This window comes from Microbacterium sp. WHRI 7836, assembly GCF_040223885.2.
Classification (GTDB): Bacteria; Actinomycetota; Actinomycetes; order Actinomycetales; family Microbacteriaceae; genus Microbacterium; species Microbacterium oxydans.
The window spans coordinates 3038484-3147844 of record NZ_CP168171.1 but is presented as its reverse complement, the minus strand read 5'-3'; the positions used below and the strand labels follow the sequence as shown (position 1 = coordinate 3147844).

Below are 109361 nucleotides of genomic sequence, written 5' to 3'. Positions count from 1 at the left end.
ATCTCGGGAATCGCGAACTCCACGAGTTCCGTGAGTCCAACGGAGCGGAAGAATGGCGAAGCGAGCGCCATCGGGTGAACGGCCGCTCCCCAATCGGAGAGATAACCATCCCCCCACGTCTCGGTTCTGCATCCCCCGCCCAGATGCTCGTCCTGGTCGAAGAGCTCAACGGAGAGGCCCTCGCGGGCTAGAGTCAGCGCGGCCGCGAGTCCGTTGGGGCCCGCGCCGACAACTACGGCATCCACTTGACGCATGGCATGATGCTCCCCTTGTGGCGAGGGCGGTCCATCGGACGACGGCTAATTGCACTCCCTCTACCAAAGCATAGCTGCATGGTGGTTTGTAAATAGTGGGCACGACGGGCGCAGCAAAGGGTCATCCTCGGGCGACCTGAGCCACCCATCTCTGTCGTGGATGGGGGAGGGGGGCACAGGATGCCGCGGTGCCGACGGCGCCACCCAATACGAGCAGCGCGAAGAGGTGTTAGTGACCAGCGCCGCCTTCACCCTGCAGCACGCGATGCTCAGCCGAGCAGCTCCACCCCGAAACCCGAGACCACAGCGCGCAGCTCGGCGAGGTAGCGCTGTGCCTGCTCGGTGAGCGGGATCGCCGAGTGGCCGATCCAGCCGATCTCGATGTTCTCATCGACGTCGAGCGGGATGGCGACGATCTCGGGGTCGAGGTCGTCGCTGATGATGCCGGTCGAGATGGTGTAGCCGTCGAGGCCGATCATCAGGTTGAAGATGGTCGCGCGGTCGGAGACGCGGATGTCCTGCGGACTCGAGAGGGTGGAGAGGATCTCCTCGGCGAAGTAGAAGGAGTTGTTCGCGCCCTGGTCGAACGTGAGCCTCGGCACGTCGGCGAGATCGGCGAGCGTCACGCGCTTCCGCGCGGCGAGGGGGTTCTTGCGGGAGATGAAGATGTGCGGGTCTGCGACGAAGAGCGGGTGGAAGGCGAGCCCGGAGTCGCGGAGCAGCTTGTCGATCACGTTGCGGTTGAAGTCGTTTCGATAGAGGATCCCCAGCTCGCTGCGGAGGGTGCGAACGTCTTCGATGATGTCCCAGGTGCGCGTCTCGCGCAGGGAGAACTCGTACTCGGTCGCCGCGGTCGCCTTCACCATCCGCACGAGGGCGTCGACAGCGAACGAATAGTGCTGGGTCGAGACGCCGAGGAGTCGCCGGGACGGCGGACGACCGAGGTAGCGCTGCTCCAGCAGCGCCACCTGCTCGACGACCTGCCGGGCGTACCCGAGGAACTCGACACCATCGGTGGTGAGCGTCACGCCCCGGGCGGAGCGGATCAGGAGTTCGCGCCCCACTCTGCCTTCGAGATCCTTCATCGCCGCGGACAGGGTGGGCTGGGCGACATAGAGCAGGTCGGCGGCGGCACTGATCGATCCCTCCGCGGCGACTTCGATGTAATAGGTGAGCTGCTGGAGGGTGATGCCGTTCGAACGCTTGGCCATAGATTCAACCTATGCCACGGCATAGTCGACGCGCATTACCCGATGGGCCCTTGCAGTCGTCATCATGGAGAAACCCCCGATCGAGGCCGAGCCCGGCCGATCTTCCACCGATTGGCCGCTCATGGCATCCGAATTCACGTTCCGCATCACGATGACCCGTTTCGACGAGGACTACTCGCCGTCCGACGACTCGCGCATCACCACGAACTTCGCCAATCTGGCGCGCGGCGAGCACCGTCAGCAGAACCTCCGCAACGCCCTGACGATGATCGACCGGCGGTTCAACGATCTGGCGCACTGGGACAACCCGAGCCGCGATCGCTACACGCTCGAACTCGAGATCGTCTCGGTCGCGATCCAATTCGCCACGGAGGGGGAGGATCGGGAGTTCCCTCTTCTCGAGGTGCTGGAGGTGACCATCGTCGATCGGTCGACGGGCACGCGCACTCAGGGCATCGTGGGCAACAATTTCTCGTCGTACATCCGCGACTTCGACTTCAGCGTGCGGTTGCCGGCGGCCACCGCGGCCGCGGGAGGCTTCACCGTTCCCGACGACTTCGGCGACCTGCACGGCAAGCTCTTCCAGCACTTCCTCGACTCCGAGGCGTACCGGGAGCGGTTCACGCTGTCGCCCGTCATCTGCATCAGCGTCTCGACGAGCAAGACGTACCGTCGCACCGAGAACCACCACCCGATCCTCGGTGTCGAGTACGAGCAGAAGGACGGCTCGCTGACCGACGAGTACTTCGGCAAGATGGGCCTCTCGGTCCGCTACTTCATGCCGCGAGGCAGCGTCGCCCCGCTGGCGTTCTACTTCCGCGGGGATCTGCTCAGCGACTACACGAACCTCCAGCTCATCGGCACGATCAGCACGATGGAGACCTTCCAGAAGATCTATCGACCGGAGATCTACAACGCGAACTCCGAGGCCGCGAGCATCTACCGGCCGACCCTGGAGCAGCAGGACTACTCGGTGACCAAGATCGCCTACGACCGGGAGGAGCGCAGCCGGCTCGCGGCCGAGCAGGGGCGGTACGCCGACGCGCATCTGATGACCCCGCACGGCGAGCTCCTCGAGAGGTGGGCCGTCGGCCGTTCCGCAGACTCGCTGGTGTCCGTCGGATGACGAACGGACGAGCCCCGATCATGCCCGAGATCCTTCCCACCTCCATCGTCGGCAGCCTGCCGAAGCCTTCCTGGCTGGCCGAGCCCGAGACGCTCTGGTCCCCGTGGAAGCTGGAGGGCGATGCCCTGGTGGAGGGCGTGCAGGACGCGCTTCGCCTCACTGTGCACGAGCAGCGTCAGGCCGGCATCGACATCATCAGCGACGGGGAGCAGTCGCGACAGCACTTCGTCACGACGTTCATCGAGCACCTCTCCGGTGTCGACTTCGACCAGCGGGAGACCGTGCGGATCCGCGACCGGTACGACGCCAGCGTGCCCACCGTGGTCGGTGCCGTGAGCCGCGAGAAGCCCGTGTTCGTCGAGGACGCGAAGTTCCTCCGCCAGCAGACCGACCAGCCCATCAAGTGGGCTCTGCCCGGTCCGATGACGATGATCGACACGCTCTACGACCGTCACTACAAGAGTCGCGAGAAGCTGGCGTGGGAGTTCGCGACGATCTTGAATCAGGAGGCGAAGGAGCTCGAGGCGGCCGGGGTGGACATCATCCAGTTCGACGAGCCGGCCTTCAACGTGTTCTTCGACGACGTGCAGGACTGGGGCGTGGCCGTGCTCGAACGCGCAGCCGAGGGTCTGCGCGCGGAGACCGTGGTGCACATCTGCTACGGGTACGGGATCAAGGCGAACACCGACTGGAAAGCGACTCTCGGATCGGAGTGGCGGCAGTACGAGAAGTCGTTCCCGCTTCTGCAGCAGTCGAGCATCGACACCGTCTCGCTGGAGAGTCACCACTCGCACGTGCCCCTGGACCTCATCGAGCTCATCCGGGGCAAGAAGGTCATGCTCGGAGCCATCGATGTGGCGAGCCCTACCATCGAGACTCCGGAGGAAGTCGCCGATACCCTCCGCAACGCCCTCCGCTTCGTCGACGCGGACAAGCTCGTGCCGAGCACGAACTGCGGGTTGGCGCCGTTGTCGCGTGACGTCGCCCGCGGCAAGCTGCGGGCGCTCAGCGCAGGTACTGCTCTCCTTCGTGAGGAGCTCGGCTCCGCGCTCTGATAGCCTCGAGCTTCCGTGCAGCAACCTGAGGAGGTGGTACCCGTGAACGAACTCACGTCGGTGCTCCTCCAGGGAGACACGGTCGGGCGATAGGTCGTCCGGGAGCGCCGCTTCTTCGCCGCACTCCCGAGAGGTACGACCATGCATTTCACTTCACGACGAATCCTCGACGACCGCGTCACCGAGCGCACGTTCACACTCGGCGACGTCTCCGGCATCCTGTGGACGCCGCCCGCCGCAACGCCGACCGCTCCCGTCCCGCTCATCCTCATGGGCCAGCCCGGCGGCATCGGCATGCGGCGCATGTATCCGAGACTGGTCGCGCGTGCCCGCAACGCCAGCGCGCAGGGCTTCGCCGCCGCGACTATCGAGCTGCCGGGGGCAGGCGAACGCGCTCCACTGCCCGGCGCCGAGCTCGCCAGGGCCGATCTCGTTCGAGCGATCACCGCGGGAGAGAAGCCTTCCGCGGATGTCGTGGACCGGCTGATCCTCCCTCTGGTCGACCGGGCTGTTCCCGAATGGCAGGCGACGCTCGACGAGTCCCTCGAGCTTCCGGAGATCGGCGACCGGGTCGCGTTCTCCGGAGGGGTGATCGCGATCGGCACCCGCCTCGCCGCGATAGATGCACGCATCGTGGCGGCCGGACTCTTCGCCGGCAGCTACGTTCCACGCTCGACGATGGCAGAGGCCCGACGGGTGACGATCCCGCTGCACGTGCTGCTCCAGTGGGACGACGAGGGCAACGACCGCCAGATGGCACTCGACCTGTTCGATGCATTCGGCTCGACGGAGAAGACGCTGTACGCCAACATGGGCGGCCACACCGGAGTGCCGGCGTTTGCCGGGGAGGACGCCGCCCGGTTCTTCGCCCGTCACCTCGGGGGTGCGTGAGGGCAGGAGGCCGAGTGATCTGACCGGGGCGCGGAGGCGAGGCGCTCGCCGAGGGGGAGGGATCCGGCGAACGCCCCGTCTGCACCCGATGCCTGCGAGCGCGGCCCCCCACGATCTCGCGCTACGACCGGAGCACGATCAGGATGCGCCTGATGGAGCCGGAATGCAATGCGCTTCCGCGTTTAACGGCACAGTCTGGACAAAAGTCACTGCCGAGAACCCCACGACCGTGGCGCCGGATCCGTCCGGACGGTTCCCGCTCCTGTCAAGGCCCGATACGTCGAGGACGGATCATCCTAAAGTCATCGAATGCCGCCCTTGACCCGACGGGTGGCAGGAGGACTCGCCGATGACCGAAGACTCTGCGCCCACCGACTCTGCGCCCACGCAAGAGCTGCTGGGCGGGCGCTATCAGCTGCGGGAGTGCGTCGGACAGGGCGGAATGGCCCGCGTGTACCGCGCCGACGATGTCCTGCTCGGCCGGACAGTGGCGATCAAGCTGCTGAACGGGGGGAGCGAGGGCGTTCCGTCCGAACGCGCGCGCAGCGAGATGACGCTGCTGGCCTCGCTCAACCACCCCGCGATGGTCACGCTCTACGACGCCCAACTGGTGCCGGGCAAAGCCGAGTACCTGGTGATGGAGTTCGTCGACGGCCCGACCCTCTCCGCCCGCATCGCCCAGGGCCCCGTGCCGCCGACCGACGTGGCCATGATCGCCGCGGATCTCGCCGAAGCGCTGCATGTGGTGCACGGTGCCGGCGTGGTGCACCGCGATGTGAAGCCGTCGAACGTGCTGCTCTCGCCCACCTCGCTTCCGGGGAGCCGTTCGGGCGCGAAGCTCGCCGACTTCGGTATCTCCGTGCTCGTCGACGATGCCCGGCTGACGTCGCCCGGTGTCGTGATCGGCACTGCTGCATACCTCGCCCCCGAGCAACTCCGGGGCGCGCCTCCTGCTCCGGCGGCCGACATCTACTCCCTGGGACTCGTGCTGCTGGAGGCGCTCACCGGGAAGCGGGCGTTCGGCCAGGCGGAGGGGATCGGTGCGGCGATGGCGCGTCTCATCGAGGTCCCTGAGGTGCCGAGATCCGTGGGTCCGCAGTGGGCGGATCTGCTGACCCGGATGGTGGCGATCGCGCCCGAGGACCGGCCCAGTGCTGCTGCCGTGTTCGCCGCGGCGTCCATGCTCGCGTCTGCGCCGGCCATCCCGCCTCGCCCTCCCGTGCCCGTGATCGCCCCTCCGGTCCCGGCCATGAGCGCCGCTTCCGCTGCCAGCACCGCACCGACACTGCTCCTCTCCTCGAAGCCTTCGGACCGTGTGTTGCCCACGCGTCGCCCGACGCGACGGTGGGGAGTGATCGGCACCGCCGCTGCCGCGGTCGTCGCCGCCTCCGTGCTCGTGGGGGTGTGGGCGGCAGGTCAAGGGTTCGGAGACACCAGCGACCTGGAGACCGGCGATGTCGATTCCGTCGTCACCGAGCAGACGCCGGGAAGCTCGCCCTCGCCGGATCCGACACCGGATCAGGCTGACGCGCAGCAGGACACCTCCGGGACCGTCGTCCCCGTCGTCCCGGCTGAGAACACGCAGCCGACACACGTCGATCAGGTCGTCGATCAGACGAAGGACGAGCGCAAGGCGGCGGAGCAGGCGGCCAAGGACGAGCGCAAGGCGCAGGAGGAAGCCCAGAAGAAGGCCGACCAGGAGCAGAAGAACGCAGACAAGGAACAGGAGAAGGCGGACAAGGAGCAGGAGAAGCGCGACGCGAAGAACTAGTGCTGCCCGACCCGATCGGCCCACCCGACCCGATCAGCCCGCGGCGGCGCGCTCGCCGTCGGAGTTCGGCGTCCAGCCGTACCAGCCGCCGTCCGTGGCCATCACGCTCCAGCCGCCGCAGACGAAGACGGTCTTCGCCTTGTACGGATCGGGGGCGCCGTCGAGCGTCCAGGACGGTGCCGACTGCCGCTCGACCTCGGTGCAGGCATCGGCCAGGTCGGAAGCGCTGGTGAGGAGGATGACCGCGTCCTCGGCCTTCTCGACCGTCGAGGTGCGCACGGTGATCTGCGAGGAGTCTGCGGGAATCCAGTCCGCGTCGACCCCCGCCCCCTTCGCGAAAGCGGCCGCATCGTCGAAGGTGGAGGTGGACTGCTTGTGGACGATGCTGTCGAAGGCAGAGCATCCGCTGAGGGAGAGTGCGCCCACGACGATCAGGGCGGAGGCGGCGAGAAGCGGTCGTACGTTCATGCCCCCAGCCTCGCGGCTGTGACGCCCTCGCGGCATCCCTCGCGCGAGGTATCGGCGTACCTCGGACGGATGACTCGTGGGTCGTGTCGTGAGTCGTTCCGCGACGCTCGACGGTCCGGATGTCCCCCATGTGTGCGATGCTGGAGAAGACCACTCAGCGATCATCTCGGTCGCGCCTCTGGCACGGGTTCCCGTGGCGAAACAGAGGAGCGCCTCATGGGCAGGTTCATCTATGAAGGCGACGTCAAGACCGAGATCGAGGATCGTGCGCTGACGCACATCCAGCTCGTCATGACCGCGAAACTCCGTCGAGGCGAGCCGTTCGGTTTCAGCTGGAAGGAAGACGTCAGCATCGGCGGCGGACGCACGACCGTCTGGGTGCATGGCGGCAGCGCGCTCGTCTTCAAGTACAGCGGGAGTCGTCAGCCCTCGATCAATCGCGAGTGGATCGAAGCGCTTGCTTTCACCGCGAACTCGCCGAGCGGTCTGTATCTCGTGCCAGAGCCGGTGGACGCCGGGCCCCGCGAGCCGAACCGGGTGCTCGAGCGGGCCTGACCCAGAACGACGCATCCGCCCACGGTCGATTCGGCCGCGAACGGATGCGTTCGTCATCTGCCGGGGGTTCAGCCGCCGGACGGGTTCTCGAGCGGTTTCCCGTCTTCGTCGGTGGTCTCGTCCTCGAGCACCTCTTCGGTGTCCGGAGCGCCTCCCGATGCGGTGTCGGCCTCCTCATCGGAGCCGGGGGTGCCCTGGGTGTTCTTCGGATCGCTCATGCTTCTCTCCTCTCGTCGGGACTGGCGACGGTAGTCCTCGGTGCCGATCGGCGTCAGGGGGTTGACCGCGCGCGGGCGCAGGGGTGCTGATAATCTGCGGGCCATGCAGCCACCCGAAGACGAGCATCCTCGATCGGGCGGAGAGTCGGCCGACGTCGTCACCGCCGCGATCAAGGAGCGGATCTACGCCACCTTCACCGGCCTCGCCATCGTGCTCGTCCAGAACTCGAACGTCGAGCACACCAGCGCCGCGCGGGCGAGCATCACCCTTCTCGTCGGCATCGTCGCGATCGCGGTGGCCGGGTTCGTGGCAGAGCTCCTTGCCCACCTGGCCGTGCACGCGACCTTCCCTGACCGGCGGGAGTTCGGGCGGATGCTCCGCCTCACGAGCACGGCGATCGCCTCGGCGGCCATCCCGCTCCTTGTCCTCCTCCTCGCGGTGGTGGACTGGATCGAGCTGGGCACCGCTCTCACGATCGCTTCGATCGTCTACGTCGCCATCCTCGGGTTGATCGGGTACATCGCCGTCCGTCGCACCCGAGCGCCTTGGTGGAAGCAGGTGATCGCGCTGGGGATCCTGGTCGCCCTCGGCGGGCTGGCCATCCTCATCCAGCAGCTCGCCCACGGACACTGAGGGCTCTGCTCTCGCGTCGGGCGCCGGAACCCGCGAAATGTCCTGCTCCGGAGTAATCTCAGAGGATGGGAACTCTCGAGTACAACAGCTCTCGTCCTCCGATCAAGGTCGACGACGCGACGTTGGCGCACCTGAAGATCGTGATCGGCACCAAGCTGCGTCGACACGAGAGTTTCATGATGACGTGGCTGCCCGAGGAGAAGAACCCCGCCGGTCGTCTCACCATCTGGATGCACCCCGCGATCCCGCTGATCCTCGCGTTCGACGGCTCGTCCATGCCCGAGATCGACACCAAGCGGATCGAGCGCATGATGGAGCACCTCAACGCGCGCGGTGAGCTCGTCCTCGATCAGCTCGGCTGAACACGTCCGCTCGTCCCGCTTCCCTATAGTGGGGTCATGCGACGTCGCTCCGCCCTGGCCCTCGGTCTGTCCGCCGTCCTTCTGTTGACGGGGTGCGCCTCCGCGGTGGGCGACGGCTCCGCCGCGCCCACGTCCGAACCCACCGCCACACAGAGCGCACCGCCCGCGGGAGTCGACGCAGCAGCCGAGGAGCAGGCACAGGCCTGGCTGGATGCGGCCGTCGTGCCGCCGGGGGCTGTGCGCGTGACCGAGAAGCCGGTCTCGTTCGGCTCCTACCAGGGGTGGCCGTGCCAGCCGGTCGCCCAGCTCGAGGGCTACTGGACCGTGGCCGACTCGACGGTTGCAGGGGCTGCGAACTGGTTGCGAGAGAACCCGACAGCGGATCTCGTCAGCACGGCATCGGGCATGGCGTGGCCCGAGGATCCGAACCTCGACGGCGTGCTCATCGGCTACATCCCCGCCGACGAATCGCAGCAGGGCGTCGTCTACACCGTCGCGAAGATGGACTCGGGCGTCGCGATCCGGGCGGAGGTCGCGGCCCTCAGCGCTTCGGCGACGTGTCCTTCCCTCGCGCCCGGAGAGATGCTGGGCAAGCCGGGACAAGGCTGAGCGCCCCCGCGGAAGTCCGCGAAGGCGCTCCTCTCACCTGCTGAAGGCCGTCAGTCTTTGCCGGGGTTCTCGGCGTCGGTGCTGTCGTCCGTGCCGGCGTCCTTGTCCGTCGGCGGCACGGTCGGCGGGGTTCCCTTGCCGTCCTCGGCCCCGAGGTTGTCGTTGTCCTCCGGCCCGGGAGAGGGCTCGGTGCTGATGTCGTTCCGGTCGTTCGTGCTCACGGGAGCCTCCTTGGTCGCTGCGGGTTCTCGACGCGCGTCGACGTTCTCAGGGCAGGTCTTCGACGTCGATGCCGTCCTCGTCGCCGTCGCCGTCGTCATCGATATCGTCGTCGGTCGATGGCATGTCCGGGTCGATGCCCTGGGCTTCGACCTCGGGGGTGTCGTCTGAGTGGTGCTGGGGATCTGACATGCGGTTCTCCGATCGATCAGTGGGCTGGTCGACCAGTGTCGCCTGACTTCCGTGCGGTCCGTCTGCCCGTTGACAGGGGGGCGCCCGCGAGCGGACAATCCCGGTTGCAGCTCGGCGGGCGTGCGCTCGGCGCAGAACGGGGGAGGGGGAAAGGGAGCGGGGGTCAGCGGCGGGTGCGGGCTCGGGTCTTCGCGACGCTGGCGAGGGTGGCGCGGACGGGGGTTCCGAGGTAGAGGCCGAGCGAGGCACCGGAGGCCAGGCCGATCCCGATCACGGCCGCATCGATGAGGGAACCGCCGGCGAGCAGCATCCCCGTCGACGATCCCGCCGCGTGGACCATCTCGAGCAGGCCCTGGAACACGGCCACTCCTGGAACGAGCGGTACGATCGCCGCCGTGGTCACCGCGACCGAGGGGACATGCAGGTTTCGCGCGATCAGCATCCCGAGGAAGCTCGCCAGCAGCGCGCCCACCGCGCTCGCCGCCGCGGGGTGCAGGTTCAGCGCCACCGATCCCGTGTAGCCCGCGAGGGTCACGGCACTCAGGAGCGCGCTGACCAGGATGATCCGGATGCCGGCGCCGTTGAACACCGCGACGGCGACCGCGATGATGATCGCACCGGCGAACTGGTTCACGGGCGGCCCGAACGGTGCGGGGTCGTCCGGGAGGTCCATCGTGAAGCCCAGGACGCCGCCGAGCTCGAGGCCGACGAGGATGCCGATCACCACGCCGAGGGTCTGCATGGTCAGATCCAGGATGCGCCCGCCTGCGGTGAGGGCGAAGCCGTCGATCGCATCCTGTGCCGCGCCGACCACCGTGAGACCGGCGAGCATCAGCACGATGCCCGAGGCCACGATGATCGATGGGCGGATGCCGACGAACGGCTCGATCCCCGCGGTGCCGAGCGCCGAGACCACCACGGCCACGATCGTCGTCACCAGGCCTCCCGCGATCTGGCTGAAGAACAGGGGGACGCGGAGTCGCGCGAGCCCGGCCTGGGTCAGGGCTGCGCACAGCGCGGCGACGAATGTGAGTCCGACGATGATCGGTGCGGCACCGAGCATGATGCTGACCCCGACCGCGAGCAGAGCGCGCGCGACGATCACGACCGGCTGCTGGTAGCGGAACGGCACGCGCCGGATGGCGCGGAACGTGGTGCGGGCGGATTCGAGGTCGAGGCCGCCGTCGATGTCGGCGACCAGGGCCTGCACACGCTGCAGCTTCGCGTGGTCGGGCGCGGTCACCCGCACCACCCGCACCAGGGTCTCGGGCCAGACCTCGCCGCTCAGGTGGAACGACACCGTGATGGAGTTGTACGTGACGTCGACCTGCACGCCGCGCATCCCGTAGGCGTCGCACACCCGCGTGATCGCGAGCGTGACCTCGTGCGCGGAGGCGCCGACGGCGAACATCGACTCCCCGATGCGCGTCGCGAGGTCGAGCACGCGGGGGACCGTGCGCTCGTCGATGACGGGCATGGCCTCGGTGTGCGCGACCGTCGAAGGATCGGTGTGCAACAGGCGACGTACGGAGGAGAGCAGCGGCCGGCGGGAGTTCGCGGACATATGGTCCATTCTCTCGCCGGTGCCGCCGATCGCGGGGAAGACTGTCCGGTCCTCCGCGACCCGAACGCGGAGGACCGGCGAGATCGAGTGAGCGGGTGCGTATGCGCACCGGCCCCCGAGCCGCCGCCCGGACCCGAGAGAGAATCCGAGCACGCCGCCGGTTCGACCGGCGTAGAGCGCTGAAGCGCGACTCTTCGCTTCGGCCACGATACGCGGGAGCCGCGGCAACACTGCCATCGGGCACCCTCCCTTGACGGAAACCCCGACGCGCTGGTAGCGACGCGGTGGGCATGGTTAGCGTTCGAGAGGGCCACGATGCAACCCCCTTGGGTGTGCTGCGCCGATCGTGGCACCGTCGTGGATATGAAACTCGTGTCCTATGCAGGCCAACAGGTGGTCACGACCGATGACGTCGCCGACGCGCTCGTCGCGCTCGCCGCCGCCATCGCGAGCGAAGGCGAGTCGGCGGCGCTCCGGCTCCCGATCGTCATCGATGGGAAGAAGGATTCCGCCGATCTGATCGTCGGCGTCGGCAACGACCTCCTGGTCGGGCCGCAGACCTCCGACGGCGACGATCCGGACTTCTCCGACGAGGCAGCGGAGATCCGACGCCACCCCCTCTTCCCCCAGCGCGCCACCGGGGATGAGGATGAGGATGATGAGATCGGGATCGCGTCGATCGACTTCGACATCGACCACGGGGCACGTGCGTAGCGCACCGACGCGACCGCTGTAAAGGGGAGCGCGTAACGGATACCGGGCGCCTAGTCTGCTGAGGTGCCGAACTCCGCCCTGCCCGATCCCGACGTCCTCTGGGCGTGCGTCGAGGAGGGCTTCCATGTCGGGAGCCGTCGCGGCGACTTCCTCGGATACATCGACAGGCAGCCGGACGGCGGGTATCGCGCGTTCGATGCCCGATCACGGTCGCTCGGCGACTTCCCGACGCTGCGGGCAGCGACCGCCGCGGTCGAGCAGCCGACAGACGCGGCATCGTCCGAGATCCTCGACGGCGAGCAGGGGGCCACGCTGTGAGCTCGGCTTCGGCCACCGGTCTGGTGTCGCTCGTCTACACCAGCACGGCGTCACAGCCGTTCAGGGAGACCGCGCTCGAGCAGCTGCTCGCCGTGTGTCGTCGCCTCAACGACGGGCGCGGCATCACCGGCATGCTCCTTCACAGAGACGGTCGCTTCATCCAGGTGCTGGAGGGGCAGGCGGACACGATCGCCGGCCTCGTCGACACCATTCGCCGTGATTCCCGGCACCGCGACCTGCGCGTGCTCCTGACGCAGTCGATCACCGAGCGCCGCTTTCCGGACTGGACCATGGGGTATCGCGCCCTGCACGTCGGCGAGAGCCGCCCTTCGGGCTTCCGGGACTCGTTCGCCGACCTGGACGCCGGTGCAGACGTCGACACCACGCTCAGGGCACTGAACGAGCTCACCCTGTGGTTCCGGGTACGGGCGCGCGACTGAGCACGTGTCAGCAGGCGCTCAGCCCCGGGCGAAGATCTCGGGATGCGCGTCGATGAGCTCGGCCTGCTCGGTCCAGGAGAGCCCCACGATGCTGAGCACCACGCGCACGACGGTCGCGTCGGCGTCGGTCGTGGTCAGCCGCAGCTCGCGCAGCGTGGCCCTGGCCGTCTCCTCGATCAGGAAGGCGAGCAGTTCAGGGGGCATGTCGCCGCGGAAAGCTCCCGATCCCACCCCCACTGCGGTCAGGTCGCGGATGCGTCGTCGCAGCGGAGCCAGGGCGCGGACCGTGTCGGCCAGATGCGCGTCGTCGAGTGCGATGTTCGCCGAAGCGCGCACGGCCGAAGCCTCCCGCCAGAGCCGAGTCGCCATCCGCGCCAGGGTCACGCGCGGATCGGACTCGTCCGTGGTCTCGGCGATCGCGTTGAAGCGCTGCGCCCCCACCGCGATCACCTCGCGCAGCAGGCTGTCGCGGTCGGCGAAGTGGCCGTAGACGGCTCGGCGTGTGAGACCCGCGGCCTGCGCGATCGCATCGAGGGAGGCTGTGGGATTGGTCGCGAGCACCGATTGCGCCGCCCGCAGCAGGGACTCTCGGTTGGCCAGGGCATCGCGACGCCGGCGCGGAGCCGGAGCGGCGGTCTCCTGCCCGTCTCGCGGAGTCGCGGTGCTCACGACATCACCTTGGTCGAGGCGAGGGCATCGACCAGTTTGCGGTTGTAGTTCACGAGCGGTCGCCGCAGCACGAGACCGAGGAGGAGAGCGGGGACGATGAACAGCGCGAGAGCACCGAGCGACCACCAGAAGTCGCCCTGATAGACGCCGGCGATCGCCGAGCGAACCATGTTCACCGCGTAGGTCGCGGGAAGGAAGGGACTGATGCTCTGGAACCAGTCCGGCAGCAACTGCAGCGGGTAGGCGCCGCCCGAGCCCGAGATCTGGATCACCAGGAGCAGCACCGACAATGCCTTGCCCGCGTTGCCGAACGCCACGACCGCGGTGTAGACGATCAGCGTGAACACGGTCGAGATCGCCCACCCCGCCAGGATCAGCAGCAGCGGATGCGCCGGTTCGATCTGCACGAACAGGATCAGTCCGAGCGTCAGGAGCGTGCTCTGCGCGAGGCCCACCAGACCGAAGACGCCGTAGCGGCCGAGGTACTTCTGCGTGGGGGTGAGCTCCGGCCGGTCGGGCAGCGTCTCGGCGTTCACGTCCGTGCGGATCGTCACGGTCATCAGAAGAGCGCCCACCCACAGGGCGAGGATCATGTACAGCGGAGCCATGGCTGCGCCGAAGCCTGCCACGGGGAACACCGCGGTGCGGTCGAGACGCACGGGCTCGGCGATCGAGGTCGCCAGCACACCGGGGTCCGCGCCGATCAGGGCACTGAGGTCACCGGTGTCGGCGGCTTTTCCGATCGACTGCTGCACGCCGTCGAACCTGTCGGCCAGGGAGTTCAGCGCCGCCGACAGCCCGGTCGTGGCCTCCTGGGCACGGGACAGGGTGGACAGTACGGAGTCGGACGCCCCGGACAGACCCGACGTGATGCCGGACAGGTCGGAGCGGATCGCCGAGACGTCGGAGCCGATCTGCGCGAGCGTCGACGAGAGGGCGTTCAGCTTCGTCTTGAGCCCGTCGTCGTACGCGGTTCGCGCGTCGGCGATCGCGTTCTTGGCGTCGGCGATCGCGGCGCTGATCTCCTGGTGGGAGCCCTGCGCCGCGTCGTTGCCGGCCGCGATCTGCGTCGCCGTGTCCTGGAGCCGCTGCTGCAGGGCCTGCTGGCGCGCGATGGCCTCGTCGAGTCGGCTGATCACCGCGTCGAAGTCGGACTGCGCGGAATCCGGCAGGTTCGGTCCGACCTGGGTCTCCAAGGTGTTCTTCACGGCCTGGTACTGGTCGATCTGCTGCTGCACGCGCTCGGCGAGCGTGGTGATCGCCTGCACCTGGCTTCCGCTGAGCGAGTCCGCGCCGGCGTACAGCTCGTCGATGCGCTGACCGACGGCGTCGTAGCTGCTCGACGTCGCCGCGAGGGCGTCCGCCAGCGACTGCGCGGCCGTCTGCAGGGTCGACTTGAGAGCGCCCGCCGCATCCACACCGCTGCCGAGGGCGCCAGAGGTGTCCTTGAACGCATCGCCGGTCGAACCGACCAGGCCAGAGGCGCTTTCCAACAGAGGACGACTCGCCTCGAGCAGAGCGGTGAACGTGTCGGCGGTCGTCGCCCCGGACCGCAGTTGGTCCCCGACGCTGCCGAGTCGCGCCTCGATGCGGTTCAGCGCCGCCTGCGTGTCGTCATCCGTGAGATAGTCCGACATCGATGAGACGAGGCCGAGCGCCACATCGCCGAGGGTCTGGGCGAACGTGTCGCTGATCGCGGACGACACGCCTTCCGCACCCTGCCCCGTGATCTTGGGGGCCAGGGCGTTCTTCTTCTCGTTCGTGTAGAGCGCGATGTGCGTGCGGTCGCCGCCGTCGGCGTAGAACGTCAGCATGTCGGCACTGAAGGTCTCCGGCAGCACGATCGCGGCGTAGTACTCGCCCGACTTCGTCCCGTCGATCGCATCGTGCTCGTCGGTGATGACCCAGTCGAGCTGGTCGTTCCCGCGCAGCTGGGAGAGCACCTGTTCGCCGACGTTCACGCGGATCGGCACGAGATCGCTCTCGTACCCGGCATCCGTGCTCGCGACAGCGATCTTCAGATCCTTGGTGTTGGCGAACGGGTCCCAGCTGGCGATGACGTTGAACCACGTGAACAGCGAGGGGATGACGACGAGGCCGAACAGAACGATGCAGGCCATCACGTTCTGGGTGGCGTGACGCACGTCGCGGCGCGTCAGATCCAGGATGTTCTTCACGCGCGGTCCTCCCCTTCGGCTCGCTCGGCGGTGTCTTGTTCGGCGGTGTCTGCTTCGGCGGTGTGTTCTTCGGCCGTGTCGTCTTCAGTTGTGAGTTCGGGCGCGGTGTCGGGTTCGACGGGTCGGCGCTCTGCGGGTCGGCCCTCAGCGGTGGCGGCTGCGGAGCTGTCGGGCTCGGGGGCCGGGCCCTCGGGCTCCTCGACCGACTCCGTTTCTCCTTCCGGCTCGAACCACTCGGTGAGCAGCGCGTGTGCCTCGGCACCCGAAGCCGTCTCGGTGTCGGCAGCGGGCGCGGTGTCGGCAGCTGTCTCGGTATCGGCAGCGGGCGCGGTCCTGGTGAGCGGAGCGGTCGTGGCCACGTCGTGGGCAGCGGTCCCCACGGGCAGGGCCGCGTCCCGGACTGCGGGTCCGGCGAGCGCGAGGCGGCGCAGCTCGGTATCGTCGAGCGCCGCGACCTCGGCACCGTTCTCGAAGCTGTGCTTGATGTATTCGATGGCGACGAGGAATCCGATGACGAGGAGGATCCACAGGGTCCACAGGCCCAGCAGCAGGGCTTTGGATCCGGGGAGAGCCCAGGTGAGGACACCGAGCACGACGAGGCCCGCCACCCCGGTGAGCACCGTGCCCTTCAACAGCATCGGGTACCGGCGCGTGAACGGTTCGGCGCGCCGTGCCAGATCGTCGCGGTAGTCGCTGCGGTTCGAGAGGGCGCGGATCACGTCGGTGAGCCGGTATCCGTTCCCGACGACCTGCACCTTCTCGCCGATGAGCAGGTCGGTGGCGAGCACCTGTCGGTTGAAGAGCAGGGTGAAGTTCGCGAGACGGCGGCGCAGGACGAGTCCGATGAGGAAGGCGAGCACCACGAACACGGCGAGGGCACCGAGGAAGCGCCAGTAGTGACCGTCGTAGAAACCGCCGATGGTCTCGCGCATCGCGTCGATGCCGTAGGAGAACGGCAGGAGCGGATAGATCGCGCGGAAGAAGCCTGGCATCAGCTCGATCGGGTACAGGCCGGAGGCGCCGGGGATCTGCATGATCACGAGGAGGATGCACAGTCCGCGGCCGACGTGCCCGAACGCCACGCACAGGGCGTAGACGATGCTCACGTAGGCGAGGGCGATGAGCACACCCGTGCCGACGAAGGCGAGTGCGCTGACCGTCTGCACCCCGATGATGAGGTTCCCGGTGCACACGATCAGCGCTTGGCCGACGGCGAGCGTCGCGAAGAGGAAGAAGCGGCCGAAGTAGGCCTCTCGCACCGTGACGCCCTCAACGCCCTCGGTGTCGACCTCGACGCGGAAGATGACCATGAGCACGAAAGCGCCGATCCACAGTGACAGGTTCGTGAACAGTGCTGCCATCGCCGAGCCGTAGGTGTCGACGGGGAACACCAGGTGCTCGTCCACCTCGACCGGGGAGGAGATGAACTGGGCGATCTGCTCGGGCTCCAGGTCGGTGAGGGTGCCGAGCAGACCCCATTCGGATGCGGCGTTCAGCGCGACCACGTCGGTGCGCGAGGTCTGCAGGCCCTGTTCGATGCCGGCGAGGTCGCCGTCGAAGCTCGTGAGTGCCGCGGAGGTCGCGACGAGCTGTGAGTCCAGTCCGCCGAGCAGCTGGTCCGCCTGGGCGAGCACACCCTTCTGCGCATCCAGTGCGGCGGAGAACGAGCCGACGCTCGCCGACAGCTGCGCCATGGCGCTGTTCAGCGCGGGGACGGTGCCGGTGAGGATGTCGCGCATCGAGGACGACGCGTCCCTGGTGTCCTGCATCGCGCGGTCCACGGCATCGGCCGTCGCCTGGATCGAGCCGACGGTGTCGGCGGCGCCGGCCTTGAGGGTCTTCAGGTCGGCGAGCAGCTGCTGGTCGGTGGCGTTGCGCTCCTGCAGGGAGGCGATCACCTCGGTCAGGCGCTGCTTCGTGTCCTCGCTGAGGTCGGTGTCGTCGAGGAGCGCCTGCAACCGGGCGGCTGCCGCCTCGTTCGCCTTCAGCACGGTGGAGACGTCGTCGATACCGGCATCGATGCGCACGCCTGCCTGCTCGAGGCTCTGGGTGAGGCGCGTGATGGAGACGTTCGCCTTCGAGGAGGCGTCGGCGAGCAGGGTCGTCCCCTGCAGGAACGCGGTGGTGGCGCTGTCGGTGAAGGTGATCACCTCCTTCTGCGTCTCGGCGATGATCGACTGCGTCTGGGCGAGCGATCTCTGTACGTCACCGAGGGTCGTGTCGACGTCGCCGAGGGTGCTCCGTGCGGACGAGAGCGTGTTGCGGGAGGAGGCGAGACCGTCCTGCGTCTCGGCGAGGTTCTCTCGAGCCGAGGCGAGTGTCTGCGCTGCCTGGTCGAAGGCGTCGAGGGTGTTGTCCCTCGCGTTCAACAGGCGGAGCTCGGTGGAGTCGCCGACGTCTTTGAGGGCGTTCGTCGCCGCCAGGGCGACCTGTTCCTTGAAGGCGCTCGTGACCTGCTTGTCGAGCTCGGAGGCGCCGACATCCGTGATCTTCGGGGCGATCGCCCCGGCCTTCTCGTTGACGTAGTACTTCAGCGCCGGCTGCGTGAAGTCGTCGCTGGTGATGCTGATCAGGTCTTCGCTGAACGATGCCGGGATGACGATGGCGGCGTAGACGTCGCCGCTCTTCACGGCCTCCTGGGCTTCGTCCTCGCCCATGAACGTCCACCCGAGCTGGTCGTTGTCCTCGAGCTGTGTCGTGACCTGCTCGCCGATGTCGATGTGGCCGGTGAGATCGGAGGTGGCGCCCTCATCGAGATCGACCACCGCCACGCGGATGTTCGCCGTGTTGGCGTAGGGGTCCCAGAACGCGTTGATGTTGAACCACGCGTACAGGGCCGGCGTGATGAGCACGCCGATGATGATGATCCACGCCTTGGGCACGCGGGAGAGTCTCTTGACGTCGCGCTTGTAGACCCGCCAGCTCTGTTTCACAGGACGAGTTTACACATTACGTGCACACCAACGTGCAAGTTAGCTGAAGAAACGGCGTCGCGCACATCAGTCGAGAGTGGTGCCGGTCATCTCGTTGGTCGCGGTATCGCACATCGTCAGCTGCCACGACGGTGCGCCGTCCTTCATGACGCGCGCCATCTCGACGATGAGCGGACTCGGATAGGTCTCACCCGAGAGCTGGGCCGCGCTGTAGGCGCTGCTGCCGTCCATCTGCTGCTCCGCTGCGGTGAGCTCGGTCTCGCCCGTGGCGATGACCTCCAGCGTGCGGACATCGACCAGGGACTCCTTGCCGAAGCTCGGATCGTCGACCGGCTCGCCGAACATGTCGTGCCGGGTGTCGGCGCTGCGCAGGCGCCAGACGAAATCCCCGTCGACCCACTCAAGGCGAAGGCCGACGATGCGCCCGCCGATCGCCTCGGACTCCCCGGGGAGGGATTCGAGGAAGTCGGAGGGCCACGAGACCTCCGCCGGCAGGCAGGTGCCGGGGAAGCCGTCGCCGACGGCCGTCGGCGCGCTCGGGATCGCGGCGGAACACCCGGCGCACGCCAGGACTCCGGCGAGGAGGAGCGCGCTCGCGCGCAGGCGGGGGGAGCTGGGCATCGGTGCCTCCATGGTCTGTGGTGCGCGTCGTGATCGGCCGCTGACGGGCCGCGTCGTCGCGCTCCTGGGATCCTAGCCGTGGGCTCTCGCCCGGTCAGCGGCGACAGGTCTAGAGTCACCCCATGAACGACATCGCACTGATCACCGGCACTTCATCGGGCATGGGGCTGCACGCCGCCGTCGAGCTGGCACGGCACGGGCTGCACGTCGTCGCCACGATGCGCGACACGGGGAAGGCCGCAGCGCTGCGGGAGGCGGCGGCCGTGGCCGGCGTGGAGCTCGACGTGCGCGCCCTCGACGTGGTCGACCACGGGGCGGCGGCACGTCTGGTGGCCGAGGTCGAGGCCGAGCTCGGCGGTATCCGCGTGCTGGTGAACAACGCGGGGCAGGGGAGCGTCGCCACCGCGGAGCAGCTGACGATGGCTCAGATCCAGGCGCAGTTGGACGTGAACTACCTGGCACCGGTCAACCTCGCCAAACTCGTGCTGCCCGGCATGCGCGAGCGCGGCACCGGTCGCATCCTCACCGTGACGAGCGTGGGCGGGGCCGTCGGGCAGCCGTTCGCCGATGCGTACTGCGGGGCGAAGTTCGCCGTGGAGGGATTCATGCAATCGCTGGCGGTGGTCGCCGAGCGCTTCGGCGTGGGGGTCAGCGTGATCGAGCCGGCCGCAGTCGCGAGTGCCTTCGTCGAGAACGCCGTGCGTCCGGAAGGCGGTGGACCTTACGGCGCGCTGTTGGATGCGTACATCGCACGGACCGCCGGCGCCTTCGCGAACGCGCAGACAGCGGAATCGGCAGGGTCCGCCATCGCCGCCGCAGCGCTGGCGGACGAGTACCGGTTCCGTTGGCAGAGCTCGGAGGGGGCGACGCGATTCGTCGGCGTCTCGCTCGCCGACACCGACGGCGGCGCGGTGCTCGACTTCACCCGCCCGTGGATCGCCGCGGGCTGATCACCGCGCCGCCACCTGCTGCGGGATCAGCCCGCGCAGCTCCGCCGCCGTGACGTCGGCGCCGAAGGCGCGTGTGCCCGGCTGCAATGCGGCTCCCGATGCCAGGGTGTCCATCACCACCGGATCGAAGCCGAGCCTGTCGATGAGCGCCGCGCCGACGGCGGTGTCCGAGGCGTCGTCCCCGGCGATGGCGATCGCCTTCCGTCCCGGCGCTCCTGCCGGTCGGGCCTCGTCTTCCAGGTCGTGGTAGCCCATGTGGTTCAGTGCCTTCACGACGCGTGCGCCCGAGAGGTGCTCCTGCACCAGCTCGCTGGTCGAGGTGCGCGGATCGCTCAGATCGTCGCGGATGCCGTCGGTCTCCCACCAATAGTTCATGGCATCGAGCACGAGCGTGCCGCGCAGCTGCTCGACCGGAAGGGTGCGGTACTTGCCGAGCGGGAGAGCGAGGATCACGGCGTCCGCTCCGGCTGCCGCCTCCTCGGCTGTCGTCGCGACCGCACCGGGGGCGAACACGTCGACGGTCAGGGCGATGCGCTCCGGAGCGCCGGAGCCGGCGATGAGCACGCGGTAGCCCGCAGCCAGCGCCAGGCGTGCGATCGTGGTGCCGACCTTGCCGGCGCCGAGGATCCCGATGGTCTCGATCGTGTCGTTCATGACGCTCTCCTTCAGGCGTGGACGGCCTTGTCGTCCTTCGTGATGCGGGCGAGACCGGGGTCGGCGAACGCGCCCTCTCCCGGGTCCTCCGCGAGCAGTTCGCGCACGCGCGGCGCGACCACCTCCCCGAAGAGACGGATGCTGCGCTCCCGCACATCCTTCGGCAGGTGCATGATGTCGTACTTCAGGTCGAACCGCGACAGGTGGTTGCTGCGAACGGCCGCCGCGACCTTGTGCGCGACCGACTCGGGGGAGCCGACGTAGAGGGCGCCGGTGTCGACCTCCTCCCGGTAGCGCTCGAGGGTGGGTGCATAGAAGCCGCGCTCCTTGCTCATCTGCGTCACGACCGGCTCCCAGAACTTCCAGTGCACGTTCTTGGCCTCGTCGTCGGTGTCGGCGATCAGGCCGATCGAGTGCTGCCCGATCGGGAGCTCGGGCCGACCGAACTGCTCCAGTGCGCGCAGGTACAGGCGTGCGTGCCCGGCGAACCGCTCAGGACGACCGCCGATGATCGCCATCATGAGGGGCAGCCCGTGCTCGGCGGCACGGATGACGGAGTCGGGGCTGCCGCCGATGCCGATCCACGCGGGGATGCCGCCCTCCGGCATCCGAGGGTGCAGTCGCACGTTCTCCAGGGGACTGCGGTAGGTGCCGTTCCAGGTGACGCTGTCCTCCCGCATCAGGCGCAGGAACAGGTCGAGCTTCTCCTCGAAGATCTGCTCGTACTCCGCGATGTCGTAGCCGAAGAGGGGGAACGACTCGATCGCCGATGCGCGCCCCAGGATGAGCTGCGCTCGGCCGTTCGAGATGCCGTCCACCGTGGCGAACTCCTGGTACAGCCGCACCGGATCCTGCGTCGACAGCACGGTCACCGACGTGCCGAGCCCGATCGTCGACGTCGCCTGCGCCGCGGCAGCCAGCAGTACGGGGGTCGCGGAATCCACCTGCCCCTCGCGGTAGTGCTCGCCGATGCTGAACACGTCGAGGCCGACGGACTCCGCCAGCTGCGCCTCGCCGATGAGCAGCCGTACCGTCTCGCCGTCGGACATGACCCGGCCTGCGTCCGTCGCCACCTCGCCGAAGGAGTTCAGTCCGAACTCGAGTTCCTTCATGTCCGCCACGACCTTTCTCGCGTCACCGGCCACTCCGGATTGACGTGTCAATAGCCTGCAACCGTAGGATTGACACATCAATTCCCAGGAGGTCGCATGACCGACGAACGTCATCGCCGTACGCCGACACCCGAGCAGCTGCGCGTCTGGCGAGGCTTCGTCGAGACGTCAGCGACGCTGCGGGAACGACTCGCCGCCCGACTGCAGACGTCGTCGGCGCTCTCCACCGGCGATTACCAGGTGCTCCTCGCCCTGAGCGAAGCGCCAGGACACACGGCGCGGTCGTCGGAGCTTGCTGCCCTCATCGACTGGGAGCGCAGCCGCCTCTCGCACCACCTCGGGCGGATGGAGAAGAGGGGCCTCGTGCGACGGGCCCCACGTGCCGATGGGGTGCACGGGGTCGAGGTGCACCTCACCGACGAGGGCGCCGCCGCGTTCCGGTCCGCGAACGTGCCGCACCTCCGCGCCATCCGCGACGTGTTCGTCGACGCGCTGTCCCCGGAGCAGCTCGCGAACCTCGACGACATCACCTCCGCCCTGCGTCGGCACCTCGACCTCGAGAGGGAGGACGGGGACGACGGGCCGGGTCGGCGGTAGCGCCGATCAGAGGTCCCGCCTGGGCGGACGACCTTCCGTCTCCTCCCGATCAGCGTGCGGGGCGCTCGTCCGTGCTCAGCGCCGACATGAGGATGGAGTCGACCCACTCGCCGTCCCAGAACAGCGTGTGGCGTTGCCGCCCTTCGTACCGGAACCCGGCCTTCTCGTAGGAGCGCTGGGCGCGGGGATTGAACGAGAAGACATCGAGACTCACGCGGTGCAGCCGGATGCGGTCGAACGCGTGGTCGAGAACGGCGTGCGTGGCCTCGGTGCCGAAGCCGCGTCCGAGGCGACCGGGGTTCAGGGCGATGCGGAAGTTCATCGCCGCATCGTCCACCTCCAGTTCGTTGAGCACGACCTCGCCGACGTACCCGCCGGTCTCGAGGTCGATGATCGCCCAGTCCGCGCGGTCGTCCCTGCCGCCGATCGATTCGAGATGCCGCACGACCGCCTCGCGGGTGAACGTCTGGCGCGTGCCGGTGAGCCGCATGCTCTCCTCGTCGAACAGCCCCTCCCACACGCCGTCGATGTGCGCGATGCCGAGCGGTTCCAGTCGCAGCCGTGGGGTGGTCAGGGTGGCGACGTCCGTGAGCGCGGAGACGTCGACGGCCGGTGCGTCCACGCCTACGCTCCGTCGAAGACCGGGCTGAGGAAGCGGCGCTCGTATCGACGGATGCACTGCGTCCTGCGCGCGAAGTCGAAGGCCTCGATGCACTCCGGATCGGTCTTGGATGCCGTCCGATACACCTCGTACTCCGCGAGGGAGGGGAAGGTGAACAGGGCGAAGGCCTCGTCGCTGTCGCCCTCGCTCGGCAGGAAGTAGCCGTGGTGGGTGCCGCCGTGCTTCTCGACGAGACGGATCCAGGTGCGGCCGTAGTCGGTGAACTCGTCCAGCTTGTCCGGATCGATCTCGTAGCGCAGATGAACGGTGATCATGCGGATGATCTTCCCAGATCACCCGGACCGCGGGCGAACCGGACACTACGCTCGGTCTCGTGACGAACTCCCGCGACATGGTCCACATCCCCGGCGGTACGTTCCTGATGGGATCCGAGGACTTCTACCCCGATGAGCGCCCGGTGCACGAGCGCGAGGTCGCCTCGTTCTTCATCGATCGTTACCAGGTGACCAACGCCCAGTACGCCGAGTTCGTCGATGCGACCGGGTACGTCACGGTCGCGGAGCGTCCACTCGATCCCGCGGCCTTCGCCGGTGCGGATCCGGCCGACCTCGTGCCCGGGGCCATGGTGTTCACGCCGACGTCGGGCCCGACGAACCTCGGGGACTGGCGCAACTGGTGGCGCTGGCAGCCGGGAGCGTACTGGCGTCGGCCGTTCGGCCCTGACTCGTCGATCGACGACCGGCTGCAGCATCCGGTCGTGCACGTCGCGTTCGAGGATGCGGTCGCGTACGCCGACTGGGTGGGGATGCGACTGCCCACCGAGGCCGAGCACGAGTACGCGGCCCGCGGCGGTCTCGAGGGTGCACGTTTCGCATGGGGTGACGAGGCCTACCCGGGCGGCGTCGCGCAGGCGAACTCGTGGCTCGGACGCTTCCCCTACGACAACCAGGGGGTGGGCGGCACGGCCCCGGTCGGCTCGTACCCTCCGAACGGCTACGGCCTCTACGACATGATCGCGAACGTCTGGGAGTGGACGACCGACTTCTACACCCCGCGCCACCTCCGCCTTTCGGACACCCCCGTCGATGCCGGCAAGCGCACGAACCTCCTGGCCGCCGCGAGCGCGCAGGAGGGATTCCCCGACATCCCGCGCCGCGTTCTCAAAGGCGGATCGCACCTCTGCTCGCCCGACTACTGCCTGCGCTTCCGGCCGGCGGCGCGCTCGCCGCAGGCCGAGGACACGGGCATGTCGCACATCGGGTTCCGGCTCACCCGCTCCGAGTGAGACCCGCTGGGTTTCCGTGAGGGGAACTGTTTGGCTTCGACCGAGGGTGATCGCCCTCGCCTCACCGGTTGAAGCAAGGAGTCTCCCATGGCTGAGAAGCCCAACATCCTCATCATCTGGGGCGATGACATCGGCATCAGCAACCTGAGCACCTACTCCGATGGTCTGATGGGCTATCGGACCCCCAACATCGACCGGATCGCCGACGAGGGCGTGAAGTTCACCGACTACTACGGCGAGCAGAGCTGCACCGCCGGGCGCGCGGCCTTCATCACGGGGCAGAACCCGTACCGCACCGGACTCACCAAGGTCGGGATGCCGGGGGCGAAGCTGGGACTGCAGCCCGAAGACCCCACGATCGCCGACGCACTCAAGCACCACGGCTACGCGACGGGACAGTTCGGCAAGAACCACCTCGGTGACCGCGACGAGCACCTGCCGACGGCGCACGGCTTCGACGAGTTCTTCGGCAACCTGTATCACCTCAACGCCGAGGAGGAGCCGGAGCACCCGGACTACCCGACCGACGAGGAGTTCCCGGGCTTCAGCGAGCGGTTCCGTCCGCGCGGCGTCATCCATTCCTGGGCGAACGGCGACGGCACCCAGCGCATCGAGGACACCGGCCCCCTGACGAAGAAGCGGATGGAGACGGTCGACGAGGAGTTCCGCGACGCGGCGGCCGACTTCATCCGTACCCAGGCAGAGGACGACACTCCCTTCTTCGTCTGGTTCAACTCCACGCATATGCACTTCCGCACCCACACCAAGGAGGAGAGCAAGGGGCGTGCCGGCCGCTGGCAGTCGAACTACCACGACACGATGCTCGATCACGACGACGTCGTCGGCAGTCTGCTCGACCTTCTCGACGAGCTCGGCCTCGCCGAGAACACCATCGTGATGTACTCCACCGACAACGGACCCCACATGAACAGCTGGCCGGACGCGGGCATGACGCCGTTCCGCAACGAGAAGAACTCCAACTGGGAGGGCGCGTATCGAGTGCCGGCGATGGTCCGCTGGCCCGGACGCATCCCGGCGGGGACGACTCTCAACGGCATCGTGAGCCACAACGACTGGTTCGTGACGCTGCTGGCGGCCGTGGGTGACGGTGACATCGCGGAGAGGCTGGCAGCGGGGACCGAGCTGCACGGCGAGCAGTTCACAGTGCACCTCGATGGTCATGACCAGCTCGACTACATCACCGGCGCCGTCGAGCACAGTCCGCGTCGGCACTTCTTCTACGTCTCCGACGACGGCGATCTCACGGCCCTGCGCTTCGAGAACTGGAAGCTCGTGTTCCTCGAGCAGCGCGCCGCGGGAACGCTGCAGGTCTGGCAGGAACCGTACATCGAGCTGAGATTCCCGAAGTTGTTCAACCTGCGCACCGACCCGTATGAGCGCGCGGACATCACCTCGAACACCTACTGGGACTGGGTGCTCGACCACGTCTTCCTGTTCGTGCCGGCGCAGGCCTACGTGGGCCGGATGCTGCAGTCCCTCGCCGAGTTCCCCGCCCGTCAGAAGTCGGCGTCCTTCACGATCAATCAGGTGATGTCGAAGCTGGAGTCATCGACCGCGGGCGCCTCCTGAGGACTGCTCCCGTCGCGATATGACAGCCAGAAGTCGGACTGGGGCTGTCATATCGCGATGGGAGCAGTGCGCGGTGGGCCGGAGGAGCCCCGCACGATCAGCTCGTGCGTGGTCTCGATCGTGCGCGCCTCATCGCTCGCGGGTCGGAGGATGAGGGACACCGCGTGCTGGCCCATGTCGAACATGGGGATCCGCGCAGTCGTGAGCGCCGGGGCCACATCGGCGGCCACGGCGATGTCGTCGAACCCGACGACGGACATCTCCTCTGGCACGCGGATGCCGTGCTGTCGCAGCTCGCTGAGGATGCCGATGGCCATGGCGTCGTTGAGCCCGACGATGGCCGTGACGTCGCGATCGAGCAGCTCCCTTGCGCCCTCGATGCCGCCTTCGCGGGTGAACGCGCGCGAGATGACGGTGAGCTCCACGCCGGTGCCGTCGGTGCCCTCGCGCAGACCGGCGATGCGGTCGGCGACCGTGTTGAGGTCGAGGGGGCCGGCGACGACGCCGATCCTGCGGTGCCCCAGCCCGGCCAGGTGACGCCCGACGGAGACGCCGGCGCCGTGGTTGTCCGGCAGCACGGCGTCGACGGGGAGGTGGTGTCGACCGATGACCGCGGCGCGTCCGCCGGCGAGGGTGAAGTCGAGGAGCGCTTCGGACATGCCCTGCTCGCGATCGGAGTCGGCGTACCCGGAACCCGCGATGATGATCGAGCCGACGCGCTGACGCAGCAGCGACTTCACCTGGGCGAGCTCGCTGTCGGGTGTGCGGTCGGCCTGCGCGATCTGCACCGAGCGGTTCTCGAGGGTCGCACTGCGGATGACGCCGCTGGCGATGTCGGAGAAGTACGGGTCGCCGATCTCGTGCACCACGAGTCCGATGGTCGGCACGAGCCCGCCGGCCAGGCCCCGTGCGTGCATGTTCGGCTCATAGCCGAGCTGCTTCGCGATCACGCGCACGTGTGCCGCCACCTCGGGGGAGATGCCCGAGCCGCCGGTCATCGCTCGGGAGGCACTCGCCAGGGAGACCCCGGCAGCCTCGGCCACGTCGATGAGTCGTGGCGCGCCCTCACGCTTCACGAAGCCTCCCCCTGAGGAGCAAGATCGACGCTGATTGCGCTGTAGGTTGCTCTTCGTTCTTCCGTCCCACTATAGTGGCGGAAGCGCTTACGAAAGCGCTTTCGCTACGATGACGTAGGAGACTCGGATGACTGCACCCAGACACGGTCGACGGATCGCTGCGGCGATCGGAACGCTCTCGATCGCCGCGCTCACGGTTACGGCCTGTTCCGGAACCGGCGACCAGGGTGGGGGAGGTGGCGCCGACGATCCCATCGTCATCGGCATCTCGCTTCCCCTCACCGGAGACTTCTCGGAGCCGGGGAAGGGCGTCGAGCGCGGGTACGAAGCCTGGCGCGACATCGTCAACGAGAACGGCGGACTGCTCGGGCGGCAGGTCGAGCTGAAGATCCTCGACGACCAGTCCAACGCCGACCGGGTCGTCTCCGACTACGAGTCGCTGATAGCGCAGGACGGCGTCGACCTCGTGTTCGGCCCGTTCTCGACTCGTCTCGTCGTCCCCTCCGCCCGCGTCGCGCAGGAGTACGGCATGTTGTTCGTCGAGCCGGCCGGTGCCGCAGAGGAGGTCTTCGAGCAGGGCTTCGACAACCTCTTCTACGCCGCCCCCGCGATCGCGAACGACCACTACAACAACCTCGCCGAGTACCTGCTGGCCCTTCCCGAGGACCAGCGTCCCGAGACCGCGGCCGTCGCGGCGATGGACGACCCCTTCGCGCAGGGCACCGCCTATGGTCTGCGCGACAAGCTCGAGGATGCGGGCGTCGAGATCCTCGTGAACGAGGTCTATCCGCCCAACACCACCGACTTCTCCACGATCGCCGCGAAGATCGCGCAGTCGAACGCCGACATCGTGATCGGCGGGACGCAGTACCAGGACGCGGTCAACCTGATCATCGCGCTGCAGCAGCTGAACTATCAGCCCGAGCTCGCCGCGTTCTCCACCGCTCCCACCAACCCGGAGTTCGCTTCGGCGATCGGCGGCGCGACCGAGGGGATCCTGGCGCCGACCGGCTACTCGCCGAAGTCGCAGTTCCCGAGCAACGTCGAGTTCGTCGAGAAGTACACCGAGATGCACGGTAACCCGCCATCCGAGGATGAGGCGAACGCCTATACGACCGGTCAGGTCGTCGCGGCGGCGGTGGAGGCCGTGGGCTGCGCCGAGCAGGGCGACTGCCAGCAGAAGCTCATCGACTGGTTGCGCGACAACGAGGTCGAGACGGTCGTCGGTCCCCTCAGCTGGGACGAGACGGGCAAGCCCACCGGCGCCCACCTCATCCAGCAGTGGATCGACGGCGAGATCCTGATCGTCCTCCCCGAGGACGTCAAGGAAGCCGACTTCCTGTACCCGAAGCCGACGTGGTGATCTGCGCGTGAGTGGAGCACTGCTGCTGCAAAGCCTGATCCTCGGCATCCTGCTGGGAGGGCTCTACGCCCTCCTGGCGGCCGGGCTCACGCTGTACTTCGGGATCATGCGCGTCGTCATGATCGCGCACTCGGCCTTCCTCATCCTGGCCGCCTACCTCGCCTGGTGGTTCAACCGGGAGACGGGCATCGATCCGCTGGTGTCGCTCGTGGTCACCGTGCCGCTGTTCTTCGTGACCGGCGTCGTGATGCAGCGTCTGCTGGTGTCGAGGCTCAAGCCCCTGACGCTGACCATGATGTCGGTGCTGCTCACCTTCGCGGTGGCGCTCATCATCGAGGGAGCGCTCGGGTTCTTCTTCTCCGGCACCCAACGCCGCATCCCGCTGCCGTACGCGAGCGCGAGCCTCGAGGTCTTCGGCGCGCAGGTTCCGGTGGTCAAGCTCATCGCCTTCGGTCTCGCGGCCGTGGCCCTCGCCCTCCTGTTCGTGCTGCTCAAGTACACCAAGTTCGGCCAGGCGCTGCGGGCGACGATCCAGCACCCCGAGGCTGCACGGCTGGTCGGCATCAACACCGACCGCGTCGCCGGCTACGGATTCGGGCTCGGACTCGCGACGGCGGCGATCGGGGGCACCGCGCTCTCGCTCGACGCCACGATCTACCCCTCGCTGCACTGGCACTGGATCGGCCCGCTCATGGCGATCATCGTCGTCGGCGGCCTCGGCAGCATCCCCGGTGCCGCCATCGCCGCCCTCGTGCTCGGGGTCGCGCAGAGCCTGCTCCAGCTCCCGCTGGGGCCGACGTGGGCGCAGACGATCTTCTACGTCGCCCTGTTCGCCACGCTCATGTTCCGTCCGCAAGGTTTCTTCGGAGGTCGTCTTGCCCAGCGTTTCTAGCCGAGAGCCGATCGCCACCGAGACGGTCGTGATCGCTCCACCCGCCCCGGTCCGCAGGACCTCCACGAAGTGGGTGAACATCGTCCTCCTGATCGTGGGGGCGGCGCTCGTCCTCTCGTTCCCCACCATCGCCCCGAACCCCTACATCCTGTCGGCGGGCGTGGTGATCCTCAACTACGCCGTGCTGTCGACCGGGTGGAACTTCATGGGCGGCTTCACGGGGTACATCTCCCTCGGCCACGCCGCCTACTTCGGGCTCGGAGCCTATGGCACCGGGCTGCTGATCAAGTACCTCGACCTCCCGGGATTCCTGGCCTGGATCCTGGCCGCGGTCCTCGTGGCGGTCATCGCGATCCCGATCGGCATCGCGGCCCTCCGCGTGCGCGGAGCCTCGTTCGTGATCGTCTCGATCGCCTTCGTGCTGATCATGCTCCTGGTGTTCCAGAGCTGGCGGGATGTGACCGGCGGATCGGAGGGACTGAACGTCCCGCGTCCGTTCGACGTGCTGCGGCCGGAGCACCACCGCATCTTCTACTATCTGTTCGCGGGCCTCCTCGCGGTTGCCCTCGTGGCGTGGTGGATCATCGACCGGTCGAAGTTCGGCACGGCGCTGAAGTCCATCCGCGAAGACGAGGACAAAGCCCAGGCGCTGGGCGTGCCGACGACGAGGTACAAGCTGATCGCCTACGTGCTGTCGGCCCTGTTCGTCTCGCTCGGCGGCGGACTCTACGCCCTCTGGTTCGGCGACCTGGATCCGATCTTCCAGTTCTCGATCCTGATCGGCTCGTACATGGTGCTGATGGCGCTGCTCGGCGGGGTGCGGAACCTCTTCGGTCCCCTGCTCGGAGCGGTCGTCGTCGGCATCGCGCTGGAGTACTTCAAGCTCGAGTTCGGCGACACGCAGTTCCACCTGATCGCGACGGGCATCCTGCTCGGCATCGTCGTGCTCTTCATGCCGGACGGCATCATCCCGGCGGTGAAGGGCCTCTTCACCCGGTCGTCGAGCGCCGCCTCGATCCGTGAGGTGACCGCCGGCGAGCTGCTGGAGCAGAACAGGACGCGAACAGCGGATGCCTCGACGAAGGAGACGTCGTCATGAATGCCCCCATGGCTCAGCACACAGCCGCTCAGCCCACAGCCACGCTCGAGAGCCTCAGCACCGTCGCGATGACGAAGTCGTTCGGCGGCGTCACGGCGGTCGACGGCGCCACGGTCACGTTCCAGGAGGGCAAGGTCAACGGACTGATCGGGCCGAACGGCTCCGGGAAGACCACCTTCTTCAACTGCGTGACCGGCATGATCAAGCCGGACTCCGGAGAAGTGCGCTATCGAGGACAGGCGATCACGCGCAAGTCACCCGACCGCATCGCACGCGCGGGCATCGGACGCAGCTTCCAGCTGTGCCGGGTGTTCCCCCGCATGACGGTGATGGAGAACCTGCTCGTGGCCGTGCGCAGCACGAGCATCCGTCAGCAGCTGCGCTCGGCCCACGACCCCGATGAGCTGGAGCGGGCGCGCGGTTGGCTGCGGCGCGTCGGCATCGACCACCTCGAGCACGCCGAGGCGCGCAACCTCAGCTACGGCCAGCAGAAGCTGCTCGAACTGGCCGGCGTGCTCATGGGCGAACCCGACACGATCATGCTCGACGAGCCGGCAGGTGGTGTGAACCCCGCCCTCATCGGACGCATCGCCACCCTGGTGCGCGAGCTCAACGACGAGGGCAAGACGTTCATCATCGTGGAGCACAACATGGAGATGGTCATGAGCCTGTGCGATCACGTCGTGGTGTTCGACCGCGGTCGCCAGATCGCCGAGGGAACGCCGGAGATCATCCAGCAAGACCCGCGAGTCCTGGAGGCCTACCTTGGAGTCTGAAACGAAGAACCTGCTCGAGCTGCGTGACATCGAGGCGGGCTACGGACGTGCCGCCCTCGTGCTCAGGGGTCTCACGGTCGAAGTGCCACCGGGATCGGTGGTGTGCCTGGTCGGCCCGAACGGCGCCGGCAAGTCGACCGTGCTCAAGGTGGCCAGCGGCATGCTCAAGCCCCGATCCGGACACATCACCGTCGACGGCCGGGACATCACGGGCGAGGGACCGCAGTCGATGCTGCGTCACGGACTCGCGCACGTCTTGCAGGGGCACAGCGTCTTCCGCGAGATGACGGTCGGCGAGAATGTGATGCTGGGTGCCTTCACCCTGAAGGACCAGAAGGTCATCCAGGAGCGCGTCGAGTTCGTGCAGAACCTCTTCCCCATCGTGGGGGAGCGGTGGAAGCAGCTAGCGGGCCTCCTGTCCGGCGGTCAGCAGAAGCAGGTGGAGTTCGCGCGGTCGCTCATGGTCAGCCCCAAGGTGGTTCTGCTCGATGAGCCGTCGATGGGGCTCGACCCGAAGACGACCGAGAAGGTGTTCGAGCAGATCGTGCGGATGCGCGACGCAGGGACCGCCGTGCTGCTCGTGGAGCAGAATGCGCGGCGGGCCCTCGAGACCGCCGACATCGGGTGCGTCCTCGACCTCGGCCGGGTGCACATCTCGGGCCCCGCATCCGAGCTACTCGCCGACCCGACCCTGGCCGCACTGTATCTCGGCGGCAAACCTTCGGTCGCCGACGCGGGCTGATCCTCGGCGGAAGGAGGCAGTCGCTGCCTCCTTCCGCCTTTCTCGTCCATTCGGCGGAAGCGCTTGCGAGAGCGCTTCCGCCCTGAGCTGCAGTACCGCTTCACGTCTTCCCCGCTGCAGTGCCGCCCCGGGGAAGGGGCACGAACCATCGGCACGACACCGCACGACGACGACGTTGAGAGGTTTCTGATGCACGAACGAATCATGCGACCCGCAAGCTCGAGCACCCGGTCGGCGGCACCACCCCCTCGATCCTTCGGGGTGCGACGAACAGGTGCGCTGGTCGCTGCAGCGGCCGTCGTCGGAGCCCTGCTGACCGCGACGCCCGCGGCCGCAGCGGAGCCTTTCACCGAGCTGATCGACTTCGAGACGTACGAGCGCGTGGCGCTGAACGGCCAGGACGGATGGGCGGCGTCGGGCGCCCCTCGCGTGATCGCCGACCCGTTGAACGGCAACAATCAGGTCGTCGAGTCCGTCGGGGGAGGGCAGCAGTCGTACCGCGCCATCCCCGCCATCGCGGAGGGAGACACCGGCACGCTGTTCTTCCGGTTCCTGCGCACCGGCAGCGTCGACACCTCGTTCGGACTCACCGACGTGGATGCCCCGAACGACTACGCGCACAGCCGGGCCTATGTGAACAACCAGAACGACGACGTGCTGCGCGTGCGCGACGGCGGCGCCTTCAAGCCCGCCGGCGTGTGGTCGAAGGACGCCTGGCAGTGCGTGTGGATCGTCGCCGACAACGCGACCGACAAGGTCACCGTGTACAGCCAGGGTGGCGCGTACGAGGAGCAGACCCGCCTCCCGGAGGGGACAGAGCAGCAGTTCGGCTTCCGGCAGGCCGTGAACGGCGCGCTCGACCGGTTCTTCTGGAAGAACGGCGCCACGAGCACGGGGCGCCTGCTCCTCGACGACGTCGCGGTCGACAACACCGGGGAGAACCTCGCGATCGCGACGGGCAACCCCGGCGACTGCGCGCCCGGCGACACGGCGAGCGAGCCACTGCTCAACCCGCTTCCCGACCCCGCACTCGCCGACCTCGGCATCGAGGTGACCGAGCTCGCGCAGCTGCCGAAGTCGCAGACGACGCCGGCCACGCAGGACCAGCGCCTGGTGCGCCACAACCGCATCACGCACCTCGATGAGGTGCCGGACGACTCCGGTCGGCTGATGGTCCCCGACAACAACGACATCCTCTACCTGGTCGACAAGGAATCGGGCGAGTACGTGCCGTACCTCAACGTCCGCAACGAGTTCATCGACAACTTCCACAACAGCGCGGGGCTCGGAACGGGTCTCGGATCCGCCGAGTTCCACCCCGACTTCGCCGAGAACGGGCTGTTCTACACCGTTCACACCGAGGGCGGCACGGCGCTGACCGAAGACACCCCCGACTTCCCGGCCTTCGGCACCACGGCATTCCACAGCGTGATCACCGAATGGAAGGCGAGCGATCCCTCCGCTGAGACCTTCTCGGGAACGCACCGCGAGGTCATGCGGATCCCCTTCGCCGGACGCGTGCACACCGTGCAGCAGATCGCGTTCAACCCGACCGTTTCCGCGGGCGACGCCGACTACGGCAACCTGTACATCCTCGTCGGCGACGGCGGCAACGGTGTGGGCAACGGCAACCCGCAGGACCTGGCGACGCCGCAGGGGAAGATCCTGCGCGTGAATCCGACAGGCGACGACAGCGAGAACGGCGAGTACGGCGTGCCGGGGGACAACCCGTTCGTCGACGAGTCCGGTGCTCTTCCCGAGATCTACGCCGTCGGCATGCGCGACCCGCACCGCATCAGCTGGGACACCGAGGGCGACCACACCATGTACCTCGCGCACATCGGCGAATGGCAGGTCGAGTCGATCTATGCCGTCGAACCGGGAGACAACTTCGGCTGGTCGGTGCGCGAAGGCTCCTTCCTGGCGGAGAACCGACAGATCTTCCCGCTGCCGGAGGACGATGCCGAGAACGGCTACACCTACCCGGTGGCCGCCTACGACCACAACCGCGACCCCGGTCAGACCGGCGATGCGGGAGTGGCCGTGAACGGCGGGTTCGTCTACCGCGGCGAGATCCCCGAGCTGCAGGGGCGCTACCTCTTCACCGATCTGGTGCGCGGCTGGGTGCTGTCCACCGATGCGGAGGAGATGGTGCGAGGTGACGGCGACATCGCCGACCTCGCCACGATCGAGGAGCTGCGGGTCTTCGCCGACGGCGTCGAGACCACGTTCCAGGAGCTGGTGGGCGACAAGCGTGTCGACCTGCGGTTCGGCTCCGATGCCGACGGCGAGCTCTACCTGGTGTCGAAGGCGAACGGGAAGATCTGGAAGGTGACGGGTGCACGCTCGGTCGATGAGCCGGCCAACCCGTTCGTCCTCCCGGCGCTCGCGCCGAACCTCGTCACGCATCACGACTTCGATCACCCGGATGCCACGAAGCCGACGGTCGAGCTCGACCAGGGACGCTCCGGCACCCCCATCTCGCTGATCAACGGCGGGGTGGAGATGCGGGTCGCGGATCGCGCCTACCCGGGTGCGGGCGAGGCGCTGCAGACGCAGCAGATGAGTCCGCGCACCGCCTCGAACGACGACTGGAAGGCGGGCATCTACGACGCGAAGGGTGTGGAGTCGCTCGACCGATTCGCCGATACCGACAAGGCGTCCGTCATGGGCTGGTTCAAGCCGACCGGTGACCACCCGGCCCTGAACTCGGGGACCGCGAATCCCGACGACGTGTACAACGCCATCGGCCTCGCGGGCGTGCTCACCGGCACCTCCGACGGACATGCCGTGCGGGCGCTGCTCGAGGTCATCACCGTCGACGGCGAACTCAAGCTCGTGGCACTCGGGCGCCGCGTCGACGGTGCCGGCTCCTGGACGTTCGCGGCTGACCTGCCCTGGAACGAGATCCTCAAGAAGGGGCAGTGGGTGCATCTCGCCGCGACCTTCGACTTCGCCGCGGGTGAGATGAAGCTGTTCATGAACGGCGAGGAACTCGCGGGGAAGTACACCGCGGCGAATCCGTGGGGAGAGGGGTCCACGTCAGACACCGCGCCGGCCGGCATCAAGATCGGCGGGAGCTTCCCGCAGAACACGAAGGAGGCCAACCCGTTCAACGGACGGATGGATGACATCATGCTGCTCGACACGGTGCCGACGCCGGAACAGGTCGCCGCGCAGTACGCGCTGTACGCGGTGCCGCCCGTCGTGCCGCCGGCCCCGCCCGCGTGCACTCCGGACGGGGAGACCCACACCGATGTGATGGCGAAGGACGACTGGGCGCCGCGGACTCCGGCCAAGTGGAGTTTCCCCGGTGACGAGGTCGTGCTCACCGAGGCGGGAACCAACCCGAACGACGGGATCCGCCGACCGTTCGAGTACGCCGTGCTCACGCAGGGTGAAGAGCTCGGCTCGTTCGACCTCACCGGGCAGGTGCGGCTGGACGAGAAGGCATCGGTCAACAACCGCGACGTCATCATCGTCTTCGGGTGGAAGTCGGACACGGAGTACTACTACGCGCACCTCTCGCAGGACAACTCGATCTACCCGCACAACGGCATCTTCAAGGTGGACAAGGCCGACCGGGAGCGGATCGACGACCAGTGGGACGGCGCTGTCGGTGCACCGCCGGCGGTCACCGACGAGGAGTGGCACGACGTGCGCGTGCTCCGTTGTGCCGACAGCGGCGACATCGCCGTCTACGTCGACGGGCTCGACACCCCGCTGATGACCGCGAACGACAAGACCTTCAGCGAGGGGCGGGTGGGCTTCGGCTCGTTCGACAACTTCGGGCGTCTTCGCGACCTCTCGGTCACGGCCGCTGCCGAGGACACCACCGCACCCATCGCGACCGTCAAGAGCGGGCCCGACTTCACGGTCGGACGTGACGGCGTCTACAGCAAGGTGTCGTTCAAGCTCCAGGATGCCGGCAAGATCGATCGGCTGACGCTCAACGGCGTCGAGAAGGATCTGACGAACGATGTCTGGTCCGACCTGAACGGCGTCGTGCCAGGGGCGTTCGGCGCAGTGGAAGGGTCCAACACGCTCGTTGTGCACGACGTGGCCGGCAACACGACCACCGTGAACTTCACGCTCGATGTCACCGCCCCCACGGTCACGGTCAAGGACGGCGGACAGTTCACCGTCGGGGCCGACGGCGCCCACAGTCTGGTGTCGTACAAGCTCCACGACGCAGGCAAGGTGGATCGACTGACCCTCAACGGGGTGGCGAAGGATCTGACGGACAACGTCTGGTCCGACCTCAACTTCGTGAAGCCCGGAGCCTTCGGAGCCGTCGCCGGGGCGAACACCCTGGTCGTGTACGACGTCGCGGGAAACGCCGCGACCGTCCCGTTCACGCTCACGGCCGCAGCCGGATAGCGGGCGTCCGGACAGCAGCAGTCCGGACAGCGGCAGTGGAGACTCGAGCCGGCACCGCCGGCTCGAGTCTCCACGCGCTCCGTCCTCGATAGCATGGCCGTTCCCCCCTTTCGCACGGCACACGAGGATGGTTCTGCGTGGCATCTCGGCTTTCGGAGACCGCGGAATCGTCGAGCAGACCGCTGTCCGCGTCGCGCTACATCCTCCGCTCCCGGCTCCTGCGCGGAGTCTTCATCAGCCTGGTCATCTCCGGTATCGGGATCTCCGTCACCGTCCCGCAGATCACGCTGTTCCTCGTGGGCGAGCTGCATCTGTCCACGGCTCAGGCCGGCCTCTACTTCCTGACCAACCTCACCGCGCCGATCGCCGGATACCTCGTGGGCTCACTGTCCGACCGCGCCGGCTCGCGACTGCTGGTCTTCCGGCTCTCCGCCATCGCGGGGTTCCTCGGATGGGTCCTGATGGCGGTCGCCATGCAGGCGTGGATGCCGTTCGCCATCAACATGCTGCTGCTGAGCACAGCCGGAGCGGGGGCGGCGCAGTTGCAGGCCGCGGTGCGGGACGAGCTCAACCGCAGGCCGACGCCCGCCGACAACGAGGTCGTCGCCGTGATGCGGATGGCCATGGCGTTCGGGTGGATCGTCGGGCCGGTCATCGGCGCCGTCCTTGGCGCTGTCATCGGTCTGCGTCCCCTGCTGCTCGTGACCGGCCTCTGCGTGCTGCTCTCGCTCGTGCCCCTCATCGGTGTGAAGTCCGACTCGGCCGCGGCACGGCGGGCGCTGTCCACGCCGATCCGTGAGCCAGGCCAGGCCGTCTCCTCGCCCACCGAGCCGCCCGTTCCGCACCCGCGCTCCATGTTGCCGCTCCTGGTCTTCACCGCGATCTACGTGCTCATCATGTGCGGTGAGACCGTGAAGCTCGCCTACCTGCCGCTGTACATGGACGGCGAGCTGCGCGTCGACGCCGGCGTGCGGGGGGCGATCATCGGCTTCCAGCCCCTCGTCGAGCTCCTCCTCATGCCGTTCGCCGCACGACTCGCGACACGCTTCGGCCTCGCCCGCGTGCTCACGGCCGGTGCGCTGATGGCGGTCGCCGCGCACATCTCCTATGCCGCGGCGGGCCAGATCACGCCGCACATCGTCCCGCTCATCGTGGGGCAGGTGCTGATGGCAGGAGTGATCGCCACCTTCGGAGTGCTGGGCATCACCGTGGCCCAACGCCTCGTCCCCACCCGCGTCGGCATGGCCACGAGCGTCTTCATGAGCTCCTATGCGATCAACGCCGCCGTCGGAGGCTTCGTGGGAAGCATCGGCTCGCTGTGGCTCGGCCTTCCCCAGTTGTTCTGGATCCCCGCCGCGATCTCCGCCGTCGGGGGCGTCGCGCTGCTCATCCTGAACTCCCGCGTTCCGCTCGATCCGCCCGCACGCGACCACTGACCTGTCGCGGCGCCGCTATCCGGCGTTCGGACGCACGCAGGTGTCCTGGGCCGCGCTCTGCCCGTCGACGTTCGACGGCAGGGTGTTCGCATCGGGCCGCGTCGTATCGGGCGGTGTCGTATCGGGCTGTGTCGTATCGGGCTGTGTCGTCTCCGGTGGCGTCGTCTCCGCGTCCTTGGAGTCGGCGGACGGCGGGGTGGACGGCGGGGAGAGCTCGCTGCCACGGCCGGTGTGGTCGGAGCTGATGCTCACCGTCTCACCGGAGATCACCCGCTCCATCAGCGCGGCGGCCGACTGCTCGTCGGGGACGACGCGGTCACCCGCGGGAAGGTGCGGGTACGACACGAACGCGATGTTCTCGAGCGGCAGGTCGCTGAAGACCTTCGCCATCGAGGCGAGCGTGCCGAGGTCGGCGAGCGGGGTCGACAGCGTCATATTCCTGGTCGCCGCGTCGGCGATGCCGTACAGCTTCACCGGGTCGGTCAGGGTCGACTGGTCACGGAGCGTCCGCACGAGCGAGGAGAGGAACACCTGCTGGGTCGAGATGCGAGCCAGATCGCTCCCGTCCCCGATGCCGTAGCGCGAACGCAGAAGCGCCAGGGCCTGCTCGCCGCTGAGATCGTAGGTCCCGGCCTCGGGGATCTCCAGTCCGGAGTGGCGATCGTGGACGGGGCCGGCGAAGCAGATCGGCACGCCGCCGACGGCGTTCGAGGCATCGATCACCCCCGTGAAGCTGATCTCCGCCGCGTAGGCGAGATCGATACCGGTGAGGGCCGTGACCGTCGAGGCGACGCAGCCCAGCCCGCCGCGGGAGAGCGACTCGTTGAACTGCACCCGGTGCCCCGCAGCCCACGTCTTCCCGGTGTCGGGATCGCTGCAGGAGGGCATGTCGACGAGCAGGTCGCGGGGGAACGAGATCACGGTCGCCGCGTCGTGAGCGTCGTTCACGTGCAGCAGCAGGGTGACGTCGTTCCGGCTGCCTTCGACGTCTCCGCCCTCTCCGTACTGGGCTCCCTGCCCCGCGCGGCCGTCCGAGCCGACGAGCAGCACATCGAATGCGCCGTCGAAATCCGCCACGAAGGGAGGCTCATCCGTACGGGCGGGGTGCAGTTCGACCGTGGTGACGTTCTGGGACAGCCGGAGCGCCGCGACGGCCACCGTGCCCCCGCCGATGACCAGGACCGCGACGGCGGCCAGGGTGAGGAAGCGCCGGAGGCGCCTCCGGCGCCGTCGGCTCGGAGCAGGAAGCGGGGGAAGACTCATGGGGAAGACCTCTCGGCATCGGCGAGCAGCCAGTGTCGAGCACGAATGTCACACGAGTGTCACAGCCGAGGAACGGTCACCCGGAAGGTCGCGCCCGGGGATCCGGACAGCAGCGCGAGATCACCGCCGAGGAGGCGGGCGTTGTCACGAGCGATCGCGAGTCCGAGTCCGGTCCCGGCGCCGTCCGAGCGCGACCGATCCGTCGTGACGAACCGGTCGAACACCCGCTCGCTGTCGGCGCCGGCGATGCCGGGCCCGTGGTCGCCGACGTCGATGTGCAGCACGTCACCGTCCTCCCGCACGCGGATGACGACCGGCGGGCGCCCGTGGCGGGAGGCGTTCGTGAGCAGATTGGCCACCACGGTGTGCAGTCGTGCCGCATCGGTACGCAGTCGCAGGCTCGGCGCGACCGACAGCTCGTCGACGTCGACTCCCGTCGTGTCGACCACATCGGCGAGCAGGTCGTGCAGCACCACGGTCGTGCGGTGCACGCGTGCGACTCCGGCGTCGAGGCGTGAGAGCTCGAGCAGGTGCTCGATCAGGGTGTGCAGTCGGCGCGTCCCCGTGCGCACGACCGCTGTGGCGACCGCTCGCTCCTCGGCCGTCGTCTGCTCGTCGTCGTCGTCGAGCATCTCGTCGACCGCCATCATCGAGGTGAGGGGGGTGCGCAGCTCGTGGGCGACGTCGCTCACGAGCTGCCTCGACTCCGCCTCGCGCTGTCGAAGCCGCCCGATGGTGTCGCCCAGGCGTTCCGAAGAGAGGCGGAGTGCGTCGGCCACACGGTCGACGTCGTCGAACGACGGCTTCCACGCCGGAGGGCCCTCGCCGGAGCCCACAGCCCGCGCCGTGTCGACGAGGCGGCGGAGCGGACGCGTCAGCGCACCGCCCAGCAGGCGCTCGAGCAGGACGACGAGGACCACGACGCCCGCGCTGAGGAGCACCCCGGAGACGACCAGCTCCCGCACCTGCTCCTGCTGCGGCTGCATCGAGTACGCGGTGACCACGGCGAGGCGGCCGCTCGGGTCCTGGGGGAGGTCGTCGCGGACGACGGAGACGAAGAACACCTCTCGGTCGTCGAGCGTGGTCATCAGCGAGGTCACCTCGCCGGAGCGGCGGCTGTCGTCGATGCGCAGGGCGTCCGGCACCTGATCCGGTCGGAGTTCGCCCGCGCTGCGGCCACTGCCGAGGTCGATGATGACCGTCTCGCCGGGGAGGATCTCGGCGTAGTAGCTCCACGTGTCTTCGGGAGACACCGTGGAGATGGACGTGAACAGGGCATCCGCCGTCGTCGAGAACTCGTCGAGCAGACCCTGCTGCCTGGACTCGTAGACGATCCTGCCCGCGGTGAAGACGACGACGCCGGTGACGAGGACGGAGACGGCGACCGTGCTGCCGATGAGGGCGAGGGCGATGGCGGTGCGGAGCGTGAGCCGGCGACGGGCCGTCATCGCAGCCGGTATCCGATCCCGCGCACGGTCTCCAGCTGCGGAGTCGCGACGTGCGCAGCGGTCAGCTTCGCACGCAGCCGCTGGATGGCGGTGTCGACGACGCGGGAGGTGTCGGGCGGTGACTGCGCCCAGACGGCGTCGATCAGGCGCGAACGGCTGAGGGTGTGCCCGTCGTTCAGCGCCAGCTCATGCAGCAGGCGGAACTCGGTCGCGCTCAGCGGCAGGGCCTCGCCCCCCGCCAGGGCTTCCGCCGAGTCCTCGTGCAGCTCGAGGGATCCGACCCGCAGCGGCTCCGCGGTGAGCCGGGAGCTGCGACGCAGAACCGTCCGAAGACGTGCCTCGAGCACGGCCACGCTGACCGGCTTGGCGATGTAATCGTCCGCTCCCGCGTCGAGACCGACGACGACGTCGGCATCCTCGTCACGGGCGGTCAGCATCACGGTGGGGAAGCCCCAGCGCGCCCGGATCTCCCGGCACAGCGAGAACCCGTCGCCGTCGGGGAGCATGACGTCGATGATCGCGACGTCGGGGGTCGTGCGTTCCGCGAGCAGGCGTGCGGAGGCGACGTCCTCGGCGGTCTCGACGGTGTGACCGCGACGTCGCAGCGCGGTGGTGAAACCGAGACGGATCTCCGCGTCGTCGTCCACGAGCATGATCTTCATCCCACCCCACCTCCCGGACACCGCGCGCTTGCGATGATAGACGGCGGCGCCCGTGCATAGGCTCCGAGCAGAGGCGCCGAGGCGGGTCGCAGGGGCTCGTCAGGTCGAGCGGCTACCCTCGTGCCATGCGCCGAATCGTGGTCCTTCCTCTCGTCCTCGCTGCCGGACTCGGTGCCGGGGCGCTCGCCGGCTGCTCGCAGGTCACGCAGATGGCGGGCGACGCCGTCGGGATCGACGTGCAGGCGACCTGCACCACGATCGACGATGCCTACGGGCAGTACCAGGCGCTGCTCGATCAGGGCGCGGTCTCGGCCGAGCAGGCCGACGCCGCACGCGACGACCTCGTCGCCTCGCTCGAGGGGATCGCGGCGAACGTCGACGGACAGCTGGGCGATCTGATCCGCTCCGGCGTCACGCAGATCGGCGGCATGACAGACCTGCAGGCTCCGGAGACGGTCGAAGCGATCGAACAGCTCAAGGACTCGGCCTCGGCGTTCTGCGGCTGAGCTCCGCCGTGTGAGACGATGCCGGAGATGAGCACTGCGGCTGATGAAGAGCTTCGCGCCCTCCGGGCCCGCGCCTATGGTCCGACGGCGGACATCGAGGACGATCCCGCCGCACTCCGACGGCTCCAGCAGCTGGAGGCACGGAGACAGCCGAGGCCCAGGGCCGAGGACGTCGTCCCGCCCGCACCGGCGATGGAGACCATCGACTCGGAGCCGACGCGCGCTGCGGAACCGGTGAGCCGCACCAGACGGTCGAGGCGACAGCCCGAGGACGCGGAAGGCGATGCGCTCGGCGTCTTCGACACCTCGGCCGACGACGCCGATGCGGCCCCGCCGACGGCGGAACCCGCCGAGCGGCTGGCGGCGTGGTTCTCGGTGCGCACGACGAGGATCCTGTGGGTGGTCGCGATCGTCGCGGCCGCAGCGATGTCGGCTGCCGTCACGTTCGCCCTGGTGAAGGTGACCCCCGTCGCCTCCTCCGCCGGCGCTCCGCAGATCGCCACGCTCGACGCGACCTCCGACGTGGCGATCCCGGCCGGATGGATGGGGGTGGGTCCGAGCTCCGCGGTGTTCGACTTCTACGGGTTGGTCATCGTGGAGAGCTCAGGCGGTTACTACAACGGTTCGGTCGGCTCGGACTGCCTCACGGTGGCCAGAGCGGATCAGGTGCCGGACAAGGACGACTTCGACTCGTCCAACGGCTGGACCTACGACGGGCCCATGTACACGGGGTGCGCCGTCGGCGCGTTCCCCGCGACCGTCGAGGTGCCGTTCGACACCAACATGCCCAAGGAGCTGACCGAGCGCTTCCCCGACGGGACGGCGCTGCAGTTCGTGTACGAGGCCGATCACGTCGGGGTTTTCCTCGACAGCGAGTGACCGGCCCCCGCGAACTCACACCGCGGGCTCAGGAGACGGTCGTCGCAGCGCGCTGCTGCTCGGCGTACTGCGTGCCCCACCGCGTCAACTCGACGAGCAGGGGCGTCGCGCTCGTGCCCAGCTCGCTGAGGCGGTACTCGACCTTCGGCGGCACCTGCCGGTAGACGGTGCGGGTGATGAGGCCGTCTTCCTCCAGCTCGCGCAGCTGTCGGGTGAGCACGCGGGCTGTCGGGTTCTCCAACAGGCGGCCGAGTTCCCCGAACCGCAGCACCTCGTGCTCGCCCAGCAGCGTGAGGATGCTCGGTTTCCAGGCGCCGCCGAGCACGGCGATGGACACTTCCGCATCGCATGACTCCGACCACTCACGCACGATCCGCTCGGTCTTCTCCCGCATCGCACGCTCCTCTGTCGTCCTTCTCGGTATCCGAAGTGTCAGTACGTGACAGAAATGACAGTACTTGCAGCTTCTGTCTGTACTTTACAGACTGAGCACGTGACTTCCACCCCCACTCAGTCCCCGTCGCGTTCGACCCTCCGTCTCTGGTTCGCGATGGTGCCCCTGCTCCTCGGAATACTCATCGGCGCCCTCGCCATCAGCAGCGTCTCCACGGCGCTCCCGGCCATCCGCGGCGAGCTGGCACTCAGCGACACCGAGGGGCTCTGGCTGGCCGACGTCTATGCACTCTCCCTCGCCGCCACCCTCATCCTCGCTGCGCGGATCGGCGACGCCTTCGGGCGCAAGCGGATCGTGCTGATCGGTCTCGGCGGATTCGCCGTGCTCAACGCGGTGGGCGGATTCGCGCAGAGCGGTCTGCTGCTCATCGTGATCCGGGCGCTCCTCGGTGTGGCCGAGGCGTTCGTCGTCGCCGGGGTGGTCGCCACGATCGGGGCCAAGTATCACGCCAGGGAGCGGGTGCTCGCCTATGGGCTGTGGACCGCGACCTTCGGAGTGGGCAGCGCGCTCGGTCCCGTTCTCGGCGGACTCCTGGCGGAGGGTCCAGGGTGGCGCTGGCTGCTGCTGGGGAGCGTCCCGCTGGCGGCGCTCGCCGGAGTGCTGGCCGTGTGGCTGGTGCCCGACTCCCGCAGCTCGCGGACGCCGTCGTGGGATCTCCCGAGCATCGTCACGTCGGTCGTGGCCCTCGGCGCACTCGCCTTCGCACTGCATGAGGCGCTCGCCGCCCCCGTGCCGGCGGTGATCGCCGCGGTGGTCGCTGCCGGCAGCCTCGTGTACTTCATCCTGCGCCAGCGCCGACTGCCCGAACCGCTCATCGACATGCGCCTGTTCGCGATCCCCGGCTTCAGCCCCGCGATCACCCGCATCCTCGTCGCCAGCGGGGTGTCCTCGGCGTCCGTCCTGCTCGTCAGCCTGCATCTGCAGGACACGAGGGGCTGGACCGCGGCGGAGGCCGGCCTCGCGGTCCTGCCGCAGGCCGCCGCGATCGCCATCGGCGGGGTGATCGCCCCGATCGCGCTCCGCTGGCTGCGGACCGAGACCCTGACCGTGGGTGCGCTCCTGCTGCAGGCGGTCGGGATGCTGTGGCTGTTCACCGATCCCGAGGTCGTGGCGGCTCCGCTGGTGCTCGTCGGTCTGGGGTTCGGCATCGGTGCGACGCTCGCCGCGACGGCGCTGTTCGACGTCACCGTCGAAGACGACGCCGGACAGGTCGGAGCGATCCAGGAGGTCGGATTCGCCCTCGGCGGAGGTCTCGGCATCGCTGTGCTCGGAACGATCGCCGTCGTCGCGACGGGCGGTTTCGGCACGGCTGCGCTCGCCGCCGCGATCGTCGTGGTGGCGTCCGCCGTCGTGCCGCTCCTGCGTCGCAGGGTTCCTCGCCCCTCGAACAGCTGAGGGGGGCGGGTCAGCCTCGATCCTCCTCCAGGGTCGAGCGCGCGAGTCGCCGTGCGACGACGAACGGCTCGCTGAACGTCTCCATGCCGACCGTGACGATCGCGCCCTCGTAGAGCAGCATCATCGCCTTCGACATCAGCTCGGGTTCGGTGACCCCGGCCTCGCGGCACAGCTCGAGGAAGAGGTCGAGCAGCCACGCCTTCTGGCGCGACACCTCGGGGAAGACCGGGTGACCGTCGTGGCCGTCGCCGATCTCCGCCCGCGCGTTGATGGCGCTGCACCCTTTCGGGCTGTACTCGTCGGACCAGGTGATCGCGGCGTCGAACACGGCGAGCACCCGCTCGACCCCGGGTCCGGAGACGGATTCCAGGTGTCGTGCGACGTGGGCGCGCCAGAGGGCGTCGCGGTGCTGCAGGTAGGAGACGACCAGGGCCTCCTTCGACCCGAACCGGTCGTAGAGCGTCTTCTTCGTGACCCCGGCCGCCTCGGCGATCGTGTCGACGCCGACGGCGTGGATGCCGCGCTCGTAGAAGAGCCGGGACGCCGCGTCGAGCACGCGTGTGGCGCCCGGCGTGAGCGGGGCGAGTTCGGGTACCGGGACAGCCATGCCTCCACTATAGCCGTTGAGTAAACCGACCTGTATAGTCGCACAGATGAGTAAACAGATCGGTCTACTTCATGGCATGGTGACGGTTCTGGCGGCCGCGGCGTTCGTGGTGACCTGGAGCTCCGGATTCCTCGTGCCCGCGATCGCCGCCGACGCCGTCTCTCCCCTGACACTGCTCGTCTGGCGATTCGTGCCGCTGGCCGTGGTCCTGCTCGTGGCCGTCGCCGCCACAGGGGCAGCGCGAGGCGTGAGCCGGGCGGATCTCGGGCGGCAGGTGCTCATCGGCCTGTTCGCGCAGTTCGGGTACTGCGTGTCGGTCTACGCGGCGATCGCCGCGGGGGTCGCGACCGGAACGACCGCGCTGATCGATGCGGTGCAGCCGCTCATCGTCGCGGTCCTCGTCGGGCCGCTGCTCGGGTTGCGTGTGCGCGGTGCGCAGTGGCTCGGGCTCGTGGTCGGAGCCGGCGGTGTCCTGCTGGTGGTGCGGTCGCAGCTCGACGATTCAGAGGCGCACCCCGCCGCTTACGTCTGGCCCGCTCTCGCGATGGCGTGCCTGATCGTCGGCACCTTCCTACAACGGCGCTCGGCTCCGCGCACCGGAACCCTCCTGACCCTGGCCATCCACGTGACGGTGACGACCGTGGCGCTCGTGCCGATCACCGCGGTGTCCGGGGCTCTCGTTCCTCCGGCGTCGGTATCGTTCTGGCTGGCAGCAGGGTTCGCGGCCGCCTCTCCGACGCTCGCCGCGTACGGGCTGTACTGGTGGCTGCTCCGCCGGGTGGGCATCACAGCGCTCAACGCGCTGCTGTTCCTCGTCGCACCGACCACCGCGGCAGCGGGGGCGCTCCTCCTCGGCGAGCCGCTCACCGGCGTCACCCTCCTCGGATTCGGACTCTGCGCGGCGGGTGTCGCGGCCGTGCTGGTGAGCGAGACGCGAGGCGGGAGCGATGTGAGCGAGCCGGAGCCCGATGCTACGCTGGCGGCGGCAGCTGCGAGGAGTGACGACCCTCGGCCTCTCGGGGCGAGCGGCTCCCGCGCGTCCGGCGTATCGACGAGAGGCCGATGAGCGATCGGCGAAGGTGTGGTGGCACCGCGATCTAGCCCCCGCCCGCACCTCCAGGGCTTTCGCCACCTGGAGGAATCATGTCGCCATCCGACCCCGCCCGCACGCTCGCCACGGAACTCTCCACCATGCCCGATGGTGCCCGGATCACGCTCCTGGGTCACGTTCATCGGCGCAGGGAACTCGCCACCGTGTCGTTCCTGATCCTGCGCGACCGCACGGGGCTCGCGCAGATCGTGTTCCGACCCGAACAGCTGCCGGTGGATGGTCTGCCCGGTGAGGAGACGGTCGTGCGCATCGAAGGCACGGCCACCGCGAACGCCCATGCCCCCGGCGGGATCGAGGTGACGGCGCCGGAGATCACCCTGCTCTCCGAACCTGCGCGCACGCCGGTCGTCGAGCTCTGGCGTCCCACGCTCGACGCGGCGCTGCCGACCGTGCTCGACCATGCCGCCGTCACCTGGCGCCACCCTGCGCAGCGAGCGAAGTGGGAGCTGGCTGCGGCGAGCCTGCGCGGATTCCGTCGCACGCTCGACGCCGAGGGATTCACCGAGATCCAGACGCCGAAGCTCGTCGACTCCGTGACGGAGTCGGGGGCGAACGTGTTCCCGGTCGACTACTTCGGCTCGACCGCGTACCTCGCGCAGAGCCCGCAGTTCTTCAAGCAGCAACTCGTCGGCGTCTTCGAGCGCGTCTACGAGACAGGCCCGGTGTTCCGCGCGGAGCCGCACGACACGGTGAGGCACCTCGCCGAGTACGTGTCGCTCGACGCCGAGTTGGGCTTCATCGACGACCACCGCGACGTGCTCGCGCTGCTGCATCGGGTGCTGGCGGGCATGATCGACGGCATCCGCACCGAGAGCGGCGACGCCGTCGAGCGTCTCGACATCGCGCTCCCCGCGATCCCCGACGAGATCCCGGTGATCCACTTCCAGGACGCGCTTCGATGGGTCGGCGCCCCGGAAGACGAGCCCGACCTCGCGCCGGCGCACGAGCGCGCGCTGGGGGAGTGGGCGCGGGAGCGGTACGGCAGCGACGTGCTGGCCGTCGAGGGGTACCCGATGCGCAAACGCCCGTTCTACACGCACCCCCAGACCGACGACCCGCGCTGGAGCAACAGCTTCGACCTGATCTTCCGTGGGCTCGAACTCGTCACCGGCGGACAGCGACTGCACCGGCACTCCGACTACGTCGCCGCCATCGAGGCGCGCGGTGAGTCGCCCGATGCCTACGCCTCCTACCTCTCCGCGTTCGCGCACGGCATGCCCCCGCACGGCGGCTTCGCGATCGGGCTGGAGCGCTGGGTGTCGCGGCTCATCGAGGCGTCGAACATCCGGGAGGTGACGCTGTTCCCGCGCGACCTGCACCGGCTCACGCCCTGAGCGGTCACCGGGGGCTCGCTCCGTGAACTCGTGGTCGCGGTGCGCGATAGCATCTGTTCCATGACGATCAACCGCTCTGCATGGTGGTGGCTGCGATAGCAGCCGGTTGACGTATGTTCATGGGCTGCACGGCAGTTCGTGAACAGCACCCGTGAACTCCGTGCGGCTCCCGATTCAGGGAGAGACAGATGGATTCGTTCACCGCGACCGCACACCGTTCGACGGAGGTCGCCGACGTCGTGGCCCGGCATCCGGAGAGGTTCCGTGTGCTCACGGGGGAGCGTCCCACCGGGGCGCTGCACCTCGGGCACTACTTCGGCACGATCCGGGAGCGGGTACGGCTGCAGGATGCCGGGGTCGAGACGTTCCTCGTGCTCGCCGACTACCAGGTCATCACCGATCGGGATACGACGGCGCACGTGCGCGACAACGTGCACGGCGCCGTGCTCGACTACCTCGCCGCGGGGATCGATCCAGAGCGGACGACGATCTTCACGCACTCGTCGATCCCTGCGCTGAACCAGCTGCTGTTGCCGTTCCTCAGCCTCGTCACCGAAGCCGAACTGCACCGGAACCCCACGGTCAAGTCCGAGCTCGAGGCGTCGGGTCGCGCCCTGAGCGGGTTGCTGCTGACCTACCCGGTGCATCAGGCCGCCGACATCCTCTTCTGCAAGGGGAACCTGGTGCCGGTGGGGAAGGACAACCTGCCGCACGTGGAGATGACGCGGGTGATCGCCCGGAGGTTCAACGAACGCTACGGGGCGATCTTCCCCGTTCCGGATGCGCTGATCACCGCGACCCCAGAGGTTCCAGGGCTGGACGGTCGGAAGATGTCGAAGAGCTACGGCAACGCGATCGCCCTGTCGATGACCGCGGATGAGACGGTCGCCGTGATCCGACGCACGCGGACGGATCAGGATCGGCGGATCACGTTCGACCCGGAGCACCGGCCCGGCGTCTCGGCGCTGCTGTCGACGGCCGCTCTGTGCCTGGGCGCCGTGCCCGAGGAGCTGGCCGCTGCCGTCGGAGACGGTGGCAGCGGCGAGCTGAAGGCGCTGACCGCGACGGCGGTGAACGACTTCCTGGCGCCTCTGCGGGCTCGACGGCGAGAACTCGCGGCGGATGGGGACCTCGTGCGCTCCGTTCTGCAGCGCGGCAACGAGCACGCCCGTGCGATCGCGGACGTCACCCTCGACGAGGTGCGCGCGGCGATGGGGACCGTGTACTGACGCGGCGCCGGCAGCGGAGCGCAAGTCCGCTAAGGGCGGCGGGCCTCGATGAGGTGACGGGTCGAGTGCGCGACGAACGGTCCACCCTCCTGGATGAGGTCGTGCAGATCGCGGAGCCGGTCGAGATTGTCGTCGACGGTGAAGCCCGGCACCCACCAGATCACTTTGCGCAGCAGGTAGACGACGGCGGCGACGTCATGGATCTCGATGCGCAGGCGAGCGGTGCGCACATCGACGACCTGGAGACCGGCGGCCTCTGCGGCGGAGACCTCGTCGTCGGGATGACGACCCCGCCGCGCGTCGGGCTGCGGCCCCAGGAAGAACTCGATCAGCTCGAACGCGCTCGCCGGACCCACGTGCTGGGCGAAGTACGTGCCGCCGTGTGTCAGCACCCGGGCGATCTCCGACCACCAGATCGTCGCGGGGTGCCGGCTGGTCACCAGGTCGAAGGCCTCACTTGCGAAGGGGAGCGGTGGCTCATCGGGGTCGGCGACGACCACCACGCCACGAGGGTGGAGCAGCCGCGTCGCCCGGTCCACATTGGGAGGCCACGACTCTGTCGCCGCGGCGACAGGCGGGAACGAGGCGGCTTCGGCGAGCACCTCACCGCCGCCGGTCTGGATGTCGAGCGAGGCCGACGCTCCGGCGAGGCGGTCGGACAGCAGCCGGGCGTACCCCCAGGGCGGCCGTTCTTCGGTCGCCCGTCCGTCCAGCCACGCGAAGTCCCACCCTGTGACGTCTGCGGTGCGTCCGGCTTCGATCAGCGTCTCGAAGGATTCCGTCATGCGTCGATTCTCCCAGCCTCGCCTTCAGCGGGTGAGATGACGGGCTTCCTCTTCCCTTCGTCGCGGCGCTCCTGTCTACTGGTCGCGAATCGACCGGTGGGTGGGAAGGAAGATCGGCATGTATCGAAGCAACGGCAACTACGAGGCGTTCGCGCGGCCACGCAAGCCCGAGGGTGCTGACGACAAGACCGTATGGCTGGTCGGGGGAGGGCTCGCCGCGATGGCTGCGGCGATCTTCATGATCCGCGACGGCCGGATCGCCGGGGAGCGGATCACGATCCTCGAGGAACTCGGTCTTCCCGGTGGAGCGCTCGACGGCATCAAGTATCCGGAGAAGGGCTTCGTGATCCGTGGCGGGCGCGAGCTCGAGGACCACATGGAGTGCCTCTGGGACCTTTTCCGCTCGGTACCGTCTCTCGAGATCGAGGACGCCAGCGTGCTCGACGAGTTCTACTGGCTGAACAAGGATGACCCGAACTTCTCGCTCTGTCGGGTGACCGAGAAGCAGGGGCAGGATGCCCACACGAACAAGCTGTTCACGCTGTCGGAGAAGGCGCAGAAGGACATCATCGATGTGATTCTCGCCACGCGCGAGCAGATGGAGGGCAAGCGCATCGACGAGGTGTTCGGCGAGGACTTCCTCGCGAGCAACTTCTGGCTGTACTGGCGCACTATGTTCGCGTTCGAGGAGTGGCACTCCGCGCTGGAGATGAAGCTGTATCTGCACCGGTTCATGCATCACATCGGCGGGCTGCCGGATCTGTCCGCGCTCAAGTTCACCAAGTACAACCAGTACGAGTCGCTCGTGCTGCCGATGCAGAAGTTCCTCGACGATCACGGTGTGAAGTTCCGCTTCCACCACACGGTCACCGACGTGCGCTTCGACATCACGGACGACCGCAAGCAGGCCACGCGCATCGACTGGATCGCCGACGGAGAGGCGGGCGGGGTCGACCTCGGCCCCGACGACCTGTGTCTGATGACGATCGGCTCGCTCACCGAGAACTCCGACAACGGCGACCAGCACACGCCCGCGAAGCTCAAGGACGGTCCGGCTCCGGCGTGGGACTTCTGGAAGAAGGTCGCCGCGAAGTCGCCCGACTTCGGGCACCCCGAGGTGTTCTGCAACGACATCCCCAAGACCAAGTGGGAGTCGGCGACCGTCACCACGATCGACGAGCGCATCCCCGCCTACATCGAGCGGATCGCCCAGCGGGACCCGTTCTCCGGCAAGGTCGTCACGGGCGGCATCGTCACGGCGAAGGACTCCTCCTGGCTGCTGAGCTGGACGGTCAACCGGCAGCCGCATTTCAAGTCGCAGAAGCCGAACGAGATCGTGGTGTGGGTGTACGCGCTGTTCGTCGAGACGCCGGGCGACTTCGTCAAGAAGCCGATGCAGGACTGCACGGGTGAGGAGATCGCACAGGAGTGGCTGTACCACCTGGGGGTTCCTGTCGAAGACATCCCGGAACTGGCGGCGTCGGGGGCGAAGACGGTGCCGGTGATGATGCCGTATGTCACCTCGTTCTTCTTGCCGCGCAAGGCCGGAGATCGCCCGGAGGTCGTGCCGGAGGGCAGCGTGAACTTCGCGTTCCTCGGGCAGTTCGCCGAGACCACCCGTGACACGATCTTCACCACCGAGTACTCGGTGCGAACCGCGATGGAGGCGACCTACGAACTGCTCGACATCGAGCGCGGGGTGCCGGAGGTGTTCAACTCGACGTACGACATCCGCTATCTGCTGAAGGCGACCGCACGATTGCGCGATGGCGAAGCGGTGCACATCCCCGGTCCGAACTTCGTCAAGGGCAAGCTGCTCGACCGACTCGACAACACGCAGATGGGAGAGCTTCTGACCGACTTCGGTCTGATCCCGGAGCACGGCGGCACGACGAGGCGCGAGCGAGCGGATGACGCCGTCGAGTGAGGCGCGGGGGCGGCTCAGCCGGCTGCGACGTTCACGCCCGCTTGGACGAGTCGAGCGCGCAGGTCGTCGACTCCGTCGTAGTGATGGGTGTGCATCGAGAGCTTCTGCGCTCCGACGAGCTTGGAGGCCGAATCGTCGGTGAAGAAGACCTCGGTGGCGTCGACGCCGAGGTCTTCGAGCACGTGACGGAACGCGCGGGTGTCCGGCTTCGCGTGTCCGATCTCGGCCGAGTTGAAGATCGCGTCGAACCGGGATGTGAGTCCGGCTGCCGCGAGTTCGGCCGGGATCGTGTCCGTGCCGTTGGTGAGTACGGCGGTGCGGACTCCTGTCTCCCGGACGTCGTCGATCAGCTCCAGGACGCCGTCGTCGATCGCCGCGGGCTGCGCGCTCCACTCTTCGGCAGCAGCCGTCCCGACCCGCGCGCCGATACGGCGCACCCACTCGGCTCTCGTGATGCGGCCGGTCGTGACCTCGTCGATCAGCGGGCGGGCGAAGGCGATGCGCTCGATGTCTCCGGGGGCGAGATCGTAGCGGCGCTCGATCATCGCCGTGTTCCTGGCGTCGAAGTGCCGGATCACGCCATCGAGGTCGAACAGGACGACACGGATCATCCGACCATCCTCGCTCAATTGCCGCGCTCGGCCGTCCACAGAGGAGACTGTGTCTGGAAACCGCCGGTCCAGGGGGAGGAGAACGATGGTGTCCGTGTTCCCGCGCTCCGTCTCGGTGGTCATCCCCGTGCGCGACGACGCCCGGCTGCTCGAGGTGTGCCTCGCCGCTCTCGCGCGGCAGACCCGGCACGCCGACGAGATCGTCATCGTCGACAACGGCAGCAGCGATGACACGGTCGACGTGGCCGAGAGGTTCGGCGCGCGGGTGGTGAGCGAGCCGATCCCGGGGATACCCCGAGCATCGGCGGCCGGTTATGACGCAGCCACGGGCGACATCATCGCGAGGCTCGACGCCGACTCCCGCCCCCACCCTGACTGGCTGGAGCGTATCGAGCGGACTTTCCGTGAGCGCCCGGACGTCGACTTCCTCACCGGCGACCCGCGCTTCTACGGATCGACGCGGCTCGTGCACTGGATGGGGGAGCACCTATACATCGGCGGCATGTACGCGACCATGGCGCCCGTCCTCGGGCATGCGCCGCTTTACGGGTCGAACATGGCGATGCGCGCCGCGGTCTGGCGCACGCTGAGCGCCGAGGTGCACCGCGAGGAGACCAACATCCACGATGATTTCGATCTGTCGTTCCACGTGCGGCCGGAGATGACGGTGCTGCGGGACCGTGACCTCGTCGTCGAGGTGTCGGCCCGACCGTTCCAGGATTGGGCGTCGCTCCGGCGGCGGTTGAGCTACGTCGTGCCCACCGTGCGCCTGCATCTGTCGCCGGAGTCGTTGCGCCTTCGACGGCAGGCGCGTCGCGAGGTCGACCGATCGGGTGGATCGTCCGTCGGCCGGTGAAGCGGGCGGTGACGCGTGCGGCGAGTCAGTCGCGCGCGCGGGAGTACAGATCGAGCAGGTCGGCGGTGAGCTGATGCGGTGTCGTCTCGCTCGGGCTGTGCCCCGTCGCATACGCGCGGAACTCCGCGTCGATGTCGTGCGCGTACCGTTCATGCGCGGCCAGGGGCCACAGGTCGTGCGAGCCCGCGACGACGAGCTTGGGCACGGGCAGCGCCCGCACGCGGTCGCGCAAGTCGGGCGCGACCATCATGAGTCCCACGATCTCGTCGACACTCCGACGGCTCGTCAGGGCGAACCGTGAGCGCACGAACTCGAGTCGCCGCGGAGGGACGCGGTTCTTGTTCGTCACGATCCCCCAGATCATGAGTCCAGCGCCGCGCCGAGGACTCGCGATGGGTGCCAGCGGCCCCAGCCACTTCATGCTCGCGAACACGTTGCCGGAACCGGGGGGAGTGGTGAGCAGGGTGAGGGATCGGACGAGGTCAGGACGGCGGACGGCGACGACTTGGGCGATCGTGCCGGCGAAGGAGTACCCCAGCAGGTGCGCTCGAGTCCCTGCCTCGAGGAAGGCGATCAGATCGCCCGTGAACAGCTCATAGGTGTACCTCGCATTCGCACCGGCGGCGTGCGACTCGTACTGCCCCGCCAGGTCGAACGACTGCACGAAGTACCCCGCCTCCGCCAGCAGGGGGAGCATCAGGGCGAAGTCCTCCTTCGATCCCGTCGCTCCCGGCACCAGCACCACGCGCGGATTCGCGGGGTCGCCGAGGGAGATCACCGACAAGTCTCCGCTCGGTGCGGAGAACGTCGACCGCTGCGAGCCCGCAGGTGGCACCGTCCAATCGACGTCGCCGATGGCCGCGTCGAGGTCTGCCGGGGCACCGAGCGCCCGCCCACTCCTCGAATCCGTCGACACGCTCACAAGGTACTCCCCGGCGTGTTCGCGGGGGAGGTGCGCTCGCCGCAGCGTCGCATACGCCTTTAGTTGCACTTTGGCAACTAAAGGCGTATGGTTGACCTCGATCAACTTTCTACGCAGGAGCGTTACCCCGTGACACAGACCCCCATCCCCGCTTCCGAGACACGCTCGGCTCGCGAGGTCTTCACCGCGATCTCCGGCCTCGTCGTCGGCATGTTCGTCGCCGTGCTCTCCGGCACGGTCGTGTCGACCTCGATGCCCGTCATCATCGCCGACCTCGGCGGCACCCAGTCCCAGTACACCTGGGTCATCACCGCGAGTCTTCTCGCCACCGCCGTCTCGACCCCGATCTGGGGCAAGCTGGCCGACCTTGTGGACCGCAAGGTGCTCGTCCAGATCTCCCTCATCCTCTTCACGGTCGGAACCGTGATCGCCGGCTTCTCGACCGACACGAACATGCTCATCGCCGTTCGCGTCATCCAGGGCATCGGCGTGGGCGGCCTCATGTCGCTCGTGATGATCGCCGTCGCGCTCATCATCTCCCCGCGCGAGCGCGGCAAGTACATGGGCGTCGTCGGCGGCATCATGGCCCTCGGCACGATCGGCGGCCCGCTGCTCGGCGGACTCCTCACCGACGTGTGGGGCTGGCGCTCCAACTTCTTCGTCGGCGTGCCGTTCGCGATCCTCGCCCTCGTGCTGCTGCAGTTCACGCTGCACCTGCCGAAGCCGCAGCGTGACACCAAGGTGTCGATCGACTACTTCGGCATCGTGCTGCTTGCGGTCGGCGTCTCGACCCTGCTCATCTGGGTCTCCATGGGCGGCAACCAGTTCGACTGGGACTCCTCGACGAGCATCATGCTCATCGTCACCGCGGCGGTCGCGATCGCGGCGTTCATCACGGTCGAGTTCTTCGTCAAGGAACCGATCGTGCCGATGTCGCTGTTCCGCAACCGCACCTTCACCCTGTCGGTCATCGCCTCGATCGCGATCGGCGTCTCGATGTTCGCCACCTCGGTGTTCCTCGCGCAGTACTTCCAGCTCGCCCGCGGTGCCACGCCCACCGAGTCCGGCCTCATGACCATCCCGATGATCATCGGCCAGATGGGTGCGTCGATCATCATCGGACAGCTCGTCAGCCGTTTCGGCAAGTGGAAGGGCTGGATGCTCACGGGCTCGGTCCTCGCCACCATCGGCGTCAGCCTGATGGCCACCCTGCGCTACGACACGCCGTTCCCGCTCGTCGCCGTCTACATGTTCGTGCTCGGTGCCGGACTCGGCATGGTCATGCAGAACCTCACGCTGATCGTGCAGAACGACACTGCGCCGCAGCAGCTGGGCGCTGCGTCGTCGAACGTGAACTTCTTCCGCACGATCGCCGGCACGATCGGCGTCACCGTGATGGGGTCGCTGCTGTCCACGAGCGTCGCGAACTACATCACCGATGCGCTCGACGGTTTCGTGCCGACGACACCTGCCGAGATCGAGGCGCTCAAGCACCTCGCCTCCGGAGACGTGCCGAAGGTCGGCCAGCTGCCCGACACCATCCGCGCGATGGTCGAGGGTGCATACGGGCACGGCATCGCGGATGCGTTCATCATCGCGATTCCGCTCGCCGTGATCGCCATCATCGCGATCGCGTTCATCAAGAACAAGCCGCTGTCGACGAAGAACGCCGCGGAGCAGATGCTCGAGCAGGCCGAGGAATCGGTGATCGAGGTCTCCGAGGCCGAGGTCGGCGCGTCACTCGCCACCGGATCCATCCGGATCGACGGCGCGGAGTCGGCGTCCCCCACCACCGGGTCGGTACGCGTGCTCGAGCGCGAAGATCGGGACCAGGAGCGCTGAGATGCTCGCCCCCGGAGCGGTGGAGTCGGCGGACGTCGACAGTGCGCTCGGTGACCTCCAGGCGCATCTGAACCTCATCTTCGCGAGGACCCGGTCGCTGTGGAGGGAGTCTGCGGCCCGGGTCCACCCGGAGTTGCAGGTGGCCGGCTACAAGCTGCTCACCTTCATCGACCGGGCGGGAACCGCGAATGCGCACGAGATCGCGGAGCGGTTCGAGATGGACAAGTCGGTCATCAGCCGGCAGGTGCGGATGCTGGAGGAGCTCGGGCTGCTCGAGTCCCGCCCTGATGAGCGGGATGGGCGCCTCCGGGTGCTGAGCGCGACCCCCGTGGCATGCACCGCGCTGGCCGAGGTCCGCCGCGAGTACGGCACCCGCCTTCAGGCCGTGATCGACGAGTTGACTCCCGAGGAGATCCGGGCGGCGTCCAAGGCCTTCCGGTTGCTCGCCGAAGTCTGAGGCGAAGTCTGAGCCGAGGCCCCGCTGTCACGATCGACAGCGGGGCTTCGCCGTACACTGGCGAGCATGAGCGCCTCTCCCGACGCCCCTGCCGATCGCCCTGCATCCGCCTCGACGACGGATCGGCTCGGCGACGAAGATCTCGATCAGGCCGTCACCAGGGTCGAGCAGGAGCTGGGCCGTCTGTTCGCGCGGATCCGCATCGGCTGGCGCGAGGCGGCGGCGACCGTCCACCCCGATCTGCAGCCCCTGGGATATCAGGTCCTCACCTCCATCGCGACGGGCAAGGCGACCTCGGCTGGTGCGATCATCGAGCGCCTGCAGACCGACAAGTCCGCGGTGAGTCGTCAGGTGCGCCAGCTCGAACAGCTGGGACTCGTCGAGAGCGTGCCGGACCCGGACGACCGCAGGGCTCGCGTCCTCGTCGCGACCGATCTCGCCCAGGAGCGCGTGGCCCTCGCCCGCTCGCAGTATGAAGGACGCATCGGAGAGCGGCTGCGCAACTGGACCGCGGCCGACCTCGACCACTTCGCCGACCTGCTCGCCGGGCTCGGGGGCGGAGAGGCACCGTCGGCGAGGTGAGACGGCCGGCGAGGTGAGATGCCGCAGGGAATACAGCGCTCCGCCCGTGCCTTGTCTCCCACTGTGACTCTCTACGAACCCGCCCTCTTCGGCGCCCTGCAGCTGTCCAACCGCGTCGTGATGGCGCCCCTCACGCGCACCCGCGCAGACGACGAGGGTGTGCCGACCGAGACCATGGCGGAGTACTACCGCCAGCGTGCGGGGCAGGGCCTGATCATCTCCGAAGGCACCTGGCCGGCTGCGGAGGGCAAGTCGTACCCTGGTCAGCCCGGCATCGTCACCCCGGCGCAGATCGACGGATGGAAGCAGATCGCCGACGCCGTGCACGACGAGGGCGGAACCATCGTCATGCAGCTCATGCACGGGGGACGCGTGGGGCACCCCGCGATCTCGGGCGAGGCGCGCGTCGTGGCCCCGAGCGCGCTCGCCGCCCCCGGACAGACGCGCACGCCGCAGGGCAAGGCCGATCTCCCGGTCGCGCATGCGCTCACCCTCGAGGAGATCCCCGTCGTCGTCGAGCAGTTCGCCCAGGCGGCGCGCGACGCGATCGCCGCGGGCTTCGACGGCGTCGAGGTGCACGGTGCGAACGGGTACCTCGTGCACGAGTTCCTGTCTCCGGTGTCGAACACGCGTGACGACGGCTACGGCGGATCACCCGCGAACCGGGCACGCTTCGCGATCGAGGTCACGGAGGCCGTCGCTGCGGCGATCGGAGCCGATCGCACCGGCATCCGCCTTTCGCCGCAGCACAACATCCAGGGTGTGCTGGAAGAGGACGCCGCAGACGTCCACGCGACCTACACCGCGGTCGCCGAAGGGCTCGCACCTCTCGGTCTCGCGTTCGTCGACGTGCTCCACGTAGACCCCGCCGGCGAGCTCGTGCAGCACATCCGCCGCACGGCCGGTGCGCCGCTGATCGTCAACACCGGCTTCGGGATCGACACGACCAGGGATGCCGCCGAGAGCCTCGTGGACGACGGGTGGGCGGATGCCGTCGCCGCCGGCCGTCCCGTGATCGCCAACCCCGACCTGGTGGAGCGCTGGACCCAGGGGGCCGAGCTCAACCCTCCGCGCCCCGAGCTGTTCTACGGTCGCACGGCCGAGGGGTACACCGACTACCCGTCGCTGGAGTCGGTCCGCGCCGGAGTCTGAGGCGGCGCGCTCGCCTCAGAGCACGATGTCCTTCGCCGTGTCGAGGGGCAGCCATCCCGTCTCACGGGCGCCCGGTCGCGCGAGCACGTCGGCCTCGGTCAGTGCGCCGAGGTCGACGCCGGTGAGGGCGGCGATGTCGATGATCGGCACCTGGAACGTGCGGAAGCCGCCGAGCAGCGGGACGGCTTTCTGCTCCTCGCGGGTGTCGACCAGGTCGGACTGATCGAGGACGAAGCCGGCTGCGGCGAGCCCATCCGGTCCTCGCCAGGCCGCCACCTTCCAGAACCGGAGCGGCACTCGGATGCCGCGGTAGGGAGGGTCGCTGTCCTCGAGCACCGGCGCGGTGAACACCGACACCCGCTGGTCGGTGCTCTCCGCATAGGCGAGCACGTGATCCTCCAGGCCGAGCCAGAGCTCCTTGGACTGGTTGAACCCGGCCGCCTGCGGAGCCGCGTTCGGGTAGAAGAAGGTCGCTTCGCTGGCCGCGCGGGCGGGGGCGGGCGGTCCCCAGCCCGGATCGCGTCGGCGCACGAGGTGTCCGCGGTCGAGATCGTTGCGGGCGTACACCTCGGGCCCGGTCTGCTCGTCGGGCCGCAGGCGTTCGTCCAGCCGCCAGTCGCCGGTGCGGGGGAGGCTCTGCAACGTGGCGCCGTCGATGTTCACGGCCGTGACCGCTGCCAGGCGCCGCTCAGGGTCGAGCAGCACCGTGAACCGGGGGTAAGGGAGTGTGCGCACGTCGTGCGCAGGGCGCGGGAGGGGGAGGGGCGTCCCGAGGAACTCCGCGTCGTAGCCGTCGCTCATGGTCCCATCGTGCACCGGGCCTCCGACGCGCACCCGTTCGATCTCGAAAACAACGGGTCGAGTTTTGACATAGGTCAAACGATCCCCTACGGTCGAAGCATGGCTCAGGCACCCGATCGTGAAGAAGTCTCGGAGGCGATCGTGGGCTCGACCGCTGCGGAGATCTCCGAGAGCGTGCGCGACCTCGTCGAGCGCGGGGCCTATGCTCCGGGCGATCAGCTGCCGCCCGTGCGTTCCCTCGCGGCCCGCCTCGGCGTGAACCGGAACACGGTGCTGGCCGCCTATCGATCGCTGGTCACCGCGCGCATCGCCGCCACGGGCGGTCGCACCGGGACCACCGTGCTCGGGCCGGCGGAGAATCATGACGAGGGGTTCACCCCGGGCTCGGTGCTGCGCGACATCGGCAGCGGCAACCCCGATGCCGCGCGTCTTCCCGACCTCGCGGCCGCGTTCGCCACGGTCACCCCGGGGCACGTGCTCTACGGCGAATCGGTGATAGACCCCGACCTGGCCGAATGGGCGACCGACTGGATCGCCGCCGATCACCCGCGTCCGTTCCGGCTGTCGATCACCGCAGGAGCGGTGGACGCCGTCGAGCGTCTCCTCGCGCAGACGCTCGTGCAGGGCGACCGGGTCGGCCTCGAGGATCCGTGCTTCCTCTCCAGCATCCATACGGCGCGGCTCGCCGGATATGTGCCGGTCGCCATCCCGGTCGATCGCGAGGGCATGACCGTCGCGGGCCTGAGGGCTGCACTCGAGAGCGGTGCGCGCGCGATCGTCTGCACCCCTCGCGCGCACAACCCCACGGGCGTCGGCACCAGCGCGACCAGGGCTCTCGCGCTGCGCGAAGTCCTCGCCGACCATCCTCATGTCCTGGTCATCGAAGACGACCACTTCTCGCTGCTCGACCCCACGCCCTACGCCAGCATCATCGCGCCGACGCAGCAGCGATGGGCGCTGGTGCGTTCGGTGTCGAAGTTCCTGGGGCCGGACATGCGCCTGGCGGTCACGGCATCCGATCCGGTGACCGCGCGACGTCTCGCGTTGCGGCTCAGCCCCGGAACGATGTGGGTGAGTCATGTGATGCAGCGGCTTGCGGCAGCGATGCTGCGCGATGACGAGGTGCAGCGGTCGATCGTCGCAGCGGGCGAGCACTATGCCGGACGGAACGAGGCCTTCGTGTCGAAGCTCGATGCGCGCGGAGTCCAGGCGCAGGCGGACAGTGGCCTCAACGTGTGGGTCGATGTCCGCGACGATGCGACCAAGGTCGGTCGACGTCTCGCGTCGCGCGGGTGGCTCGTGCGGCCCGGCTCCGAGTTCGCCCTGGACACCGAGAGCGCGCAGGGCTCCACGTATCTCCGTCTGACCGTGCACGCCCTCGATGATGCCGAGGCTCAGCGACTCGTGGACGATCTCGTGGCTGTGGCCGGCGGGTCGCACTCGTCCGGAGCGGACGCATGATGGCCGGCCGGCCTCGGGGCGCCGAATCGCGCATCGGCCGCTCTTCGCGCCTGGAAGGTGTGCTGTACGACCTGCGTGGCCCGGTCGCCGACCGGGCGGCCGAGCTGGAGAAGCGCGGGGAGTCCATCCTCCGTCTCAACATCGGCAACCCGGCACCGTTCGGGTTCGATGCTCCTCCGGCCATCGTCGAGGCGCTCCGCTCAGCCCTGCCCCATGCGCACGGCTACTCCGAGTCCGCGGGGCTTCCGGAGACGCGCGAGGCGATCAGCGCGCACTATGCCCTCCGCCCGGGCTTCCCCGCGCTTGCCATCGATGACATCACCGTCGGCAACGGTGTCTCGGAACTCGTTGGCCTCACGCTGCAGGCGTTGCTCGAGCCCGGCGACGAGGTGCTGATCCCGAGTCCCGACTACCCGCTGTGGACGGCATCGACGGTGCTGGCCGGTGGGCGGGCGGTGCACTACCCGTGCATCGAAGCCGAGGGGTGGGCGCCGGACCTCGCGGCGATGGAGGCGTCGATCGGTCCTCGGACTGCGGCCATCGTCGTGATCAACCCGAACAACCCGACCGGCGCGGTGTACGGGCGACAGGTTCTCGAGCAGATCGCCGAGCTCGCGCGGCGGCATGGCCTGCTGCTGCTCTCCGACGAGATCTACGACCGCGTCGTCTACCCGGGGTTCGAGCACGTCTCAACTGCACAGGTCGCTCCTGACGTGCCCTGCGTCACCTTCGCGGGACTCTCGAAGACGCACCGGGTCGCGGGGTATCGCGCCGCGTGGATGACCGCGACCGGATTCCACTCCGACGATCCCTTCCTCTCCGGGGTGCGTCTGCTCGCCTCGATGCGCATGTGCGCCTCCGTTCCGGCGCAGCACGCGATCACCGCGGCGCTGACCCATGATGCCTCGCTCGACGAGCTGGTCGCGCAGGACGGACGGCTCACGCGGCAGCGGGATGCCGCACTCGACGCACTCGGCGGGATTGCCGGGTTGGACGTGCAGGTGGCGGGCGGGGGACTGTACCTGTTCCCCCGCCTCGACCCGGAGGTGCACGGCATCGTCGACGACGAGCGGCTGGTGCTGGACTTCCTCGACGCCGAGCGGATCCTCCTCGTGCATGGGCGGGCCTTCAATCTGCAGACTCCCGATCACCTCCGCATCGCCTTCCTCCCGGAGGCCGATGTGCTCACCGATGCACTCCGACGTCTCGGTGCCTTCCTGGACGGGTACTCACCGCCTCAGCGCTGAGCTCGTCCGACCCGGTGGAGTGACCGAGTGGCCAGGTCGCGGTCCGCAAGACCGTGCACGCAGGTTCGATTCCTGCCTCCACCTCTCAACGGCCCGGCGCCGGAACGCACACCCTCAGGCGGCCAGCGTCAGCCACGTCCTCGGCGAGTGTCCGATGCGCTGGGCGAAGACCCGAGAAAAGGCGGAGGAGCTCGCGTAGCCGAGCTGCGCCGCGACCGCGCTCACCGACATGCCGCCACGCAGCTGCTCCTGTGCGATCGTGAGCCGCCACTCGGTGAGGTAGTCGCCGGGCGAGCGTCCGAGCACCTCCTTGAATCGCGCGGCGAACGCGCTGCGCGACATGTTCGCCGTGCGGGCGAGGGACTCCAGGCTCCACGCTTCCCCCGGTTCCTCGTGCATGGCGACGAGCGCGGGGGCGAGCCGCTCGTCGGCGAGGCCGGGGATGAGCCCCGGTGCGAGGTCGAGCTGCTCTGCGTGATCGAGCATCCATCGAAGCAGCTGGATGAGCACGACCTCGAACATGCGGTCCGCCACCAGCGGGCGTCCGCACCGCACATTGTCGACCTCAGAGAACATCAGGTCGAGTGCGGGGCCGAGAGTCTCGACCTCATCGAGGGGCAGCACGATCGACGATGGCAGTGTGCGGACCAGCGGGTGGGTCGCGCCGTCGTCGAAATCGAGAGTCGCGCAGGCGAAGTCGGACTCCTCGGTCGGCGCGTTCAGGAACGAGTGGTCGACCGGCCGCGGGAAGAACAGCAGGCTCGGCCGTGAGATGAGCGCGCGCTCGCTGCTGCCGTCGGCCCGACGATGCGTCACCTCCATCTCGCCTCGTCGCAGCACGTGCAGGAAACCGTGTCCACCGCTCGCCGGGAACACCGTCGTGCCGCACAGCGGCCCGTTGTGGAACAGCCGCGTGCGCACGCGGAACCGCTCGAGGAGGGGAGAGAGGCGATCGATATCGGACACGCTCCCAGTATCCGGGACGATATGTCATGAAAGCAAGACGTTATGGTGCGCATCGTCCGGTCATTGTCGAAAGACTGGAGTCGGCTCGGATCCGGGCCGACTCGACAATCGAAGGAGCATCCCGTGCCCAACGTCCCTCTCATCGACCGCGACAACGCCACCGGAAACGTCAAGGAACAGCTTGATCAGATCGCCGGCGCCTTCGGGGCCGTGCCCGCGATGTTCCGCGCCGTCGCCAACTCTCCCGCGGCTCTCACCAGCATGTGGGGGGCGTTCGGCGCCTTCGGCGGCGGCTCGCTCGGTCCGGCCATCGGCGAGCAGATCGCCGTGGCCGTCGCCGACCGGAACTCCTGCCAGTACTGCCTCGCCGCGCACACCGCCCTCGGCAAGAAGGCGGGCCTCAGCCGTGAGGCCCTCACCGCCGCGCAGAGCGGCGAGTCCGACGACCCGCGCACGGCGGCGCTGCTCGCGTTCGCGCTCAAGCTGGTGGAGGAGCGCGGTCAGGTGTCGTCGGCGGATGTCGACGCGGTGCGCGCGCAGGGGTGGACCGACGAGCAGATCGTCGAGACGATCGCCCAGGTCGCGCTGAACCTGTTCACGAACTACGTGAACATCGCTCTCGACGTCCCGATCGACTTCCCGAGCGTGGCTCTTCGTCGCGCGAGCTGAGCGCTGTCGCAGAAGAAGGGGCCGGGTCCGCAGGGACCCGGCCCCTTCGTCGTCGTCGCGGTCAGGCGGTGGGAGCGGGCAGTTCGACGGAATCCAACCATGTCGCGATGGCGGAACGGGCTGCCCTCTCGAGTTCCGGTCCGTAGGCTCTGGCGTCCTCGCGGATGATGCGCGGGTCGATGCCGTTGTGATGCAGCTCGTGCGCGTGGCCGATCAGCCAGCTCCCGATCGCGCGGTGGTCGGCCTCGAGGTGGAACTGCAGGGCGAGCACGGTGCCCGTGCTGAACGCCTGGTTCGGGAACCCGGGGGTGGACGCCAGCCGGCGAGATCCGGCCGGGATCGTGAACGCGTCTCCGTGCCAGTGCAGCACGGGCATGCCGTCGAGTGCGCGCAGCGGTGAATCGAGGCCGTCCTCGGTCAGATCGAGCGGTGCGTAGCCGATCTCGACCTGACCGGTCGCGTGCACCTGCGCCCCCAGCGCGTCGGCGATCAGCTGTGCTCCGAGGCATACCCCCAGCAGCGGCCTGCCGGAGCGGAGCCGATGGGCGACGGCCTCCTTCGAGGCGTGCAGGAGCGGATACCCATCGGCGTCGTGCACGCCGATCGGGCCGCCCAGCACGATCATGAGATCGGCGTCGTCCACGCGTTCGATGTCGATGGCCTCGGTGCCGAGGTCGACGTACTCCACACGAAAGCCGCGTTCGCGCAGGAGAGGCCCGAGGATGCCGAGGTCTTCGAAGTGCACGTGGCGGAACGCGAGCGCCGTGCGCTCGCGCGGCTCGGGAATCGTCATGCGGACAGCCTTTCTGCGACGTACTCGGTCAGCTCGGTGAGACGGTGCGAGTATCCCCACTCGTCGTCGTACCAGGCGGAGATCTTCACCTGCGAGCCGATCACGCGGATCAGACCGGCGTCGAGGATCGAGGAATGCGGATCGATCACGGTGCCGGCGACCGCGATCTCATCGTCGGCGCAGCGCAGGATCCCCTTGAGCGGGCCCTCCGCGGCCGTCTCGTAGGCGGTCCTGACCTCATCGGCGGTGACCGGTCGGGACGCCGTGACCGTGAGATGCGTGATCGAACCGCTGATGGCCGGCACCTGCAGGGTGTAGCTGTCGAGTCGGCCGTCGTCGAGCTCGGGCAGGACGCGACCGATCGCGGACGCGGCTCCTCCACTGCGCGGCGTGATCTTTCCGCCCTTCGCCTCCTTCCCCATCACGGACCGCGGGTCCGCGTGGGGGGCGTCCTGCACCTGGAGGTCGGATGACTCGGCACGGATGGTCGTCATCAGTCCGGAGTCGATGCCGAACGCCTCGTGGAAGACCTTGGCGACCGGGGCCAGGCAGTTGGTCGTGCAGGACGCGCTGGAGATGACGTGGTGTCGGGCCGGGTCGTAGGTGTGCTCGTTGACGCCGAGCATGATGGTGCCGTCGTCGTCCGGAGTCGGAACCGTCGTGATCACCTTCTTCGCGCCGGCCGTCAGGTGCGTGCGTGCGTCGTCGGCCCCGGCAACGGACGCCGTCGCCTCGATGACGATGTCGACTCCGAGCTCACGCCAGGGCAGCCGCAACGGATCGCGCTCGGAGAGCATGCGGACCGCGTGTCCGTTGAGGAAGAGGTGGTCGTCGTCGTACCGCACGCCGCGCGTCGACGGCCCACTGCTGCCGTCGCTGCGCAGGAGGAGATCCGCGATGGCGCGTGGCCCCCGCGGGTCGTTCACGGCGACGAGGTCGAGCTCCGATCGACGCGCGAGCAGAAGTCGGAGCTGATTGCGGCCGATTCGGCCCAGTCCGTTGATGGCGATTCTCTTAGGCATTGGTGTCCCCTCCGCGGCGCGGTCCCCCCGTGCCGGTGCTAGCTTTGGCCTATGCCAAAATTATCACACGTGCGCAGCGGGGATTCCTGGGAGTTCGGACCGGCCGGACTGCTGTTCGACTGCGATGGCGTCCTCGTGGACTCGGTCCTGGGCGCAGCGCCCGCCTGGGATGCCTGGGCCCGCCGGCATGCTCCCTCCTTCGACTTCCTGCGCGATGCGCCGCACGGCATGCGGCCGAGCGAGGTCGTGGCCGGCCTGGTGGGGCGGGAGGCCGCGGAAGAGGCCACGGCGGAACTGGTCGCGCTGGAGGTCGAGGCGGCCGTGCACACCCGGGAGGTCGGAGGAGCGTCGCGGCTGGTGGGTGCGCTTCCGCGCGACCGCTGGGCGGTGGTGACGAGCAGCAACCGCGCCGTGGCTCTGGCGCGGCTGCGCAGCTCCGGTATCGCGCTTCCACCGGCGTTGGTCGCGGCGGAAGACGTTCCCCGGGGGAAGCCGGAACCCGACCCCTATCTTCTCGGCGCCTACCTGCTGGCGCGCCGCGCTGAGGACTGCATCGTGTTCGAGGACTCCGTGCCGGGGATCCGCTCGGCGCGCGCGGCGGGTGCCGGGTTCGTCGTCGGGGTCGGAGCGGCGTCGTCGGGAGGCGACCCCGACCTGGTCGTGCCCGACCTCCACCGCGTGCGCTGGCGGGAGGGCGCACTCGTCATCGACGCGACCGGTGCACCCGGCTGAGTCGTCAGGCGAGTGTCGCCAGTGCTCGGTCGATCACGTCCACCGCGACCTCGATCTGATCGTCGGTGGTCGTGAGAGTAGGCAGGAATCGGATGACGTTCGCGTCGCTGCCGGCCGTCAGCAGCAGGATGCCGTGCTGGGCCGCGTAGGCCGCGATCGCGGAGGCGGCTCCCGCGGCGGGGTGCGAGGTGGCGGGATCGGTGAGTTCGAAGGCGTACATGGCGCCGATCCCGCGCACATCCCCGATCAAGGGGTGGCGCGAGCCGAGCTTGGTGAGGTGCTGCCGGAGGCTGCCTCCGATGCGCAGGGCTTCCGCGAAGAAGGGGCCGTGCTCGAGCTCATCGAACACGGCCAGGGCCGCGGCGATGGAGACGGGGTTGCCGCCGAAGGTTCCGCCCAGGCCGCCGGGGTCGGGGGCGTCCATGATGTCGGCGCGCCCGGTGACGCCAGCGAGCGGGAGTCCTGCCGCGATGCCCTTGGCCGTGAGGACGAGGTCGGGGACGACGTCGAAGTGCTCGCTCGCGAACCACGTCCCCGTGCGTCCGAGCCCGGTCTGGATCTCGTCCGCGATGAACACCACACCGTTGCGCGTGCACCAGTCCTGCAGTGCGGGCAGATAGCCGTCGGCGGGGACCACGAACCCGCCCTCGCCCTGGATCGGCTCTGCGATGACGGCGGCCAGGTCGGAGGTGCCGATGCGCTGCTCGAGGTGGGCGATCGTGCGCTCCGCCGCCTGCTCCCCGGAGAGGCCGTCCCGGTACGGGTAGGAGTTGGGCACGCGGTGGATGTCGGACGAGAAGGGGCCGAATCCGGTGCCGTACGCGGCCTTGTGGTTCATGGCGAGCGTGAGGTTGGTGCGTCCGTGGAAGGCATGGTCGAGGGCGGCGACCGCGCGCCTGCCGGTGTGCCGTCGAGCGATCTTGACCGCGTTCTCGACGGCCTCCGCGCCCGAGTTCACGAACACCGAGCGCTTCTCGTGATCGCCGGGGGTCTTCTCGGAGAGGCGCTCGGCCAGCCTGACGTACCCCTCGTAGGGCGTGACGGTGAAGAGCGTGTGCGTCACCTGCTCGAGCTGCGCGGCGGCGGCCGCGACGGCGGCGGGATTCCCGTGTCCGATCGTGGTGACGCCGATGCCGCTGCCGAGGTCGAGGAGGCGATTGCCGTCCACGTCGGTGACCCAGGGGCCGTCCGCGTGCGCGATGTACACCGGCAGCACGCTGCCGACTCCCCGGGCGACGGTCTGCCTGCGTCGCTCGTGGAGGGCTCGACTGCGCGGTCCCGGCACATCGGTCAGCAGCAACGGGGCGGAGGAGTGATCGGGAAGCACGCGGGGCGCAGACATGGGGGCTCCTTTGGTGAGCAGCGGTGAGCGGCGGACATCGCCGACGAAACGGCCTAAGACTATGTTAGTGTTTGACCTATGTCAAAGTTGGATGCACCGATCGGCGCCGACGAGCGCTACCCCACGGCGGTCACCGTCGACGACTTCCGGCATAACCTCGCGAGCGTCGAATCGCGCATCGCCGAGGCAGCGCGGCGGGCGGGGCGCGATCCGCGTGAGGTGACCCTGCTCCCGGTGAGCAAGACGGTCCCGACCGAGCGCGTCCGCGTCGCGATCCGCTCGGGCATGCGGCTGCTGGGCGAGAACAAGGTGCAGGAGGCAGTGCGCAAGAACGGGGAGACCGCCGACCTCGATGTGTCGTGGTCGATCATCGGGCACCTGCAGACCAACAAGGCCAGAGATGTGGCCGCGTTCGCCACCGAGTTCCAGGCTCTCGATCGGTTGCGGGTGGCCGAGGCGCTCGACCGACGTCTGCAGGCCGCCGGCCGCAGCCTCGACGTCTTCGTGCAGGTGAACACCTCGGCCGAGGATTCCAAGTTCGGGATGCCACCGGAGGAGCTTCCCGCGTTCCTGGAGGCACTGCCCTCCTATGGGACGCTCCGCGTGCGGGGACTGATGACCCTCGCCATCCTCACCCCGGACGACGCCAGGGTGCGCGAGTGCTTCTCGCTGCTGCGCACGCTGCGGGACCAGGCCAGACAAGACGCGCCCGACCTCATCGGGGCGGGCGAGCTGTCGATGGGGATGTCCGGGGACTACGAGATCGCCGTCGAGGAGGGCGCCACGTGCGTGCGCGTCGGACAGGCGATCTTCGGTGCCCGCGCGCTGCCCGACAGTCACTACTGGCCGGAAGGCTGACGACACGTGCTGCGGACCGTTCGCGCCTACCTCGAACTGACCAAACCCCGCATCCTGGAACTCCTCCTCGTCACCACGATCCCCGTCATGGTGTTCGCCGCCGACGGACGGCCCGACATCGCTCTCCTGGGCGCGGTGCTCGTGGGCGGGGCACTGAGTGCCGGTTCCGCCGGGGCGTTCAACATGTACTTCGAGCGCGAGAGCGATGCGGTCATGGAGCGCACGGCCCGGCGCCCCCTGGTCACGGGCGTCGTGTCCGCGCGCGCCGGTCTGATCTTCGCGACCGTGCTCGGAATCTCCTCGGTGGGGTGGATGCTCACCTTCGTCGGCCCCCTGCCCGCCGCGTTGTCCACCGCCGGCCTCGTGCTGTACGTGGTCTTCTACACCCTGCTGCTGAAGCGTCGCACCGAGCAGAACATCGTCTGGGGCGGGGTCGCTGGGTGCATGCCCGTGCTCGTCGGCTGGACCGCGGTGCGCGGCGCTCTCGAATGGCCGGCGGTGATCCTGTTCCTGGTGGTGTTCTTCTGGACGCCTGCGCACTATTGGCCGCTCTCGATCCGTTACCGAGACGACTACCGCCGGGCCGGCGTCCCCATGCTCGGTGCCACGCGCCCGCCGTCGTTCGTCGCCATCAGGGTGATCGGCTTCGCGGTGGTGACGGTCGTGTGCTCGCTCATCCTGCCCTTCGTCGCGGAGGTGAGCCTGCTGTACTGGACGGTGGCTCTGGGGGCGGGCGCGGGGTTCGTGGTGTCCGCGTCGCTGATGCGGTCACGGGCTCGGCGGGGTGGCGAGCTGCGCCCGATGCTCGTCTTCCGCGCGTCGATCGTCTACCTCGCCGCACTGTTCCTCGCGGTGGGCGTCGATCCTCTGCTGACGCCCTGAGTGCGCGGCCCCTTCAGTCCTCGGTGCGGAAGCCTGCGGGCTTGTGTGTGCCGTCGCAGAAGGGCTTGAGGGCCGACAGTCCGCAGCGGCACAGCGCGACGGTGCGGCGGTGGGAGGGGATCGGCGTGCCGTCGGCGGCGTGCAGCTCGACGGCACCGCGGACGAGCAGCGGACCGTCCGGGTACGGAGTGATCGTCGCCGGTTCGTGGTCCGCGCTCATGATGACGCCCTCGTGCGCAGCGACGAGGAATCCGCCGACCAGGCCTCCAGGATGTGTGCGCCTCCCCATCCGTCCACCGTCAAGCAGGCGGCTGCACCGAACATGATGTCTGGCAGCAGCTCCGGGTGGTCCTCGGCGAGGCTGCCTGCGAGGTCTCGGGCGGCGATCTGCTCATGCACGGCGTCGGCCTCGACGTGCTCGTCGAAGTACGCCGTGACGTCGGTGGGGAAGTCCAGGCGGCGCAGACCGTCGGCATACAGGCGGCAGGGGATGGACGAGGTCATCTCGTAGGCGGCCAGATGACCGACGATCGATCCGACGAGCCGACGGTTGAGTCCGAACATCGACATCATGTTGAGCGACGCGAGGGTGACGGCGGGGAGATCGTCGACGTACGCGCCGTAGGTGTCATCCAGGCCGGCTGCGCGCATGGCGCGCGCGAAGAGGGCGGCGTGCACGCGGTGCGGTCGGCCGCCGCCGTACTCGTCGGACTGGATCTCGACCAGAGCCGCCTTGGCCCGTCCGTCGAGTCGGGGAATCGCCCAGGAGTGCGGGTCCGCCTCGCGGAGCGTGTACGCCGAGCGCTGGATGAGCATCTCCCGCGCCTGGGACTTCGTGGCCTTCTTCACGAAGTAACGAGAGAGGCTCGGGCCGGTGTCCGCTTCGGCGAGTGCGAAGAGCGCCCGCCCGACGGCGTCCACGGTCGGCTCCGGCAGCTCCGGCATCGGGATTCTCGCGCGCAGTTCCCGCTCGAGCGCCGACTCGAGCGTGCGGCGGGTCGCGAGGAGCGCCGGGTCCCACTCGAGCTCGGGATCGAGTGCCGACAGTGATCCGTAGGCGGATGCGTAGAGCACGAAGAGGGCGAGCTGGATGTCGTCGTCACGGGAGACGTCAGCGCAGGCCGCTGCGGCTTCTTCGGCGAGAGCGGCGTGGTCGGCGTGACGATCGACTCCGGTGAGATGCGAGATGACGGCGCGGCTCACCGGGCCGCGGTCGGGGAAGGGGAGTCCCGGTGCGGGTGACGGTGCGGTCGCCGTGGCGGAAGAGGTCATGTGTCGTGCTCCTGATCGATGCGGACCCTCGTATCCTGCGGGCTCGGATGAGATCGGGCCAGGGACTTGACGAGCGCGCATCGACCGGGCAAGCGGGGCAGGCATGGAAGCCCGCGCGGATGCACGGAGCCGGCTACCGGCAGGACTCGAATGCGTAGCCGTCGTCGTCGGGGGTGACGAGGTCGCGGTCCCGCAGCACCATCGATGCCGGCGAGGCGTCGTCCGTACACATCTCGGCGAAGGGCCGCGGAAGCTCATCGGTGTACTCGATGTCGATCACGCGCTCGCCGTAGACATCGGTGTACGCCGCGCACTCCTCGTACGCCGCGCACTCCTCGGTCACCGCGAAGTCGAAGCCGGCGTGCTCCTGCAGCGCGGGGGCATCCTCGGCGGCGTTCTTCTGTCCCGCTGCCAGCCCCACATCGTGCGCCGCCTCGACGAGGAGTGCGGCCAGCGCGAGGTTGTCATCGAGCGAGAGGGCTCCCTTCGACCGCGAGTACGAGTCGAGGTTGTCGAACTCGACGGCATCGAACCCGTCATCCGCGCAGTGCTCGATCCAGGGGATCACGGTGTCGGCGATCTGCTCCCGGCGCTGCGCGGTCGACGTGTCGAGCAGCGCCTCGTCGGGCCAGTCCGGGTCGAAGACGACATGTCCGTCGCGCTGCAGCAGCAGATCATCGGGCCAGGTGTCGAGTTCTCCCGGTTGTGTCTGGAATCCGTTGACGTAGCAGACCGAGTACACACCGGCCGCGGGCTCCGCGGTGCGGTCGCGCCCGACCACGCCGACGCCGGAGGGCGGATCGTAGGCCCCGCCGAGCTGATAGTCCGGCGTGGCGCCGGAGGGAGGAAGGGCGACGGAGGACGGCGGGTCCGCGGGCGCCGCGCACCCGCCGAGAGCGAGGAGGAGGGCGACGCCGGCCGCTGGCCAGGCACTCCGGAGCAGCCGATTCAGCGTGCCGCTCCGTACAGCTCCGCGATCTCCTTCGACCCCATGCCCTGCGCATAGGTCGGATGCTGGGGCCATCCCTCCGGAACGTCCTGCCATTGCTCCTGTCGACCGTAGGGGAGCAGATCGACAAGACCCTGCAGGTAGCTCAGCCGCTCCGTGCCGCGGCCGTCGGTGTGCCAGGTGCGGTACACGGTGTCGCCGTGGCGCAGGAACACGTTCACGCCGAACCCCGCGTTCGGCGGGGCGTCCACATCGGCCCCGAACGTGCTGTCGGCGCTCGAGTACCACTGCATGCGGTTGCCCACGCGTTCGCGGTAGGCCAGGGCTTCCTCGATCGGACCGTTCGTCACGATCACGAAGCGCGCGTCGTAGTAGCGCTCGAGCACGTCGAGCCGCGTGAACTGCGAGGTGAAGCCGGTGCAGCCGGGACACTGCCATTCGCTGCCGTCCGACCACATGTGGTTGTAGACGATCAGCTGGGATCGTCCGTCGAAGATATCGGCCAGGCGTACCGGGCCCTCGGCGCCGACCAGCGTGTAGTCGGGCAGCTCGACCATGGGCAGGCGTCGTCGTTGCGCGGCGATCGCGTCGAGCTCCCTGGTCGCGGCCTTCTCGCGCACGCGCAACTCGTCGAGCTCACGGCGCCAGGTCTCGGCGTCGACGACAGGGGGAAGGGGCTGTGCTGTGCTCACGGTGACCTCCGGATGCTGAACGATGCGTCCAGTCTGCGCGCGGCCGGGGACACGGTCAATGCGGGAGCGGTCCCGTGGATGCGGTGTCGGCGGGGAGCGCCTCGTTCGGATTGCGGCGGATGCCGATCCACGACACCACGCCGCCGATCACGAGCAGGGTGGCCGTGACCCAGGCGGCGCTGTGGAACCCGTCGAGGTCGAGAGTGCCGCCGACGATGGTCGACAGCATCGCGACGACGAGCAGCCCGGCCACACGAGATACCGCGTTGTTGACGGCCGAGGCGATGCCTGAATGGTTCTCGTCGATGGCACCGAGGATCGCGGCCGTGAGCGGTGCGACCGTGAGCGAGAGGCCGAGACCCATCACGATCATCGCCGGCAGAACCTGCCACCAGTAGTCGAAGTCTGCGGACACGAGGAGCAGCATCAGAGCGCCGACGGCCATCAGCAACGGGCCGACCGTCATGAAGATGCGGGGTCCCCACCTGCCGGCCCACTGACCAGCACGCGAGCTGATCAGGATCATCAGGATCGTCATCGGCAGACTCGCCAGGCCCGCGGCGGTGGCGCTGAGTCCTGCGCCCTGCTGCAGGTAGACCCCGACCACGAAGCCGTTGAGCGACAGTGCTGCGTAGACGAAGAGCGTCGCGAGGTTGCCCCACCCGAAGTCGCGCACCCGGAACAGCCAGAGCGGCATGAGCGGCGAGGCGGAGTGCTGCTGCCGCCACAGGAACAGTCCGAACAATGCGGCGCCGGCGATCGCGGGGATCCAGATCGCGGGCGACTGCCACCCCATGTTGGGCTGCTCGATGAGTGCGAAGACGACGGCCCCGAGCCCGATCGCGCACAGGACCCCGCTCCACCAGTCGACCTTGACGCCGCGGGGGTGCTCCGGCAGATGCAACCGGGCGAGGAGCAGCAGGGTGATCCCGATCGGGATGACGTTGATGAGGAACACGAAGCGCCACGAGAGGTAGTCGACGAACAGTCCCCCGAGCAGCGGACCGACCAGCTGCGCCCCCGTGGTGAAGGCCGTCCAGACGCCGATGGCGCGCGATTGCACGTCGGCCCGCATGGTGGCCGTGATGAGGGCGAGCGAGCTCGGTACGAGCAGGGCACCGGCGGCGCCCTGCGCGGCGCGGGCGACGATCAGCATGAGCGGATCGACAGCCGCCGCCACGGCGATCGAGGCGATCCCGAAGGCGATGAGTCCGATGCGCATGACGAGCACCCGGCCATAGGCGTCGGACACCGATCCGGCCAGCAGGATCAGGGCGCTCAACGTGATCAGGTAGGCGTCGACGACCCACTGCTGGGTGGTGATGCCGCCGCCGAGCTCGCGACTGATCGCCGGGAGTGCGACGTTCACGACCGTGCCGTCGAGGAAGGTCACGAACGACGCGAGCACCGCGATCGAGATGACGAGTCTTTGGAGCGGGGCGAAGGTGGCCACAGGCCGACACTACTCCCGGTGGCCGACGTCGGGGCCGGGCGCCTCATGGTGTGGGCGTGGAGACCGTGAGTCCAGGGGGATCCGCCGGGAGCGGTGGCGGCGTCCCTGCGCGCAGGAGCTCGGCGAGCTTCGACGGCCCGCCATCCGCGGCGGCCCGGCGTTGGCGATCAGCGCCCGTGCCGGACGCACGCAGCCGGGCGATCCCGTCGCGGACCCTGTCCTCGTCGTCGAGCTCGCGGAGCGCGGGAGCGATCGCTGCCAGCAGCCGGTCGGCAAGCAGCCACGCGTCCTCCGCCTTCCCGGTCGCCGGATCGAGCAGACGGGCGGCCATGCCGTGCCGCGCGGCCGTCCACATCGAGGCGTCGATGCCGTCCACGCCGATGTCCGCGTGCGGCAGATCGTCGGTGAGCACGATCGCGCGGGAGAGGAGCGCTGCGAACACCGCGTCCTGGGCGGAGAGCTGCGCGTCGAAGACCCTGAGCTCGACCGTCGGATACCGCTCCGACAACCGCGCCGACCACGACAGCGAGGCCGCATCGGCGATGGCACCCACGTCGATGAGTCGCTGCACATCCGCACGGTAGGCGTCGTAGTCGCGGAAGTGCGGGGGCGTGCACGACGAGGGCAGCCGACGGATCAGGATGCTGCGCCAGCTGGCGAAGCCGGAGTCGCGGCCGTGCACGAACGGGCTGTTGCCGGTGAGGGCCAGCAGCACGGGGAGCCACCCGCGCACGCGGTCGAGCGCGCGCACCCTCTCCTCGTCGTCGGTGACCTCGACGTGCACATGGAGACCGTTGACCTCGTGGTCGCGCGTGAGGTGCCCGAGGTGCGCGGCGACCTTGTCGTAGTGCGGTGAGGGCGACACCGCTGAGGAGCGCGTCGTGGCGAACGGTGTGCCGGTGCCGGCGGCGATGGCGTGCTGGTCGCCGGCGTGCCACCCGATGAGTCCGCGCAGGTGCGACAGCTGCTCCGTGGCGGCCTCAGCCGTCGATACCGGTTCGGTGAGGCACTCGATCTGCGAGGTCAGGTACTCCTGCGTGACCTCGCCTCCCGTGCTGAGGCGGGTGATGCGCTCGCGTGTGCCGGCGGCGAGACTCACGGGCGCCAGCGAGTGCTCATCGAGGAAGAGGAACTCCTCCTCGATGCCGAAGCGGGGCATCCCCGTCCTCAGTGATTCCTGAGCGCGGAGATCAGCTCGGACTTCCGCTTGCCGCTGTAACCGGTCAGACCGAGCTCCTTCGCCCGCGCGCGCAGCTCCTTGACCGTCCAGTCCTCGTAGTCGCCGTGCTCCCCGCCGCGTCGGCCGACCGCGCTGCGACCTTCCTTCGCCGCGGCGTTCGAGATGCGCGCCGCCTTCTCCTTCGAGGCGCCGTCGTCCCTGAGCTCCTCATACAGCTCGGGATCCTTCAGCGAGTTGTTGCGTCGTCCTGGCATGAAATCTTCTCCTTCGCGCACTCGGGGGGCCGAAGTCAACCCCCTCTGACAGAAGTCCCTCCGCGGATAGCGTGAAGGCACCACAGTCGGGCGTCCGCGCCTGCCGAAAGAAGGGAAAGACCGATGAACATCCTCCTGATCATCGTCATCGTCGTCGCCGTGATCCTCGCGATCACCGGAGGACTGGTGCAGTCGCTCCAGTTCCTCCTGTGGGTCGGACTCGTCCTCCTCGCGATCGCGGTGATCGCCTGGTTGATCCGAGCGATCAGCGGCAGCCGCAAGGTCTGACAACGCAGTAGGTCTGACCCCATCGAGGTGAGGCCCGCCCATCGGCGGACCTCACCTCTTCGGTGTCCGGGGCCTGTTACTTCTCGAACGCGTCCCGGACGTTCTCGCCCGTCTTCTGGGCGGCGTCCTTCACGTTCTCCCCGGCCTGCTTCGCGGAGGCCTTGACCTGGTCGGCCTTGCCCTCCGCTTCGAGCTTCTCGTTGTCGGTGAGCTTTCCGACGCCTTCCTTGACCTTTCCGGCGGCCTTCTCGGCGGCGTTCTTGATGTCGTCTGCAGCACTCATGTGGTGCTCCTCTCCTCGTCGGATCGATTGACTCCGAGGCTCTCATGTCCCGAGGGAAGCGGCCACGGGATTGACAATCCGCCGCGCACATGACAATGTTCCGACGCCATCGACGCACGGGCGTCGAAGGACTAGCCTGGCGCCAGGCGGGTGGTCCTGCCCGCGGACTCGACCAGGAAGCGGTGTGCGATGGACTCGATGATGATGGGCGCCATGTCGAAGAACATGGAGTCGATGCCCGACATGCAGATGATGGACATGGCGGTCATGCAGGCGTGCATGGATGCGTGCGCCGCCTGCGAGCAGGCCTGCACGGTGTGCTCGACGCAGCTGATGGACTGCGCACCGGCCTGCATGAACTGCGCCGACATGTGCAACACCATGATGCGGTCGATGATGCGGATGCAGGGGATGACCCCTGCCTCGATGATGGCGATGCTGAACGCCTGCATCGCGATGTGCAAGGCGTGCATGGATGCCTGCGCTCGGCACGCGGACGACAGCGAGGTGTGCCGGATGTGTGCTCAGGCGTGCGAGGCGTGCATGGACGCCTGCTCCGCCATGAAGGACATGCTGATGGCGAGCGCCTGAGACGAGCCGGTCCGGCGGTGACGCCGTCGCAGGTGGGTGCGAGTGATCAGACGGTCGCGACGTTGAACTGCGTGCCGCCGACGGCCAGCACTCCATAGCGCTGGTGCAACGCGACCGGGGTTCCCGCGGCAGCTTCGAGTGCCGCACCTGCCCCGTTCCACAGCGTGTGCGTTTCGCCGTCGAGCGTGCGCACGACGAGGTCGCCGGAGACGGCGTCGGCCTGCTCGACGAGCGCATCGATCCATTCGGACGGCGTCGCCGAGGCGATCCGCGCCTGGATGAGGTGCAGGGCGTGGCCGGGGGCGAAGGACGAGCACCGGCCGCCGTGACTGCACATGCACGCTGCACGCTCGCGCACCGGGAGGGGCGAAAGGCGGTTCAGCGGCGTGGACACGGGGGACTCCTTCTCGTTCGTCGTTCCGGAAAGACTAGGTCGGTCGTCCTGCGACGCCCAGAGGAGCCGACACGGACGGAAACAAACGGGTGTAAGCTCGCCGGGTGCTGTCGTCGATGAGCGCCCTCGCGGCGCAGAGCGGAGCTGCAGGCGCCTTCCGCGCCGCAGACAGAGGCTGAGGACCCACCGGAGGCGGAATCCCCGTCCCCGGTGCCGTGTCGTACCCGGTGGTCACTGCCGGGCCTTCCTCCTGTCGATTCGCCTTCGCGGCGACCTCTCTGAAAGCACTCACCCTCATGCGTCCCATCGACGAGCGCGCAATCCGCGCCTCCTTCCTCAACGCCTCCCGCAAAGAGGTGTCCGACCTGACCCTGCCGCCCGGTTTCGCCGAGATCGACTTCGACCGTCTCGACTTCCTCGGCTGGGCCGACCCGAAGATGCCCCGCCGTGCCTACGTCGTCACCTGGATCGACGACGCACCCGTCGGCGTCTTCCTGCAGCGCGCTGAGCAGCGTGTGATCGCCAGGGCGCAGTGCTCCTGGTGCGAAGACGTGACGCTCCGCAATGATGTGCAGCTGTACGTGGCCCGGAAGGCGGGACCCGCCGGGCGCAAGGGCGACACCGTCGGCGTGCTCACCTGTGCCGAGTTCGGCTGCAACCGCAACGTGCGGATCCTGCCGCCGCTGGCCTATCAGGGGTTCGACCGGGAGTTCGCCCGCGACCTGCGCATCCTCCGGCTGCAGGAGCACGTGGCAGGCTTCCTCGCCGCAGTGGCGGGCTGAACGGGCTAGGACACCCTCGATCGCACGTGCGCCCAGGCGGGTGCCGCCAGCTCCGCCGACCGACGCGCGAACTCGTCGAAGCTGCGACGACCGGGCCAGCCGGGCGGCAGCATCGACGGGGGAAGCCCCGGGTCGGTGTATGGCAGCACCCGCCAGCGGTCGATCAGCTGCACGTACGCGGCGAACGGCTCGCGGGGCAGCGTCGTGAGGGAGTTCTGGAAGGCGAGGTGCTCCTCGCGCAGCGCCTCCAGATCCCACCACTGCGCTGCCGCGTCGACCAGGGTGCCGGCGGGCAGCGGAGCCGATGCGGGGAACAGCGTCGCCCACCGACGCGCGTCGAGGTCGTCGAGGATCTGCTCCACCTCGGCCTGAAGGTGGCCGGGGCAGATCCACAGGGCGGGGGACACGATGCCCGCTCCGATCCACTGCAGTCTTCGCCGCAGCTGGTGGCGCACGCTCCTGGCGCTCTCCGGGATCGAGAACGACACCAGGCACCAGGGGTCGGCGTCGGTCATCTCCTGCATCTCGAAGATGCGCCTGTCGCCGCGCTCCAGCATCGGGATCGCCGCCGGGTTGAGCCGGTAGCCGATCTGCCCCTCCCGTGCGCCGAGCAGCAGCCCCTTCTGCTTCAGGCGTGCGATACCCGTGCGCGCCGCGGCAGCGTCGATGCCGAGGTCACCGGCGAACGCGACCAGGTCGGCAGCGGAGATCCACCCGCCGAGCGGACGGAGGAAGACGCCGATGAAGGTCCGCAGCAACGAGGCGATGCTGCCGGGGCGTGCGTCGATGTCGTCGAGCACGGGGGTGGGAGCGATGTCAGAGGTCACCGGACTCCAGCGCATCGCGTACGGCGAGCACACCGGTGACGGCCTCGACGTGCGAGGTGCTCAGGGGGGAGAGACCCAGGCGGATGCCGTCCGGGAACCGGAAGTCGGGGATGATGCCGTCGGACCACAGCCGCCGCGTGACCTCGCGGAAGTCCGGGTGACCGATCGTCACGTGGCCACCCCGCTGCTCGGCGTCGCGAGGGCTGAGCAGGCGGACGCCGAGAGGAGCGAGCACCTCGTCGTAGGCGCGGACCGCGAGATCGGTCAACGACTGCGACTTGGCCCGCACGCCCGCGATCGTGGACTGCTCGATGAGGTCGAGCATTCCCTGCATGGCCAGCATCGAGATGACGGGAGGGGTGCCGCTGAGCAGCTGGCGGATGTCGCCGGAAGGCACGTACTCCGGTCCCATCGCGAAGATGTCCGCCGCACTCCACCATCCCTGGATCGGCTGACGCAGCACGCCCTGGAGACCGCGGCGCAGGTAGGCGAAGGCGGGCGAGCCCGGCCCGCCGTTCAGGTACTTGTAGGTGCAGCCCACGGCCATGTCGACACCCCACTCGTCGAGCTGCATCGGGATCACGCCGGCCGAGTGGCACAGGTCCCACATCATCAGGGCGCCGACGCCGTGCGCAGCCGCGGTGATGCCCGGCATGTCGGCCAGAGCCCCGGAGCGGTAGTCGACGTGGCTCAGCGACACCAGGGCGGTGCGCTCGGAGAGGACGGCCTCGACATCGGTGACCGACACCCCGTGCACGGGGTCGGGCTCGATCCAGCGCAGCGTCATCCCGGTCTCCGCCGCGACGCCTTCGGCGAGGAAGCGGTCGGTGGGGAAGTTGCCCGCCTCGATCACGAGCTCGGTGCGCGCGGGGTCGGCGGCAGCGGCGGCACGCATGAGCTTGTAGATCAGCACGCTCGTCGAGTCGGCCACCACGGTCTGGCCGGCCGCGGCGCCCAGCGCGACGTGTCCGATGCGGTCCCCCAGCTCCATCGGCAGCGCCATCCACTGCTCGTCCCAGGACCGGATCAACCGCGTGCCCCAGTCGTCGCGCACGAAGGTCGCGAGCTTCTCCGGCATGTCGCGCAGCGGGCGCCCGAGCGAGTTGCCGTCGAGATACGCGTCGACGCCCGGTGCCTCGGAGAAGGCGTCGAGGTGAGCGCGCAGCGGGTCGTTCCCATCGAGGGCGCGAGCGTGCTCGAGCAGGGAGGCGTCGGGAGTCGTGGTCATGTCACACCTTCAGGTCGGCGGGGGTGAGGGGGCGGGCGTCGAGGGGGTCGAACGACGAGGAGCTGCTGACGGGGAGGAGCAGGAGCACCGATCCGGAGTCGAGCGGATCCACGGGGGCGAGCGCTCGCAGGAGGGCCGCGTCGTCGACTCCGGCCTCGCGAAGGGCACCGACCTCGTGCGGGTTCAGGTCGACAGGCATCGGTCCGTTGCCCAGGTCGGTGCCGTAGAGCACGGTGCCGCCCGCGGCGTGGAACCGGCGCACGTTGTCGATCGCGGTCGTACGCTCGGGGTCGTCGTGGATCGCGAGCGTCGAGATCCACGAGGCGGAGGCCGCCTGACGCACGATCTCGTCATCGTCGAGGCGCTCCGTGAACGGGGCGTGGGCGAGCCCGGCTGCGCCGAGAGCGACCACCCGCTGCGCTTCACCCGCACCTTCGGCGTGCGCGACGACGGGGAGGTCGTGGTCGGCCGCGACCCGGACGATCGCGCGGAACAGCTCGTCGGTGAAGACCGGCCCTGCGCCGCTGTTGCTGGTGACCTTGATGCAGGTGGCACCCGCATCCGCCATCCCGGAGACCGTGGCTGCGGCAGAGTCCGCGTCCGTGATCTCGCGGACCGATCCCTCCGGCGCCCAGTCCCGGTCGGAGGGGTAGCCACCAGGAGCGGTCAGGAACGCCCCGGCGAAGTCGATCTCGACGTGGTGGCGGGCGGTGGGCGTGAGCTGACGCAGCACCTCGGGGTTTCCGCCGAGGTCGACCACACGGCCGAGGCGAGACCCTGCCAGCAGAGTGTGGTCCACCAGCTGCAGGTGCACGTGGTGGTCGGTGAATCCGCCCGTGATGACACCTCCGATGCGGGGGAGTCCGGGGGTGGGGCGCTCGCCGCGCAGGCGCACACGTCCGTCGACGAGCTCGACGACGCCCTCGCGCCACGCGCTCCCGTCGAAGAACGTCGCAGCGTGCATCAGCTGCCGATCTCCGTGCGCACGGTGTAGAGCTCGGGGAAGAACGTGAGATCCAGGGCGCGCTGAAGGAAGCCGACGCCGCTGGAGCCGCCGGTGCCGACCTTCATGCCGATCGTGCGAGCGACGGTCTTGAGGTGTCGGAACCGCCAGAACTGGAAGTTGTCCTCGAGGTCGACCAGGTCTTCGCAGGCCTCGTACAGATCCCAGTAACGGCTCGGGTCCTGGTAGATCTCGCGGATCGCCGGCACCAGTGCCGGTGTCTCCCGATAGGGCTCCCGCACGTCACGCTCGAGGATCTCCGTCGGGACCGGCAGTCCGCGGCGGGCGGCGAAGCGCAGGAACTCGTCGTACAGCGTCGGCTTCTCCCACTCGGCGGTGAGCAGCGCGAGGTTGGCCGGGTGGTCGGCGAACACACTCAGCATCTTCGCGTTCTTGTTGCCGAGGGCGAACTCCACGGCGCGGTACTGCACGGACTGGAATCCGGAGGAGTTGCCGAGCGCCCCACGGAACTGCGCGTACTCGGTGGGCGTCAGCGTCGCGAGCACCGACCACTGCTGCGTCATCACGTCCTGGATGCGTTTCACGCGGGCGATGCGCTTCAGAGCTTCGCGCAGGTCGTCCCTGGCCAGCAGCTGACGCGCGGACGACAGCTCGTGCAGCAGCTGCTTGAGCCACAGCTCCGTGGTCTGGTGCTGGATGATGAACAGCATCTCGTCGTGGTGTTCGGGTTCGCTCACCGGGTGCTGCGCGGTGAGCAGCTGGTCGAGTGCCAGGTACGAGCCGTACGTCATGCGCCCAGACAGGTCGGTGACGATGCCGGATTCGAGGGCGCGTTCGTTCTCGGTGTGCATCTGCCGAACATATCACTTTCGTGGCGAGCGTCACAGGAGTGTTATGTCATGCCTCCGGGATTCAGAGCGCGGGAGTGCGGGGCGGCGGCGTGCGCCGTGTTCCCGGTCGGCCGAGAGCCTCGAATGCCGCGGCGAAGCGCAGCAGCCTCGTGTCGTCGTAGGCCCGTCCCGCGAACGTCAGCCCGATCGGCATGCCGATGTCGCCCATCAGCCCCATCGGCACCGTGACCGTCGGGATGCCGAGGTGGCGTATCGCGAGGTTGCCGTTCGCGATCCACACGCCGTTGCGCCACCCGAGGTCGGCCGATTCCGGGTTCACGTCCATGTCAGCCGGACCCGCATCCGCGACCGCGGGGAAGACGACGACATCGAGCCGCAGCACGTCCATCCAGACTTCGAGGTCGCGGCGACGCGTCTCCTCCAGGCCGCGCAGACCGCTTTCGAGCTCGGGCATGTCCGCGATCCCGACGCCGGGGTTGTCGCGCACCCAACCGGGGTACTCGGCGATGTCGTCGTCGAAGCCCGTGTAGCGGTCGGGGAGTGCGCCGTCCGGATGCGGGAAGATCGTCGCCCCGTCGATCTCGGTGAGCGAGTGCAGGGCCGGATCGCCGTTCGCCCGGAGGAAGTCCTCCCACGCCCATGCCGAGAGGTCGACGATCTCGCGGTGCAGGTATTCGGGTGACACGAGGCCGCGGGTGGCGATGGTGTGTGCGCCCGGTCGGTCGCCCTCGTAATTCGAGACGACGGGGAAGTCCACCTCGACCACGGTCGCTCCCGCGGCGGTGAGATCGTGGCGCGCCGCCTCCCAGCATTCGATGATGCTCGCCCGTGTCTCGATGCGCCGGCCCGTCGGGCCGCCGACTCCGGGATTCTCGGCACTGCCGGCATCCGGGTCGGCGTTGATGTACATCCGGGGGATGCCGATGCGGGCGCCGACGAGGGGGAGGGCGGATTCCGTCGCGAGCGCCGGATACGACTCCGGCCGGAGGGAGGATGCGGCGGGCAGCTGCACCCACGGCTGCGCGCGCCAGAAGTCGCCACGGACCTCCGCATCGTCGGCCACGATCACGTCGAGCACCTCGAGGAGGTCCGCCATGGTGCGGGTGTGCGGCACCACGACGTCCATCGTCGGCACGAGAGGCCAATTGCCGCGGGTCGAGATCACCCCGCGTGAGGGCGTGTAGGCGCACAGCGCATTGTTGGTGGCCGGCCCGCGTCCGCTCGACCAGGTCTCCTCGCCGAGTCCGAAGGCCGCGAAGCTCGCCGCCGTCGCCGTGCCTGATCCGTTCGACGACCCCGAGGCGAAGGGGGCCGTGAGGAAGGCGGCGTTGTAGGGGCTCTCGGCTCGGCCGTAGACACCGCGCTGCATGCCGCCGTTCGCCATCGGGGGCATGTTCGTCAGCCCGAGGCAGATCGCTCCCCCCGCGCGCAGTCGTTCGATCGTGAAGGCGTCGCGCTGAGCGACGAGCTGTGCGAATGCCGGACTCCCTGCGGCGGCCGTGAGCCCGCGTACGAGGTAGCTGTCCTTCGCGGTGTACGGGATGCCGTCGAGGGGACCGCGAGCCTCGCCCCTGGCGCGGCGTGCGTCAGAGGCCGCGGCCTCGTCCCGTGCATCCGCGTTCGCGACGATGACCGCGTTCAGGGCGGTCTCGGTGGCGGGGGCGTCGTACGCGGCGATGCGTGCGAGATACGCGTCGACCAGCGCGACGGCCGTCGTATCCCCTGTCTCGAGGGCGCGGCGCAGGTCGGCGATGGACGCCTCGACCACGTCGACCATCAGCGGAGTCCGTCGAGCGCCGGCTGCTGCTGGGTGATGCAGTGGATGCCACCGCCGCGGTCGAACAGCGGACGTGCATCCACCGTGACGACCCGGCGGCCGGGGTAGGCGTCGGCGAGGATCTCGCGTGCTGCGGCATCGGCCTTGTCCTCGCCGAAGCCGCACGCCACTACGCCGTCGTTCGTGACGAGGTGGTTGACGTAGCTCCAGTCGACGGGACCCTCGTCGTCGCTCAGCATCGACGGAGCCGGCAGCCCGATCACCTCGAAGCGGCGCCCGGCGGCATCCGTCTGCTCCGAGAGCAGGGCACGCAGCTCGCGGGTGACGGCGTGGTCGGGGTGGTCGGGGTTCTGCTGGTCGTGCAGCAGCAGTCGCCCGGGGCAGGCGATGGTGGCGACGATGTCGACATGGCCGTTGGTGCCGAAGTCGTCATAGTCGCGCGTGAGCCCCCGGGGGAGCCAGATCGCTTTCGTGGCGCCGAGCGTGCGGGACATCTCGGCCTCCACCCGCTGCTTGTCGGCGTAAGGATTGCGGCGGGGGTCGAGCTGCACGGTCTCGGTGAGGAGCACAGTGCCCTCTCCGTCGACGTGGATGCCGCCCCCCTCGTTCACCAGGGCGGAGCTCACCAGCTCGGCACCGACGGCGCCGGCCACGATGCGTGCGTGCTGTGCGGCCTTCCGCCACTCCGCCCATTCCGGGGCGCCCCACCCGTTGAAGATCCAGTCGACCGCTCCGAGGACACCAGGACGCTCGTCGTCGACCACGAACGTGGGCCCTGAATCGCGCATCCAGAACTCGTCGACGGGTGATTCCACGATGTCGATGCCGCTGCTGAGCATGCGCCGCGCCCTGGCGAGCTCGCTCGGGTCGACCAGCATCGAGACGGGCTCGAACTCGGCGACGGCATGAGCGACAGCGGTCCAGGTGGCATAGCCCTCTTCGCGCGCCGCTGCGGTGTCGCCGAGAGTCTCTCCCTCCGCGGGGAACGCCATCCACGTGCGCTCGTGACGTGCGGTCTCGGTGGGCATGCGCCAGCTCATCGTGGTCTCCTCGTGCGGCCGGTCCGACTATTGAACATGCGATCAACAGGTGTTACGGTAACCCCTGATGAAGACGACGTCAACAGGTGCGACCGCTCGGCGGATGTCGCCGCAGGAGCGCGATCACTCGATCCTCGAGGGGGCGCTCGGCCTTGCCCGCGAAAGCGGTCTGGAGAGCCTGACCGTCCGTGCGATCGCCGCCAGAGTGGGTGTCACCCCCGCCCTCGTCGCGCACTACCGACCGGGGATGGACGCCTTCGTCGCCGACGTCTTCGGATCGATCGTGGCGGCCGAGCGCGAAGAGGTGATCTCCGCCTTCGACGACCGCCCGTTCCGCGACGCCGCTGAGCTGCGCGGTGGTCTGCTGCGCCTGATCGAGACCCTTCTCGACGCCGACCGCGACGACGTCACCCTCATCTGGGTGCAGGCGTGGGCGCTCGGTGCCCGCAACGAGGCGCTCGCCGCCCGTGTACGGCAGGAGATGGACGGATGGCAGAGCGCGCTCGAGGGGATCTTCGCCCGCGCAGCCGCCGACGGGGCGATCGAAGCGGGTCGCGCCGACACGGCCGCATGGCTGCTGCTCGCGATGGTCGACGGCATGAACGCGCACTCGCTGGTGAAGTGGGCGCCGCGCGACCGTGCCGACCTCGCCAGGCGCGCACTGTCCGCCGTGCTGGACAGTGCCGCCCCCGATGCCCTCGTCGGTGCTCGATCCTCCGACTCCCGACCTGCTGACTCCCGACCTGCTGACTCCTGACCTGCTGACACGTAAAGGAACGCCCATGGATGCTGTGCGCATGCACGCGGCCTCGCCCGAATCGACCGCGATCGTCGATGCCGTGCTCGACTACTCGCGTCGCCGCATGCTCGCCGCCGATGTGCCGCTCGACAAGCCGCAGTCCGAGGCCGAGCTGAACCGCCTCGTCGGGCCGACCATCACGGACGCGGGGTTGGGGGCGGCGCGGGCGCTCAGCGTGTTCGAGCATGTGCTCGCCCCGGCCTGCCTGACGACGAGTCATCCGCTGTACCTGTCGTTCATCCCGACGGCGCCGACCATGGCCGCCATCGCCTTCGACCTCGTCGTGTCGGCCTCCGGGCTCTACGGCGGCAGCTGGCTCGAAGGGGCCGGGGCCGTGCACGCCGAGAACGAGGTGCTGTCGTGGTTGGCCGGCGAGTTCGGGCTCCCCGACACGGCCGGTGGCGTCTTCGTGCAGGGCGGCACGATCGGGAACCTCTCGGCGCTGGTGGCCGCCCGTGAGGCGGCGAAAGCCCGTCTGGTCGCGGCGGGGAGGGAACTGCCGAGCCGGTGGAAGATCCTCTGCAGCGTCGAGGCGCACTCCTCGAACAAGTCGGCCGCGCGCGTGATGGATGCCGACGTGCTGCTGGTGCCGGCGGGAGAGGACGGCGTGCTGCGTGCCGAGGGCGTCCGCGAGGCGCTGGCCGAGCACGGGGACGAGATCTGCGCGGTGGTCGCGACCGGGGGATCGACGAACTTCGGCATCGTCGACGACATCGCCGGCATCGCCGCACTCAAGGACGAGTTCGACTTCTGGCTGCACATCGACGGCGCCTACGGCCTCACGGCCATGCTGGCCCCGGAGGCTCGGCACCTGTTCGCGGGTGTGGAGCGCGCCGACTCGGTCATCGTCGACCCGCACAAGTGGCTGTTCGCTCCGTTCGACTGCTGTGCCCTGATCTACCGCGACCCCGACAGCGGACGTCGGGCGCACACGCAGCACGCCGAGTACCTCGACATCCTGACCGACGTCGACGAGTTCAGTCCCTCGGACTATTCGATCCAGCTCACTCGTCGACCGCGCGGTCTGCCGATGTGGTTCTCGGTCGCGACGTACGGCGTGACGGCATACCGCGAGGCCGTGAGCGCCGGTCTCGCTCTGACCCGGCGGATCGCCGACGAGATCGCCCGACGCCCCGAACTGAAGCTGGTGCGCGACCCGCAGCTGTCGATCGTGGTGTTCGAGCGCGAAGGATGGGAGCGCGCCGACTACGACCGCTGGTCGGCCGCTCTGCTCGACTCGCAGCGTGCCTTCGTGGTGCCCAGCTCCCACGCCGGTCGTCCGAACACGCGCTTCGCGATCCTGAATCCGCTCACCACGTTCGAAGACCTCGTCGGCATCCTCGACACCATGAGGTAGGCGAGGCGGACTCGACCTGCAGCGTGGGCAGGTCAGGCGGTGATTCCGGCCAGCAGACGGTGCAGGCCGTACTCGAAGGCACGATCGACGTCGCCGCCGAGGCGGAACGCCCCGGACAGCTCCATCTGCAGGAAACCCGTGGCCCACGCCGTGAAGAAGCGCGCGGCGTCGAGGGCGTCTTCCTGCCCGACCAGGGCGGACGCGGTGCGGATCAGGGGCGCGGCTGACCGTTCGAGGGCATCGTGCGGGGCCGCGATCGTGAACATGAGGCGGAAGCCCTCCGGATGCCGGTGCGCGAAGTCGCGATAGGCGTGCGCGAGCGCACCGATGTCGTCGCCCGCGGCTTCGAGACGTGCGGTGAGCGCGTCGATCGAGGCTGCGGCGACGGCGGAATGCAGTGCGTCACGGTCTCGCACGCGCTTGTACAGCGAGGGGGCGCGGACCCCCACCCGTTCTGCGACGGCCTGCATCGTGAGCCCGGAGGGACCGGCGACCTCGAGGATCTCCCGCCCGGCGGCGACGATCTCCTCGGTGGATGTGCGTTCGGGCGTCGGCATCGATCCTCCTGTGACGGCTGTGGACAGCCATGGCTATTGACATTAGCCATGATAGCTACGTATCGTAGCCATCGCAATCATCCCGAGAGGATCAGCCATGAAGCTCGCACCGCACCTGCACCGACTGGGCAACGACATCGTCGCCTCCTACCTCATCGACCTGCCGGAGGGGATCACCCTGATCGACGCCGGTCTCCCCGGGCACTGGCACGATCTGCAGCGCGAGCTCTCGACGATCGGGCGCCCTCTGTCCGATATCCGCGGTCTCGTGTTGACGCACGGCGACGGCGACCACATCGGGTTCGCCGAACGGCTGCGGAAGGAGGTCGGGGCACCGGTGTTCATCCACGAGGCCGACAGCCATCGGGTGCGCACCGGCGAGAAGCCCAAGACCCCCATGGGGCCGGCCAAGATCGGACCGACGCTCGGGTTCCTCACGTACGGGCTCCGCAAGAACGCGCTGCGCACGCCACACGTGTCGGTCGTGACCGAGGTGACAGACGGCGATGTGATCGACCTTCCGGGCGCGCCGGTCGTGCTCGGGATGCCCGGCCATTCGCCGGGGAGCATCGCGGTGCACGTCCCCGCCGTCGACGCGGTGTTCGTCGGCGATGCTCTGACGACCCGTCACGTGCTCACCGGTCGCACCGGCGCCCAACCCGCACCGTTCACCGACGAGCCCGCGGAGGCACTGGCCTCGCTCGACCGTCTCGCCGACGTGTCGGCGGCGTGGGTGCTGCCGGGGCACGGAGCGCCCTGGCACGGTTCCCCCTCCGACATCGCCGCAGCGGTCCGCGCTTCCGCCTGAGGCGCCGCGGTCAGGTCGGCGCGGGTCAGTGAGCCGCGAGCACCGTCGCGGTGTCACTCATCGTGATCTGCGGCGGGTAGAGACTCATCACCCGCAGGGCGGCGGCGTGATTCTCTGCGGTCGAACCGGCACAGGCGTCGGCCGCTATCGTCACGTGTGCGCCCGCGTCGGCGGCGGCCAGCGCGGTCGAGATCACGCAGCAGTCGGTCGAGACGCCAGCGAGCACGACGTGCCCGCCGCGTCCGATGGTCCCCTCGAGCTCCGGACCCCACTTGCCGAACGTCGGCAGGTCGATGCTCGGGTGCGGCGAGAGCGCCTCGGCGTCGGGGACGAGGGCGAACAGGGGATCGCTCGGCGGTTGGTCCGCGAAGGGCCAGGCGTCGAAGTACGCACCCCACGACGTCGTCCGGTCGGCGGTCGGCATCCAGCGGGTCACGAGCACGCGATCGCCGAACGCGTCGGCCAGGGCGCGGATGCGGGGCATCACCTCGGGGAAGAACGGCGACCCCCAGGCGGAATCCGGCGCGGCGAAGATGGTCTGCGGATCGATCACCACGAGCCAGGTGTCGGTGGTCGCGGACGCATTCACGCGGCCTCCTGCTGCCGGATCTTCGCCGCCCTCGCGAAGTACGTCACGAGGAACGAGAGCACCAGCGCGAAGAACACTCCGAGGTTCGCATAGGCCCACTCGCCGTCGCGGCCGCCGATGAGGAACAGCAGGTAGCCCTGCCAGTTGTTCCAGGCTGCGTCCTCGGCGAAGTTGTTCACGACCAGGCCCCAGCCGATCACGCTGGTGACGACCATCGTGCCGATCGAGGTCCAGTCCCACGCGCCGTAGCGTCCGCGCTGGTCGAACAGTGCCTCTTCGTCGTAGTCCTTCCGGCGGCGCAGGATGTCGGCGATGAGGATGCCGGCCCACGAGGCGAGGGGCACGCCGAGCGTGATCAGGAAGCTCTGGAACGGTCCGAGGAAGTCGGTCGCGAAGAACACCACGAAGATCGTGCCGACCGTGAGGATGACCCCGTCGATCGCTGCGGCGGACGGGCGGGGGATCCGGATGCCGAGGCTGAGCAGCGTGAGCCCGGAGGAGTAGATGCCCAGCACCGCGCCCGAGACGAGGGCGAGTACCGCAGTGAGCAGGAACGGTACGAGCACCCACACCGGCAGTATCGAGGCGAGCGCGCCGATGGGGTCGGCGGCGATCGCGTTCATGAGGTCTTCGTCGGAGCCGCCCAGCAGCAGGCCGAACACCACGAGGATCACCGGTGCCACCGATCCGCCGATCGTGTTCCAGGCGACGATCGCCCCGTCCGATGCGGTGCGCTTCTGATAGCGCGACCAGTCGGCGGCGATGTTGATCCAGCCGAGACCGAACCCGGTCATCACCATGACGAGCGCGCCGATCACCTGGCCGACGCCGCCGTCGGGTCGGGCCAGCACGACCGCGAGGTCCACCTGCGGAGCGGCGAGCACGATGTAGAGCACGGTCACGACACCGGTGATCCACGTGAGCACCGACTGCAGCTTCATGATCGTGTGATAGCCGAGCACGGACGCCGTGACGATCAGCGCTGCGACGATCACGGTGGCGACGATCTTGAGCGCGATGCTGTCTCCATCACCTCCGAGCTGGGTGATCACGGTGGCGGTGGCGAGCACGGCCATGATCGCGAGGAACGTCTCCCAGCCGATCGAGGTGAGCCACGAGACGATGCCCGGCACCTTCTGACCCTGCACGCCGAAGGCCGCCCGCGAGAGCACCATCGTCGGCGCGGAGCCGCGCTTGCCGGCGATCGCGATGAGCCCGCAGAGCAGGAACGACACGACGATGCCGATGACCGAGACGATCGTCGCCTGCCAGAACGAGATGCCGAAGCCGAGGACGAACGACCCGTACGACATGCCGAACACCGACACGTTCGCGGCGAACCACGGCCAGAACAGGTCTCGCGGCTTCGCTGTCCGCTCGGATTCGGGGATGATCTCGATGCCCGCACGCTCGATGAGGGCCGGCTTGATGTCCGTCATGCTCACATCCTGGCACTGCCGAGGCGGTCGCAGGCGGTTTCGGCGGCGGCCCCGCCGCGGTGTGCAGCCGGCGGGGGCCTAGCCGGCGAAGAAGGACTGCGCTGTGCGGGTCAGATCGTGCAGGTCCGAGACCCCTGCGAGCTCTCGCGCGGAGTGCATGGACAGGATGGGGATGCCCACGTCGACCGTACGGATGCCGAGCCTGGTCGCCGTGATCGGGCCGATGGTCGAACCGCACGGCACGCTGTTGTTGGATACGAACTCCTGCGTCGTGACCCCGGCGCGCTCGCACCAGGAACGCCACGATGCCGTGCCGACCGCATCCGTGGCGTAGCGCTGGTTGGCGTTGATCTTCAGGATCGGTCCCGATCCGAGCACCGGCTGCACCACGGGGTCGTGCTTGGCGGCGTAGTTCGGGTGCACCGAGTGTCCGACATCGCTCGACAGGCACCACGACGACGCGTAGGCCTGGCGGCGTGCGGATCCGTCGGCACCGAGGCCGGCGTACACGCGTTCGAGCACGTCCTCGAGGAAGGGGCCCGCCGCGCCGGAGCGCGACTCCGAACCCAGTTCCTCGTGGTCGAAGGCGGCGAGCACCGCGATGGGTGCTCCGGCAGTAGGGGTGTGCGCTTCGAGGGCCACCACGCCGGCGTGCACCGAGGCGAGGTCGTCGAGGCGTCCCGACGCGAAGAACGCGCTGTCCTTGCCGAACACCGCTCCGCGGGCGGAGTCGGCGATCACCACGTCGTAGCCGCGGATGTCGGAGGCCGAGACGCCGGCGGAGGAGGCGAGCTCGGCGAGGATGTCGGCCTCGGTCGGGTCGCCGAGTCCCCACACCGGCTGGGTCTCGGTCTGCTTGTCGAGGGCGAGGCCGTTGTTCACACCGCGGTCGAGGTGGATCGCCAGCTGCGGCAGACGCAGCAGAGCTCCGGTGTCCGCCAGTACGACACGGCCGTCGGCCAGTGCCAGTCGCCCGGCGAGGCGCAGCTCGCGGTCGAGCCAGGAGTTCAGCAGCGGTCCGCCGTACACCTCGACGGCGGCCTGCAGCCAGCCCCGCGAGCCGGTCGTCGGCTGCGGCTTGAGCTTGAAGCCCGGGGAGTCGGTGTGCGCGCCGAAGATCTGCACGGGCGTCGTCGCCGCAGCATCCTCGGGGACGACCCAGGCGATCGCCGCCCCGTCGCGCACGACGACGAAGCGTCCACCGGTCGTCGGCCAGGCGTCCTCCTCGTGCAGCCTGTGGAAGCCCGCAGCGTCGAGCCGTCGGGCGACCTCCGCCGCCGCGTGGTAGCTCGACGGGGAGGCGGCGACGAAATCGGCGAGGTCCTCGGCGTGGGCGAGAGCGGCGGGGGTGACGGGCATGTCGTGACCTTCCTGGAGAGCGCGGTCCTTCGAGCGTAGTCGGGGTCTCCGTGCGTCCTCCACGACGGCGGCCCGCGCCCGCGCTGTTTCCCGGCCGTTCATCCCGGCGGGTTAGGGTGGTCCCGATAGCGCCTAGGGTTCCGGGGTTCGCGCCCGTCTGGTCCGAGCGGCGCCACGGCTCTCCTCCGCAGGAGAGCCGTCATCTGACAGGACAAAAGCCCGGAGGACCCTGTTCGTCGCGCCGTGCGCCGGACGGAAGGGTCTGTTTTGTCTCCTCTCGCCTTCGTCCTCGTCTTCGGTGCGGCCATCGCCCACGCGGCGTGGAACATCATCGCGCACGGCATCAGCAGAGCGGGCGCGCCGTTCCTGTGGTGGGGCGCCGTCGCCAGCACCGTGGTCTGGATCGGCGCGGTGCCGTTCACGGGAGGCCTCGGCACCGACGATCTGTGGTCGTTCGCCCTCGGTGTCGTCGTCTCGTCGGTGCTCCACGTCGGCTACATGGCGGTGCTCCAGCGCGGCTATCGCGAGGGCAACCTCTCCACGGTGTACGCGACGGCCCGCGGCACCGGGCCCTTCCTCTCGGTGATCGTGGCCGTGCTGCTGCTGGGCGAGCGCCCGTCGGTGCTCGCGCTGATCGGGGTGGCGGCCGTGATCGCAGGCGTCGTCGCCATCGGACTCGTCGACCGGGGCAGAGGATCCGGCACCCGGCGGATGGATCCCGGCATCGTATTCGGCGTGCTCACCGGCGTCGCGATCGCCGTCTACACGATCTGGGATGCGCACGCGGTGCGCACGTGGAACCTCTCGCCGGTCGCCTTCATGGTGGGCACGACGCTGTTACAGGTGCCGTTCTACTCGATCGCGGTGCGTCGGCGCTGGGACGCGGTCTGGGCGCTCTGGCGCACGCAGTGGCGCCGCATCCTCGCGTTCGGCGCCCTGTCACCGCTGTCGTACATCCTGGTGCTGACCGCGATCCAGATCGCCCCGGTGGCGCTGGTGGCGCCCCTCCGCGAGGTCAGCGTGGTGCTGGTGAGTCTGTTCGGGGTGTTCGTGCTGCGGGAGTCGCGCGGGGGCTGGCGGATCGCGGCATCCCTCGTCGTGGTGACGGGGATCGTCCTCCTCGCCGTGTGAGCCCTCGACCGCGGGATCGACGGGTGGTGTGGAGCGTATTCCGGAATGCCAGGAAAGTGCCTCTGAACAGGACTGTTCCGACCCTGCAATGTCGGTGGTGGGGTGTGGGATGGACGTATGAACCCCCTCGCGGAAGCTCTGGATCGGGTCGTCGCCGACCTCGACGCCGTGCTGTCCGCCGCACAGCTCGCCGGACTCGACGATGCCGCGCGACTGGATGTGCTCCGCGGCGCTGGCGAGGCGCTTCGTCGCGTGGAGGCCATCGTCGTGGAGACGACCGCCTCCGCCGAGCCCCGCTTCGCCGAGGCGACCGGATGCCGATCGATGAACGAGCTCCTGCAGCGGGTGCTGCGGGTGGATGCACCCGGAGCGTCTCGGGTGGTGAAGGCGGCCGAGGCGGTTCGGCGCGAGGTGGCGCTGACGACGGGGGAGCGGCTCCCGGCGCGCTTCCCCGCGATCCGCGAGGCGATGCTCGACGGCGTGATCGGGGTGGCCGGTGTGCTCGCGGCGTCCGGGCCGGTCCTGCAGGCGGGCGATCGGATCGGGGCGGAGGAACGGGTGGCGGCCGATGCTGCGCTGGCCGACCTGGCACGCGGACTCCCCGAGGCGGACGGGGGCACCGAAGGTGGAGGGCCGCCCGCCACCCCTGACGACCTCCGGCAGTACGCGATGCTGCTCGCGCAGCTGCTCGATCCGGATGGTGCCGAACCGACGGACGCGAAGGCGCGGAATCGGAGATTCCTCACCATCGGGCGCCTGCGCAACGGGGTGCATCCGCTCCGGGGCAACCTCCTTCCCGACGTGGCCGCTCAGCTGCAGCTCATCATCGACGCTCAGAACAATCCGAAGACCGATGGCCCGCCAGAGCCGGGCGTGTCCTTCCGGTCGGAGAGCGAGCGATCGGGCGATGGAGCCGAGTCCGGTGCAGACGTCGCCGACGCCGATCCGTGGAACTCCGACCCGCGCAACGTGATCGAACAGCGCACCGCTGCGCAGAAGCGGCACGACGCCGTGGCGGCGGCACTGGCGATCGCCGCGCGTCACGAAGACATGCCCCGACTGGCCGGAGCATCCCCGACGCTCGTGGTGCACGCCGACGCGAACGACGTCGTCGCGGGCACCGGGTGGGCGACCGCGGTCGGCTCGCAGGCGCCGGTGCCGATCGGGGTCGCGATCCAGGCCGCGTGTACGGGCGCCATTCAGCGGGTGCTGTTCGACGACGGCCGGATCGTCGGCACGACCGTCATCGATCGGGTGTTCACGGTCCACCAGCGCCGCGCGATCATCGCTCGGGATGGAGAGTGCCTGATCCCCGGGTGCCATGTGCCGGCGTCATGGTGCGAGATCCACCACGTCGTCGAGCACGCCAGGGGAGGACCGACCGATACGGACAACGGCGTGCCCCTGTGCTGGTGGCATCACCGTTCGCTGAACCGATCGGGGTGGGAGATCCGGATGGCGGGAGGTACCCCGCAGGTCCGCGGCCCGGCATGGTGGGATCCCGAGCGTCACTGGCGTGTTCCGCGGCAGCGCGAGACCGCAGCTGCGTGATAGCGCTGAAACGCGGTGGGTGATCAGCGGAAGCTGACGAGTCCGGCGTGTGCGGCCGTCACGAGGATCTGCACGCGGTCGCGCAGGTGCCACTTCGACATCATGCGCCCGAGGTGTGCCTTCACCGTGCCCTCGGAGACGATGAGCGCCTTCGCGATCTCTGCGTTCGACATTCCCTGCGCGAGGCAGTTCAGCACCTCGACCTCGCGCTCCGTGAGCGGTTCGAGCGCGGCAGCGTCGGCGGCGACCGGGGTCGAATCGCGGACGTGCTTGATCAGCATCGAAGCGATCCGCGGCGACAGCGAGCTGGCCCCGCTGTGCACCTCGCGCACACCGGTGACGATGTCCTCCGCGCTGGAGTCCTTGAGCAGATAGCCGGAAGCGCCGGCGCTCAGCATGGGGAGCACCGTGTCGCTGCCGTCGAGCGTGGTGACAGCGAGCACGCGCACGTGCGGCCATCGCTCGGCGATGACACCCGTCGCCTCGATGCCGTCCATCTCAGGCATCTGCACGTCCATCATCACGACGTCGGGCTGTTCGCGCTCGACAGTGGAGATCGCCTCGAGACCGTCCTCTGCCTGCGCGATCACGCTGATCTCCGGGTCGCGCGAAACGAAGTGCGACAACGCCGAACGGACGAGGGGATCGTCATCGACGATCACGACACGGATTTCCTGCATAGGGGGAAGCCTAACGGCGCGGGCACCTGATGGACGTCATGTAGACCTTTGGCCAAAAAGGTCTAGACCTGAGACAGATGTGCGCCGCTCCTGTCGCCGAGAAGATGAATACAGACATCGACGAACGACTACATAATGGAGGTGAACGTAATGACTTTCTGGCAGCAGGTTGGCAAGTTTTTTGGTCTCGTCCGCTAGCGTACCTGGCGAATAGGAGATAGTGAACCATGGCCTTCGACCAGTCACCCCGGCGATCTACTGATTCGTTCCGGTTGGGTCGAGGCGAGAAGCTCAGCGCGATAGAGCGGATCGTCGTCCTGGTCATCGTCTCCATCACCATCGCCACGGACGTCATAGGTTTCTTCACCACACCGGGGGTCAACCCGGTAGCCCTTTTGGTGAGCGTCGCATGTACGGCAGCGTTCGCTCTCTATCTCTGGAACCCACTCATCGCGACATGCGCCCTCGGCGTCGTGTTCGCGGCATCATTTCTCGTGGGAACGGAGTCCCAGGTTCTGACTGCCGCCGCTGTCGCGGCTGGGCTCGTCATGAGGCTGGGATGGACATCCCTGATCCTGTCGTACACCGGTACGTTCCTCATCGCTGCGGCTCTCGTCGCCAACGGCGTTGCTGACTCGGGTGTGAACGTCGGTCTCTTCCTCATCTTCGCCACGGTGGCCGGAGCTGTCGGGTTCGCCCTTCGGTTGGCCTTCGCCCGTGGCAGTCGCCTCGAGCGCGAACTCGAAGAGCGGGCTGAACAAGAACGACAGGCAGTGCTCGCCGAGCGACGTTGGATCGCTGGTGAGCTGCACGACAGCATCGCGCACCACCTCACGGTGGTGTCGCTGCACGTGCAGATGCTCGAAGACCCCGAGATGAGCACCGACTCTCGAGAGGCGATCCGCGTCGCCGCTCGCAAGGCCATGACCGATCTCCGTTTCGTGATCGAGCTCGCCGACGACGGTCCGCAGTCGTCGAGCGTGCAGACGGGCGACCTCGCCGATGCCGTCGACGAGGCGCAGAGCGAGTTCGAAGCGGCGGGCCACTCCGTGGCCCGCGTGGGCGATCCCAGCGACGAGCGTATCCCGCGTGCCGTCGAGATCGTCCTCGCGCGCATCGTGCGCGAGTCCGCCACCAACATCCTCAAATACGCAGGCCCCGGCGAGGTGCTGATCGACCTCGCCGTGGACGACGATGTCGCGCACCTCACGCTGCGCAGCCCCCTCCCCACGACCCCGCGCCGTGAACTCTCGTCGAGTCGAACAGGACTCGGCCGGATGGCGGAGCGCGTGATGGGAGCGAGTGGCGAGTTCAGCGCCGGCGAAGTCGACGGGTTCTGGGTCGTGTCGGCCCGACTTCCGGTCGTCTGATGCCCTAGAGTGTGTGAGCACCCTCTCCACGCTCCGCGAGAACCTAGACGAAGGTCTAGCGAGGTCTCGACGTTCGACACTGTGGAACGAGTTGCAGTCCGCCATATTCTGAGGGTTCCCCAGATAAAGCGTCCCCAGCGCTGCGATCGCGAGCGCGGTCTTTCTGGCTTCTGAAACACTTTGCGCGCTCGCGATCGCCTTCTGCGTTAACGGCTGTCTTTCCGGCCTTCAGCGCGACTACCCGCCCACTGCGCGCATGTAGTGGCCATCGGTGGAGATCCCCGATGCGGCGACGGTGAACCGCACGACCTCGCTCAGGTACCGGTCCTCCGAGGCCTCGAAGATCCGCCCCTCCGCGTCACGCGAGGTGCGGGTGAGACGCAGGATGGGCGTCCCGCGCGGCACGCGCAGCAACTCCGCGTCCTGGTCGTCAGCGGCCACGGCGTCGATCACGTGCTGGAGGGTGACGATGGGGTGCCCGACCGACGAGAGGTACTCCGTGATCGACACCTCGTCCAGATCCACCTCGAACAGCCTCCGGCCCGCGACCTCGGTGTAGTTGAGCCGCTCCAGCATGGTGGGGCGCCCGTCGAGCAGGCGCAGCCTGACCACGCTCACGATCGTGTCCCCGGCGTCGACGCCGAGTGCCGCTCCGAGCTCTCCGGCGCGTCTCAGGCTCAGCTCCTGCGTCTCGGCCCCCGGCGTGACGCCCAGCTCGCGGGCCCAGCGGGTGAACGGCACCGATATGTCGACCGCCTGGCTCGCCTTCCTGGCGACGACTCGCGCCGGCCGACCGCGACTGGTCTCGATCAGGCCTTCGCCACGGAGCGCGGCCAGGGCGTTGCGGATCGGCCCCCGCGACGTGTGCCATCTCTCCGCGAGCTCCGCTTCGGTGGGTACGTCATCCCCGGGGCGCAGGGCACCCGCGGCGATCTGGGCGCGCAGGTCGTCGGCGATCTGGGTGTACACAGCTTCAGCCACATAGGTACATTACTTGGTCAGTCCGAACGGCGTTGCCTCGTTCCAGGAGTGTTCACTCAGGCGAATCCCCGGTAAACGCGGCCTGAACTCTTCCGAGTTAGGTACATATCTGCGCTCATCACCTGCCAGAGTCTTCCGTGGATCACCCCTCACACCCTGAAAGGTCCTCATGAAGCTTCGCGCTCTCCCCGCCCTCGCCGGCGTCGCGCTCCTCGCCCTCGGCCTCGCCGCCTGTTCCGGCTCGGCGGACGCCTCCGGCACTCCCGGCGCCGACGAGTCGTCCTCGGCCAGCGGCTTCGCGGTCGATGAGAACACCCTCGTCTTCGGCGTCGTGCCCGACTCCGTCGACACCGAGACGAACTACCAGCCGCTCATGGACTACATCGCCGAGATCACCGGCAAGACGGTCGAGTACCACGAGTCGACCGACTACGCCGCGCTGATCGAAGCCGCCGTCGCCGGCAAGGTCGACGTCGCGTCGTTCTCCGGCTTCACGTACGTCACCGCCACGAACAACGGCGCCAAGCTCACCCCGATCTCCTCGATCGTCACGGAAGAGGGCCAGGAGCCCGGCTACTTCTCGCAGGCGATCGTCCCCGCCGGCAGCGACATCAAGAGCATCGATGACTTCAAGGGCAAGAAGGTCTGCTTCGTCGACCCGTCCTCCACCTCGGGCTACCTGTTCCCGTCCTACAACCTGCTGAAGGCCGGCATCGACCCCAAGACCGACATCACGCCGGTCTTCGCGGGCAAGCACGATGTGAGCGTCACCAAGGTCGGCGAAGGCGTCGAGTGCGAGGCGGGCTTCGCCGAGGACTCCGAGGTCGAGAAGTCGGACAAGGTGAAGGTCATCGACGAGACAATGGTCCCCGGCGCGCCGCTGGTCTACTCGTCCACGCTGCCCGACGACGTCTCGAAGAAGCTCATCGACGGTCTCTCCGAGATCACGATCGACGACATCATCGCCGCCGGCATCGACGGTGCGGACACCGACGCGTTCCGCAGCGTCTTCTACGCCACGAAGCCGGTCGACGACGCGTACTACGACCTGATCCGAGACATCTGCAAGGAGACCGAAGCGGAGCAGTGCCAGGGCTGAGCCCGGCCTGACCTTTCGCCTCACCCGGCGCCCTCCGTCTCGTCTGCCTCACCCGGACGAGACGGAGGGCACCACCGCACGACTCACGACAACACAGGAGCTACGACATGACCGCCTCGGCATCCGACGCCCTCATCCGCCTCGACGGCGTGACGAAGACCTTCGGGACGACCACCGCGCTGAAGGATGCCTCGCTCGAGGTGTCCCGCGGAGAGATCGTCGTGCTCCTGGGCCTCTCCGGCTCGGGGAAGTCGACCCTGCTACGCCACCTCGACGGCCTCGAGATCCCCACCGCGGGCTCCGTTGAGGTGCTGGGCGCCCAGGTCCCGTCGCTGAAGGGGAGGGCACTGCGCGACCTCCGCAGCCGCGTGGGCTTCATCTTCCAGCAGTTCGAGCTGGTTCCCTCTCTCACCGTGCTCGAGAACGTGCTCACCGGCTCTCTGTCGGGTGTGCGCGGGCCGCGTCTCGGTCTCTGGGGCTACTCGCGGGCCTCGAAGCTCACCGCCCTCGAACACCTCGACCGCGTCGGCCTGCTCGACCGCGCCTACCAGCGCAGCGACACCCTCTCGGGCGGACAGCAGCAGCGCGTGGCCATCGCTCGCGCTCTCATGCAGAAGCCCGCGATCCTGCTCGCCGACGAGCCGGTCGCCTCTCTCGACCCCGAGTCGAGCGAACAGGTCATGGCGCTGATCCGCGAGATCGCCGCCGACGAAGGACTCACGGTCGTGTGCAGCCTGCACCAGGTCGACCTCGCGATCTCGTGGGCCGACCGCATCGTCGGGCTGCGTCACGGCGAAGTGGTGCTGGACACCCCGACCGGTGACCTCACCAAGGCCGAGGTCATGGAGATCTACGGCCGTGTCGCCACCACGACCGCCGAGATCCGCGCCGTGGCCGAGGAGCTCGTGGAGGCGGCTGCGCAGGTGGCCGCATCATGACGGCCCTCGACTCCGCGACGGATGCAGCCACCCGCGGCGGTGGGCCGGTGCCTCGGGGCGGCGGGCAGACGGTCGCCGAGCGCGCTCCGAAGCGCCCGATCTCGCCCGAGCGGATCGCGGCATCGCTCACCCTGGTCGCGCTCGTGGTGCTCGGCATCCTCGCCGTCCGCGACGTCGACATCTCGATCCCGGCGATGGTGCAGAGCTGGGGCAACGCCGAGAACTTCATGGCCCGTGTCGGGGGACTCACGTTCCCGGCGCCCGGCGACCTCGCCTGGCTGATCGCCCTCACCGTTGGCCTGGTGCTCGTCGGCACGCTCCTCGCTGCCGTGCTGTCGGTGCCGATCGCCTATCTCGCCGCGTCCAACACCACTCCAGGCAACGGTTGGCGCGCGGCCGCGCGCTTCATCGGCGTCCTCACCCGCGCCCTGCCCGACGTCGTCCTCGCGATGGCGTTCGTGCTGATGTTCTCTCTCGGCACGCTTCCCGGCATCCTCGCCATCGGCATCCACTCGATCGGCATGATCTCGAAGATGTTCGCCGATGCGATCGAGCAGATCGACGAAGGACCCCGCCTCGCCATCCGCGCAGCGGGTGGGTCGAAGATGCAAGAGTTCACGTCGGGCATCCTGCCGCAGGTGCTGCCGAGCTGGGTGGCCACCGTGCTGCACCGCAACGACATCAACCTGCGCGGCAGTGTGGTGCTCGGCTACGTCGGCGTCGCCGGCCTCGGCCTCGAGATGTCCTACGCGTTCAAGTCGCTCAACTACGGCAAGGGCCTCGGCATCGCACTGGTGATCTTCATCCTGTGCGTCGCGATGGAGATCGTCTCGAGCATGGTCCGCGGAGCGATGCTCGGCGAGCAGAAGCACACCCGCTCGTGGATCGACCGGATCCTGCATCCGCGCCTCGGTGCGCACGCCGCATCCACCCAGGTCGAGTCTCCCGCCTGGGCGGCCAGCCCGGAGACCGCCGTGCGTCGCCCCTGGACCGCGCAGCGCATCCGGCACACCATCGCCGGCGTCGTCGCCGTGCTCGTGGTGATCGGAAGCGTGCTGGTCAGCCAGATCAACTGGATGGACCTCATCACATTCTGGGCCAAGCTGCCCGAGGTCGCGGCGCGCTTCTGGCCGCCCTCGTTCGGCAACTACGACGCGAGCGCCATGTTCCAGGCGATGCGGGAGACGGTCGCGATCGCCCTGGCCGCGACCGTGCTCACCCTGCTCCCGTCGCTGCTGCTCGGCTCGCTCGCGGCCCGCAACGTCGCTCCGAGCTCGGGAGCGCGGGGGACCGCACGGCTCCTGCTCGTGGGCATCCGCGGCATCCCGGAGCTGATCCTCGCGATCGTGCTCGTCGTCATCACCGGACTCGGTGCGCAGGCGGGTGTCATCGCCCTCGCGATCGGCGGCATCGGACTGCTCGGCAAGCTCATCGCCGACTCGTTCGAGGAGGTGGATCGCGGACCGGAGCGCGCACTGCGCGCCGTCGGCGCGACACGTCTGCAGACCTACACCTCGGCGACCGTGCCGCAGGGCATGCAGGCGCTCATCGGGCACAGCTTCTACATGCTCGACACGAACATCCGTGCGGCGACGATCCTCGGCATCGTCGGCGGTGGCGGGGTCGGCTACTACCTGCTCAACGCCAGCCAGGGGTCCCGCTACGAGACCGTGACGGCCATCGTGCTGATGATCCTCGCCACGGTGCTCGTGGTCGAAGGTCTCGCCATGTGGATGCGGAAGGTGTTCCGATGAATCGCGCTCTCGACACGGCGGATGTGGTCGTCGTCGGCTCCGGCATCGTCGGCCTCGGTGCGGCGTACGCGGCGGTCCGGCGTGGGCTGCGGGCGATCGTCGTCGACCGCACGGATGGGCCGGTCGGTGCGACGATCCGCAACTTCGGACACCTCTGCATCGGCGCGCAGGGTGGCGAGGCGCGGCGCTACGCCGATCTCTCGCGCGACCTGTGGCTGCGCCTCTCGCGGGATGCGGGATTCTGGCTGCGAGAGTCGGGCACGCTGGTCGCCGCCAGACACGACGACGAGCTCGCCGTGCTGGAGGCGGCATCCCGTGAGGGAGGCATCCGCATGCTCGAAGCCTCGGAACTCCTGCGGTCGGCCCCGCTCCGCGCCGAGGGACTCGTCGGCGGCGCGCACATCGAGACCGACCTGCAGACGGATCCGCGCACCGCGGCGGACGCGATCGTGCGCCACCTGGTCGCCCTCGGCGTCGAATTCCGCTTCCGCACCGCGGTCCCCGCTGTGGGGGCCGGGCGGGTGGACACGACTCGGGGGCCGATCGCCTGCGGGAGCGTCGTCGTCGCCGTGAATCACGACATCGACCAGCTGCTCCCGGAGGTCGCCGAAAGGCACGGGGTCGTGCGGTGCGCGCTCGACATGATGCGGGCGGCCGTGTCGTTCCCGCGTCCGCTCGCGGCCCCCCTGCTCACCGGCTGGTCGCTCGTGCGCTACGGCCGCTTCGCGGACGGACCGGAGGCCCGTGCGGTGCGCGAGCGTCTGCACACCGAGCGGCCCGATCTCGCAGCGATCGACCTCAACCAGATGTACACGCAGCTCCCCGACGGCACGCTCATCATCGGGGACTCGCACGCCACGGCGCTCTCCCCGGCGCCGTTCCAGCCCGAGGCCGCATTCACCGCGTTCCTCGACGAGGCCGAGGCGCTGTTCGACGCACCCGCACCGCGGGTGATCGAGCGCTGGCAGGGCGTGTACGCGAAGGGCCCGCAGGAGTTCCTGATCGACCGGGGCGACGACGGTGTGCTGGTGCTCGCCGCGACGACCGGCATCGGGATGACCACGGGCCTCGGACTCGCCGAAGAGAACCTCGCCGCCGCCTTCGGGTGGACGGCAGCAATGGAAGGAACATCATGACCACTCCTCTCGAACTCGCCGTCCTCGACATGGCGGGGACCACGGTGCTCGACGACGGCGTCGTGGAGCAGGCCTTCCAGCGCGCCGCCGAGCGCACCGGCGTCGCCGGCCGGATGCCGTGGGACGAGGCGCTCGACTACGTGCGCGTGACCATGGGGCAGTCGAAGATCGACGTCTTCACGCACCTCTCCGGCGGCGACGCAGAGGCCGCGGCACGTGCCACTGCCGCGTTCGAGGGCGCGTACGCCGAGATCGTCGCCGAGCAGGGCGTCTCCGAGATCCCCGGTGCCGCCGATGCGATCCAGGGATTGAAGGACGCCGGGCTGAAGGTCGTGCTCACCACCGGCTTCGCCCCGGTGACCCGAGACGCCCTGATCGACGGACTCGGCTGGCGAGACCTCGTCGACTTCGCGCTGTCGCCGATCGACGCCGGACGCGGACGCCCGGCACCCGACCTCGTGCTGGCGGCCCTGCTGCGCACGCAGGCGTCATCCGTCCAGTCGATCGCGGTCGTCGGCGACACCGTCAGCGATGTCGAGTCGGGTCGTCGAGCCGGCGCCGGATTCGTCGCGGGCGTGCTCACCGGCGCCCACGATCGTCCGGCGCTGAGCGCCGCCGGAGCCGATGCCGTGCTGAGCGATGTGAGCGCGTTGAGGGATGTGCTCGTCCAGCGCGAGCTGCTGCCGCTCGTCGCCACCTCCTGAGGGATCGCGCCATGGGAACGCTGCTGATCCGTCCGCCCGGCCACCGCCGAGACGTCGCGCTGCGTCCGGCGGCCACCGCGATGGTCTGGGTCGGCGAAGGCCACCCGCACGAGACGATCGCGGTACCGGGAGTGGCTCTCGCGGACGGGGACGCGCTCGTGGCGGTCGAGATGTCGACGATCTGCGGATCCGACGTGCACACGGTGCGGGGACGACGATCCGCTCCGACGCCCCTGGTGCTCGGACACGAGAGCGTCGGACGGGTGATCGCCATCGGCGACGCCGGCGCGCGCACCGTGGACGGCACTCCGCTGCGGATCGGCGATCGGGTGGTGTGGTCGGTGACCGTATCCTGCGCGAGCTGCGATCGCTGCCTGCGGGGGCTGCCGCAGAAATGCCGTGATCTGGGGAAGTACGGGCACGACCGCGTCGGCGCGCACGGCGACCTCACCGGAGCGTTCGCGAGTCACGTGCAGCTGAGGGAGGGGACGGCCATCGTCAGGGTGCCCGAGGCGCTCCCCGCCGCGGTGCTCGCGCCCGCCTCGTGCGCCACGGCCACCGCGTGGGCGGCGGTCGCTCGAGCGGCGAAGGACCACGACCTCGACGGGGCCTCCGTGCGGATCCACGGCGCGGGTCTCGTGGGGCTGTCCGCCGCAGCCATCGCCGCCGAACAGGGGGCGACCGTGGAGGTGCGGGACCCGAACGTCGACAGGCAGCGTCTGGCCGCACGGTTCGGAGCGACGCGTCTCGACCGGGATCCTGATGTCGTGATCGAGGCGTCGGGGCATGCCGTGCAGGAAGCACTCGCCGGCGTGGCGGTCGGGGGGACGGTCGTGCTGGTCGGGAGCGTGTTCCCCGCTGACCCGGTTCCGTTCGACGCCGAGAGCATCGTGCGCCGGCTCGTCACCGTCGCGGGCATCCACAACTACACGGGAGCAGAGCTGGCTGAAGCGGTGGCGTTCCTCGCGGGCCGGGGGAGGGCCTATCCCTTCGCCGATGCCGTTGGCGCGGTGCGGCCGCTCTCCGAGATCGATGCGGCGCTGCGCGAGGCGACCACCCCACAGGCGCCGCTGCGGATCGGACTCCTGCCCGGCCAGTGAAGCTGCGGCCAACGCGCCGGCGGGGGTGCTGCGGCCTGTGACGATGCGCGACTCGTGGCGATGCCGTGGTCAGCGCGGACGACGGTCTTCGCCGTCGTTCTCCTGACCGCGCCGCGGACCCAGCGGTCGCAGCCCCTCGGCGTGGAACGCCAGCAGGCCGACGGCCGCACCGACGGTCGACGCGAGCACCTCTTCCGGGTCGCCGACAAGTGCCAGTCGACGGTGGCCCACGTCGCCATCGGCCGTGGCCCAGCCCAGATAGACGGTTCCCGCCGCGTGCCCGCCCTGGGGTTCCGGGCCGCCCACACCGGTGGTCGAGACCGCAAGGTCGACATCGAACAGGGTCCGTGCACCGGCGGCGAGCTGCTCCGCGCAGGCGGCAGAGCACGGATCCGTTCCCGGCGTCAGTCCCAGCACGCGCTCCTTGACGTCGGTGAAGTAGGCCACGATGCCCCCGGCGAACCAGCCGGAGGCACCGTCGCCGGCACCGATCGTCTCCGCGAGCATGCCCGAGGTCAGCGACTCGGCCACTCCGATGCGGAGCTCCCGCTCCGCGGCGAGTTCGCTCAACCGTGCGATGTGGCTCTGCGTGTCCGAGTCGAGAGCGTCGAGAGCGGTCACCGTGCGGAGCGTCCGTTCTCGAGCGTCATCGCTCTTCGCTCTCGTCGTAGTCCGGACGAGGGGGCTGCAGCGGCTGGTCCGAGTACTCTCCGCCCGCGCGGCCGCCGTAGGGGCGTCCGTGATCGGCGAACTCGTCGCGGGCGAATACCAGGGTCCACGGACCCGCCGTGAAGTGCGCGCCCGTGCGCAGGGTCTCGGAGTTCTCATCCACGTGCGTCGCGTCCACGCCGAGGCTCGCGTTCGTCTCGCCCTCGCCGTGCAGGGTCAGCACGTACTCGTCGCGGTCGTCGTGCGTGATCGTGGCGTGCACCGGGTCGGTGTCGGCGAGGCGCAGTTCGTTGCCCTCGGCCGAGCCGACGCGGACGACATCGTCTTCGAGCGCGAACTCGGTGCGCTCGTCGTCCCTGGTGATGCGCAGACGGGGGTTTCCCGCGCCCCACGACGCGTGCGTCGTGCCCGGGGTGTTGCCCTCGTCCGGGCGGTCATCGATGTGTCGGTCGTTCATGGCAGTGCCCTCCTCGGGGTCGAGTGGAATGAGGCTATGCGTCCCTCCAGATCTCGCCGAGGGGGTTGACTTCGCTGTGGCGACCCGGCATCGGATCCACCCGCCGAGGGACTGTGTGGCCGTCGGCTGTTTGAGGAACAATGGGTCGCAACCGTCGTCCCCACCGCCACGAGCGAGGAGCAGTGCATGGGAAAGTTCGTCTATGAAGGCAGCGTGAAGACCGAGATCGAGGACCGGGCGCTCACGCATCTGCAGCTCGTCATCACCGCCAAGCTGCGTCGCGGTGAGCCCTTCCCGTTCAGCTGGCGAGAAGACACCAGCGTGGGCGGTGGGCGCACCACCGTCTGGATCCAGCCCGGCAGCGCGCTGGTCTTCAAGTACTTCGGCAGCAGGCAGCCGTCCATCAACCGCGCCTGGATCGAGGCCCTCGCCTTCACGGCGAACGCTCCGAGCGGGCTCTACCTCGTTCCCGAGCCCGCGGAATCGGGAACCGAGCCGGGCACCGAGGAAGTACCGGTGACCCCGCCCGTCTGATCCTCTCGACCCCTCGCACAGGGCGGACCTGTCAACCCCCCTGACGGGAGGGCGGCCCTCGGGGAGAGTCGCTCGTACGACGACACGTTCCACGAGACGACACGTTCCACGAGATGAGGAGGATCGCCATGACAGACGACACCACCGACCCCCGGCACGCGCATCGCGAGGAGGGCTTCCCCTCGCAGCACCAGGATCAGCCGGGGCTGACGGAGCGGACCCGGCCGGAGCCCGACCACGGCGAGCAGACGTACGCAGGCCACGGTCGCCTGGGAGGACGCCGTGCTCTGATCACGGGCGGGGACTCGGGCATCGGCCGCGCCGTCGCGATCGCCTTCGCCCGAGAGGGCGCGGACGTCGCCATCGCGCACATGCCCGAGGAACAGGACGACGCGGAGGACACCCTCGCCCTGGTCCGCGAGGCCGGCCGGATCGGAGTGGGATTCGCGGGCGATCTACGCGACGAGGGGTTCGCGACCGACATCGTCGCGAAGACCCGGAGCGAGCTGGGTGGACTCGACGTGCTCGTGCTCAACGCCGGCTACCAGCACGACATCGACGGTTTCGCGTCGCTGGAGACGGAGCGGATGCGCCGGGTCTTCGACACGAACCTGGCCGGAATGCTGTTCTCGGCACGTGCGGCCTATCCCGACCTCGAACCCGGTGCGAGCATCATCGTGACCGCGTCGGTGCAGGCCTACAACCCTTCGCCGGGTCTGATCGACTACGCCATGACCAAGGCGGCACAGGTGGCGTTCGTGAAGGCGCTCGCCGAGGAGGCAGGGCCCAAGGGCATCCGAGTGAACGCCGTGGCCCCCGGCCCGATCTGGACCCCGCTGATCCCCGCGACGGGCTGGGACGCCGAGCGCCTGGCGACCTTCGGTGCCGACACCCCGCTCGGGCGGGCAGGGCAACCCGCGGAACTCGCCGGGGCATATGTGTATCTGGCGTCGGACGAGTCCTCCTACACCTCGGGATCGGTCATCGCGGTCACGGGCGGCAAGCACCTCTGACCCGTACGGCACCCGTCGAGACCCATCGTCTTCGTCGACACCCACGCGCCGTCGCGCATTCGACGGTGGGTCTCGACAGGGACGGTGGGTCTCGACAGCACGGTGGGTCTCGACAGCACGGTGGGTCTCGACAGTCGCCGCCTAAGCTTGTCTGGTGCAGAAGCCGGCCGCGTCCGGTCCCCTCGTGGGGGTCGTGCTCGTCATCGGCTCCTGCCTCTCGCTTCCCTTCGGCGCTGCTGTCGCGGCCCAGCTCTTCCCGGTGCTCGGACCGTGGGGGGTGACCTCGCTGCGCGTGGCGATCGCCGCGGTGCTGCTCGTCGTCATCGTGCGGCCGCGACCGGGGAAGTGGACCCGCGCGCAGTGGCTTGCCGCCGTGCTCTTCGGTGTCTCGCTGGCGGCGATGAACGGCTTCTTCTACGCCGCGATCGATCGCATCCCGCTGGGGCCCGCCGTCGCGATCGAGTTCCTCGGACCGCTCGTCCTCGCCGCCGTGCTCACCCGGAAGCTCAGAGATTTCGCCTGGGTCGGCATCGCCCTGCTGGGCATGGTCGTCCTCGGCATCGACGGGCTGATCGGGGCCGAGCCGCTCGATCCGCTCGGGGTCGTGTTCATCCTCATCGCCGCCGGATTCTGGGCCATGTACATCCGGATGAGCGCCCGCGTCGGCGCCCTCATCCCCGGCAGCAGCGGCCTGGCGATGGGCCTCGTGGTCGCGGCCGTGCTGCTGATCCCGGTCGGCGTTCCCGCTGTGTCGACCGTGGCGATGGACCCGCAGCTCCTGCTGCTCGCGGCGATCACCGCGGTGCTGTCGTCGGTCATCCCGTACAGCTTCGAGCTCGCGGCGCTGCGGCGGCTTCCGCAGCGCGTCTTCGGGGTGCTGCTGAGCCTGGAGCCGGCGTTCGCCACCCTCGCCGGCTGGCTCATCCTCGGTCAGGATGCGACGCCGTTGCGCATGCTCGCCATCGCTCTCGTGATCGCCGCGAGCGTCGGCACCACGCTCGGCGTGCGGAGGGACCGTCGCGACGGCGGCCCCTCCGGTCCCTTCACCGCGCCGATACCGCTGCCCGATTGACCGTCGGAGTCGGCAGCGGGAAGCGCCGACGCAGGATGACGCGCTGGACGAGCGTCCACACCACCGTGACGGTGAGGTAGAGCGCAGCGGCGAGGGGCACGAATGCGGCGAATACCGCTGTGAGGTAGTGCGTCGCCGAGACGACGCGCAGCATCGTGGGCGAGTTCAACGGGGAGTCGTCACCCTCGACCGGAGTGGGACGGAACACGCGGCGGGTGACCTCGGCGACCGCGACCATGACCGCCAGCAGCACTCCGAACACCAGGAACGTGGCGGGCGTCGCCGTGCCGCCGAAGAGCGCGGAGACCAGGCTCGTCCCCAGCGGGGCGCCGAACAGGTCGTGCGCGAGCAGTTCGTTCGGATGACCGGCGATCTCGGGACGGAGGAACAGCGTGTACAGGATGCCGACGACGGGGGCCTGCGCCAGCACCGGGAGCATCCCCGCGAACGGCGACGTGTTCTCGGCCTTGTAGAGCGCCAACGTCTCCTTCTGCAGGCGCTCGGGGTTCTTCTTGTGGCGGCGCTGCAGCTCACGCAGCTTCGGGGCGAGACGCGCCCTGGTCTGTTCGGCCTTGGCCTGGGATATGCCCACCGGGATGAGCAGCGCCCGCACCAGCAGGGTGACGAGCACCACGGCGAGTGCTGCGGCCGCGGCGCCGGCGAGAGGGGTGAGGAGGTCGGAGAGCCCGGTCATGGCGCCGTAGGCGGCGTCGAGGAGGGCGGCGAGAGGAGGGAAAGCGAAGATGTCCAAGAGAGTGTCCGTTCGTGGCGTCGGGAAGGGTCGGCGAAGGCCGCGCTGTCCCGTCGTGCGAACGGACTACGCGGCGGTCGCGATTCCCGGCGCCCGAGGGCGCGGATGCCCGGCGGCATCGGGGTCACTCTGCGTGAGGAGGGTGCCGACGTCTATGGCCCGCAGCGGATGCGGGGCGTCGGCTGTGGCCTCGGGGTGCACGCTCAGCACGATGGCGAGCGTGAGGGCGGTCACGGCGAGCAGCGCGATCGCGAGGCCGAGGGCCGTTGCGTCGGGCATCGACACGAGGCCGATCGCGGTCGCGACGAAGCTCAGCATCTGCCCGAACCACTCGCTCATGTGCGCACCCCTTCCTGCGACGAGGGTATCACCGCGGCCTCGGGGTCGCCCGCGGGCGTAACGTCGAAGCATGAGTGACCTTCGCACCCTGCTCGGGATCGAGCATCCGATCGTTCTCGGCCCGTTCGGCGGGCTCTCCTCGACCGCGCTCACCGCCGCGGTCAGCAACGCGGGTGGACTGGGGTCGTTCGGACTCTACGGTTACGACGGCGATCGCATCCGTGCGACCGGGGCCGAGCTGCGTGCCCTGACCGACCGGCCCTATGCGGTGAACGTCTGGCTTCCGATGGGAGACGAGGTCGAGCCGAACCCGCAGCACACCGTGTTCGCGCAGGCCCTGCAGCCGTTCTACGAAGCCGTGGGCGTGGACGTCCCCGCGCGGCCGGAGCGGTACGCCCCGACCCTGGACGAACAGCTCCAGGCCGTCTGGGAGATCGAGCCCGCCGTGCTCAGCGTGGTGTTCGGCGTGCCGTCGGACGACCTGATCGAGGAGGCGCATCGCCGCGGCATCCTCATCGTCGGCACGGCGACCACGGTGGCTGAGGCCGTCGCGCTCGACGCAGCGGGCGTGGACGCCGTGGTCGCGAGCGGCGCCGAGGCCGCGGGTCATCGGGTCGCATTCCTGCGTTCAGCGGAGGAGTCGCTGGTCGGGACGTTCGCGCTGGTGCCTCAGATGGTCGACGCGGTCGGGGTGCCCGTGATCGCGGCAGGAGGTGTCGCCGATCGTCGCGGGGTGGCGGCGGCGTTCGCCCTGGGCGCGGCGGGAGTGCAGGTGGGGACGGCGTTCCTCGCCACCGCGGAGTCGGCCGCGAACGAAGCGCACCGCGACGCGATCCGATCCACCGCCGCCGACGAGACCGTGCTCACACGTGCGATGAGCGGGCGCCTGGCTCGCGGCGCCCGCAACCGTGTGGTGCGCGCGATCGAGGCGAGCGGCACGATCGCGCCGTTCCCGATGCAGAACTGGCTGACAGGGCGCTTCCGCACCGCGGCGGGGGAGCAGAACCTGGGCGCGCTGCAGTCGCTGTGGATGGGGCAGGCCGCGCCGCTGGTGCGTCATGGCACGGCTGCCGAGGTCTTCGCCGAGCTGATGGCAGGGCTCCCGGCGACGCCGTGACCCTCGCTGCGGCCCGGATCGCGGGCTGCTCCGCGCTGTGGACGAATGACCGACGCCTGGCAGCGGCCTCCCACGGGCTCGCGGTCGATATCCTGAGCGACCGCGACTGGACCCGCGTCCTCCCGGGTTCGACCGGGCTAGAGGATCACGGTGGATTTGCCGTGCACGATCACGCGATCCTCGGCGTGCCACTGCACGGCGCGGGCGAGCACGAGGCGCTCGACGTCGGCACCGCGACTCTGCAGCTCGGCGGCCGACTCGGAGTGGGTGACGCGCGTGACGTCCTGTTCGATGATCGGTCCCTCGTCGAGATCGGCCGTCGCGTAGTGCGCGGTCGCGCCGATCAGCTTGACGCCACGGTCCTTGGCGCGAGCGTACGGGTTCGCTCCGATGAACGCTGGCAGGAACGAGTGGTGGATGTTGATGACCGGAGCTTCGAGGCGCGTGATGAAGTCGTCGGAGAGGATCTGCATGTAGCGGGCGAGCACGACGAGGTCGACGTTCCCGCGCAGCAGTTCGAGCTGACGATCCTCCATGGCGGCCTTGTCGCCGGAGGGGATGTGCACGAACGGCACACCGAACGAGCGGACGGCCTCGGCCAGGTCGGGGTGGTTGGACACGACCATGGTGATGTCGATGTCGAGCTGTCCGCGCTGCGTACGCCACAGCAGCTCCATGAGGCAGTGATCGTACTTCGAGACGAAGATCGCGACGCGCTTGCGGCGGGCCACGTCGTGCAGCGACCACTCCATGCCGAAGCGCTCGGCGACGGCCGCGATGTCGGCTTCGAGTGCCGGGCGCGCCGCTGCCAGACCGTCGAGGTGGATGACCGTGCGCTGGAAGAAGCGTCCGCCCTCGGAGT

The 109361-nt window shown here is 68.9% G+C and carries 114 protein-coding genes and 1 tRNA gene (2 of these 115 cut by a window edge); 59 read left to right on the top strand and 56 right to left on the bottom strand.

The window, feature by feature from the left end; genetic code table 11:
* A protein-coding gene (locus ABRP18_RS15255) for an NAD(P)/FAD-dependent oxidoreductase (protein ID WP_349884951.1) crosses the window boundary here: on the bottom strand, positions 1–254 show its start. Its footprint begins 1150 nt before the window's first position; 254 of the gene's 1404 nt are visible here — the first part of the coding sequence; its start codon is at positions 252–254; its stop codon lies beyond the left edge, outside the window.
* A 269-nt stretch (positions 255–523) separates the two neighbouring features.
* Positions 524–1465 carry a LysR family transcriptional regulator gene (locus ABRP18_RS15250; RefSeq protein ID WP_349884950.1) on the bottom strand — a complete coding sequence of 314 codons (942 nt, stop codon included), beginning with the start codon at positions 1463–1465 and terminating at the stop codon, positions 524–526.
* A gap of 121 nt (positions 1466–1586) precedes the next feature.
* On the opposite strand from ABRP18_RS15250, the gene ABRP18_RS15245 reads away from it, so the two are divergent.
* The 4 genes from ABRP18_RS15245 (at position 1587) to ABRP18_RS15230 (ending at position 6308) form a co-directional block, all read left to right on the top strand.
* On the top strand, positions 1587–2591 hold the full coding sequence (locus ABRP18_RS15245) for a putative oxygenase MesX (RefSeq protein ID WP_349885364.1): 1005 nt from the start codon (positions 1587–1589) through the stop codon (positions 2589–2591).
* Positions 2592–2611: 20 nt separating this feature from the next.
* A complete protein-coding gene (locus tag ABRP18_RS15240; protein ID WP_349885363.1) occupies positions 2612–3646 on the top strand; it encodes a methionine synthase in 1035 nt (344 codons plus the stop codon).
* Positions 3647–3787: 141 nt separating this feature from the next.
* Positions 3788–4537 carry an alpha/beta hydrolase gene (locus ABRP18_RS15235; RefSeq protein ID WP_349884949.1) on the top strand — a complete coding sequence of 250 codons (750 nt, stop codon included), beginning with the start codon at positions 3788–3790 and terminating at the stop codon, positions 4535–4537.
* A gap of 349 nt (positions 4538–4886) precedes the next feature.
* Positions 4887–6308, top strand: coding sequence for a protein kinase (locus tag ABRP18_RS15230; protein WP_349884948.1), 1422 nt, complete (start codon positions 4887–4889; stop codon positions 6306–6308).
* Positions 6309–6341: 33 nt separating this feature from the next.
* Here ABRP18_RS15230 and ABRP18_RS15225 read toward each other — a convergent pair whose 3' ends face one another.
* Positions 6342–6776: a hypothetical protein gene (locus ABRP18_RS15225; protein ID WP_349884947.1), complete on the bottom strand. Its 435-nt coding sequence runs from the start codon at positions 6774–6776 to the stop codon at positions 6342–6344.
* A 216-nt stretch (positions 6777–6992) separates the two neighbouring features.
* Here ABRP18_RS15225 and ABRP18_RS15220 point away from each other — a divergent pair, with 216 nt between their 5' ends.
* On the top strand, positions 6993–7331 hold the full coding sequence (locus tag ABRP18_RS15220) for a hypothetical protein (protein WP_058630723.1): 339 nt from the start codon (positions 6993–6995) through the stop codon (positions 7329–7331).
* A 68-nt stretch (positions 7332–7399) separates the two neighbouring features.
* Here ABRP18_RS15220 and ABRP18_RS15215 read toward each other — a convergent pair whose 3' ends face one another.
* The gene (locus ABRP18_RS15215; protein WP_170224116.1) at positions 7400–7549 is read right to left on the bottom strand and encodes a hypothetical protein; all 150 of its coding nucleotides are present in this window, start codon (positions 7547–7549) and stop codon (positions 7400–7402) included.
* A gap of 103 nt (positions 7550–7652) precedes the next feature.
* On the opposite strand from ABRP18_RS15215, the gene ABRP18_RS15210 reads away from it, so the two are divergent.
* The 3 genes from ABRP18_RS15210 to ABRP18_RS15200 all read left to right on the top strand — a co-directional run bounded on the left by ABRP18_RS15210 (position 7653) and on the right by ABRP18_RS15200 (position 9154).
* Entirely contained in the window at positions 7653–8183 is a 531-nt protein-coding gene (locus ABRP18_RS15210; RefSeq protein ID WP_058630722.1) for a hypothetical protein, read from the top strand.
* Positions 8184–8248: 65 nt separating this feature from the next.
* Positions 8249–8545, top strand: coding sequence for a hypothetical protein (locus tag ABRP18_RS15205; protein WP_058630721.1), 297 nt, complete (start codon positions 8249–8251; stop codon positions 8543–8545).
* Positions 8546–8581: 36 nt separating this feature from the next.
* Positions 8582–9154 carry a hypothetical protein gene (locus tag ABRP18_RS15200; protein ID WP_179515794.1) on the top strand — a complete coding sequence of 191 codons (573 nt, stop codon included), beginning with the start codon at positions 8582–8584 and terminating at the stop codon, positions 9152–9154.
* 50 nt (positions 9155–9204) lie between these two features.
* Here the strand turns inward: ABRP18_RS15200 and ABRP18_RS15195 are convergent, their stop codons facing one another.
* The 3 genes from ABRP18_RS15195 to ABRP18_RS15185 all read right to left on the bottom strand — a co-directional run bounded on the left by ABRP18_RS15195 (position 9205) and on the right by ABRP18_RS15185 (position 11129).
* Positions 9205–9375 carry a hypothetical protein gene (locus ABRP18_RS15195; RefSeq protein ID WP_157543558.1) on the bottom strand — a complete coding sequence of 57 codons (171 nt, stop codon included), beginning with the start codon at positions 9373–9375 and terminating at the stop codon, positions 9205–9207.
* A 46-nt stretch (positions 9376–9421) separates the two neighbouring features.
* Entirely contained in the window at positions 9422–9565 is a 144-nt protein-coding gene (locus ABRP18_RS15190) for a hypothetical protein (RefSeq protein WP_193752152.1), read from the bottom strand.
* Between the two features lie 163 nt (positions 9566–9728).
* On the bottom strand, positions 9729–11129 hold the full coding sequence (locus ABRP18_RS15185; RefSeq protein WP_349884946.1) for a threonine/serine exporter family protein: 1401 nt from the start codon (positions 11127–11129) through the stop codon (positions 9729–9731).
* Between the two features lie 363 nt (positions 11130–11492).
* Here ABRP18_RS15185 and ABRP18_RS15180 point away from each other — a divergent pair, with 363 nt between their 5' ends.
* From ABRP18_RS15180 to ABRP18_RS15170, 3 genes are all read left to right on the top strand, one after another.
* A complete protein-coding gene (locus ABRP18_RS15180) occupies positions 11493–11843 on the top strand; it encodes a hypothetical protein (RefSeq protein WP_058630718.1) in 351 nt (116 codons plus the stop codon).
* A 63-nt stretch (positions 11844–11906) separates the two neighbouring features.
* The gene (locus ABRP18_RS15175) at positions 11907–12161 is read left to right on the top strand and encodes a hypothetical protein (protein ID WP_193761298.1); all 255 of its coding nucleotides are present in this window, start codon (positions 11907–11909) and stop codon (positions 12159–12161) included.
* Positions 12158–12601 (top strand): BLUF domain-containing protein, encoded by a 444-nt coding sequence (locus ABRP18_RS15170; protein WP_082682507.1) that lies wholly within the window; start codon positions 12158–12160, stop codon positions 12599–12601. The genes ABRP18_RS15175 and ABRP18_RS15170 overlap by 4 nt, the downstream gene beginning before the upstream one ends.
* Positions 12602–12619: 18 nt before the next feature.
* On the opposite strand, the gene ABRP18_RS15165 is transcribed toward ABRP18_RS15170, so the two are convergent.
* The 4 genes from ABRP18_RS15165 to ABRP18_RS15150 all read right to left on the bottom strand — a co-directional run bounded on the left by ABRP18_RS15165 (position 12620) and on the right by ABRP18_RS15150 (position 19001).
* A complete protein-coding gene (locus tag ABRP18_RS15165; RefSeq protein ID WP_046747624.1) occupies positions 12620–13270 on the bottom strand; it encodes a TetR/AcrR family transcriptional regulator in 651 nt (216 codons plus the stop codon).
* Positions 13267–15447, bottom strand: a complete 2181-nt coding sequence (locus ABRP18_RS15160; protein WP_349884945.1) for a YhgE/Pip domain-containing protein — start codon at positions 15445–15447, stop codon at positions 13267–13269. The genes ABRP18_RS15165 and ABRP18_RS15160 overlap by 4 nt, the downstream gene beginning before the upstream one ends.
* A complete protein-coding gene (locus ABRP18_RS15155; RefSeq protein ID WP_349884944.1) occupies positions 15444–18380 on the bottom strand; it encodes a YhgE/Pip domain-containing protein in 2937 nt (978 codons plus the stop codon). The genes ABRP18_RS15160 and ABRP18_RS15155 overlap by 4 nt, the downstream gene beginning before the upstream one ends.
* Positions 18381–18446: 66 nt before the next feature.
* Positions 18447–19001: a hypothetical protein gene (locus tag ABRP18_RS15150; protein WP_349884943.1), complete on the bottom strand. Its 555-nt coding sequence runs from the start codon at positions 18999–19001 to the stop codon at positions 18447–18449.
* A 122-nt stretch (positions 19002–19123) separates the two neighbouring features.
* On the opposite strand from ABRP18_RS15150, the gene ABRP18_RS15145 reads away from it, so the two are divergent.
* The gene (locus ABRP18_RS15145; protein WP_349884942.1) at positions 19124–19951 is read left to right on the top strand and encodes an SDR family NAD(P)-dependent oxidoreductase; all 828 of its coding nucleotides are present in this window, start codon (positions 19124–19126) and stop codon (positions 19949–19951) included.
* Here the strand turns inward: ABRP18_RS15145 and ABRP18_RS15140 are convergent, their stop codons facing one another.
* Together ABRP18_RS15140 and ABRP18_RS15135 are read right to left on the bottom strand one after the other, a co-directional pair.
* Positions 19952–20605, bottom strand: coding sequence for an NAD(P)-binding domain-containing protein (locus ABRP18_RS15140; protein ID WP_349884941.1), 654 nt, complete (start codon positions 20603–20605; stop codon positions 19952–19954).
* 11 nt (positions 20606–20616) lie between these two features.
* Positions 20617–21717 carry an LLM class flavin-dependent oxidoreductase gene (locus tag ABRP18_RS15135; protein WP_193761301.1) on the bottom strand — a complete coding sequence of 367 codons (1101 nt, stop codon included), beginning with the start codon at positions 21715–21717 and terminating at the stop codon, positions 20617–20619.
* 96 nt (positions 21718–21813) lie between these two features.
* Here ABRP18_RS15135 and ABRP18_RS15130 point away from each other — a divergent pair, with 96 nt between their 5' ends.
* The gene (locus ABRP18_RS15130; RefSeq protein ID WP_349884940.1) at positions 21814–22314 is read left to right on the top strand and encodes a MarR family transcriptional regulator; all 501 of its coding nucleotides are present in this window, start codon (positions 21814–21816) and stop codon (positions 22312–22314) included.
* 49 nt (positions 22315–22363) lie between these two features.
* On the opposite strand, the gene ABRP18_RS15125 is transcribed toward ABRP18_RS15130, so the two are convergent.
* Both ABRP18_RS15125 and ABRP18_RS15120 read right to left on the bottom strand, forming a co-directional pair.
* Positions 22364–22936 (bottom strand): GNAT family N-acetyltransferase, encoded by a 573-nt coding sequence (locus ABRP18_RS15125; RefSeq protein ID WP_113681076.1) that lies wholly within the window; start codon positions 22934–22936, stop codon positions 22364–22366.
* Between the two features lie 2 nt (positions 22937–22938).
* Positions 22939–23250, bottom strand: coding sequence for an NIPSNAP family protein (locus tag ABRP18_RS15120; protein WP_046747632.1), 312 nt, complete (start codon positions 23248–23250; stop codon positions 22939–22941).
* Between the two features lie 77 nt (positions 23251–23327).
* Between ABRP18_RS15120 and ABRP18_RS15115 the strand changes: the two genes are divergently transcribed.
* Positions 23328–24221 carry a formylglycine-generating enzyme family protein gene (locus ABRP18_RS15115; RefSeq protein WP_179516081.1) on the top strand — a complete coding sequence of 298 codons (894 nt, stop codon included), beginning with the start codon at positions 23328–23330 and terminating at the stop codon, positions 24219–24221.
* An 87-nt stretch (positions 24222–24308) separates the two neighbouring features.
* A complete protein-coding gene (locus ABRP18_RS15110) occupies positions 24309–25811 on the top strand; it encodes an arylsulfatase (RefSeq protein ID WP_113681074.1) in 1503 nt (500 codons plus the stop codon).
* 47 nt (positions 25812–25858) lie between these two features.
* Here ABRP18_RS15110 and ABRP18_RS15105 read toward each other — a convergent pair whose 3' ends face one another.
* Positions 25859–26887, bottom strand: a complete 1029-nt coding sequence (locus ABRP18_RS15105) for a LacI family DNA-binding transcriptional regulator (protein ID WP_113681073.1) — start codon at positions 26885–26887, stop codon at positions 25859–25861.
* A 127-nt stretch (positions 26888–27014) separates the two neighbouring features.
* Here ABRP18_RS15105 and ABRP18_RS15100 point away from each other — a divergent pair, with 127 nt between their 5' ends.
* The 7 genes from ABRP18_RS15100 to ABRP18_RS15070 all read left to right on the top strand — a co-directional run bounded on the left by ABRP18_RS15100 (position 27015) and on the right by ABRP18_RS15070 (position 37575).
* On the top strand, positions 27015–28250 hold the full coding sequence (locus tag ABRP18_RS15100) for an amino acid ABC transporter substrate-binding protein (RefSeq protein WP_058630709.1): 1236 nt from the start codon (positions 27015–27017) through the stop codon (positions 28248–28250).
* A gap of 7 nt (positions 28251–28257) precedes the next feature.
* Positions 28258–29142, top strand: coding sequence for a branched-chain amino acid ABC transporter permease (locus tag ABRP18_RS15095; protein WP_046747637.1), 885 nt, complete (start codon positions 28258–28260; stop codon positions 29140–29142).
* A complete protein-coding gene (locus ABRP18_RS15090; RefSeq protein ID WP_231589676.1) occupies positions 29126–30241 on the top strand; it encodes a branched-chain amino acid ABC transporter permease in 1116 nt (371 codons plus the stop codon). Before ABRP18_RS15095 ends, ABRP18_RS15090 begins: the two co-directional genes overlap by 17 nt.
* A gap of 8 nt (positions 30242–30249) precedes the next feature.
* A complete protein-coding gene (locus ABRP18_RS15085; RefSeq protein ID WP_349884939.1) occupies positions 30250–31017 on the top strand; it encodes an ABC transporter ATP-binding protein in 768 nt (255 codons plus the stop codon).
* A complete protein-coding gene (locus ABRP18_RS15080) occupies positions 31007–31759 on the top strand; it encodes an ABC transporter ATP-binding protein (protein ID WP_046747639.1) in 753 nt (250 codons plus the stop codon). The genes ABRP18_RS15085 and ABRP18_RS15080 overlap by 11 nt, the downstream gene beginning before the upstream one ends.
* A 261-nt stretch (positions 31760–32020) precedes the next feature.
* A complete protein-coding gene (locus tag ABRP18_RS15075) occupies positions 32021–36139 on the top strand; it encodes a PQQ-dependent sugar dehydrogenase (RefSeq protein WP_349884938.1) in 4119 nt (1372 codons plus the stop codon).
* Between the two features lie 137 nt (positions 36140–36276).
* Positions 36277–37575: an MFS transporter gene (locus tag ABRP18_RS15070; protein WP_052748684.1), complete on the top strand. Its 1299-nt coding sequence runs from the start codon at positions 36277–36279 to the stop codon at positions 37573–37575.
* 15 nt (positions 37576–37590) lie between these two features.
* On the opposite strand, the gene ABRP18_RS15065 is transcribed toward ABRP18_RS15070, so the two are convergent.
* The 3 genes from ABRP18_RS15065 to ABRP18_RS15055 are packed head-to-tail and all read right to left on the bottom strand — an operon-like array spanning position 37591 to position 40948.
* Positions 37591–38838 (bottom strand): LCP family protein, encoded by a 1248-nt coding sequence (locus tag ABRP18_RS15065; RefSeq protein WP_349884937.1) that lies wholly within the window; start codon positions 38836–38838, stop codon positions 37591–37593.
* A 59-nt stretch (positions 38839–38897) separates the two neighbouring features.
* Positions 38898–40286 carry a HAMP domain-containing sensor histidine kinase gene (locus ABRP18_RS15060; RefSeq protein ID WP_349884936.1) on the bottom strand — a complete coding sequence of 463 codons (1389 nt, stop codon included), beginning with the start codon at positions 40284–40286 and terminating at the stop codon, positions 38898–38900.
* On the bottom strand, positions 40283–40948 hold the full coding sequence (locus tag ABRP18_RS15055) for a response regulator transcription factor (protein ID WP_349884935.1): 666 nt from the start codon (positions 40946–40948) through the stop codon (positions 40283–40285). The genes ABRP18_RS15060 and ABRP18_RS15055 overlap by 4 nt, the downstream gene beginning before the upstream one ends.
* Positions 40949–41073: 125 nt before the next feature.
* On the opposite strand from ABRP18_RS15055, the gene ABRP18_RS15050 reads away from it, so the two are divergent.
* Positions 41074–41454 (top strand): hypothetical protein, encoded by a 381-nt coding sequence (locus ABRP18_RS15050; RefSeq protein WP_113681068.1) that lies wholly within the window; start codon positions 41074–41076, stop codon positions 41452–41454.
* A 27-nt stretch (positions 41455–41481) separates the two neighbouring features.
* Positions 41482–42333 (top strand): hypothetical protein, encoded by an 852-nt coding sequence (locus tag ABRP18_RS15045; RefSeq protein ID WP_349884934.1) that lies wholly within the window; start codon positions 41482–41484, stop codon positions 42331–42333.
* Positions 42334–42361: 28 nt separating this feature from the next.
* On the opposite strand, the gene ABRP18_RS15040 is transcribed toward ABRP18_RS15045, so the two are convergent.
* Entirely contained in the window at positions 42362–42727 is a 366-nt protein-coding gene (locus tag ABRP18_RS15040) for a helix-turn-helix domain-containing protein (protein ID WP_046747643.1), read from the bottom strand.
* A gap of 99 nt (positions 42728–42826) precedes the next feature.
* Between ABRP18_RS15040 and ABRP18_RS15035 the strand changes: the two genes are divergently transcribed.
* Entirely contained in the window at positions 42827–44182 is a 1356-nt protein-coding gene (locus tag ABRP18_RS15035) for an MFS transporter (protein ID WP_349884933.1), read from the top strand.
* A 10-nt stretch (positions 44183–44192) separates the two neighbouring features.
* Here ABRP18_RS15035 and ABRP18_RS15030 read toward each other — a convergent pair whose 3' ends face one another.
* Positions 44193–44789 carry a helix-turn-helix domain-containing protein gene (locus ABRP18_RS15030; RefSeq protein WP_349884932.1) on the bottom strand — a complete coding sequence of 199 codons (597 nt, stop codon included), beginning with the start codon at positions 44787–44789 and terminating at the stop codon, positions 44193–44195.
* A gap of 46 nt (positions 44790–44835) precedes the next feature.
* On the opposite strand from ABRP18_RS15030, the gene ABRP18_RS15025 reads away from it, so the two are divergent.
* The 3 genes from ABRP18_RS15025 (at position 44836) to trpS (ending at position 48463) form a co-directional block, all read left to right on the top strand.
* Positions 44836–45855 (top strand): DMT family transporter, encoded by a 1020-nt coding sequence (locus tag ABRP18_RS15025; RefSeq protein ID WP_349884931.1) that lies wholly within the window; start codon positions 44836–44838, stop codon positions 45853–45855.
* Between the two features lie 77 nt (positions 45856–45932).
* Positions 45933–47234, top strand: coding sequence for an aspartate--tRNA(Asn) ligase (gene aspS, locus ABRP18_RS15020; protein WP_349884930.1), 1302 nt, complete (start codon positions 45933–45935; stop codon positions 47232–47234).
* 188 nt (positions 47235–47422) lie between these two features.
* Positions 47423–48463, top strand: a complete 1041-nt coding sequence (gene trpS, locus ABRP18_RS15015) for a tryptophan--tRNA ligase (RefSeq protein ID WP_058630698.1) — start codon at positions 47423–47425, stop codon at positions 48461–48463.
* A gap of 29 nt (positions 48464–48492) precedes the next feature.
* On the opposite strand, the gene ABRP18_RS15010 is transcribed toward trpS, so the two are convergent.
* Positions 48493–49248 carry a class I SAM-dependent methyltransferase gene (locus ABRP18_RS15010; RefSeq protein ID WP_058630697.1) on the bottom strand — a complete coding sequence of 252 codons (756 nt, stop codon included), beginning with the start codon at positions 49246–49248 and terminating at the stop codon, positions 48493–48495.
* Positions 49249–49366: 118 nt separating this feature from the next.
* Between ABRP18_RS15010 and ABRP18_RS15005 the strand changes: the two genes are divergently transcribed.
* Positions 49367–51175 (top strand): oleate hydratase, encoded by a 1809-nt coding sequence (locus ABRP18_RS15005; protein WP_349884929.1) that lies wholly within the window; start codon positions 49367–49369, stop codon positions 51173–51175.
* A gap of 14 nt (positions 51176–51189) precedes the next feature.
* Here the strand turns inward: ABRP18_RS15005 and ABRP18_RS15000 are convergent, their stop codons facing one another.
* Positions 51190–51786 (bottom strand): HAD family phosphatase, encoded by a 597-nt coding sequence (locus tag ABRP18_RS15000; RefSeq protein ID WP_349884928.1) that lies wholly within the window; start codon positions 51784–51786, stop codon positions 51190–51192.
* Between the two features lie 85 nt (positions 51787–51871).
* Here ABRP18_RS15000 and ABRP18_RS14995 point away from each other — a divergent pair, with 85 nt between their 5' ends.
* The gene (locus ABRP18_RS14995) at positions 51872–52642 is read left to right on the top strand and encodes a glycosyltransferase family 2 protein (RefSeq protein ID WP_349884927.1); all 771 of its coding nucleotides are present in this window, start codon (positions 51872–51874) and stop codon (positions 52640–52642) included.
* Positions 52643–52667: 25 nt separating this feature from the next.
* On the opposite strand, the gene ABRP18_RS14990 is transcribed toward ABRP18_RS14995, so the two are convergent.
* Positions 52668–53558: an alpha/beta fold hydrolase gene (locus tag ABRP18_RS14990; RefSeq protein WP_231728730.1), complete on the bottom strand. Its 891-nt coding sequence runs from the start codon at positions 53556–53558 to the stop codon at positions 52668–52670.
* 93 nt (positions 53559–53651) lie between these two features.
* On the opposite strand from ABRP18_RS14990, the gene ABRP18_RS14985 reads away from it, so the two are divergent.
* The 4 genes from ABRP18_RS14985 to ABRP18_RS14970 all read left to right on the top strand — a co-directional run bounded on the left by ABRP18_RS14985 (position 53652) and on the right by ABRP18_RS14970 (position 57597).
* Positions 53652–55406, top strand: a complete 1755-nt coding sequence (locus tag ABRP18_RS14985; RefSeq protein ID WP_218867287.1) for an MDR family MFS transporter — start codon at positions 53652–53654, stop codon at positions 55404–55406.
* Position 55407: 1 nt separating this feature from the next.
* Positions 55408–55863, top strand: a complete 456-nt coding sequence (locus tag ABRP18_RS14980; protein WP_046747651.1) for a MarR family winged helix-turn-helix transcriptional regulator — start codon at positions 55408–55410, stop codon at positions 55861–55863.
* A gap of 66 nt (positions 55864–55929) precedes the next feature.
* Positions 55930–56445, top strand: coding sequence for a MarR family winged helix-turn-helix transcriptional regulator (locus tag ABRP18_RS14975; protein ID WP_113681060.1), 516 nt, complete (start codon positions 55930–55932; stop codon positions 56443–56445).
* 63 nt (positions 56446–56508) lie between these two features.
* Positions 56509–57597 (top strand): alkene reductase, encoded by a 1089-nt coding sequence (locus tag ABRP18_RS14970; protein ID WP_349884926.1) that lies wholly within the window; start codon positions 56509–56511, stop codon positions 57595–57597.
* A 15-nt stretch (positions 57598–57612) separates the two neighbouring features.
* On the opposite strand, the gene ABRP18_RS14965 is transcribed toward ABRP18_RS14970, so the two are convergent.
* Complete coding sequence (locus tag ABRP18_RS14965) at positions 57613–58398, bottom strand: DNA/RNA non-specific endonuclease (protein ID WP_349884925.1); 786 nt, start codon at positions 58396–58398, stop codon at positions 57613–57615.
* A gap of 99 nt (positions 58399–58497) precedes the next feature.
* Between ABRP18_RS14965 and ABRP18_RS14960 the strand changes: the two genes are divergently transcribed.
* The 3 genes from ABRP18_RS14960 to ABRP18_RS14950 all read left to right on the top strand — a co-directional run bounded on the left by ABRP18_RS14960 (position 58498) and on the right by ABRP18_RS14950 (position 61190).
* Positions 58498–59859, top strand: a complete 1362-nt coding sequence (locus ABRP18_RS14960) for an aminotransferase class I/II-fold pyridoxal phosphate-dependent enzyme (protein ID WP_349884924.1) — start codon at positions 58498–58500, stop codon at positions 59857–59859.
* Complete coding sequence (locus ABRP18_RS14955; RefSeq protein WP_233437328.1) at positions 59856–61106, top strand: aminotransferase class I/II-fold pyridoxal phosphate-dependent enzyme; 1251 nt, start codon at positions 59856–59858, stop codon at positions 61104–61106. Before ABRP18_RS14960 ends, ABRP18_RS14955 begins: the two co-directional genes overlap by 4 nt.
* A gap of 13 nt (positions 61107–61119) precedes the next feature.
* A tRNA-Cys gene (locus ABRP18_RS14950) sits at positions 61120–61190 on the top strand.
* A gap of 30 nt (positions 61191–61220) precedes the next feature.
* Here ABRP18_RS14950 and ABRP18_RS14945 read toward each other — a convergent pair.
* Complete coding sequence (locus ABRP18_RS14945; protein ID WP_349884923.1) at positions 61221–62072, bottom strand: AraC family transcriptional regulator; 852 nt, start codon at positions 62070–62072, stop codon at positions 61221–61223.
* Between the two features lie 123 nt (positions 62073–62195).
* Here ABRP18_RS14945 and ABRP18_RS14940 point away from each other — a divergent pair, with 123 nt between their 5' ends.
* Complete coding sequence (locus ABRP18_RS14940; protein WP_046747658.1) at positions 62196–62741, top strand: carboxymuconolactone decarboxylase family protein; 546 nt, start codon at positions 62196–62198, stop codon at positions 62739–62741.
* Between the two features lie 61 nt (positions 62742–62802).
* On the opposite strand, the gene ABRP18_RS14935 is transcribed toward ABRP18_RS14940, so the two are convergent.
* Positions 62803–63534, bottom strand: coding sequence for a glutamine amidotransferase (locus ABRP18_RS14935; RefSeq protein ID WP_058630687.1), 732 nt, complete (start codon positions 63532–63534; stop codon positions 62803–62805).
* Positions 63531–64556 (bottom strand): glyceraldehyde 3-phosphate dehydrogenase NAD-binding domain-containing protein, encoded by a 1026-nt coding sequence (locus ABRP18_RS14930; RefSeq protein WP_349884922.1) that lies wholly within the window; start codon positions 64554–64556, stop codon positions 63531–63533. Before ABRP18_RS14930 ends, ABRP18_RS14935 begins: the two co-directional genes overlap by 4 nt.
* Before the next feature lie 51 nt (positions 64557–64607).
* Here ABRP18_RS14930 and ABRP18_RS14925 point away from each other — a divergent pair, with 51 nt between their 5' ends.
* Positions 64608–65288 (top strand): HAD-IA family hydrolase, encoded by a 681-nt coding sequence (locus ABRP18_RS14925; protein ID WP_349884921.1) that lies wholly within the window; start codon positions 64608–64610, stop codon positions 65286–65288.
* Between the two features lie 4 nt (positions 65289–65292).
* On the opposite strand, the gene gabT is transcribed toward ABRP18_RS14925, so the two are convergent.
* A complete protein-coding gene (gene gabT, locus ABRP18_RS14920) occupies positions 65293–66630 on the bottom strand; it encodes a 4-aminobutyrate--2-oxoglutarate transaminase (RefSeq protein WP_349884920.1) in 1338 nt (445 codons plus the stop codon).
* 78 nt (positions 66631–66708) lie between these two features.
* Between gabT and ABRP18_RS14915 the strand changes: the two genes are divergently transcribed.
* Positions 66709–67488: a YggS family pyridoxal phosphate-dependent enzyme gene (locus tag ABRP18_RS14915; protein ID WP_193761329.1), complete on the top strand. Its 780-nt coding sequence runs from the start codon at positions 66709–66711 to the stop codon at positions 67486–67488.
* A gap of 6 nt (positions 67489–67494) precedes the next feature.
* Positions 67495–68370, top strand: a complete 876-nt coding sequence (locus tag ABRP18_RS14910; RefSeq protein WP_046747708.1) for a heme o synthase — start codon at positions 67495–67497, stop codon at positions 68368–68370.
* 13 nt (positions 68371–68383) lie between these two features.
* On the opposite strand, the gene ABRP18_RS14905 is transcribed toward ABRP18_RS14910, so the two are convergent.
* The 7 genes from ABRP18_RS14905 to ABRP18_RS14875 all read right to left on the bottom strand — a co-directional run bounded on the left by ABRP18_RS14905 (position 68384) and on the right by ABRP18_RS14875 (position 74170).
* A complete protein-coding gene (locus ABRP18_RS14905) occupies positions 68384–68590 on the bottom strand; it encodes a CDGSH iron-sulfur domain-containing protein (RefSeq protein WP_061015425.1) in 207 nt (68 codons plus the stop codon).
* Positions 68587–69642 carry an iron-containing redox enzyme family protein gene (locus ABRP18_RS14900; RefSeq protein WP_349884919.1) on the bottom strand — a complete coding sequence of 352 codons (1056 nt, stop codon included), beginning with the start codon at positions 69640–69642 and terminating at the stop codon, positions 68587–68589. The genes ABRP18_RS14905 and ABRP18_RS14900 overlap by 4 nt, the downstream gene beginning before the upstream one ends.
* A 133-nt stretch (positions 69643–69775) precedes the next feature.
* A complete protein-coding gene (locus ABRP18_RS14895) occupies positions 69776–70666 on the bottom strand; it encodes an endo alpha-1,4 polygalactosaminidase (RefSeq protein WP_349884918.1) in 891 nt (296 codons plus the stop codon).
* Positions 70591–71283, bottom strand: coding sequence for a DUF899 family protein (locus ABRP18_RS14890; RefSeq protein ID WP_349884917.1), 693 nt, complete (start codon positions 71281–71283; stop codon positions 70591–70593). The genes ABRP18_RS14895 and ABRP18_RS14890 overlap by 76 nt, the downstream gene beginning before the upstream one ends.
* A gap of 55 nt (positions 71284–71338) precedes the next feature.
* A complete protein-coding gene (locus ABRP18_RS14885; RefSeq protein WP_349884916.1) occupies positions 71339–72736 on the bottom strand; it encodes an MFS transporter in 1398 nt (465 codons plus the stop codon).
* 43 nt (positions 72737–72779) lie between these two features.
* The gene (locus ABRP18_RS14880; RefSeq protein ID WP_349884915.1) at positions 72780–73895 is read right to left on the bottom strand and encodes a YbdK family carboxylate-amine ligase; all 1116 of its coding nucleotides are present in this window, start codon (positions 73893–73895) and stop codon (positions 72780–72782) included.
* Positions 73896–73903: 8 nt separating this feature from the next.
* Positions 73904–74170, bottom strand: a complete 267-nt coding sequence (locus ABRP18_RS14875) for a Rho termination factor N-terminal domain-containing protein (RefSeq protein WP_046747713.1) — start codon at positions 74168–74170, stop codon at positions 73904–73906.
* 123 nt (positions 74171–74293) lie between these two features.
* On the opposite strand from ABRP18_RS14875, the gene ABRP18_RS14870 reads away from it, so the two are divergent.
* Positions 74294–74458 carry a hypothetical protein gene (locus ABRP18_RS14870; protein ID WP_017201713.1) on the top strand — a complete coding sequence of 55 codons (165 nt, stop codon included), beginning with the start codon at positions 74294–74296 and terminating at the stop codon, positions 74456–74458.
* Between the two features lie 76 nt (positions 74459–74534).
* Here ABRP18_RS14870 and ABRP18_RS14865 read toward each other — a convergent pair whose 3' ends face one another.
* The 3 genes from ABRP18_RS14865 to ABRP18_RS14855 all read right to left on the bottom strand — a co-directional run bounded on the left by ABRP18_RS14865 (position 74535) and on the right by ABRP18_RS14855 (position 75726).
* Positions 74535–74741, bottom strand: coding sequence for a CsbD family protein (locus tag ABRP18_RS14865; protein ID WP_046747714.1), 207 nt, complete (start codon positions 74739–74741; stop codon positions 74535–74537).
* A 131-nt stretch (positions 74742–74872) separates the two neighbouring features.
* Positions 74873–75214, bottom strand: coding sequence for a hypothetical protein (locus ABRP18_RS14860; protein WP_174799750.1), 342 nt, complete (start codon positions 75212–75214; stop codon positions 74873–74875).
* A 164-nt stretch (positions 75215–75378) separates the two neighbouring features.
* Positions 75379–75726, bottom strand: a complete 348-nt coding sequence (locus tag ABRP18_RS14855; RefSeq protein WP_046747716.1) for a hypothetical protein — start codon at positions 75724–75726, stop codon at positions 75379–75381.
* Positions 75727–76022: 296 nt separating this feature from the next.
* Here ABRP18_RS14855 and ABRP18_RS14850 point away from each other — a divergent pair, with 296 nt between their 5' ends.
* Positions 76023–76508: an FBP domain-containing protein gene (locus ABRP18_RS14850; RefSeq protein WP_058630742.1), complete on the top strand. Its 486-nt coding sequence runs from the start codon at positions 76023–76025 to the stop codon at positions 76506–76508.
* 5 nt (positions 76509–76513) lie between these two features.
* Here ABRP18_RS14850 and ABRP18_RS14845 read toward each other — a convergent pair whose 3' ends face one another.
* The 6 genes from ABRP18_RS14845 to ABRP18_RS14820 form a co-directional block, all read right to left on the bottom strand.
* The gene (locus tag ABRP18_RS14845; protein ID WP_113680951.1) at positions 76514–77335 is read right to left on the bottom strand and encodes a PaaX family transcriptional regulator C-terminal domain-containing protein; all 822 of its coding nucleotides are present in this window, start codon (positions 77333–77335) and stop codon (positions 76514–76516) included.
* On the bottom strand, positions 77325–78563 hold the full coding sequence (locus ABRP18_RS14840; protein ID WP_349884914.1) for an aminotransferase class V-fold PLP-dependent enzyme: 1239 nt from the start codon (positions 78561–78563) through the stop codon (positions 77325–77327). The genes ABRP18_RS14845 and ABRP18_RS14840 overlap by 11 nt, the downstream gene beginning before the upstream one ends.
* A 1-nt stretch (position 78564) precedes the next feature.
* Positions 78565–79527: a hydrolase gene (locus ABRP18_RS14835; RefSeq protein ID WP_349884913.1), complete on the bottom strand. Its 963-nt coding sequence runs from the start codon at positions 79525–79527 to the stop codon at positions 78565–78567.
* Complete coding sequence (locus ABRP18_RS14830) at positions 79527–80378, bottom strand: tryptophan 2,3-dioxygenase (RefSeq protein WP_058632347.1); 852 nt, start codon at positions 80376–80378, stop codon at positions 79527–79529. Before ABRP18_RS14830 ends, ABRP18_RS14835 begins: the two co-directional genes overlap by 1 nt.
* 61 nt (positions 80379–80439) lie before the next feature.
* On the bottom strand, positions 80440–82155 hold the full coding sequence (locus tag ABRP18_RS14825; protein WP_349884912.1) for an amidase: 1716 nt from the start codon (positions 82153–82155) through the stop codon (positions 80440–80442).
* Positions 82155–83195 carry an agmatine/peptidylarginine deiminase gene (locus tag ABRP18_RS14820; RefSeq protein ID WP_193761337.1) on the bottom strand — a complete coding sequence of 347 codons (1041 nt, stop codon included), beginning with the start codon at positions 83193–83195 and terminating at the stop codon, positions 82155–82157. The genes ABRP18_RS14825 and ABRP18_RS14820 overlap by 1 nt, the downstream gene beginning before the upstream one ends.
* 67 nt (positions 83196–83262) lie before the next feature.
* Between ABRP18_RS14820 and ABRP18_RS14815 the strand changes: the two genes are divergently transcribed.
* Positions 83263–83952, top strand: a complete 690-nt coding sequence (locus ABRP18_RS14815) for a TetR/AcrR family transcriptional regulator (protein WP_193761338.1) — start codon at positions 83263–83265, stop codon at positions 83950–83952.
* Positions 83953–83977: 25 nt separating this feature from the next.
* A complete protein-coding gene (locus ABRP18_RS14810; RefSeq protein ID WP_171011043.1) occupies positions 83978–85351 on the top strand; it encodes a pyridoxal-dependent decarboxylase in 1374 nt (457 codons plus the stop codon).
* 32 nt (positions 85352–85383) lie between these two features.
* On the opposite strand, the gene ABRP18_RS14805 is transcribed toward ABRP18_RS14810, so the two are convergent.
* Positions 85384–85908, bottom strand: a complete 525-nt coding sequence (locus ABRP18_RS14805) for a TetR/AcrR family transcriptional regulator (RefSeq protein ID WP_058632351.1) — start codon at positions 85906–85908, stop codon at positions 85384–85386.
* Between the two features lie 97 nt (positions 85909–86005).
* Here ABRP18_RS14805 and ABRP18_RS14800 point away from each other — a divergent pair, with 97 nt between their 5' ends.
* Positions 86006–86716, top strand: coding sequence for an MBL fold metallo-hydrolase (locus ABRP18_RS14800; protein ID WP_046747725.1), 711 nt, complete (start codon positions 86006–86008; stop codon positions 86714–86716).
* Between the two features lie 25 nt (positions 86717–86741).
* On the opposite strand, the gene ABRP18_RS14795 is transcribed toward ABRP18_RS14800, so the two are convergent.
* The 3 genes from ABRP18_RS14795 to ABRP18_RS14785 form a co-directional block, all read right to left on the bottom strand.
* Positions 86742–87305, bottom strand: a complete 564-nt coding sequence (locus tag ABRP18_RS14795; RefSeq protein ID WP_113680647.1) for a cysteine hydrolase family protein — start codon at positions 87303–87305, stop codon at positions 86742–86744.
* Positions 87302–88744 carry a cytosine permease gene (locus ABRP18_RS14790; protein ID WP_061015727.1) on the bottom strand — a complete coding sequence of 481 codons (1443 nt, stop codon included), beginning with the start codon at positions 88742–88744 and terminating at the stop codon, positions 87302–87304. Before ABRP18_RS14790 ends, ABRP18_RS14795 begins: the two co-directional genes overlap by 4 nt.
* A 78-nt stretch (positions 88745–88822) precedes the next feature.
* A complete protein-coding gene (locus ABRP18_RS14785; protein ID WP_193761342.1) occupies positions 88823–90103 on the bottom strand; it encodes a M18 family aminopeptidase in 1281 nt (426 codons plus the stop codon).
* Positions 90104–90370: 267 nt separating this feature from the next.
* Here ABRP18_RS14785 and ABRP18_RS14780 point away from each other — a divergent pair, with 267 nt between their 5' ends.
* Complete coding sequence (locus tag ABRP18_RS14780) at positions 90371–91234, top strand: EamA family transporter (protein ID WP_193761343.1); 864 nt, start codon at positions 90371–90373, stop codon at positions 91232–91234.
* 117 nt (positions 91235–91351) lie between these two features.
* A complete protein-coding gene (locus ABRP18_RS14775; RefSeq protein ID WP_349884911.1) occupies positions 91352–92785 on the top strand; it encodes a DUF222 domain-containing protein in 1434 nt (477 codons plus the stop codon).
* 23 nt (positions 92786–92808) lie between these two features.
* Here ABRP18_RS14775 and ABRP18_RS14770 read toward each other — a convergent pair whose 3' ends face one another.
* A complete protein-coding gene (locus tag ABRP18_RS14770) occupies positions 92809–93465 on the bottom strand; it encodes a response regulator transcription factor (protein ID WP_218867291.1) in 657 nt (218 codons plus the stop codon).
* 227 nt (positions 93466–93692) lie between these two features.
* Between ABRP18_RS14770 and ABRP18_RS14765 the strand changes: the two genes are divergently transcribed.
* Positions 93693–94835 carry a histidine kinase gene (locus tag ABRP18_RS14765; protein WP_349884910.1) on the top strand — a complete coding sequence of 381 codons (1143 nt, stop codon included), beginning with the start codon at positions 93693–93695 and terminating at the stop codon, positions 94833–94835.
* A 237-nt stretch (positions 94836–95072) separates the two neighbouring features.
* Here the strand turns inward: ABRP18_RS14765 and ABRP18_RS14760 are convergent, their stop codons facing one another.
* On the bottom strand, positions 95073–95816 hold the full coding sequence (locus tag ABRP18_RS14760; protein WP_349884909.1) for a GntR family transcriptional regulator: 744 nt from the start codon (positions 95814–95816) through the stop codon (positions 95073–95075).
* A 169-nt stretch (positions 95817–95985) separates the two neighbouring features.
* On the opposite strand from ABRP18_RS14760, the gene ABRP18_RS14755 reads away from it, so the two are divergent.
* The 6 genes from ABRP18_RS14755 to ABRP18_RS14730 all read left to right on the top strand — a co-directional run bounded on the left by ABRP18_RS14755 (position 95986) and on the right by ABRP18_RS14730 (position 102547).
* Positions 95986–96915 carry a phosphate/phosphite/phosphonate ABC transporter substrate-binding protein gene (locus ABRP18_RS14755; protein ID WP_061015717.1) on the top strand — a complete coding sequence of 310 codons (930 nt, stop codon included), beginning with the start codon at positions 95986–95988 and terminating at the stop codon, positions 96913–96915.
* Positions 96916–97022: 107 nt separating this feature from the next.
* Positions 97023–97853 (top strand): phosphonate ABC transporter ATP-binding protein, encoded by an 831-nt coding sequence (gene phnC, locus ABRP18_RS14750; protein ID WP_058632361.1) that lies wholly within the window; start codon positions 97023–97025, stop codon positions 97851–97853.
* Positions 97850–99607: a phosphonate ABC transporter, permease protein PhnE gene (gene phnE / locus ABRP18_RS14745; RefSeq protein WP_193761346.1), complete on the top strand. Its 1758-nt coding sequence runs from the start codon at positions 97850–97852 to the stop codon at positions 99605–99607. Before phnC ends, phnE begins: the two co-directional genes overlap by 4 nt.
* The gene (locus ABRP18_RS14740) at positions 99604–100743 is read left to right on the top strand and encodes a TIGR03364 family FAD-dependent oxidoreductase (RefSeq protein ID WP_349884908.1); all 1140 of its coding nucleotides are present in this window, start codon (positions 99604–99606) and stop codon (positions 100741–100743) included. Before phnE ends, ABRP18_RS14740 begins: the two co-directional genes overlap by 4 nt.
* Positions 100740–101447, top strand: a complete 708-nt coding sequence (locus ABRP18_RS14735) for a phosphonatase-like hydrolase (protein ID WP_349884907.1) — start codon at positions 100740–100742, stop codon at positions 101445–101447. Before ABRP18_RS14740 ends, ABRP18_RS14735 begins: the two co-directional genes overlap by 4 nt.
* Positions 101448–101458: 11 nt before the next feature.
* Positions 101459–102547, top strand: a complete 1089-nt coding sequence (locus tag ABRP18_RS14730) for an alcohol dehydrogenase catalytic domain-containing protein (RefSeq protein WP_349884906.1) — start codon at positions 101459–101461, stop codon at positions 102545–102547.
* A gap of 69 nt (positions 102548–102616) precedes the next feature.
* Here ABRP18_RS14730 and ABRP18_RS14725 read toward each other — a convergent pair whose 3' ends face one another.
* Both ABRP18_RS14725 and ABRP18_RS14720 read right to left on the bottom strand, forming a co-directional pair.
* Positions 102617–103168: a CinA family protein gene (locus ABRP18_RS14725; RefSeq protein WP_058632364.1), complete on the bottom strand. Its 552-nt coding sequence runs from the start codon at positions 103166–103168 to the stop codon at positions 102617–102619.
* Positions 103169–103193: 25 nt separating this feature from the next.
* Positions 103194–103673: a hypothetical protein gene (locus ABRP18_RS14720; protein ID WP_046747739.1), complete on the bottom strand. Its 480-nt coding sequence runs from the start codon at positions 103671–103673 to the stop codon at positions 103194–103196.
* A gap of 186 nt (positions 103674–103859) precedes the next feature.
* Between ABRP18_RS14720 and ABRP18_RS14715 the strand changes: the two genes are divergently transcribed.
* From ABRP18_RS14715 to ABRP18_RS14705, 3 genes are all read left to right on the top strand, one after another.
* Positions 103860–104207 (top strand): hypothetical protein, encoded by a 348-nt coding sequence (locus ABRP18_RS14715; RefSeq protein WP_058632365.1) that lies wholly within the window; start codon positions 103860–103862, stop codon positions 104205–104207.
* 128 nt (positions 104208–104335) lie between these two features.
* Entirely contained in the window at positions 104336–105220 is an 885-nt protein-coding gene (locus ABRP18_RS14710; protein ID WP_113680064.1) for an SDR family oxidoreductase, read from the top strand.
* Between the two features lie 154 nt (positions 105221–105374).
* The gene (locus ABRP18_RS14705) at positions 105375–106292 is read left to right on the top strand and encodes a DMT family transporter (RefSeq protein ID WP_349884905.1); all 918 of its coding nucleotides are present in this window, start codon (positions 105375–105377) and stop codon (positions 106290–106292) included.
* Here the strand turns inward: ABRP18_RS14705 and ABRP18_RS14700 are convergent.
* Together ABRP18_RS14700 and ABRP18_RS14695 are read right to left on the bottom strand one after the other, a co-directional pair.
* Positions 106264–107043, bottom strand: a complete 780-nt coding sequence (locus tag ABRP18_RS14700) for a membrane protein insertase YidC (RefSeq protein WP_046747743.1) — start codon at positions 107041–107043, stop codon at positions 106264–106266. The genes ABRP18_RS14705 and ABRP18_RS14700 overlap by 29 nt on opposite strands.
* Before the next feature lie 66 nt (positions 107044–107109).
* Positions 107110–107382, bottom strand: a complete 273-nt coding sequence (locus tag ABRP18_RS14695) for a DUF6412 domain-containing protein (protein ID WP_349884904.1) — start codon at positions 107380–107382, stop codon at positions 107110–107112.
* 70 nt (positions 107383–107452) lie between these two features.
* Here ABRP18_RS14695 and ABRP18_RS14690 point away from each other — a divergent pair, with 70 nt between their 5' ends.
* Positions 107453–108499, top strand: coding sequence for a DUF561 domain-containing protein (locus tag ABRP18_RS14690; RefSeq protein ID WP_349884903.1), 1047 nt, complete (start codon positions 107453–107455; stop codon positions 108497–108499).
* A 137-nt stretch (positions 108500–108636) separates the two neighbouring features.
* On the opposite strand, the gene purU is transcribed toward ABRP18_RS14690, so the two are convergent.
* Positions 108637–109361: the 3' portion of a formyltetrahydrofolate deformylase gene (gene purU / locus ABRP18_RS14685; RefSeq protein ID WP_046747746.1), read on the bottom strand. 127 nt of this gene lie beyond the right edge of the window; 725 of the gene's 852 nt are visible here — the last part of the coding sequence; its start codon lies beyond the right edge, outside the window; its stop codon occupies positions 108637–108639.

What these genes read in the sequence shown, in the direction of transcription:
- ABRP18_RS15130 (WP_349884940.1), top strand. Translation starts at nt 21,814, where the DNA reads ATGACCGACGAACGTCATCGCCGTACGCCGACACCCGAGCAGCTGCGC.
- ABRP18_RS15185 (WP_349884946.1), bottom strand. Translation starts at nt 11,129, where the DNA reads ATGTCCGCGAACTCCCGCCGGCCGCTGCTCTCCTCCGTACGTCGCCTG.
- ABRP18_RS15115 (WP_179516081.1), top strand. Translation starts at nt 23,328, where the DNA reads ATGGTCCACATCCCCGGCGGTACGTTCCTGATGGGATCCGAGGACTTC.
- ABRP18_RS14915 (WP_193761329.1), top strand. Translation starts at nt 66,709, where the DNA reads ATGTCAAAGTTGGATGCACCGATCGGCGCCGACGAGCGCTACCCCACG.
- aspS (WP_349884930.1), top strand. Translation starts at nt 45,933, where the DNA reads ATGTCGCCATCCGACCCCGCCCGCACGCTCGCCACGGAACTCTCCACC.
- gabT (WP_349884920.1), bottom strand. Translation starts at nt 66,630, where the DNA reads ATGTCTGCGCCCCGCGTGCTTCCCGATCACTCCTCCGCCCCGTTGCTG.
- ABRP18_RS15000 (WP_349884928.1), bottom strand. Translation starts at nt 51,786, where the DNA reads ATGATCCGTGTCGTCCTGTTCGACCTCGATGGCGTGATCCGGCACTTC.
- ABRP18_RS15065 (WP_349884937.1), bottom strand. Translation starts at nt 38,838, where the DNA reads ATGAGTCTTCCCCCGCTTCCTGCTCCGAGCCGACGGCGCCGGAGGCGC.
- ABRP18_RS15210 (WP_058630722.1), top strand. Translation starts at nt 7,653, where the DNA reads ATGCAGCCACCCGAAGACGAGCATCCTCGATCGGGCGGAGAGTCGGCC.
- ABRP18_RS14740 (WP_349884908.1), top strand. Translation starts at nt 99,604, where the DNA reads ATGAATCGCGCTCTCGACACGGCGGATGTGGTCGTCGTCGGCTCCGGC.
- ABRP18_RS14835 (WP_349884913.1), bottom strand. Translation starts at nt 79,527, where the DNA reads ATGCACGCTGCGACGTTCTTCGACGGGAGCGCGTGGCGCGAGGGCGTC.
- ABRP18_RS14695 (WP_349884904.1), bottom strand. Translation starts at nt 107,382, where the DNA reads ATGAGCGAGTGGTTCGGGCAGATGCTGAGCTTCGTCGCGACCGCGATC.
- ABRP18_RS14770 (WP_218867291.1), bottom strand. Translation starts at nt 93,465, where the DNA reads ATGCAGGAAATCCGTGTCGTGATCGTCGATGACGATCCCCTCGTCCGT.
- ABRP18_RS15215 (WP_170224116.1), bottom strand. Translation starts at nt 7,549, where the DNA reads ATGAGCGATCCGAAGAACACCCAGGGCACCCCCGGCTCCGATGAGGAG.
- ABRP18_RS15005 (WP_349884929.1), top strand. Translation starts at nt 49,367, where the DNA reads ATGTATCGAAGCAACGGCAACTACGAGGCGTTCGCGCGGCCACGCAAG.
- ABRP18_RS15205 (WP_058630721.1), top strand. Translation starts at nt 8,249, where the DNA reads ATGGGAACTCTCGAGTACAACAGCTCTCGTCCTCCGATCAAGGTCGAC.
- phnE (WP_193761346.1), top strand. Translation starts at nt 97,850, where the DNA reads ATGACGGCCCTCGACTCCGCGACGGATGCAGCCACCCGCGGCGGTGGG.
- ABRP18_RS15230 (WP_349884948.1), top strand. Translation starts at nt 4,887, where the DNA reads ATGACCGAAGACTCTGCGCCCACCGACTCTGCGCCCACGCAAGAGCTG.
- ABRP18_RS14875 (WP_046747713.1), bottom strand. Translation starts at nt 74,170, where the DNA reads ATGCCAGGACGACGCAACAACTCGCTGAAGGATCCCGAGCTGTATGAG.
- ABRP18_RS15235 (WP_349884949.1), top strand. Translation starts at nt 3,788, where the DNA reads ATGCATTTCACTTCACGACGAATCCTCGACGACCGCGTCACCGAGCGC.
- phnC (WP_058632361.1), top strand. Translation starts at nt 97,023, where the DNA reads ATGACCGCCTCGGCATCCGACGCCCTCATCCGCCTCGACGGCGTGACG.
- ABRP18_RS15110 (WP_113681074.1), top strand. Translation starts at nt 24,309, where the DNA reads ATGGCTGAGAAGCCCAACATCCTCATCATCTGGGGCGATGACATCGGC.
- ABRP18_RS15135 (WP_193761301.1), bottom strand. Translation starts at nt 21,717, where the DNA reads ATGAAGGAACTCGAGTTCGGACTGAACTCCTTCGGCGAGGTGGCGACG.
- ABRP18_RS14690 (WP_349884903.1), top strand. Translation starts at nt 107,453, where the DNA reads ATGAGTGACCTTCGCACCCTGCTCGGGATCGAGCATCCGATCGTTCTC.
- ABRP18_RS15245 (WP_349885364.1), top strand. Translation starts at nt 1,587, where the DNA reads ATGGCATCCGAATTCACGTTCCGCATCACGATGACCCGTTTCGACGAG.
- ABRP18_RS14800 (WP_046747725.1), top strand. Translation starts at nt 86,006, where the DNA reads ATGAAGCTCGCACCGCACCTGCACCGACTGGGCAACGACATCGTCGCC.
- ABRP18_RS15140 (WP_349884941.1), bottom strand. Translation starts at nt 20,605, where the DNA reads ATGAACGACACGATCGAGACCATCGGGATCCTCGGCGCCGGCAAGGTC.
- ABRP18_RS14860 (WP_174799750.1), bottom strand. Translation starts at nt 75,214, where the DNA reads ATGCACGCCTTGCACATCGCGATGCAGGCGTTCAGCATCGCCATCATC.
- ABRP18_RS14730 (WP_349884906.1), top strand. Translation starts at nt 101,459, where the DNA reads ATGGGAACGCTGCTGATCCGTCCGCCCGGCCACCGCCGAGACGTCGCG.
- ABRP18_RS14930 (WP_349884922.1), bottom strand. Translation starts at nt 64,556, where the DNA reads ATGCCTAAGAGAATCGCCATCAACGGACTGGGCCGAATCGGCCGCAAT.
- ABRP18_RS15190 (WP_193752152.1), bottom strand. Translation starts at nt 9,565, where the DNA reads ATGTCAGATCCCCAGCACCACTCAGACGACACCCCCGAGGTCGAAGCC.
- ABRP18_RS14715 (WP_058632365.1), top strand. Translation starts at nt 103,860, where the DNA reads ATGGGAAAGTTCGTCTATGAAGGCAGCGTGAAGACCGAGATCGAGGAC.
- ABRP18_RS15200 (WP_179515794.1), top strand. Translation starts at nt 8,582, where the DNA reads ATGCGACGTCGCTCCGCCCTGGCCCTCGGTCTGTCCGCCGTCCTTCTG.
- ABRP18_RS14805 (WP_058632351.1), bottom strand. Translation starts at nt 85,908, where the DNA reads ATGCCGACGCCCGAACGCACATCCACCGAGGAGATCGTCGCCGCCGGG.
- ABRP18_RS14720 (WP_046747739.1), bottom strand. Translation starts at nt 103,673, where the DNA reads ATGAACGACCGACACATCGATGACCGCCCGGACGAGGGCAACACCCCG.
- ABRP18_RS14880 (WP_349884915.1), bottom strand. Translation starts at nt 73,895, where the DNA reads ATGCCCCGCTTCGGCATCGAGGAGGAGTTCCTCTTCCTCGATGAGCAC.
- ABRP18_RS14870 (WP_017201713.1), top strand. Translation starts at nt 74,294, where the DNA reads ATGAACATCCTCCTGATCATCGTCATCGTCGTCGCCGTGATCCTCGCG.
- ABRP18_RS14825 (WP_349884912.1), bottom strand. Translation starts at nt 82,155, where the DNA reads ATGGTCGACGTGGTCGAGGCGTCCATCGCCGACCTGCGCCGCGCCCTC.
- ABRP18_RS14815 (WP_193761338.1), top strand. Translation starts at nt 83,263, where the DNA reads ATGAAGACGACGTCAACAGGTGCGACCGCTCGGCGGATGTCGCCGCAG.
- ABRP18_RS14900 (WP_349884919.1), bottom strand. Translation starts at nt 69,642, where the DNA reads ATGACCTCTTCCGCCACGGCGACCGCACCGTCACCCGCACCGGGACTC.
- ABRP18_RS15180 (WP_058630718.1), top strand. Translation starts at nt 11,493, where the DNA reads ATGAAACTCGTGTCCTATGCAGGCCAACAGGTGGTCACGACCGATGAC.
- ABRP18_RS15025 (WP_349884931.1), top strand. Translation starts at nt 44,836, where the DNA reads ATGAGTAAACAGATCGGTCTACTTCATGGCATGGTGACGGTTCTGGCG.
- ABRP18_RS14735 (WP_349884907.1), top strand. Translation starts at nt 100,740, where the DNA reads ATGACCACTCCTCTCGAACTCGCCGTCCTCGACATGGCGGGGACCACG.
- ABRP18_RS14895 (WP_349884918.1), bottom strand. Translation starts at nt 70,666, where the DNA reads ATGGCCCCAGCATCCGACCTATGCGCAGGGCATGGGGTCGAAGGAGAT.
- ABRP18_RS14965 (WP_349884925.1), bottom strand. Translation starts at nt 58,398, where the DNA reads ATGAGCGACGGCTACGACGCGGAGTTCCTCGGGACGCCCCTCCCCCTC.
- ABRP18_RS15145 (WP_349884942.1), top strand. Translation starts at nt 19,124, where the DNA reads ATGAACGACATCGCACTGATCACCGGCACTTCATCGGGCATGGGGCTG.
- ABRP18_RS14755 (WP_061015717.1), top strand. Translation starts at nt 95,986, where the DNA reads ATGAAGCTTCGCGCTCTCCCCGCCCTCGCCGGCGTCGCGCTCCTCGCC.
- ABRP18_RS15100 (WP_058630709.1), top strand. Translation starts at nt 27,015, where the DNA reads ATGACTGCACCCAGACACGGTCGACGGATCGCTGCGGCGATCGGAACG.
- ABRP18_RS14955 (WP_233437328.1), top strand. Translation starts at nt 59,856, where the DNA reads ATGATGGCCGGCCGGCCTCGGGGCGCCGAATCGCGCATCGGCCGCTCT.
- ABRP18_RS14935 (WP_058630687.1), bottom strand. Translation starts at nt 63,534, where the DNA reads ATGACGATTCCCGAGCCGCGCGAGCGCACGGCGCTCGCGTTCCGCCAC.
- ABRP18_RS15010 (WP_058630697.1), bottom strand. Translation starts at nt 49,248, where the DNA reads ATGACGGAATCCTTCGAGACGCTGATCGAAGCCGGACGCACCGCAGAC.
- ABRP18_RS15060 (WP_349884936.1), bottom strand. Translation starts at nt 40,286, where the DNA reads ATGACGGCCCGTCGCCGGCTCACGCTCCGCACCGCCATCGCCCTCGCC.
- ABRP18_RS14810 (WP_171011043.1), top strand. Translation starts at nt 83,978, where the DNA reads ATGGATGCTGTGCGCATGCACGCGGCCTCGCCCGAATCGACCGCGATC.
- ABRP18_RS14850 (WP_058630742.1), top strand. Translation starts at nt 76,023, where the DNA reads ATGCGTCCCATCGACGAGCGCGCAATCCGCGCCTCCTTCCTCAACGCC.
- ABRP18_RS14830 (WP_058632347.1), bottom strand. Translation starts at nt 80,378, where the DNA reads ATGCACACCGAGAACGAACGCGCCCTCGAATCCGGCATCGTCACCGAC.
- ABRP18_RS14820 (WP_193761337.1), bottom strand. Translation starts at nt 83,195, where the DNA reads ATGAGCTGGCGCATGCCCACCGAGACCGCACGTCACGAGCGCACGTGG.
- trpS (WP_058630698.1), top strand. Translation starts at nt 47,423, where the DNA reads ATGGATTCGTTCACCGCGACCGCACACCGTTCGACGGAGGTCGCCGAC.
- ABRP18_RS14980 (WP_046747651.1), top strand. Translation starts at nt 55,408, where the DNA reads ATGCTCGCCCCCGGAGCGGTGGAGTCGGCGGACGTCGACAGTGCGCTC.
- ABRP18_RS15045 (WP_349884934.1), top strand. Translation starts at nt 41,482, where the DNA reads ATGAGCACTGCGGCTGATGAAGAGCTTCGCGCCCTCCGGGCCCGCGCC.
- ABRP18_RS14960 (WP_349884924.1), top strand. Translation starts at nt 58,498, where the DNA reads ATGGCTCAGGCACCCGATCGTGAAGAAGTCTCGGAGGCGATCGTGGGC.
- ABRP18_RS15150 (WP_349884943.1), bottom strand. Translation starts at nt 19,001, where the DNA reads ATGCCCAGCTCCCCCCGCCTGCGCGCGAGCGCGCTCCTCCTCGCCGGA.
- ABRP18_RS15225 (WP_349884947.1), bottom strand. Translation starts at nt 6,776, where the DNA reads ATGAACGTACGACCGCTTCTCGCCGCCTCCGCCCTGATCGTCGTGGGC.
- ABRP18_RS14840 (WP_349884914.1), bottom strand. Translation starts at nt 78,563, where the DNA reads ATGACCACGACTCCCGACGCCTCCCTGCTCGAGCACGCTCGCGCCCTC.
- ABRP18_RS14775 (WP_349884911.1), top strand. Translation starts at nt 91,352, where the DNA reads ATGAACCCCCTCGCGGAAGCTCTGGATCGGGTCGTCGCCGACCTCGAC.
- ABRP18_RS14790 (WP_061015727.1), bottom strand. Translation starts at nt 88,744, where the DNA reads ATGACGGACATCAAGCCGGCCCTCATCGAGCGTGCGGGCATCGAGATC.
- ABRP18_RS15055 (WP_349884935.1), bottom strand. Translation starts at nt 40,948, where the DNA reads ATGAAGATCATGCTCGTGGACGACGACGCGGAGATCCGTCTCGGTTTC.
- ABRP18_RS15120 (WP_046747632.1), bottom strand. Translation starts at nt 23,250, where the DNA reads ATGATCACCGTTCATCTGCGCTACGAGATCGATCCGGACAAGCTGGAC.
- ABRP18_RS14865 (WP_046747714.1), bottom strand. Translation starts at nt 74,741, where the DNA reads ATGAGTGCTGCAGACGACATCAAGAACGCCGCCGAGAAGGCCGCCGGA.
- ABRP18_RS15040 (WP_046747643.1), bottom strand. Translation starts at nt 42,727, where the DNA reads ATGCGGGAGAAGACCGAGCGGATCGTGCGTGAGTGGTCGGAGTCATGC.
- ABRP18_RS15220 (WP_058630723.1), top strand. Translation starts at nt 6,993, where the DNA reads ATGGGCAGGTTCATCTATGAAGGCGACGTCAAGACCGAGATCGAGGAT.
- ABRP18_RS15240 (WP_349885363.1), top strand. Translation starts at nt 2,612, where the DNA reads ATGCCCGAGATCCTTCCCACCTCCATCGTCGGCAGCCTGCCGAAGCCT.
- ABRP18_RS15050 (WP_113681068.1), top strand. Translation starts at nt 41,074, where the DNA reads ATGCGCCGAATCGTGGTCCTTCCTCTCGTCCTCGCTGCCGGACTCGGT.
- ABRP18_RS14710 (WP_113680064.1), top strand. Translation starts at nt 104,336, where the DNA reads ATGACAGACGACACCACCGACCCCCGGCACGCGCATCGCGAGGAGGGC.
- ABRP18_RS14765 (WP_349884910.1), top strand. Translation starts at nt 93,693, where the DNA reads ATGGCCTTCGACCAGTCACCCCGGCGATCTACTGATTCGTTCCGGTTG.
- ABRP18_RS14985 (WP_218867287.1), top strand. Translation starts at nt 53,652, where the DNA reads ATGGTTGACCTCGATCAACTTTCTACGCAGGAGCGTTACCCCGTGACA.
- ABRP18_RS15085 (WP_349884939.1), top strand. Translation starts at nt 30,250, where the DNA reads ATGGCTCAGCACACAGCCGCTCAGCCCACAGCCACGCTCGAGAGCCTC.
- ABRP18_RS14995 (WP_349884927.1), top strand. Translation starts at nt 51,872, where the DNA reads ATGGTGTCCGTGTTCCCGCGCTCCGTCTCGGTGGTCATCCCCGTGCGC.
- ABRP18_RS14785 (WP_193761342.1), bottom strand. Translation starts at nt 90,103, where the DNA reads ATGCCCGTCACCCCCGCCGCTCTCGCCCACGCCGAGGACCTCGCCGAT.
- ABRP18_RS15250 (WP_349884950.1), bottom strand. Translation starts at nt 1,465, where the DNA reads ATGGCCAAGCGTTCGAACGGCATCACCCTCCAGCAGCTCACCTATTAC.
- ABRP18_RS14925 (WP_349884921.1), top strand. Translation starts at nt 64,608, where the DNA reads ATGCCAAAATTATCACACGTGCGCAGCGGGGATTCCTGGGAGTTCGGA.
- ABRP18_RS14975 (WP_113681060.1), top strand. Translation starts at nt 55,930, where the DNA reads ATGAGCGCCTCTCCCGACGCCCCTGCCGATCGCCCTGCATCCGCCTCG.
- ABRP18_RS14905 (WP_061015425.1), bottom strand. Translation starts at nt 68,590, where the DNA reads ATGAGCGCGGACCACGAACCGGCGACGATCACTCCGTACCCGGACGGT.
- ABRP18_RS15030 (WP_349884932.1), bottom strand. Translation starts at nt 44,789, where the DNA reads ATGGCTGTCCCGGTACCCGAACTCGCCCCGCTCACGCCGGGCGCCACA.